The sequence below is a fragment of the Mesorhizobium vachelliae genome, from assembly GCF_033977325.1.
GTDB lineage: Bacteria > Pseudomonadota > Alphaproteobacteria > Rhizobiales > Rhizobiaceae > Mesorhizobium > Mesorhizobium vachelliae.
Genome location: NZ_JAVIIR010000004.1, coordinates 1 through 113294, shown reverse-complemented (window position 1 = coordinate 113294; position 113294 = coordinate 1). Strand labels below are relative to the sequence as shown.

The 113294-nt window shown below is 63.1% G+C and carries 107 protein-coding genes and 2 tRNA genes (1 of these 109 running past the window's edge); 65 read left to right on the top strand and 44 right to left on the bottom strand.

Features of this window, described 5'->3' with window-relative positions:
- The 9 genes from RFM41_RS10685 to RFM41_RS10645 form a co-directional block, all read left to right on the top strand.
- On the top strand, positions 1–316 hold the 3' portion of the coding sequence (locus RFM41_RS10685) for an FtsB family cell division protein (RefSeq protein WP_095818097.1). 8 nt of this gene lie to the left of the window's left edge; only the last 316 of its 324 coding nucleotides appear in the window; its start codon lies beyond the left edge, outside the window; its stop codon occupies positions 314–316.
- 176 nt (positions 317–492) lie between these two features.
- Positions 493–1530, top strand: a complete 1038-nt coding sequence (gene pdhA, locus RFM41_RS10680) for a pyruvate dehydrogenase (acetyl-transferring) E1 component subunit alpha (RefSeq protein WP_320245211.1) — start codon at positions 493–495, stop codon at positions 1528–1530.
- 15 nt (positions 1531–1545) lie between these two features.
- Positions 1546–2940, top strand: coding sequence for a pyruvate dehydrogenase complex E1 component subunit beta (locus RFM41_RS10675; RefSeq protein ID WP_320245210.1), 1395 nt, complete (start codon positions 1546–1548; stop codon positions 2938–2940).
- Positions 2941–2958: 18 nt separating this feature from the next.
- Positions 2959–4335 carry a pyruvate dehydrogenase complex dihydrolipoamide acetyltransferase gene (locus RFM41_RS10670; protein ID WP_320245209.1) on the top strand — a complete coding sequence of 459 codons (1377 nt, stop codon included), beginning with the start codon at positions 2959–2961 and terminating at the stop codon, positions 4333–4335.
- Positions 4336–4467: 132 nt separating this feature from the next.
- Positions 4468–5106, top strand: coding sequence for an SGNH/GDSL hydrolase family protein (locus RFM41_RS10665; RefSeq protein WP_320245208.1), 639 nt, complete (start codon positions 4468–4470; stop codon positions 5104–5106).
- 27 nt (positions 5107–5133) lie between these two features.
- The gene (gene lpdA, locus RFM41_RS10660) at positions 5134–6600 is read left to right on the top strand and encodes a dihydrolipoyl dehydrogenase (RefSeq protein ID WP_320245207.1); all 1467 of its coding nucleotides are present in this window, start codon (positions 5134–5136) and stop codon (positions 6598–6600) included.
- A 102-nt stretch (positions 6601–6702) separates the two neighbouring features.
- Positions 6703–6960 carry a GlsB/YeaQ/YmgE family stress response membrane protein gene (locus RFM41_RS10655; RefSeq protein WP_027170010.1) on the top strand — a complete coding sequence of 86 codons (258 nt, stop codon included), beginning with the start codon at positions 6703–6705 and terminating at the stop codon, positions 6958–6960.
- Positions 6961–7148: 188 nt separating this feature from the next.
- Positions 7149–8114, top strand: a complete 966-nt coding sequence (lipA, locus tag RFM41_RS10650) for a lipoyl synthase (protein ID WP_320245206.1) — start codon at positions 7149–7151, stop codon at positions 8112–8114.
- A gap of 6 nt (positions 8115–8120) precedes the next feature.
- Positions 8121–8576: a type II toxin-antitoxin system RatA family toxin gene (locus tag RFM41_RS10645; protein ID WP_320245205.1), complete on the top strand. Its 456-nt coding sequence runs from the start codon at positions 8121–8123 to the stop codon at positions 8574–8576.
- Here RFM41_RS10645 and RFM41_RS10640 read toward each other — a convergent pair.
- Complete coding sequence (locus tag RFM41_RS10640; RefSeq protein WP_320245204.1) at positions 8573–9061, bottom strand: CinA family protein; 489 nt, start codon at positions 9059–9061, stop codon at positions 8573–8575. The genes RFM41_RS10645 and RFM41_RS10640 overlap by 4 nt on opposite strands.
- Complete coding sequence (locus tag RFM41_RS10635; RefSeq protein ID WP_320245203.1) at positions 9058–10287, bottom strand: bifunctional 2-C-methyl-D-erythritol 4-phosphate cytidylyltransferase/2-C-methyl-D-erythritol 2,4-cyclodiphosphate synthase; 1230 nt, start codon at positions 10285–10287, stop codon at positions 9058–9060. The genes RFM41_RS10640 and RFM41_RS10635 overlap by 4 nt, the downstream gene beginning before the upstream one ends.
- Before the next feature lie 253 nt (positions 10288–10540).
- On the opposite strand from RFM41_RS10635, the gene dusB reads away from it, so the two are divergent.
- From dusB to hflX, 8 genes are all read left to right on the top strand, one after another.
- Entirely contained in the window at positions 10541–11569 is a 1029-nt protein-coding gene (gene dusB, locus RFM41_RS10630; protein ID WP_320245202.1) for a tRNA dihydrouridine synthase DusB, read from the top strand.
- Positions 11566–12708 carry a two-component system sensor histidine kinase NtrB gene (locus RFM41_RS10625; protein WP_320245201.1) on the top strand — a complete coding sequence of 381 codons (1143 nt, stop codon included), beginning with the start codon at positions 11566–11568 and terminating at the stop codon, positions 12706–12708. Before dusB ends, RFM41_RS10625 begins: the two co-directional genes overlap by 4 nt.
- A complete protein-coding gene (gene ntrC, locus RFM41_RS10620; protein WP_320245200.1) occupies positions 12705–14165 on the top strand; it encodes a nitrogen regulation protein NR(I) in 1461 nt (486 codons plus the stop codon). Before RFM41_RS10625 ends, ntrC begins: the two co-directional genes overlap by 4 nt.
- Positions 14166–14286: 121 nt before the next feature.
- Positions 14287–16578, top strand: coding sequence for a sensor histidine kinase NtrY-like (locus RFM41_RS10615; protein ID WP_320245199.1), 2292 nt, complete (start codon positions 14287–14289; stop codon positions 16576–16578).
- A complete protein-coding gene (gene ntrX, locus RFM41_RS10610; protein WP_320245198.1) occupies positions 16568–17929 on the top strand; it encodes a nitrogen assimilation response regulator NtrX in 1362 nt (453 codons plus the stop codon). Before RFM41_RS10615 ends, ntrX begins: the two co-directional genes overlap by 11 nt.
- A 136-nt stretch (positions 17930–18065) precedes the next feature.
- Positions 18066–18929: a D-amino-acid transaminase gene (locus RFM41_RS10605; RefSeq protein ID WP_320245197.1), complete on the top strand. Its 864-nt coding sequence runs from the start codon at positions 18066–18068 to the stop codon at positions 18927–18929.
- 142 nt (positions 18930–19071) lie between these two features.
- Positions 19072–19317, top strand: a complete 246-nt coding sequence (gene hfq, locus RFM41_RS10600; protein ID WP_006202172.1) for an RNA chaperone Hfq — start codon at positions 19072–19074, stop codon at positions 19315–19317.
- Positions 19318–20706: a GTPase HflX gene (gene hflX / locus RFM41_RS10595; protein WP_320245196.1), complete on the top strand. Its 1389-nt coding sequence runs from the start codon at positions 19318–19320 to the stop codon at positions 20704–20706. It begins immediately after the preceding gene.
- Positions 20707–20714: 8 nt separating this feature from the next.
- Here the strand turns inward: hflX and mazG are convergent, their stop codons facing one another.
- Both mazG and RFM41_RS10585 read right to left on the bottom strand, forming a co-directional pair.
- Positions 20715–21539 (bottom strand): nucleoside triphosphate pyrophosphohydrolase, encoded by an 825-nt coding sequence (mazG, locus tag RFM41_RS10590; protein WP_320245195.1) that lies wholly within the window; start codon positions 21537–21539, stop codon positions 20715–20717.
- 71 nt (positions 21540–21610) lie between these two features.
- Positions 21611–22795, bottom strand: coding sequence for an amino acid aminotransferase (locus RFM41_RS10585; protein ID WP_320245194.1), 1185 nt, complete (start codon positions 22793–22795; stop codon positions 21611–21613).
- 133 nt (positions 22796–22928) lie between these two features.
- Between RFM41_RS10585 and RFM41_RS10580 the strand changes: the two genes are divergently transcribed.
- The 10 genes from RFM41_RS10580 to RFM41_RS10535 all read left to right on the top strand — a co-directional run bounded on the left by RFM41_RS10580 (position 22929) and on the right by RFM41_RS10535 (position 31174).
- Positions 22929–23459, top strand: a complete 531-nt coding sequence (locus RFM41_RS10580) for a sigma-70 family RNA polymerase sigma factor (RefSeq protein ID WP_430691481.1) — start codon at positions 22929–22931, stop codon at positions 23457–23459.
- Positions 23456–24229 (top strand): anti-sigma factor family protein, encoded by a 774-nt coding sequence (locus RFM41_RS10575; protein ID WP_320245192.1) that lies wholly within the window; start codon positions 23456–23458, stop codon positions 24227–24229. Before RFM41_RS10580 ends, RFM41_RS10575 begins: the two co-directional genes overlap by 4 nt.
- A 34-nt stretch (positions 24230–24263) precedes the next feature.
- A complete protein-coding gene (locus RFM41_RS10570) occupies positions 24264–24980 on the top strand; it encodes a Bax inhibitor-1/YccA family protein (protein WP_320245191.1) in 717 nt (238 codons plus the stop codon).
- Between the two features lie 177 nt (positions 24981–25157).
- Positions 25158–26033 (top strand): aldose 1-epimerase family protein, encoded by an 876-nt coding sequence (locus RFM41_RS10565; protein ID WP_320245190.1) that lies wholly within the window; start codon positions 25158–25160, stop codon positions 26031–26033.
- Positions 26034–26036: 3 nt separating this feature from the next.
- A complete protein-coding gene (locus RFM41_RS10560) occupies positions 26037–26447 on the top strand; it encodes a hypothetical protein (RefSeq protein ID WP_320245189.1) in 411 nt (136 codons plus the stop codon).
- An 83-nt stretch (positions 26448–26530) separates the two neighbouring features.
- On the top strand, positions 26531–27091 hold the full coding sequence (locus tag RFM41_RS10555; RefSeq protein WP_320245188.1) for a lysozyme inhibitor LprI family protein: 561 nt from the start codon (positions 26531–26533) through the stop codon (positions 27089–27091).
- 472 nt (positions 27092–27563) lie between these two features.
- On the top strand, positions 27564–27851 hold the full coding sequence (locus tag RFM41_RS10550) for a type II toxin-antitoxin system Phd/YefM family antitoxin (protein WP_320245187.1): 288 nt from the start codon (positions 27564–27566) through the stop codon (positions 27849–27851).
- 9 nt (positions 27852–27860) lie between these two features.
- Positions 27861–28310: a hypothetical protein gene (locus RFM41_RS10545; RefSeq protein ID WP_320245186.1), complete on the top strand. Its 450-nt coding sequence runs from the start codon at positions 27861–27863 to the stop codon at positions 28308–28310.
- Positions 28311–28898: 588 nt separating this feature from the next.
- The gene (locus RFM41_RS10540) at positions 28899–30356 is read left to right on the top strand and encodes a metal-dependent hydrolase family protein (protein WP_320245185.1); all 1458 of its coding nucleotides are present in this window, start codon (positions 28899–28901) and stop codon (positions 30354–30356) included.
- A gap of 2 nt (positions 30357–30358) precedes the next feature.
- Entirely contained in the window at positions 30359–31174 is an 816-nt protein-coding gene (locus RFM41_RS10535) for a hypothetical protein (RefSeq protein ID WP_320245184.1), read from the top strand.
- A gap of 41 nt (positions 31175–31215) precedes the next feature.
- Here the strand turns inward: RFM41_RS10535 and RFM41_RS10530 are convergent, their stop codons facing one another.
- Genes RFM41_RS10530 through RFM41_RS10515 form a run of 4 tightly spaced genes read right to left on the bottom strand, consistent with a single transcriptional unit; the run spans position 31216 to position 36469 of the window.
- Complete coding sequence (locus RFM41_RS10530; protein ID WP_320245183.1) at positions 31216–32496, bottom strand: TniQ family protein; 1281 nt, start codon at positions 32494–32496, stop codon at positions 31216–31218.
- Between the two features lie 4 nt (positions 32497–32500).
- A complete protein-coding gene (locus RFM41_RS10525) occupies positions 32501–33541 on the bottom strand; it encodes a TniB family NTP-binding protein (protein WP_320245182.1) in 1041 nt (346 codons plus the stop codon).
- Positions 33534–35759, bottom strand: coding sequence for a TnsB C-terminal domain-containing protein (locus RFM41_RS10520; protein ID WP_320245181.1), 2226 nt, complete (start codon positions 35757–35759; stop codon positions 33534–33536). The genes RFM41_RS10525 and RFM41_RS10520 overlap by 8 nt, the downstream gene beginning before the upstream one ends.
- Complete coding sequence (locus tag RFM41_RS10515) at positions 35756–36469, bottom strand: hypothetical protein (protein WP_320245180.1); 714 nt, start codon at positions 36467–36469, stop codon at positions 35756–35758. Before RFM41_RS10515 ends, RFM41_RS10520 begins: the two co-directional genes overlap by 4 nt.
- An 855-nt stretch (positions 36470–37324) precedes the next feature.
- Between RFM41_RS10515 and RFM41_RS10510 the strand changes: the two genes are divergently transcribed.
- Positions 37325–37753 carry a DUF4304 domain-containing protein gene (locus RFM41_RS10510; RefSeq protein WP_320245179.1) on the top strand — a complete coding sequence of 143 codons (429 nt, stop codon included), beginning with the start codon at positions 37325–37327 and terminating at the stop codon, positions 37751–37753.
- A 217-nt stretch (positions 37754–37970) separates the two neighbouring features.
- Here RFM41_RS10510 and RFM41_RS10505 read toward each other — a convergent pair whose 3' ends face one another.
- The 9 genes from RFM41_RS10505 to RFM41_RS10465 all read right to left on the bottom strand — a co-directional run bounded on the left by RFM41_RS10505 (position 37971) and on the right by RFM41_RS10465 (position 46710).
- A complete protein-coding gene (locus RFM41_RS10505) occupies positions 37971–38456 on the bottom strand; it encodes a GlcG/HbpS family heme-binding protein (RefSeq protein ID WP_320245178.1) in 486 nt (161 codons plus the stop codon).
- Positions 38457–38715: 259 nt separating this feature from the next.
- The gene (locus RFM41_RS10500; protein WP_320245177.1) at positions 38716–39537 is read right to left on the bottom strand and encodes an MBL fold metallo-hydrolase; all 822 of its coding nucleotides are present in this window, start codon (positions 39535–39537) and stop codon (positions 38716–38718) included.
- 3 nt (positions 39538–39540) lie between these two features.
- A complete protein-coding gene (locus tag RFM41_RS10495) occupies positions 39541–40335 on the bottom strand; it encodes a TatD family hydrolase (protein ID WP_320245176.1) in 795 nt (264 codons plus the stop codon).
- A complete protein-coding gene (gene metG / locus RFM41_RS10490; RefSeq protein ID WP_320245175.1) occupies positions 40335–41879 on the bottom strand; it encodes a methionine--tRNA ligase in 1545 nt (514 codons plus the stop codon). The genes RFM41_RS10495 and metG overlap by 1 nt, the downstream gene beginning before the upstream one ends.
- 127 nt (positions 41880–42006) lie before the next feature.
- On the bottom strand, positions 42007–43062 hold the full coding sequence (locus RFM41_RS10485) for a DNA polymerase III subunit delta' (RefSeq protein WP_320245174.1): 1056 nt from the start codon (positions 43060–43062) through the stop codon (positions 42007–42009).
- Positions 43059–43733: a dTMP kinase gene (gene tmk, locus RFM41_RS10480; RefSeq protein WP_320245485.1), complete on the bottom strand. Its 675-nt coding sequence runs from the start codon at positions 43731–43733 to the stop codon at positions 43059–43061. Before tmk ends, RFM41_RS10485 begins: the two co-directional genes overlap by 4 nt.
- Before the next feature lie 72 nt (positions 43734–43805).
- Entirely contained in the window at positions 43806–44984 is a 1179-nt protein-coding gene (locus RFM41_RS10475) for a D-alanyl-D-alanine carboxypeptidase family protein (RefSeq protein WP_320245173.1), read from the bottom strand.
- 127 nt (positions 44985–45111) lie between these two features.
- Complete coding sequence (locus RFM41_RS10470; RefSeq protein WP_320245172.1) at positions 45112–46377, bottom strand: septal ring lytic transglycosylase RlpA family protein; 1266 nt, start codon at positions 46375–46377, stop codon at positions 45112–45114.
- A gap of 228 nt (positions 46378–46605) precedes the next feature.
- Positions 46606–46710 (bottom strand): putative RiPP precursor, encoded by a 105-nt coding sequence (locus RFM41_RS10465; RefSeq protein WP_320245171.1) that lies wholly within the window; start codon positions 46708–46710, stop codon positions 46606–46608.
- 225 nt (positions 46711–46935) lie between these two features.
- Here RFM41_RS10465 and RFM41_RS10460 point away from each other — a divergent pair.
- The 4 genes from RFM41_RS10460 to rimO all read left to right on the top strand — a co-directional run bounded on the left by RFM41_RS10460 (position 46936) and on the right by rimO (position 50808).
- Positions 46936–47025: transfer RNA gene (locus RFM41_RS10460), tRNA-Ser, on the top strand.
- 1025 nt (positions 47026–48050) lie between these two features.
- Positions 48051–48458: a DUF930 domain-containing protein gene (locus tag RFM41_RS10450; RefSeq protein WP_320245170.1), complete on the top strand. Its 408-nt coding sequence runs from the start codon at positions 48051–48053 to the stop codon at positions 48456–48458.
- A 167-nt stretch (positions 48459–48625) separates the two neighbouring features.
- The gene (locus RFM41_RS10445; RefSeq protein WP_320245169.1) at positions 48626–49312 is read left to right on the top strand and encodes a TerC family protein; all 687 of its coding nucleotides are present in this window, start codon (positions 48626–48628) and stop codon (positions 49310–49312) included.
- Between the two features lie 182 nt (positions 49313–49494).
- Complete coding sequence (gene rimO, locus RFM41_RS10440) at positions 49495–50808, top strand: 30S ribosomal protein S12 methylthiotransferase RimO (protein ID WP_320245168.1); 1314 nt, start codon at positions 49495–49497, stop codon at positions 50806–50808.
- Between the two features lie 81 nt (positions 50809–50889).
- On the opposite strand, the gene RFM41_RS10435 is transcribed toward rimO, so the two are convergent.
- The 8 genes from RFM41_RS10435 to RFM41_RS10400 form a co-directional block, all read right to left on the bottom strand.
- Positions 50890–51957, bottom strand: a complete 1068-nt coding sequence (locus tag RFM41_RS10435) for a BMP family ABC transporter substrate-binding protein (protein ID WP_320245167.1) — start codon at positions 51955–51957, stop codon at positions 50890–50892.
- Between the two features lie 51 nt (positions 51958–52008).
- Positions 52009–52929 (bottom strand): ABC transporter permease, encoded by a 921-nt coding sequence (locus tag RFM41_RS10430; RefSeq protein ID WP_320245166.1) that lies wholly within the window; start codon positions 52927–52929, stop codon positions 52009–52011.
- Positions 52929–54059, bottom strand: coding sequence for an ABC transporter permease (locus RFM41_RS10425; RefSeq protein WP_320245165.1), 1131 nt, complete (start codon positions 54057–54059; stop codon positions 52929–52931). The genes RFM41_RS10430 and RFM41_RS10425 overlap by 1 nt, the downstream gene beginning before the upstream one ends.
- Entirely contained in the window at positions 54056–55633 is a 1578-nt protein-coding gene (locus RFM41_RS10420) for an ABC transporter ATP-binding protein (protein ID WP_320245164.1), read from the bottom strand. The genes RFM41_RS10425 and RFM41_RS10420 overlap by 4 nt, the downstream gene beginning before the upstream one ends.
- A gap of 247 nt (positions 55634–55880) precedes the next feature.
- Complete coding sequence (locus RFM41_RS10415; protein WP_320245163.1) at positions 55881–56858, bottom strand: quinone oxidoreductase family protein; 978 nt, start codon at positions 56856–56858, stop codon at positions 55881–55883.
- 74 nt (positions 56859–56932) lie between these two features.
- Positions 56933–57751, bottom strand: a complete 819-nt coding sequence (gene pcsA / locus RFM41_RS10410; protein ID WP_320245162.1) for a phosphatidylcholine synthase — start codon at positions 57749–57751, stop codon at positions 56933–56935.
- Positions 57748–58362: a DUF1326 domain-containing protein gene (locus RFM41_RS10405; RefSeq protein ID WP_292422716.1), complete on the bottom strand. Its 615-nt coding sequence runs from the start codon at positions 58360–58362 to the stop codon at positions 57748–57750. Before RFM41_RS10405 ends, pcsA begins: the two co-directional genes overlap by 4 nt.
- Before the next feature lie 11 nt (positions 58363–58373).
- Positions 58374–59264: a DUF2182 domain-containing protein gene (locus RFM41_RS10400; protein ID WP_320245483.1), complete on the bottom strand. Its 891-nt coding sequence runs from the start codon at positions 59262–59264 to the stop codon at positions 58374–58376.
- A gap of 101 nt (positions 59265–59365) precedes the next feature.
- Between RFM41_RS10400 and RFM41_RS10395 the strand changes: the two genes are divergently transcribed.
- Together RFM41_RS10395 and hspQ are read left to right on the top strand one after the other, a co-directional pair.
- Positions 59366–60577, top strand: a complete 1212-nt coding sequence (locus RFM41_RS10395; protein WP_320245161.1) for a UbiH/UbiF family hydroxylase — start codon at positions 59366–59368, stop codon at positions 60575–60577.
- Between the two features lie 225 nt (positions 60578–60802).
- On the top strand, positions 60803–61126 hold the full coding sequence (hspQ, locus tag RFM41_RS10390; RefSeq protein ID WP_320245160.1) for a heat shock protein HspQ: 324 nt from the start codon (positions 60803–60805) through the stop codon (positions 61124–61126).
- A gap of 95 nt (positions 61127–61221) precedes the next feature.
- Here the strand turns inward: hspQ and RFM41_RS10385 are convergent, their stop codons facing one another.
- On the bottom strand, positions 61222–61842 hold the full coding sequence (locus RFM41_RS10385) for an invasion associated locus B family protein (RefSeq protein WP_095765425.1): 621 nt from the start codon (positions 61840–61842) through the stop codon (positions 61222–61224).
- A 293-nt stretch (positions 61843–62135) separates the two neighbouring features.
- On the opposite strand from RFM41_RS10385, the gene RFM41_RS10380 reads away from it, so the two are divergent.
- From RFM41_RS10380 to mgtE, 5 genes are all read left to right on the top strand, one after another.
- Positions 62136–63956, top strand: a complete 1821-nt coding sequence (locus tag RFM41_RS10380; protein WP_320245159.1) for an extracellular solute-binding protein — start codon at positions 62136–62138, stop codon at positions 63954–63956.
- Positions 63957–63993: 37 nt separating this feature from the next.
- Complete coding sequence (locus RFM41_RS10375; protein WP_320245158.1) at positions 63994–64677, top strand: DsbA family oxidoreductase; 684 nt, start codon at positions 63994–63996, stop codon at positions 64675–64677.
- 158 nt (positions 64678–64835) lie between these two features.
- On the top strand, positions 64836–65333 hold the full coding sequence (locus tag RFM41_RS10370) for a DUF6252 family protein (protein ID WP_320245157.1): 498 nt from the start codon (positions 64836–64838) through the stop codon (positions 65331–65333).
- 356 nt (positions 65334–65689) lie between these two features.
- Complete coding sequence (locus RFM41_RS10365) at positions 65690–67579, top strand: ABC transporter ATP-binding protein/permease (RefSeq protein ID WP_320245156.1); 1890 nt, start codon at positions 65690–65692, stop codon at positions 67577–67579.
- A 381-nt stretch (positions 67580–67960) separates the two neighbouring features.
- The gene (gene mgtE / locus RFM41_RS10360; protein WP_320245155.1) at positions 67961–69325 is read left to right on the top strand and encodes a magnesium transporter; all 1365 of its coding nucleotides are present in this window, start codon (positions 67961–67963) and stop codon (positions 69323–69325) included.
- A 157-nt stretch (positions 69326–69482) separates the two neighbouring features.
- On the opposite strand, the gene gor is transcribed toward mgtE, so the two are convergent.
- The 3 genes from gor to rpiA form a co-directional block, all read right to left on the bottom strand.
- Positions 69483–70871 carry a glutathione-disulfide reductase gene (gene gor, locus RFM41_RS10355; protein WP_320245154.1) on the bottom strand — a complete coding sequence of 463 codons (1389 nt, stop codon included), beginning with the start codon at positions 70869–70871 and terminating at the stop codon, positions 69483–69485.
- Between the two features lie 117 nt (positions 70872–70988).
- Positions 70989–71624, bottom strand: a complete 636-nt coding sequence (locus tag RFM41_RS10350; RefSeq protein WP_320245153.1) for a DUF2059 domain-containing protein — start codon at positions 71622–71624, stop codon at positions 70989–70991.
- Between the two features lie 21 nt (positions 71625–71645).
- Positions 71646–72341, bottom strand: coding sequence for a ribose-5-phosphate isomerase RpiA (rpiA, locus tag RFM41_RS10345; RefSeq protein WP_320245152.1), 696 nt, complete (start codon positions 72339–72341; stop codon positions 71646–71648).
- Between the two features lie 160 nt (positions 72342–72501).
- Between rpiA and RFM41_RS10340 the strand changes: the two genes are divergently transcribed.
- From RFM41_RS10340 to RFM41_RS10325, 4 genes are all read left to right on the top strand, one after another.
- The gene (locus RFM41_RS10340; protein WP_320245151.1) at positions 72502–73182 is read left to right on the top strand and encodes a phosphoglycolate phosphatase; all 681 of its coding nucleotides are present in this window, start codon (positions 72502–72504) and stop codon (positions 73180–73182) included.
- 122 nt (positions 73183–73304) lie between these two features.
- A tRNA-Val gene (locus RFM41_RS10335) sits at positions 73305–73379 on the top strand.
- A 266-nt stretch (positions 73380–73645) separates the two neighbouring features.
- Positions 73646–73894 carry a hypothetical protein gene (locus tag RFM41_RS10330; protein WP_320245150.1) on the top strand — a complete coding sequence of 83 codons (249 nt, stop codon included), beginning with the start codon at positions 73646–73648 and terminating at the stop codon, positions 73892–73894.
- A 131-nt stretch (positions 73895–74025) separates the two neighbouring features.
- Complete coding sequence (locus tag RFM41_RS10325) at positions 74026–74709, top strand: hypothetical protein (RefSeq protein ID WP_320245149.1); 684 nt, start codon at positions 74026–74028, stop codon at positions 74707–74709.
- 22 nt (positions 74710–74731) lie between these two features.
- On the opposite strand, the gene RFM41_RS10320 is transcribed toward RFM41_RS10325, so the two are convergent.
- From RFM41_RS10320 to RFM41_RS10310, 3 genes are all read right to left on the bottom strand, one after another.
- Positions 74732–74902, bottom strand: a complete 171-nt coding sequence (locus RFM41_RS10320) for a hypothetical protein (RefSeq protein ID WP_320245148.1) — start codon at positions 74900–74902, stop codon at positions 74732–74734.
- 99 nt (positions 74903–75001) lie between these two features.
- Complete coding sequence (locus RFM41_RS10315; protein ID WP_320245147.1) at positions 75002–76525, bottom strand: MBL fold metallo-hydrolase; 1524 nt, start codon at positions 76523–76525, stop codon at positions 75002–75004.
- Entirely contained in the window at positions 76518–80024 is a 3507-nt protein-coding gene (locus RFM41_RS10310) for a S8 family serine peptidase (RefSeq protein WP_320245146.1), read from the bottom strand. The genes RFM41_RS10315 and RFM41_RS10310 overlap by 8 nt, the downstream gene beginning before the upstream one ends.
- Before the next feature lie 701 nt (positions 80025–80725).
- Here RFM41_RS10310 and RFM41_RS10305 point away from each other — a divergent pair.
- Entirely contained in the window at positions 80726–81409 is a 684-nt protein-coding gene (locus RFM41_RS10305) for a Crp/Fnr family transcriptional regulator (RefSeq protein ID WP_320245145.1), read from the top strand.
- A 136-nt stretch (positions 81410–81545) separates the two neighbouring features.
- Here the strand turns inward: RFM41_RS10305 and RFM41_RS10300 are convergent, their stop codons facing one another.
- Together RFM41_RS10300 and RFM41_RS10295 are read right to left on the bottom strand one after the other, a co-directional pair.
- Positions 81546–85772 carry a cytochrome P450 gene (locus RFM41_RS10300; protein ID WP_320245144.1) on the bottom strand — a complete coding sequence of 1409 codons (4227 nt, stop codon included), beginning with the start codon at positions 85770–85772 and terminating at the stop codon, positions 81546–81548.
- 118 nt (positions 85773–85890) lie between these two features.
- Entirely contained in the window at positions 85891–87672 is a 1782-nt protein-coding gene (locus RFM41_RS10295; protein ID WP_320245143.1) for an adenylate/guanylate cyclase domain-containing protein, read from the bottom strand.
- Between the two features lie 421 nt (positions 87673–88093).
- Here RFM41_RS10295 and RFM41_RS10290 point away from each other — a divergent pair, with 421 nt between their 5' ends.
- Positions 88094–88351, top strand: coding sequence for a PepSY domain-containing protein (locus tag RFM41_RS10290; RefSeq protein WP_320245142.1), 258 nt, complete (start codon positions 88094–88096; stop codon positions 88349–88351).
- Positions 88352–88534: 183 nt separating this feature from the next.
- Here RFM41_RS10290 and RFM41_RS10285 read toward each other — a convergent pair whose 3' ends face one another.
- A complete protein-coding gene (locus tag RFM41_RS10285) occupies positions 88535–90418 on the bottom strand; it encodes a L,D-transpeptidase family protein (RefSeq protein ID WP_320245141.1) in 1884 nt (627 codons plus the stop codon).
- Between the two features lie 411 nt (positions 90419–90829).
- On the opposite strand from RFM41_RS10285, the gene RFM41_RS10280 reads away from it, so the two are divergent.
- Positions 90830–91231: a rhodanese-like domain-containing protein gene (locus tag RFM41_RS10280; RefSeq protein ID WP_140805842.1), complete on the top strand. Its 402-nt coding sequence runs from the start codon at positions 90830–90832 to the stop codon at positions 91229–91231.
- Between the two features lie 8 nt (positions 91232–91239).
- Here RFM41_RS10280 and RFM41_RS10275 read toward each other — a convergent pair whose 3' ends face one another.
- Positions 91240–92148: an alpha/beta hydrolase gene (locus RFM41_RS10275; protein ID WP_320245140.1), complete on the bottom strand. Its 909-nt coding sequence runs from the start codon at positions 92146–92148 to the stop codon at positions 91240–91242.
- A 47-nt stretch (positions 92149–92195) separates the two neighbouring features.
- Here RFM41_RS10275 and RFM41_RS10270 point away from each other — a divergent pair, with 47 nt between their 5' ends.
- Positions 92196–92648, top strand: a complete 453-nt coding sequence (locus RFM41_RS10270; RefSeq protein ID WP_320245139.1) for a MarR family winged helix-turn-helix transcriptional regulator — start codon at positions 92196–92198, stop codon at positions 92646–92648.
- 12 nt (positions 92649–92660) lie between these two features.
- Here RFM41_RS10270 and RFM41_RS10265 read toward each other — a convergent pair whose 3' ends face one another.
- Positions 92661–93272: a pyridoxamine 5'-phosphate oxidase family protein gene (locus tag RFM41_RS10265; protein ID WP_320245138.1), complete on the bottom strand. Its 612-nt coding sequence runs from the start codon at positions 93270–93272 to the stop codon at positions 92661–92663.
- A 94-nt stretch (positions 93273–93366) separates the two neighbouring features.
- Positions 93367–93720: a gamma-butyrobetaine hydroxylase family protein gene (locus RFM41_RS10260; RefSeq protein ID WP_040982795.1), complete on the bottom strand. Its 354-nt coding sequence runs from the start codon at positions 93718–93720 to the stop codon at positions 93367–93369.
- Between the two features lie 197 nt (positions 93721–93917).
- Between RFM41_RS10260 and moaA the strand changes: the two genes are divergently transcribed.
- The 13 genes from moaA to RFM41_RS10195 all read left to right on the top strand — a co-directional run bounded on the left by moaA (position 93918) and on the right by RFM41_RS10195 (position 103592).
- The gene (gene moaA / locus RFM41_RS10255; RefSeq protein WP_320245137.1) at positions 93918–94913 is read left to right on the top strand and encodes a GTP 3',8-cyclase MoaA; all 996 of its coding nucleotides are present in this window, start codon (positions 93918–93920) and stop codon (positions 94911–94913) included.
- 52 nt (positions 94914–94965) lie between these two features.
- Positions 94966–95472, top strand: a complete 507-nt coding sequence (locus RFM41_RS10250) for a hypothetical protein (RefSeq protein ID WP_320245136.1) — start codon at positions 94966–94968, stop codon at positions 95470–95472.
- Between the two features lie 87 nt (positions 95473–95559).
- Positions 95560–95916, top strand: a complete 357-nt coding sequence (locus tag RFM41_RS10245) for a hypothetical protein (RefSeq protein ID WP_320245135.1) — start codon at positions 95560–95562, stop codon at positions 95914–95916.
- A 124-nt stretch (positions 95917–96040) separates the two neighbouring features.
- A complete protein-coding gene (locus tag RFM41_RS10240; RefSeq protein ID WP_320245134.1) occupies positions 96041–96961 on the top strand; it encodes a DMT family transporter in 921 nt (306 codons plus the stop codon).
- A gap of 4 nt (positions 96962–96965) precedes the next feature.
- Positions 96966–97598, top strand: a complete 633-nt coding sequence (gene mobA, locus RFM41_RS10235; RefSeq protein WP_320245133.1) for a molybdenum cofactor guanylyltransferase MobA — start codon at positions 96966–96968, stop codon at positions 97596–97598.
- Positions 97595–98110, top strand: a complete 516-nt coding sequence (gene mobB, locus RFM41_RS10230) for a molybdopterin-guanine dinucleotide biosynthesis protein B (protein ID WP_320245132.1) — start codon at positions 97595–97597, stop codon at positions 98108–98110. Before mobA ends, mobB begins: the two co-directional genes overlap by 4 nt.
- A gap of 151 nt (positions 98111–98261) precedes the next feature.
- Positions 98262–99047: an ABC transporter substrate-binding protein gene (locus RFM41_RS10225; protein ID WP_320245131.1), complete on the top strand. Its 786-nt coding sequence runs from the start codon at positions 98262–98264 to the stop codon at positions 99045–99047.
- Between the two features lie 78 nt (positions 99048–99125).
- Positions 99126–99842, top strand: coding sequence for an ABC transporter permease (locus tag RFM41_RS10220; protein WP_320245130.1), 717 nt, complete (start codon positions 99126–99128; stop codon positions 99840–99842).
- Positions 99839–100663 carry an ABC transporter permease gene (locus tag RFM41_RS10215; RefSeq protein WP_320245129.1) on the top strand — a complete coding sequence of 275 codons (825 nt, stop codon included), beginning with the start codon at positions 99839–99841 and terminating at the stop codon, positions 100661–100663. The genes RFM41_RS10220 and RFM41_RS10215 overlap by 4 nt, the downstream gene beginning before the upstream one ends.
- Before the next feature lie 179 nt (positions 100664–100842).
- The gene (locus RFM41_RS10210) at positions 100843–101712 is read left to right on the top strand and encodes an NAD(P)-dependent oxidoreductase (RefSeq protein ID WP_320245128.1); all 870 of its coding nucleotides are present in this window, start codon (positions 100843–100845) and stop codon (positions 101710–101712) included.
- 5 nt (positions 101713–101717) lie between these two features.
- Positions 101718–102422 carry a DNA alkylation repair protein gene (locus RFM41_RS10205; protein WP_320245127.1) on the top strand — a complete coding sequence of 235 codons (705 nt, stop codon included), beginning with the start codon at positions 101718–101720 and terminating at the stop codon, positions 102420–102422.
- Positions 102382–102909, top strand: a complete 528-nt coding sequence (locus RFM41_RS10200) for a GNAT family N-acetyltransferase (RefSeq protein ID WP_320245126.1) — start codon at positions 102382–102384, stop codon at positions 102907–102909. Before RFM41_RS10205 ends, RFM41_RS10200 begins: the two co-directional genes overlap by 41 nt.
- 113 nt (positions 102910–103022) lie before the next feature.
- Entirely contained in the window at positions 103023–103592 is a 570-nt protein-coding gene (locus RFM41_RS10195; protein WP_320245125.1) for a DUF3299 domain-containing protein, read from the top strand.
- Positions 103593–103613: 21 nt separating this feature from the next.
- Here RFM41_RS10195 and RFM41_RS10190 read toward each other — a convergent pair whose 3' ends face one another.
- The 4 genes from RFM41_RS10190 to RFM41_RS10175 all read right to left on the bottom strand — a co-directional run bounded on the left by RFM41_RS10190 (position 103614) and on the right by RFM41_RS10175 (position 106143).
- Positions 103614–104105: an Lrp/AsnC family transcriptional regulator gene (locus RFM41_RS10190; RefSeq protein ID WP_006205209.1), complete on the bottom strand. Its 492-nt coding sequence runs from the start codon at positions 104103–104105 to the stop codon at positions 103614–103616.
- Positions 104106–104212: 107 nt separating this feature from the next.
- On the bottom strand, positions 104213–104830 hold the full coding sequence (locus RFM41_RS10185) for a uracil-DNA glycosylase family protein (protein WP_320245124.1): 618 nt from the start codon (positions 104828–104830) through the stop codon (positions 104213–104215).
- 30 nt (positions 104831–104860) lie between these two features.
- Positions 104861–105472 (bottom strand): glutathione S-transferase, encoded by a 612-nt coding sequence (locus RFM41_RS10180; RefSeq protein ID WP_320245123.1) that lies wholly within the window; start codon positions 105470–105472, stop codon positions 104861–104863.
- 47 nt (positions 105473–105519) lie between these two features.
- Entirely contained in the window at positions 105520–106143 is a 624-nt protein-coding gene (locus RFM41_RS10175) for a thermonuclease family protein (protein WP_320245122.1), read from the bottom strand.
- Positions 106144–106219: 76 nt separating this feature from the next.
- Between RFM41_RS10175 and RFM41_RS10170 the strand changes: the two genes are divergently transcribed.
- The gene (locus tag RFM41_RS10170) at positions 106220–107746 is read left to right on the top strand and encodes a sensor histidine kinase (protein WP_320245121.1); all 1527 of its coding nucleotides are present in this window, start codon (positions 106220–106222) and stop codon (positions 107744–107746) included.
- A gap of 121 nt (positions 107747–107867) precedes the next feature.
- Here the strand turns inward: RFM41_RS10170 and RFM41_RS10165 are convergent, their stop codons facing one another.
- Positions 107868–108860: a nicotinate-nucleotide--dimethylbenzimidazole phosphoribosyltransferase gene (locus RFM41_RS10165; RefSeq protein ID WP_320245120.1), complete on the bottom strand. Its 993-nt coding sequence runs from the start codon at positions 108858–108860 to the stop codon at positions 107868–107870.
- A 165-nt stretch (positions 108861–109025) separates the two neighbouring features.
- On the opposite strand from RFM41_RS10165, the gene RFM41_RS10160 reads away from it, so the two are divergent.
- Both RFM41_RS10160 and RFM41_RS10155 read left to right on the top strand, forming a co-directional pair.
- On the top strand, positions 109026–109256 hold the full coding sequence (locus RFM41_RS10160; RefSeq protein ID WP_320245119.1) for a DUF1289 domain-containing protein: 231 nt from the start codon (positions 109026–109028) through the stop codon (positions 109254–109256).
- Between the two features lie 10 nt (positions 109257–109266).
- Positions 109267–109971, top strand: coding sequence for a TIGR02281 family clan AA aspartic protease (locus tag RFM41_RS10155; RefSeq protein WP_320245118.1), 705 nt, complete (start codon positions 109267–109269; stop codon positions 109969–109971).
- A gap of 86 nt (positions 109972–110057) precedes the next feature.
- Here RFM41_RS10155 and dusA read toward each other — a convergent pair whose 3' ends face one another.
- Positions 110058–111044, bottom strand: a complete 987-nt coding sequence (gene dusA, locus RFM41_RS10150; RefSeq protein ID WP_320245117.1) for a tRNA dihydrouridine(20/20a) synthase DusA — start codon at positions 111042–111044, stop codon at positions 110058–110060.
- Positions 111045–111579: 535 nt separating this feature from the next.
- Between dusA and RFM41_RS10145 the strand changes: the two genes are divergently transcribed.
- Positions 111580–111882 (top strand): hypothetical protein, encoded by a 303-nt coding sequence (locus tag RFM41_RS10145; protein ID WP_320245116.1) that lies wholly within the window; start codon positions 111580–111582, stop codon positions 111880–111882.
- Between the two features lie 15 nt (positions 111883–111897).
- Positions 111898–113294: hypothetical protein (locus RFM41_RS10140; RefSeq protein ID WP_430708734.1), on the top strand; the 1397-nt coding region annotated here is incomplete at its 3' end.

Sequence of the window (113294 nt, the reverse complement as noted above, 5' to 3'; positions counted from 1 at the left end):
ACGTCAGCACAAGCAGAGAAACACCGGCAGGCTGATCATCCCCTCGCTTTGCGTGCTCTTCCTGGCCTATTTCGGCTTTCATGCCTATCACGGCGAATTTGGCATCTACTCCAAGTATCGGCTCGAGGCCCGGGCGGTCGAACTGCAGGCCCAGTTGGATGCCGTGAAGGCGCGCCGGATCGACTTCGAGCGTCGCGTCCAACTGATGCATGAAGGCACGTTGGAGAAGGATATGCTTGACGAGCAGGCCCGGAAGGCGCTCAATCTGTCCCAGCCCGACGAAATCACCATCATGCTGCCCGCGCCGACGAAATAACCGCATTCCGGTTAATCGTCTTTATTCGCAATGATTCTAATCGCTTAGATGCATGCCAGCCATGCATTTTTCAGCATGGCGCAATGCATCCTTGCATGTTAGCCTCGCGCAAATCGCTGGGGGAGACGATCGATCTTCCCGAATGTCCGCAAAGAGACGCCAACAGGGAGTGACGCATGGCCACCGCCGCCAAAAAAGCGCCCGCCAAATCCAGATCCGACAAACAGTCCAATTTATCAGCGCCCAAGCCCGCTGATTTCACCAAGGAAGAAGAGCTTTCCGCCTACCGGCACATGCTCCTGATCCGCCGGTTCGAGGAGAAGGCCGGCCAGCTCTACGGCATGGGCTTCATCGGCGGCTTCTGCCATCTCTATATCGGCCAGGAAGCCGTCGTCACCGGCATGAAGATGGCATTGGTCGAAGGCGACCAGATGATCACCGCCTATCGCGACCATGGCCATATGCTGGCGATGGAATTGTCGCCGCGCGGCGTCATGGCCGAGCTCACCGGCCGCCGCGGCGGCCTGTCGAAGGGCAAGGGCGGCTCCATGCACATGTTCTCCAAGGAGAAGCATTTCTATGGCGGCCACGGCATCGTCGGCGCGCAGGTGTCGCTGGGCACCGGTCTCGCCTTCGCTAACCGCTACCGCGACAACAAGAACGTCTGCCTGACCTATTTCGGCGACGGCGCCGCCAATCAGGGCCAGGTCTATGAAAGCTTCAACATGGCCTCGCTGTGGAAGCTGCCGGTGATCTACATCATCGAGAACAATCGCTACGCCATGGGCACGTCCGTCTCGCGCTCGTCGGCCGAGACCGACTTCTCGCACCGCGGCGCTTCCTTCAAGATTCCGGGCATCCAGGTCGATGGCATGGACGTCCGCGCCGTGAAGTCGGCCGGCGAGCTCGCCACCGAATGGTGCCGCGCCGGCAATGGCCCGCTGATCCTTGAGATGCAGACCTACCGCTATCGCGGCCATTCGATGTCCGACCCCGCCAAATACCGCTCCAAGGAGGAAGTGCAGAAGATGCGCTCCGAGCACGACCCGATCGAGCAGGTCCGGGTGCGGCTGCTCGACAAGAAGTGGGCAAGCGAGGACGAGCTCAAGGCCATCGACAAGGAAGTCCGCGACGTCGTCGCCGACGCCGCCGAATTCGCCCAGAACGACGCCGAGCCGGATCCGTCCGAGCTCTGGACCGACATCGTACTCTAAGGAGAGGGCAAGGACATGCCGATCGAAATTCTCATGCCCGCGCTCTCGCCGACGATGGAAGAGGGCAATCTTTCCAAATGGCTGAAGAACGAAGGCGACAAGGTCGTCGCTGGCGACGTCATCGCCGAGATCGAGACCGACAAGGCGACGATGGAAGTCGAAGCCGTCGATGAAGGCACGCTGGGCAAGATCCTGGTTGCCGCCGGCAGCGAGGGAGTGAAGGTCAACACGCCGATCGCCGTTCTCTTGCAGGAAGGCGAGAGTGCTGCCGATGTCGGCAAGGCCGCGGCGCCCGCCAAGGCGGAAGCACCGGCAAAGGCCGAGGCGCCCGCCGCCAAGGAAGAAGCTCCCGCCAAGCCGCAAGCCCCCGTCGCCGCCGCGCCGAAGGCGGAGGTCGCCGCCGATCCGGACATCCCCGCCGGCACCGAAATGGTGTCCACCACGGTGCGCGAGGCGCTGCGCGACGCCATGGCCGAGGAAATGCGCCGCGACGGCGACGTGTTCGTCATGGGCGAGGAAGTCGCCGAATACCAGGGCGCCTACAAGATCACCCAAGGCCTGCTGCAGGAATTCGGGCCGCGCCGCGTCGTCGATACGCCGATCACCGAACACGGCTTTGCCGGTGTCGGTGTTGGCGCTGCGATGGCTGGGCTGAAGCCGATCGTCGAGTTCATGACCTTCAACTTCGCCATGCAGGCGATCGACCAGATCATCAACTCGGCCGCCAAGACGCTCTATATGTCCGGCGGCCAGATGGGCGCGCCGATCGTCTTCCGTGGCCCGAACGGCGCCGCTGCCCGCGTCGCCGCCCAGCACTCACAATGCTATGCCGCCTGGTACAGCCATATCCCCGGCCTCAAGGTGGTGATGCCCTACACGGCTGCCGACGCCAAGGGCCTGCTCAAGGCGGCGATCCGCGACCCGAACCCGGTCATCTTCCTCGAGAACGAGATTCTGTATGGCCATTCCTTCGACGTGCCGAAGCTGGACGACTTCGTGCTGCCGATCGGCAAGGCGCGTGTCCACAAGCAGGGCAAGGATGTCACGCTCGTCTCCTTCGGCATCGGCATGACCTATGCGGTCAAGGCCGAGGCCGAGTTGCGCGGCATGGGCATCGATGCCGAGATCATCGATCTCAGGACCATTCGGCCGCTCGACTTCGACACGATCATCGCCTCGGTAAAGAAGACCAACCGTCTCGTGGTGGTGGAAGAGGGTTTTCCGCAGAATTCGGTCGGCGACCATATCGCCAACCAGGTCTCGCAGCGCGCCTTCGACTTCCTCGACGCGCCGGTGATCACCATCGCCGGCAAGGATGTGCCGATGCCTTATGCGGCGAATCTGGAAAAGCTGGCCTTGCCCAATGTCGGCGAGGTCGTCGAGGCGGTCAAAGCCGTAACCTATCGCTGAGCCGGTCGGGAGGACATCATGCCAATCAACATCACCATGCCGGCGCTCTCTCCGACCATGGAAGAGGGCAACCTGTCAAAATGGCTGGTCAAGGAAGGCGATAAGGTTTCGCCAGGCGACGTGATCGCCGAGATCGAGACCGACAAGGCGACGATGGAAGTCGAAGCCGTCGACGAAGGCACGGTCGCCAAGCTGGTGGTTCCGGCCGGTACCGAAGGCGTCAAGGTCAACGCGCTGATCGCCATCCTGGCCGGCGAAGGCGAGGATGCCAGCGCCGCGGCCAAGAGCGGCGGCAGCGCCGCGCCAAAGGCCGAAGCGCCAAAAGCGGATGCTCCGAAGGCCGAAGCGCCCAAGGAAGCACCCAAGCCGGCGGCAGCAGCCGCCGCGCCCGCGCCGGCGAAGGCTGAGCCTGCTCCCGTCGCCAACGGCCACGCCGCCGGCGATCGCGTCTTCGCATCGCCGCTGGCCCGCCGCATCGCCAAGGATGCCGGCGTCGACGTGACGGCGCTGACCGGTTCCGGCCCGCATGGCCGCGTGGTGAAGGTCGACGTCGAGGCGGCGATCGCTTCCGGCGGCGCCAAGGCCGCGCCGGAAGCGAAGGCGCCCGCCGGCGCCCCGTCCGCTCCGGCCCCTGCGCCGAAGCCGATGTCGGACGACCAGGTGCTGAAGTTGTTTGCCGAAGGCTCCTACGAGCTTGTGCCGCATGACAACATGCGCAAGACCATCGCGCGCCGCCTGGTCGAGGCCAAGTCCACCATCCCGCATTTCTATCTGACGCTGGACTGCGAGCTCGATGCGCTCTTGGCGTTGCGCACGCAGTTGAATGCGGCAGCCCCCGTGAGGAAGACCGACAAGGGCGAGGTTCCCGCCTACAAGCTCTCCGTCAACGACATGGTCATCAAGGCCATGGCCATGGCGCTGATGGCGGTGCCGGATGCCAATGCGTCCTGGACCGAGAACGCCATGGTCAAGCACAGGCACGCCGATGTCGGCGTCGCGGTGTCGATCCCCGGCGGCCTGATCACGCCGATCATCCGGCATGCCGATGAAAAGACGCTGTCGGTCATCTCCAACGAGATGAAGGACCTGGCCAGCCGCGCCAGGAACCGCAAGCTGAAGCCCGAAGAATATCAGGGCGGCACGACGGCGGTGTCCAATCTCGGCATGTTCGGCATCAAGGACTTTGCCGCCGTCATCAACCCGCCGCATGCGACGATCCTGGCGGTCGGCGCGGGCGAGGAGCGAGCAGTGGTGAAGAAGGGCGAGATCAGAATTGCAACGGTCATGTCGGTGACGCTTTCGACCGACCACCGCGCCGTCGACGGCGCGCTCGGCGCGGAGCTCCTCGGCGCCTTCAAGCGCATGATCGAGAACCCGATGAGCATGCTGGTCTAGGAAGGAAAAGGCGGTGCGGAAGTTCTTCACCGGCCTTTTCGCCTTGATCATTTTCGATCCCGCCGGCGAGCTCTTCGCACGCCGGCGCGTCAGGCGTTCGCAGCCAGATTTCGGCAAGGGTGGGGCAACCGCATGAAGACAATTCTCTGCTACGGCGACTCGCTGACCTGGGGCTACGACGCCGCCAGCCTCGGCCGTCATGCGCTGAAGGACCGCTGGCCGAGCGTGCTCGGGGCCGAGCTCGGGGACGACGTCGAGGTCATCGCCGAAGGTCTCAACGGCCGCACCACGGCCTTCGACGACCATCTGGCCGGCGCCGATCGCAATGGCGCCCGCGTCCTGCCGACGATCCTGACCAGCCACGCGCCGCTCGATCTCGTCATCATCATGCTCGGCGCCAATGACATGAAGCCTTGGATCCACGGCAATCCGGTTGCCGCCAAGCAGGGCATGCAGCGCCTGATCGATATCGTGCGCGGCCATGATTTCCCATTCGATTGGGACGCGCCGCAGATCCTCATCGTCGCGCCACCGGCGGTGACGCGCACCGACAATGCCGAATTCAAGGAAATGTTCGCCGGCGGCGACGATGCCTCCAAGCGTCTGGCGCCGCAATATTCAGCGCTGGCCGACGAGGCCGGCTGCGGCTTCTTCGACGCCGGCACGGTCGCCACCACCACGCCGCTCGACGGCGTCCATCTCGATGCGGAAAATACGCGGCGGATCGGCCAGGCCCTGGCGCCGCTCGTGCGTGTCATGCTCTCACTCTAACCCTCAGAAAGATCAGGGAGAAAACCCGTGGCTGAATCCTACGACGTCATCATCATCGGCTCAGGCCCCGGCGGCTATGTCACGGCGGTGCGTTCCGCCCAGCTCGGCTTCAAGACGGCGATCGTCGAGCGCGAACACCTTGGCGGCATCTGTCTGAACTGGGGCTGTATCCCGACCAAGGCGCTGCTGCGCTCGGCCGAGATCATGCATTATTCGGACCACCTCAAGGACTACGGCCTGAAGCTCGAGGGCGGCAAGGTCAGCCCCGACACGGCCGCCGTGGTCGACCGCTCGCGAAAGGTGTCGCTCAGGCTGAACACCGGCGTCGGCTTCCTGATGAAGAAGAACAAGGTCGATGTCATCTGGGGCGAGGCGAAGCTTTCCAAGGCTCCTTCCGGTGACAAACTGGGCGAAATCGTCGTTTCGAAGACCGCGAAGAAGCCGATGGAACCGCAGCCGCCGGTGCCGAAGGGCATCAAGGGCGAGGGCACCTACACCGCCAAGCACATTATTCTCGCGACCGGCGCCAGGCCGCGCGCGCTGCCGGGCATCGAGCCGGACGGCAAGCTGATCTGGACTTATTTCGAGGCGATGGTGCCGAAGGAAATGCCGAAGTCGCTGCTGGTGATGGGTTCGGGCGCCATCGGCATCGAGTTCGCTTCCTTCTACCGCACCATGGGCGCGGACGTCACGGTCGTCGAGCTGCTGCCGGCAGTGATGCCTGTGGAGGACGCCGAGGTCTCGAAATTCGCCCAGAAGCAGTTCGAGAAGCAGGGGATGAAGATCATCCTCGAAGCCAAGGTGACCAAGGTCGAGAAATCAGCCAATTCGGTCACCGCACATGTCGAGATGAAGGACGGCAAGGTCGAGAAGATCACCGCCGACCGCATGATCTCGGCCGTCGGCGTGCAGGGCAACATCGAAAATCTCGGCCTGGAGGCGCTCGGCGTGAAGACGGATCGCGGTTGCGTGGTCGTCGACGGCTATGGCAAGACCAATGTGCCTGGCATCTACGCCATCGGCGACGTCGCCGGGCCGCCTATGCTCGCCCACAAAGCCGAGCATGAAGGCGTCGTCTGCATCGAGAAGATCGCCAATTTCCCCGGCGTGCACGCCATCGACAAGCTGAAGATCCCCGGCTGCACCTATTGCAGCCCGCAGGTCGCGTCCGTCGGCCTGACCGAAGCGAGGGCCAAAGCCGAGGGCAAGGACATCCGCGTCGGCCGCTTCCCGTTCAGCGCCAACGGCAAGGCCATCGCGCTCGGCGAGGACCAGGGCTTCGTCAAGACCATCTTCGACAAGAAGACCGGGCAGCTTCTCGGCGCGCATATGGTCGGCGCCGAGGTGACCGAGCTCATCCAGGGTTTTGTCGTGGCGATGAACCTGGAGACAACCGAGGAAGAGCTGATGCACACGATCTTCCCGCATCCAACGCTGTCGGAGATGATGAAGGAGAGCGTGCTCGACGCCTATGGCCGCGCTTTGAACGCATGATAGACTGGCTGCGCGAGACTCATACGCGGCAGCCGGAGAAAGCTGACGGCAAGACAGTTCATATCCGGATGCATTTTCATCTGATCGAGGAGGAACTGGCATATGCATTTGAATGGCGTCGGCTGGATCGCAGCCATCATCGTCGGCGGCCTGGCTGGCTGGCTCGCCGAGATGGTCATGAAGAGCAACACCGGCATCTTCATGAACATCATCATGGGGATCGTCGGCGCTGTGGTGCTGAACGCGATCCTGCAGGCTCTCAACATCCAATCGTTCGGCGTCGGCTGGGTCGCCTATCTGATCACCGGCTTCATCGGCGCCTGCCTGCTGATCTTCGTTGGACGGCTTGTTCGCCGCTAAGGCGCGCAAATGCGTCGCTAAGGCGCGCGGATGCGTCGCTAAGGCGCGCGAATGCGTCGCTGAACGAAAGCCGCTATGCGAAAAAGGCCGTGGCGGCATGCGCCGCCGCGGCCTTTTTCTTTGCTTCGAAAAGTCCTAGATGACGACAGACAGGCGGCTGTAGAACATGCAGCCACGAAGGGTTTGAGATGGTCACAGTCGTAGACACGATCGCCAACCGGCCGCGCCCGCGGCATCCCGAGAAGGCGCACCGGCCCGACCAGGAGGTGCTGCGCAAGCCCGACTGGATCCGCGTCAAGGCGCCGGTTTCCAAGGGCTATGCCGAAACGCGCGAGATCGTGAAGTCGAACAAGCTGGTGACGGTGTGCGAGGAAGCCGGCTGTCCGAATATCGGCGAATGCTGGGACAAGAAGCACGCCACCTTCATGATCATGGGCGAGATCTGCACGCGCGCCTGCGCCTTCTGCAATGTCGCGACCGGCATCCCGACCGCGCTCGATCCGGATGAGCCGGCGCGCGTGGCGCATGCCGTCAGGCAGATGGGGCTGAGCCACGTCGTCATCACCTCGGTCGACCGCGACGACCTGGCCGATGGCGGCGCGCAGCATTTCGCCGACGTCATCCGTGCCATCCGCGCGGAAGCCCCTTCGACGACGATCGAGATTCTGACTCCCGACTTCCTGCGCAAGGACGGCGCGCTGGAGATCGTCGTTGCGGCCAAGCCCGACGTCTTCAACCACAATCTCGAAACCGTGCCGTCGAACTACCTGACGGTTCGCCCTGGCGCCCGCTATTTCCATTCGATCCGGCTTTTGCAGCGGGTCAAGGAACTCGACCCGTCGATCTTCACTAAATCCGGCATCATGGTCGGCCTCGGCGAGGAGCGGAACGAAGTGCTGCAGTTGATGGACGATCTGCGTTCGGCCAATGTCGACTTCATGACCATCGGTCAGTATCTGCAGCCGTCGAAGAAGCACCATCCAGTGATCCGCTTCATCCCGCCGGACGAGTTCAAGTCCTACGAGACCATCGGCAAGACCAAGGGTTTTCTGCTCGTGGCGTCGAGCCCGCTGACGCGCTCCTCGCACCATGCCGGCGAGGATTTCGCCAGGCTGCGCGCGGCGCGCGAGGCGCAGCTCGCGAAGGCCAGCTGACCTTCAATGCCGAAATTCGAGGCGACACGCCGCGTCGCGCATACACCCGATGAGATGTTCGCGCTGGTGGCGGACATCGAGTCCTACCCGCAATTCCTGCCGCTCTGTGAATCGCTCGCCGTGCGCTCACGCAAGGAGCGTGACGGCCGCACCATCCTGGTTGCCGACATGAGCATCGGCTACAAGGCGATCCGCGAGACCTTCACGACGCAGGTGCTGCTGAAGCCCGATGAGAACGCCATCGACGTCAAATATATCGACGGTCCGTTCAAATATCTCAGCAACATCTGGCGCTTCGACCCGGCCGAGAAAGGCTGCGAAGTGCATTTCTTCATCGACTACGAATTCAAGAGCCGCATCCTGGGCGCGGTGATGGGCACGATGTTCGACCGGGCCTTCCGCATGTTCTCGGAAGCCTTCGAGAAACGCGCCGACGTCATCTATCGTGCAAAGCCGGCCTAACGTTCGCCAAGAGCCTGCAACCCGAGTTGCAGCGCGTGCCGCACCGTCTCGTGCCGGATGAATTCGCGGCCCTTTTGACCAAACAGCTGCTGCTCCGCGACAACCGGCTGTCCTGCAAGCGCTATCCCGAACCAGACAAGGCCGATTGGCTTTTCCGCCGAGCCGCCGCCCGGGCCGGCAATGCCGGTGACGGCGAGCGACAGGCTTGCTTGCGAATGCGTCAGCGCGCCCGCCGCCATCTCCAGCACCGTCTCGCGCGAGACCGCGCCATGCGCCTCGAGCGTGGAGGCGGAAACGCCGAGCATCTCCATCTTGGCTTCGTTGGAATAGGTGATGAAGCCGCGATCGACCACGGCGGAGGAGCCGGCGATGTCGGTCAGCGCGGCGATGATCAGGCCGCCGGTGCAGCTTTCGGCCGTCGCCAGCATGATGCCGCGCTGCTGACAGGCCTGGAGCAAAGCAATAGCAAGTTCGGCGTTGCTCATGCTGGCACTTCTCCCGGATAGACGACGCTGGCGGTGGCGATCGCGGCGATGCCTTCGCCACGCCCGACAAAGCCGAGCTTCTCGTTGGTCGTCGCTTTGATCGAGATGCGCTCGGGGGCGATGCCGAGCATGGCCGAAAGCGCCTCCGTCATCGCCGCGCGATGCGGCCCGACGCGCGGCGCCTCGCAGATCAGCGTGATGTCGGCATTGGCGATGCGGCCGCCGCGCTCGCGCACCAGCTTTGCCGCATGCTCGACGAAGATCTTCGAGGCAGCACCCTTCCATTGCGGGTCCGAGGGCGGGAAATGCGCGCCGATGTCGCCGGCGCCGCAGGTGGCAAGCAGCGCGTCGGTCAGCGCATGAAGCCCGACATCGGCGTCCGAATGGCCGGAGAGCTTTCGCTCGTAGGGAATGGCGACGCCGCAGAGCGTCACATGGTCGCCGGGCTCGAACGCATGCACATCGTAGCCGTTGCCGGTGCGAATATCCGGGAAGCGCGTCTGCGCGCTCGAAAGCCGCTGGTCGGCCAATGCGATGTCCCTTGCCCAGGTGAGTTTGACGTTGTCCGGCGATCCGGGAACGATCTTGACCGGTATCTGCGCCCATTCGGCGATCGCCGCGTCGTCGGTGAACTCGGTCTTGCCCAGGTGATGCGCCTTTTCATGCGCGGCGAGCAGCGGCCAGAACGGAAAGCCCTGCGGCGTCTGCGCGGCATGCAGGCCGGCTCTCGACACCGTCTCGTCGATCATCCCGGTGGCCGATTCCCGCTTCAGCGTGTCGGCGACGGGCAGCGCCGGCAGCGCGCCCTGGCGCTCGCCGATGGCTTCGATGGTGCGGTCGATCAGTCCGGCGTCGACGAACGGGCGCACCGCATCATGCACCAGCACTTTTGCCGGCGCCTGCTCCCTCAGTGCCAGGAGGCCGAGCCGGACGGACGCCTGGCGCGAAGGGCCGCCGATCACCGCGACAAGGCGATCGCCATGCGCTTCGGCCGCGCGTTGGAAGAGTTCGGCGTCGTCGGCGTGGATAGCCACGACCACGGGACCGATCAGCGGATGGGAAAGGAAGATATCCAGCGTATGCGCGATGACGGCGCGGCCGCCGATGCGCTGATATTGCTTCGGACCGTCGGCCTGTCCGGCGCGCGCGCCGCGGCCGGCGGCAACGATCACCACCCCGATCCCGCCGCTTGGGGACGCCGCTTGCGTTTCGCTTGCCTCGCTCATTCCGATCGGTCCTAGAGCCGGATGATTTCAGGCCGATTCGACCTGAAATCTGAATCCGTCTCTAAATCAAAGAAGTAGAGCATGATGTCGGCCGAAAACCGCTCACACTTTTCGGCATCATGCTCTAGTCGGGGTGATGGCCGAAGGCCAGCTTTTTCCAAAATGCGCCTTAATGTGACGTCATTGCGCGTTGCACAATGCCACACTTCTGGCTAGAGAATGTGCAACGATCGAACATGCTTGGTTTTTGTGCATGGCTGAACTGACCACATTGGCATCGCCACTCGATGTCGGCGGGGTAAAAATCCGCAATCGGGTTTTCCTCGCGCCGATGTCCGGCATCACCGACGAGCCGTTCCGGCGCCGCGCCCATGCGCATGGCGCGGGGCTGGTCGTGTCGGAAATGGTGGCGAGCGGCGAGCTGGCCAAGGGCAGGGCCGGCTGCGACCTGCGCATCCGCCACTCCGGCCTGCCGGTGCATATGGTGCAGCTTGCCGGCCGCGAGGCCGTCCATATGGCCGAGGGCGCGCGGATCGCGGCGGGCGAGGGCGCCGACATCATCGACATCAACATGGGCTGCCCGGCCAAGAAGGTGACTGGCGGCTATGCCGGTTCGGCGCTGATGCGCGACCTCGACCACGCCCTATCGCTGATCGAGGCGGTGGTCGGCGCCGTTTCGGTGCCGGTGACGGTCAAGATGCGGCTCGGCTGGGACGAAAGCGCGCTCAACGCGCCGATGCTGGCGCGCCGCGCCGAACAGGCCGGCGTCCAGATGGTGACCGTGCATGGCCGCACGCGCTGCCAGTTCTATCAGGGCAAGGCCGACTGGCGCGCCATCGCGCGCATCAAGGAAGCCGTCTCGATTCCCGTGGTGGCCAATGGCGATGTCGGATCGCCGGAAGAGGCGGCGACTATCCTCGAACAGTCCGGCGCCGACGCGGTGATGATTGGCCGTGCGCATTACGGCGCGCCGTGGGTCGCGGGCAGTGTCGCGACCGCCGCCGCTGGCATATCCGCGCACGGCATTCCCGAAGCGGCGAAAGCGCTCGCCGACTATGTCGTCGCACATTACGAAGACATGCTGTCGCTCTACGGCGTCGAAAGCGGCCTGCGCCAGGCGCGAAAGCATCTCGGCTGGTATCTCGACCGGCACGTGGCCGGCGTTTCCGCCGAGCTGCGCCAGCGGATCCTCACCTCTTTCGAGCCTTGGGAGGTCATGCGCGGACTGCGCGAGGCATTTGCCGGCATTGTCGCGCCGACCGAGATGCGGAGCGCAGCATGAAGGCGAATCTTCCGCAGCAGGCCGACATGTCGGATGCCGCCAACATCGTGCTCAACACCATCCGCCGCCCTGTGATCATGGTCGGTCCCGACGGCTTCATCACTTTCGCCAATGCGGACGCCGAGGACTTCTTCCGCTCCAGCGCGACCATGCTCGCCCGCAACACGCTGTCCAAGCTGGTGCCCTTCGGCAGCCCGCTGCTGACGCTGGTCGACCAGGTGCGCGAGCGGCGGGCGCCGGTCAACGAATACCGCGTCGACGTGTCGTCGCCGCGCCTCGGCATCGAGAAGATGGTCGATCTCTATGTCGCGCCGGTGCCGGAGTTTCCGGGCTCGGTTGTCGTCATGTTCCAGGAACGGTCGATGGCCGACAAGATCGACCGCCAGATGACGCATCGGGGTGCTGCGCGCTCCGTCACCGGCCTTGCCGCGATGCTCGCGCATGAGATCAAGAACCCGCTCTCCGGCATCCGCGGCGCCGCCCAGTTGCTCGAGCTTTCCGCTTCCGACGAGGATCGCGCGCTGACCCGCCTGATCACCGACGAGACCGATCGCATCGTCTCGCTGGTCGACCGCATGGAAGTATTTTCCGACGAGCGGCCGATCGAGCGCTATCCGGTCAACATCCACGTCGTACTGGATCATGTGAAGGCAATTGCCAAGAACGGTTTTGCAAGACGGATCAAGATCTTGGAGGAATATGATCCATCACTGCCTCCGGTCTTCGCCAACCGCGACCAGCTGATCCAGGTCTTCCTAAACCTGGTGAAGAACGCCGCCGAGGCGATCGGCGCCGACCCGCAGGGCGAGATCGTGCTGTCGACGGCTTTTCGCCCGGGCATCCGCGTTTCCGTGCCTGGAACGCAGGACCGTGTCTCACTGCCGCTGGAATTCTGCGTGCATGACAACGGCCCCGGCGTTTCCGAGGACATCCTGCCGATCCTGTTCGATCCGTTCATCACCACCAAGCCGAACGGCTCGGGACTCGGGCTGGCCCTGGTCGCCAAGATCGTCGGCGAGCATGGCGGCATCATCGAATGCGATTCGACGCCACGCGGCACGACGTTCCGCATCCTGCTTCCAGCCTGGAAGGAGGCTGCGCCAGGCGCCGGCGACGAAGCTGAAGGAGACCGCAAATGAGCGCTCACGGCAATATCCTGGTCGCCGACGACGATGCTGCGATCCGCACCGTGCTCAATCAGGCGCTATCGCGCGTCGGCCACGAGGTGCGCGTGACCTCGAATGCCTCGACGCTGTGGCGCTGGGTGGCGGCGGGCGAGGGCGATCTCGTCATCACCGACGTGGTGATGCCGGACGAGAACGCTTTCGACATGCTCCCGCGCATCAAGAAAGCGCGGCCGGAGCTGCCCGTCATCGTCATGAGCGCCCAGAACACGTTCATGACCGCCATCCGCGCCTCCGAGACCGGCGCCTATGAATACCTGCCGAAGCCCTTCGACCTGACCGAGCTGCTCAACATCGTCAACCGGGCGCTTGCCGAGCCGAAGCGGCCGAAGCTCGATGCCCGCGCGGAAGACCAGCCGGAGACGATGCCGCTGGTCGGCCGTTCGGCCGCCATGCAGGACATCTACCGCATGCTGGCGCGCATGATGCAGACCGATCTCACGGTCATGATCAGCGGCGAATCCGGCACCGGCAAGGAGCTGGTGGCGCGCGCGCTGCACGAGTACGGCCGCCGCCGCGGCGGCCCGTTCGTGGCCATCAACATGGCGGCTATCCCGCGCGACCTCATCGAATCGGAGCTGTTTGGCCACGAGAAGGGCGCCTTCACCGGAGCGCAGAACCGCTCCAGCGGCCGTTTCGAGCAGGCCGAGGGCGGCACGCTGTTCCTCGACGAGATCGGCGACATGCCGATGGAGGCGCAGACCCGGCTGCTGCGCGTGCTGCAGCAGGGCGAATACACCACGGTCGGCGGCCGCACGCCGATCAAGACCGATGTGCGCATCGTCGCGGCCACCAACAAGGACCTGCGCACGCTCATCAACCAGGGCCTGTTCCGCGAAGACCTGTTCTATCGCCTCAATGTCGTGCCGCTCAGGCTGCCGGCGCTGCGCGAGCGGTCCGAGGACATTCCCGATCTGGTGCGGCATTTCTTCAAGCAGGGCGCCAGCGAGGGCCTGCAGACCAAGCGCATATCGTCCGGCGGCATCGAGCTCATGAAGCGCTATCCCTGGCCGGGCAACGTGCGCGAGCTGGAAAACCTGGTGCGCCGGCTGGCCGCCCTCTACTCGCAGGACGAGATTTCGTCGGAGATCATCGAATCCGAGCTGAAAACCGGCGAAAGGCCGGTGGTGCCCGACGGCGGCGCGCTCATTCCGGACGATCTGTCGATCGGTCAGGCGGTCGAGCATTTCCTGCAGCGCTATTTCGCCTCCTTTGCCGGCGATTTGCCGCCGGCCGGGCTTTACCAGCGCATTCTCGCCGAGGTTGAATATCCGTTGGTGCTGGCTTCGATGACGGCGACGCGCGGCAACCAGATCAAGGCGGCGGAGCTTCTGGGGCTCAACCGAAACACGCTGCGCAAGAAGATCCGCGAGCTTGGCGTCAACGTCTACAAGTCGTCGAGGCAGCCGTAGCGTCACTTCGTCCTTTCGGCGAATTTTGCCCGGGAAAGATTATCTTCCCGGCCACACTTGTTGCATAATCGCCACAATGCGTTGCATACATCCGACGCTATGACCGACTCTGTACCGCGACATGGCAGCTGAGGCTCCGATCCTGACCCAACCGCTTTTCAACCAGACCGGCACCCGTGACGGGCGGCGGTTGCTGGCATTGCCCGGCGTGGTCGCCATTGCCGGCGCGATGATCACGGCGGCCATCTCGTTTGCGATCCTGGTCGGCGCGACGCCGATCGCGCCGACCGCCGACGCGACCTGGGCCTTGATCGCAGCCAATGCCGTCTTTGTCCTGTTCCTCATCGCCCTGATCGCCCGCGAGGTGCGCCGCATCGTCCTGGCGCGGCGCCACGGCAGGGCCGCCTCGCGGCTGCATGTGCGCATCGTCGCGATGTTCGCGCTGGTTGCCGCCATTCCAGCCATCATGGTGGCGATCATCGCCTCGATCACGCTCGACATCGGCCTCGACCGCTGGTTCGAAATCCGCACCAAGACGATCGTCAACTCGTCGCTGTCGATTGCCGACGCCTATGTGCAGGAGAACGCGCGCAACCTCCAGGGCACGACATTGTCCATGGCATACGATCTCGATGCCTCGCGCACGCTCTACGGTCTCGACAAGGGCGGTTTCCTCGACCTGCTGAACAAGGAAGCCGTCGGACGCGGACTGGCGCATGCGGCCCTGATCAAGCCTGACGGCTCGTTTGTCATGAACGCCAAGACCGACGCCGATTTTCCCATGCCGGAGCCGCCCACGGGCGCTGTCGACACCGCGTCCGATGGCAAGCCAGTGCTGATAGAACCGCGCACCCGCAACATCATGGGCGCCATCATCAAGCTGCGCGAGATCGAAGGGCTTTACCTCTATACGATCCGGCTGGTCGATCCCGACGTGATCAAGGCGCGCCAGATCGTCAAGGCCAACACCGACGAATACCGCAACCTGGAAGACAACCGCCGGACCTCGCAGGTCGCCTTTGCGCTGCCTTATCTGTCGCTCACTCTGATCATCACGCTCTCGGCGATCTGGACCGGCATCGCGGTCGCCGACCGGATCGTGCGGCCGATCCGCCAGCTGATCGGCGCCGCCGACGAGGTAGCGACCGGCAATCTCGACGTTGCCGTTCCCGTGCGCCAGTCCGATGGCGACGTCGCCTCGCTCGGCGAGACTTTCAACAACATGATCCTGGAGCTCAAATCGCAACGCAACGAGCTGATGTCGGCCAAGGACTTGATTGACGAGCGTCGCCGCTTCTCCGAAGCGGTGCTGGAGGGCGTCACCGCCGGCGTCATCGGCGTCGACCCTTACGGCATCATCACCATCGTCAACCGCTCGGCCGAGAGCATGCTGGCGATCTCGGCAAATGCGACACTCGGCCAGAACCTTTCAGCGGTCCTGCCGCTTGTCGGCCGCGTCTTCGAGATCGGGCGGCAGTCTGGCAAGCCGGTCTATCGCGAGCAGGTGACCTTCTTCCGCACCGGCCTGGAGCGCACCTTCAATGTCCAGGTCACGGTCGAGTCCGGTGACGACGGCGAGGAGGAGAAATCCTATGTGGTCACCGTCGACGACATCACCGATCTCGTCCAGGCGCAGCGTTCGTCGGCCTGGGCGGACGTGGCGCGACGCATCGCGCATGAGATCAAGAACCCGCTGACGCCAATCCAGCTCTCGGCCGAGCGTATCAAGCGCCGCTACGGCAAGGTCATCACCGAGGACCGCGAGGTCTTCGACCAATGCACCGACACCATCATCCGCCAGGTCGAGGACATCGGCCGCATGGTCGATGAGTTCTCGGCCTTCGCCCGCATGCCGAAGCCGGAAATGAAGGCGATCGACCTGCGGGAGTCGTTGCGCGAGGCCTCTTTCCTGGTCGAGGTCAGCCGCTCCGATATCGCCTTCGAACGGAGCTTCGGCAGCGAGCCGTTGAAGGGCACTTTCGACAGCCGCCTGATGGCTCAGGCCTTCGGCAACGTCATCAAGAACGCCGCCGAGGCGATCGACGGACTTGATGCGCAAGACCGTTCGGACGGCACAATCCGGATTCAGGCCGGACGCCAAGATGGCGCCATACGAATCGACGTTATCGACAATGGCAAAGGGCTGCCGCGCGAGAATCGCCAAAGGCTTCTCGAGCCCTATATGACGACGCGCGAAAAGGGGACAGGGCTTGGCCTCGCTATCGTCAAGAAGATCGTGGAGGACCATGGCGGCCGTCTCGAATTGCACGACGCGCCAGCGGATTTCCATGGTGGCCGGGGCGCGATGATCTCGATCATCTTGCCGCCGGCAACGGTCGTAGCCGCGCCGCCACGCGGTGAAGGTCGAAACGAACACGAAAGAGAAACTGAAAAGGTCGAAAATGGCGTCTGACATTCTCATCGTCGATGACGAGGAAGACATCCGCGAACTTGTCGCCGGTATACTGAGCGACGAGGGTCATGAGGCCCGCACGGCGCACGATGCCGACAGCGCGCTTGCGGCGATCGCCGATCGCGCGCCACGGCTGATTTTCCTCGACATCTGGCTGCAGGGCTCGCGCCTCGACGGCTTGGCTCTGCTCGACGAGATCAAGACCATGCATCCGAACATGCCGGTGGTGATGATCTCGGGCCACGGCAACATCGAAACGGCGGTGTCGGCCATCCGGCGCGGCGCCTACGACTTCATCGAGAAGCCGTTCAAGGCCGATCGCCTGATCCTGATCGCCGAGCGCGCGCTGGAAACATCCAAGCTGCGGCGTGAGGTTTCCGACCTCAAGCAGCGCAGCGGCGAGACCTTCGACCTGATCGGCATGTCGTCGGCCATGAGCCAGCTGCGGCAGACCATCGAGCGCGTCGCGCCCACCAACAGCCGCGTCATGATCGTCGGCCCGTCCGGCTCCGGCAAGGAACTGACGGCGCGCGCCATCCACGCGCTGTCGTCGCGCAAGACCGGTCCGTTCGTCACGCTGAGCGCGGCCACCATCACGCCCGAGCGCATGGAGATCGAGCTGTTCGGCACCGAATCGAACGGCACCGAGCGCAAGGTCGGAGCCCTTGAAGAGGCACATCGCGGCATCCTCTACATCGATGAAGTCGCCGACATGCCGCGCGAAACGCAAAATAAGATCCTGCGCGTCCTGGTCGAGCAGCAATTCGAGCGGGTCGGCGGCACCAAGCGCGTCAAGGTCGACGTCCGCATCATCTCGTCCACCTCGCAGAACCTCGAGGCGATGATCGCCGACGGCCGCTTCCGGGAGGATCTTTACCATCGCCTGGCGGTGGTTCCGGTCATGGTGCCGGGGCTCGCCGAGCGGCGCGAGGACATTCCTTACCTCGTCGACAATTTCATGAAGCAGATCGCGCGCCAGGCCGGCATCAAGCCGCGCCGCATCGGCGACGATGCGCTGGCCGTGCTGCAGGCGCATAACTGGCCGGGCAATGTTCGCCAGTTGCGCAACAATGTCGAGCGACTGATGATCCTGGCGCGAGGGGAAAATCCGGAAGCCCCGATCACCGCCGACCTTCTGCCCTCCGAGATCGGCGACGTCATGCCACGCACGCCCAACCAGTCGGACCAGCACATCATGGCGCTGCCGCTGCGCGAGGCCCGCGAGCAATTCGAGAAGGACTATCTGATCGCCCAGATCAACCGCTTCGGCGGCAACATATCGAAGACGGCCGAATTCATCGGCATGGAACGCTCGGCACTCCACCGCAAGCTGAAGTCGCTGGGTGTGTAGAAGCAATTCCAGGAAAAGTGCGCGGCGGTTTTCCGTCCGGAATTGCGTAAACTCTCAAGGGGCTTGGCCCACGCGATTGTCGGTTACGGCAGCCGTGGAATCGCCTAAGAAAGCCGGACGTTTCCCGAGGGTGTCCATGCCGCGCATTGCCTATGTCAACGGGCGCTATGTCGTCCATGCTCAAGCCAGCGTCCATATCGAGGATCGCGGCTACCAGTTCGCGGACGGCGTCTACGAGGTTTGCGAGGTGGCGCGTGGCCATATCGTCGACATGCCGCGCCACCTTGCCCGACTCAAGCGCTCGCTGAAGGAACTGTCGATCGCCTGGCCGGTCTCGGAAGGCGTCCTGCCGATGCTGCTGCGCGAGGTGGTCAACCGCAATGGCGTGGTCAACGGCCTCGTCTATTTGCAGGTGACACGCGGCGTCGCCAGCCGTGAGTTCGTGTTTCCGCCGGCCGGCACGAAGCCTTCCCTGGTCATAACCGCCAGGAAGGCCGATCCGGCCGCGAGTACGAAGCGGGTGGAGACAGGCATCAAGGTCATCACGGTGCCTGAGAATCGCTGGGACCGGGTCGACATCAAGAGCACGGGCCTCTTGCCCAATGTGCTCGCCAAGCAGAAGGCCAAGGAAGCAGGCGCCCAGGAAGCCTGGTTCGTCGACACCGACGGCAACGTCAAGGAAGGCGGCTCATCAAACGCCTGGATCGTCACCCGCGACGGCGTCCTGGTGACCCGGCCGGCCGAGCATGGCATCCTGCGCGGCATCACCCGCACGACGCTTTTCGATGTCGCCGCCAAGCTCGGCCTGAAGATCGAGGAGCGCGGTTTTTCGGTCGCCGAAGCCAAGGCCGCCCGGGAGGCCTTCATCAGTTCGGCCACCACGATTGCCATGCCGGTGGTCGAAATCGACGGCGCGCCGATCGCAAATGGCCATCCCGGTTCCATGACACTTTCGTTGCGGCAGGCCTTTTTTGACGTTGCGGAAAAAAGTCCAGCCTGATAACCGCACAACTGGAATGAACCTCAACTATCTCGTTCTGCTTGCCTTTGTATCGGCAAGAGGGGGTTTGCGCGCTTGACAGGTGCCGCGTAATTTGGCGCATTGGCCGCAAACCGAAGGGGATCGGCGAAAGACAAGAAAAATGGCGGAACGATCGCAAAACCTTCAGGACCTGTTCCTGAATTCAGTTCGCAAGAGCAAAAATCCACTTACCATCTTCCTCATCAACGGCGTGAAGCTGACCGGCGTCGTCACTTCGTTCGACAATTTTTGTGTGTTGTTGCGGCGTGACGGGCACTCCCAGCTCGTCTATAAGCACGCCATTTCCACGATCATGCCGAGCCAGCCGGTTCAGATGTTCGATGGCGAGGAAAGCCAGGGCGCCTGATTGGCACGTGACAAGGACGCGGACCGCAGCGTTCGCGGAAAACAAGGACATCAGCTCGGGCCGGAAGCCAAGGATCCGACCCGGGCCGTGGTCATTGTGCCGGTGCTTACCCGTCAGCTCCGCGGCGACGAGGAATCGAGTCGTCCGCGCCTGAGCCGTTCGGCGGATGCCCGCCACGACGAGGCGGTCGGGCTTGCCAGTGCCATCGATCTCAATCCGGTCCACACGGCGGTGGTGACGGTCGCCGACCCGCGCCCGGCGACGCTGCTCGGCAGCGGCAAGGTTGCAGAATTCGCCGACATCGTGAAGGAGCGCAAGGCGGAACTGGTCATCGTCGATCATCCGCTGACGCCGGTGCAGCAGCGCAATCTCGAAAAGGAACTGAACGCCAAGGTGCTCGACCGCACTGGGCTGATTCTCGAGATTTTCGGCGAACGCGCGCGCACCAAGGAAGGCACGCTGCAGGTCGAGCTTGCGCATCTCAACTACCAGAAGGGCCGGCTCGTGCGGAGCTGGACCCACCTCGAGCGGCAGCGCGGCGGCGCCGGCTTCCTCGGCGGCCCGGGCGAAACCCAGATCGAGTCGGACCGCCGCATCCTGCAGGACAAGATCACCAAGCTGAAGCACGAGCTGGAAACGGTGCGGCGCACGCGCGACCTGCACCGGGCCAAGCGCAAGAAGGTGCCGTTCCCGGTGGTGGCGATCGTCGGCTACACCAATGCCGGCAAGTCGACGCTGTTCAACCGGCTGACCGGGGCAGGGGTGCTGGCCGAGGACATGCTGTTCGCGACGCTGGATCCTACGTTGCGGCGCGTGCGGCTGCCGCACGGCACGCCAATCATCCTGTCCGACACGGTGGGCTTCATCTCCGACCTGCCGACTCATCTGGTCGCCGCCTTCCGCGCAACGCTGGAGGAGGTTGTCGAAGCCGATCTGGTGCTGCACCTGCGCGACATCTCCGATCCCGACACGGCCGCCCAGGCCGAGGATGTTGAACGTATCCTTGGCGATCTCGGCGTCGACGCCGCCGACACGACCCGCGTGATCGAGGTCTGGAACAAGATCGACCTGCTCGACGAGGGCAATCGCGAGCGGCTGCTTGCCGAAGGGGCGAGCGGCAAGTCTCCACCGATCGCCATATCGGCAGTGACCGGCGAAGGGCTGGACACGCTGAAAGCGCTTATCGAGACGCGCGTGTCGGGCGAGCTGGAAACGATGACGGTGACCTTGAGCCCGGCTCAGCTCGGCCACGTCGACTGGCTCTATCGCAACGGCGATGTCGTTTCGCGCACCGACAATGAGGACGGCAGCGTCACCCTTTCGCTGACAGCCACACACAGCGCCAAGCAGGAAATCGAGAACCGCCTGCGTCGCAAGAACGGCGGCTAACCAACTGTTTACTTGGCGCTTTTGGCCTTCTGCCAGAGCGCTTCCATCTCGTCGAGCGTGGCCTTCTCCAGCGAGCTGCCCGAAGCCGCCAAGGCCTGCTCGACATAGTGGAAGCGCGAGCGGAACTTCTCGTTGGTGCCGCTGAGCGCCGCTTCCGCATCGAGCTTGAGGTGGCGGCCGAGATTGACGACGGCAAACAGCATGTCGCCGAACTCGTCCTTGATGGGTGCTGCGTCGCCCGTGGCAAGCGCCTCGCGCAATTCGCCGATCTCTTCCTCGATCTTGTCTAGGATGGGTGCCGCCTCGCTCCAGTCGAAGCCGACGCGCGCTGCCTTCTCCTGCAGTTTCAGGGCACGCGTCAGGGCAGGGAGCGCCACCGGCACGCTGTCGAGAAAACCCTTGCCGTGATCCTCGGGATCAAGCCCGCGCGCGACGCGGGCGCTGCGCTTTTCAGCCTTCTCCTCAGCCTTGATCTTCTCCCACATGCCCTTGGCCATGCCGGCGCTGCGCGCCGTCTCGTCGCCGAAGACATGCGGATGACGGCGGATCATCTTGGTGGTGATGGCCTCGACGACATCGCCGAAAGCGAATTCGCCGATCTCCTCGGCCATCTGCGCGTGGTAGACGACCTGCAGCAGCAGGTCGCCAAGTTCCTCGCGCAGATCGTCGAAGTCGCCGCGCGCGATCGCGTCGGCCACTTCGTAGGCCTCCTCGATCGTGTAGGGCGCGATGGTCGCGAAATTCTGCTCGATATCCCACGGGCAGCCGGTCTTCGGCGCCCTGAGCGCCGCCATGATCTCGATCAGCCGGGAAATGTCCTTGGAGGGCTTCATGGATCGAGCCTATCCCGCGACCGGCGTCCGACCAATCCTGGCCGCACCCTGAAACGAGTTGTCCACAGCAGTCAGTCGAGCACCGAGACGATTGCCTTGGCGAGATCGTCCATGCCGTCCTCCGGCAGGCCGGCCACGTTGATGCGGCTGTCGCCGACCATATAGACGGCATGCTCGGTGCGCAGGCGTTCGACCTGCGCCTCGGTCAGCCCAAGCCTGGAAAACATGCCGCGGTGATCGGCGACGAAATCGAAGCGGTCGGAGTTGGACTGCCGGCGCAACGCTTCGGCGAAAGCGACACGCAGTCTCAGCATGCGCAGCCGCATCTCCTCGAGCTCCGTCTCCCAGTCCTTCCTCAAGGCAGCGTCTTCGAGCACCATGCGCACCGCCGCCGCGCCGTGATCCGGCGGCATCGAATAAAGCGCGCGCGCCGCCGCCAGCATCTGGCTCATCGCCACATCGGCCTGGGCGCCGTCCTTGGCCATGATCATCGCCGCGCCCACGCGGTCGCGATAAACGGCGAAATTCTTCGAGCAGCTCGAGGCAACGACCATTTCCGGCACCTTGCCGGCCAGCAGCCGCAGGCCGGTGGCATCGGCGTCCAGGCCCTCGCCAAAGCCCTGATAGGCGATGTCGACAAAAGGCAGCAGGCCACGCTCCAGGAGAACGTCGGCGACCTTGGCCCACTGCGTGGCGTCGAGGTTGGCGCCGGTCGGGTTGTGGCAGCAGCCATGCAGCAGCACGACATCGCCGCTGTTGGCCGTCTTGAGCGTCGCCAGCATCTCGTCGAAGCGCACAGCGCCGGAAGCGGCATCGAAATAGGGATAGTCGCGCACCTTGAGGCCGGCGGCGCGCATCACCGGCAGATGGTTCGGCCAGGTCGGATCGGACAGCCAAACCGTCGCGCCGGCGCGCGTGCGCTGCAAAAGCTCTGCCACCAGCCTGAGCGCGCCAGATCCCCCCGGCGCCTGTGCCGCGCGGATGCGCGAATGGTCGGCCTTCTCGCCGAAGGCGAGCTTGATCATGGCGGCGTTGAAGCCGGTATCGCCGGCAAGGCCGAGATAGGTCTTGGTATCCTGGCTCGCCAGCAGCCGCTTCTCGGCCTCGCGCACGGCGCGCATCACCGGCGTCCTGCCGTCGATATCCTTGTAGACGCCGACACCGAGATCGACTTTGCCTGGCCGTGGATCGTTGCGATAGAGGCCGATCAGGGCAAGGATCTTGTCGGCGGGCGCGGGCTGCAGGGTCTCGAACATCGAAAAGGACTCCAATGGCGGCGGAGTGATACGCAAATCGATCTCGCCGCGCCAGCGGTTTCCTCCGCTCCAGCGATACGAAAAGAAACGTCGGGCAGGGGATTAAAATCCCTACATGCTCCGTAAACAGGGCATGAAACGGTCGATGGCACGCTTCGATATCGTCGGACAGTTGGGGTCGCTGCGGCGCTACGCGCGCTCGCTGACGCGCGACAGCACTGAGGCCGAGGATCTCGTTCATGACGCGCTGGTGCGCGCCTATGAGCGGCGCACGACCTTTCGCTCGAGCGGCAATCTGCGCGCCTGGCTTCTGGCGATCGTGCACAACATCTTCATCGACCGCATGCGTTCGCGCCGTTCCGAGGCGGCGCGCATCGAACAGGCCGGCCTCGTCGCCGACCAGAGCGTGCCGGCCTCGCAGGATCATTCGGTGCGCCTGTCGCAGGTCCGCGAAGCGTTTCTTTCGCTACCGGAGGAACAGCGCTCCGCCCTGCATCTCGTCGCCATCGAAGGACTTTCCTACCAGCAGGCCGCCGAAGTCATCGGCGTGCCGCTCGGAACCTTGATGTCGCGCATCGGCCGCGCGCGTGCCGCGCTGCGCGAGATGGAGGAAGGAGCGCCGAGAGCCAAGCCGCATCTCAGGATCGTGGGAGACGATCAATGACCGCCATTGTCGACCCCGTGACCGATGCCGACCTCGACGCCTATGTCGATGATCAGCTGGATGTCGCTCGCCGTATCGAGGTCGAGGCTCACCTCGCCGCGCGCCCGGAAGCGGCGGCGCGCGTGATGTCCGACCTGAGGACGCGCGACGAACTGCGTGTTGCGCTTGCGGGACCTGTCGGCATGGCGCGTCCGGCCACGACAGAAGCGGCGCGGCGAGTGGAAAGGGCGCTTGCCAGGGGGCGTATCCTTGCCGTGCTGCAACGGGCCGCGGCCGCTGCCGTGCTGGTCGCGGCAGGTTGGCTAGCCAACGGCATCTTTGGGCCGATCGCGGTCACCAAGGTGGTCGCCTCGACGCAGCCGCCGGCCTATGTCGAGGATGCGGTCCGCGCGCACCGCACGACACTGGTGCGCGAGACGATGCCGTCGCAGCAAGAAGCGCCGGGCTACGATGCCGACGAGATCCGCGCCGCCACCGCGATCGTCATGCCTTCGCTGCCCGACGACTGGAAGATCCGCGACGTCCAGGTCTACCCCTCGCAATTCGGCCCGAGCGTCGAGATCGCGGTCGAGACCAGGGACCTCGGTCTTGTCTCGCTGTTCGCCATCAGGCCGGGCACATTCGATGTCGTGAAGCCGACGCTCGCGCCCTCCGGTGACATCTCATCGGCCTATTTCCAGATCGGCGAGGTTGCTTATGCGGTGGTCGGACGCGGCGACGCCGGCAGTCTCGACCGTGCCGCCGAAAAACTCGCCAAAACGCTCTACTGAAACCGACGCTCTACGGAGAACCAAGGAGAACCGAATGAACAGCCCCAATATGGGATATCGAATGGGCACCGGCGCCCAGGCCGGAGCCGTCTATGACGAGGGCCTGCGCAAGCACATGCTGCGCGTCTACAACTATATGGGCCTCGGTCTCGTCGTCACTGGCCTCGTCGCCTTCTTCGTGGCGTCGACGCCGGCACTCTATGTGCCGATCTTCTCCAGCCCGCTGAAATGGGTGGTTATGCTGGCGCCGCTCGCCTTCGTCATGCTCTTCTCCTTCAAGATGCAGACGATGTCGGCCTCGGGCGCCCAGGCGATGTTCTGGGCCTTCTGCGCCGTCATGGGCCTGTCGCTCGCCTCGGTGTTCCTGGTCTTCACCTCGACCAGCATCGCGCGCACCTTCCTCATCGCCGCCACGATGTTCGGCGCCACCAGCCTTTACGGCTACACGACCAGGCGTGATCTGACGCAGTTCTCGTCCTTCCTGATCATGGGCCTGATCGGCGTGGTGATCGCCAGCCTGGTCAACCTGTTCCTCGGTTCGACCGCGCTGCAATTCGCCATCTCGGTGATCGGCATTGCCGTCTTCGTCGGCCTCACCGCCTGGGACACGCAGACCATCAAGGAGCAGTATGCGGAGAATTTCGACGCGGAATCGCAGCAGAAGCTCGCCGTCTTCGGTGCCTTCTCGCTCTATCTGAACTTCGTCAACATCTTCCAGCTGCTGTTGAATTTCACCGGCGAGCGTGAATAGCCGGACCGTAGCAGGCAACACTGCTGACCTCGGCGTGGCCGGAGGGAAACCTCCGGCCCTTTCTGTTGGTCGGCCTCCCATCAAACCGACGAAGCAATGTAAGGCGTGGCCGCGCTTGAGTTCACGCGCGGCCTTTTGCTAGCCTGCCGGCCAGACCAGCCAGCCGCGAGGACGCAAATGGAACAGCTGACGCTTCACGCTGACGGCATTTCGGCGACCATTGTCGGGCAGGGGGCCGAGCTGGTCTCGCTGCGCGATGGCGACGGCACCGAGCTTCTGTGGCAGGCCGGCCCCGCCTGGCGCCGTCATTCCCCGGTCCTGTTCCCGATCGTCGGCCGTCTCAAGGGCGACCAGTTGCGGCATCGCGGCCAAACCTATCCGATGACGCAGCACGGCTTTGCCCGGGACAGGCTGTTTGCCTGGGCGGAGCAGGGGCCGACCTCCTGCACCTTGGTGCTGACGGATGATGCCGAAACCCGGACGCGCTATCCCTTCGCCTTTCATCTCGCCATCGGCTACGACCTGAAGCCAAGGCAACTCGGAGTGACCTTCGAGATCAGCAACACCGGCGACGAACCGCTGCCGGCTTCGATCGGCGCGCATCCGGCGTTCAATTGGCCGCTGCAGCCGGAACTGCCAAAGGAGGCTTATCGGCTGACCTTCGCCGACAATGAGCCGGCGCCAATCCGCCGCCTGAAGAACGGCCTGCTGCTGCCGGACCCGCAACCGACGCCCATCGAGGGAACGACGCTGACGCTTTCCGAAGAACTGTTTGTCGACGACGCCGTCATCCTCGACAAGCCGGTGAGCAAGAGCGTGCGCTATGCCGCCGGGCGAGGGCCGGCGATCGAGGTGTCGTGGCAGGAATTCAACGAGCTGGGCATCTGGTCCAAGCCTGGCGGCGCGCCGTTCCTCTGCATCGAGCCCTGGCACGGCATCGCCAGCCCCGTCGATTTCGACGGCGAGTTCGCCGACAAGCCGGGCGTCATGCTGATCGAGCCGGGCGGCCGGCGTGTGCTGAGCTACCGGATCGGCCTCACCCGGGAGCCGTGAGGCATGGCATATGCCATCAAGGCCGAGATCGAGGACTCGCAGGCCGAGACATTCGTCTTCGCCGCCCAGAAAACCATGTATGGCGGCAAGCATATTACCGAAGGCGACGTCATCTTTCTGTTCGCCAGCGAGAATGAAGGCGGGCAGGGGCTTGTCGCGCGGGGCGTGGTGACATCCTGCAAACCCATACCGAGGCGCCCCGATCTCGAACGCCAGACGCCGCGCGTCAGCGTTTCCATTCGCCGCACCGCCTTGGCGACGAAGCGGTTGGGACGCGATGAGCTCAAGCGCTTCAAGGATTGGAAGGACGGCCGGCCCGAGACCGAGCTGAATTTCAAATTCTACCGCCAGGCGACCAACAAGATCGTTGGTGTTTCAGACGAGGCGGCGGCGCTTCTCGAAGGGTTCTTCTAGCGCCGGCGGAACTGACAAGAGCTCAGCTCTTGTTGCAAAAGCCGTATTCTGCAACGCTGCAGCGGAAGCGGGGAGTTGCGGCGATGAAGAGCCTTCTGATGCTGGCGGGTCTTGGTTTGCTTCTTGCCGCCGGGTCGCCGGTGGCGGCCGAGGAGAAGCTACGTGCTTCCGACAAGGCGGCACTTGCCGGGTGCTTGAAATATGTCAGCGATTTTCAAGGCAATGTTCCCGGCGTGAACGACACGCCGACGCCGGCCATCCATATCGACAACGTAATCAAGCTCACCGGGCACGAGCCTGCCTCATGCATCAACTACGTGACCGAGTTGTGCTCCTTTGAGAGCGACGACGGTCGCTCGCAGCTGGGATTGATCGATTGCGCCAACCGCGAGGTCCGCGTGTGGGAGGATCGTCTCAACGCGACCTATGCGGCGCTGATGGCCAAGGCCGCGCCCAAGGCGCGCGAAGGCTATCGCAAGATGCAGCGCGCCTGGATCGCTTATCGGGACGCGCGATGCGCGGCCGAGGCATCCGCCGAAACCGTCAACACCGATCGTCAAAGCAACATCATCGTCAGCTGCGCGCTCGACGCGACGGCCAGGCAAGCGCTGATCCTCGATGATGAGCTGTCGGACCTGCAGTGATGCGGCATTGAGGGCGAACGCATCGCGAGTGTCCCGTGACCCATAAGCTGACTCGCCGAGCCTAGGAAACTCGCTGAGGCACGAACCGCGATTTGACCCAAAAGCTGTGCGGATTTTGACCCATAAGTACGGCAAAACGTGAACTTTGACGCATAAGCTCGATAAGTTTTTCCAGCTTGCCCTGGTGTTCAACGAAAGCCATCCTGTTGCCGCGTGCCGCGCCCCAAACCTGCCAGCCACCTTCAAGCAGTTGATCGGCTACGGCCGCGCCAAGTTGGCCTGTTATCCTTCATCGGCAGCGGCGACGGCCATGTGCTCAATTGCTCGGAAGCGGGAGAGTTGAGTCCCAAGCGGTCTTTCAGGTCGGCGTGCGGCACGCAGTGCTACCCCTTCAGGCTAATGCGAAGGCTGTCACGCTTGACAGAAATACGTATGTTACGTAACATGCAGAAAACTTAGATGGAGAAGCGCCATGGTTTCCGTTGCGGCATCCGAAATCCAGAAGAATTTTGGAGAGTGGCACGATCGTTCGTTCCAAGGCCCGGTCGAAATCACCAAGTACGGTCGAACGTCCGCTTTCCTTGTGTCCGCCCCGCTTTTCAAGGCGATGTGGGCTTCGTTCCGGCAAGCCGTTCCGACGGCCAACCTGTCGTCCGGCGAAGTTGACATGATCCTGAGTTCGGAAGTGGCTACGGATCAGCCTTATAGCCTGGATGATATTCCCGATCAGGACGACGCGCCTGCAGGTCCAAGAATCTAGGAATCTTGAGTGAAGATTCCTGCCGTTCCTCCTGTCGGTCACGTAATCGCTTACGAGTATCTTTGGAGATCCAAAGTCGGCCAGCGGGAAGACGGAGAGAAGACTTACCCCGTCGCGGTCGTTCTCGCCAGGCACGATGTCGGTCCAACTCCTGTTGCCTATGTCCTGGGCATCTCGCATACGCCGCCGAGGGAAGGGAGGCGGGCGCTTGAAGTTCCTCCCAAGCTGAAGCGTCACCTCGGACTCGATGACCAGCCATCATGGATATACACCGACGAAATCAATGTGTTCGCGTGGCCTGGGCCTGATGTCCGGCCCGCCGAACACCTTTCGCGGTCACCCGTTGCGCGGGGGACATGCGTGATCGGCGCTCTGCCGAGCGACTGGTTCAAACAAGTCACCAGCCATCTGGCCGAAAGCCATCGAATGGGACTCGCCAGGACGATCCGGCGTACCTAACGAGTTCGGGGGCGACAGTTGCGGGGGATACTGCTTCTCTTGGCAGCCGCGATGTCCTTGACTGCAACCTTCGAATACGTAAGCTTGCCCTTCGGCAACGCAGGGATGTAAATGAGCGAGAATGAGGAAAGCCCTGCGGGAGATCGCGGCGATCCGGCGGAACCGCTCAGGACCAGCCTCCTCTGCGGCCGTTGCGGTCGGCCAGTCACAGTTCTGGTGCTGACCCTGCCGTATCTCTACCTTTGCCACGAGTGCCTGGAGAGAGAGTCCGGCCGGGCCTGACAAGGATGTGTCGGGCGAACTGCAATTGCAGGTATACGGCGACCGTTGGGGGGCGACTTCGCACAGAAGCGGCGGTAACTTATGGCGATATCTTTGTGTAGCGTTCTCTGGAGAACACGATGTCGGGGATCATTATCGATCAATTGGAACGCCTAAAGAACGCAGCCTCGTGGATGCGTAGACGCTGATCCTTGTGATTGACCCTTGATCGAAGCTCTGTCATCAAGACCAGTGCGTCGGCGACAGTAATCGATCGAACCTTTGAGCGCCCTCGTCTCGCCTGCCTTATGAGGCTTGGAGGTAGATATGAGGGTGAGCTTCGGTCCGAAGTATTCAGGGTTGGCGCACGGCATGGGGTGCGCATGCCATAGCCCGCTTGCGCTCCACCTGTTTCAAACGGTCAACAAAGCTTTGTCGCGCCGCTCGGTTCTATCCGGCATCGCCGCAACGCTGGGTGCCTCGGCACTTGGCCTCGCTTCGCCATCCTTCGCCCAGGCGACCGCCAAGCCGGTGCTTCTCAAGAACGCCCGCATTTTCGATGGTGTTGCAGGCAAGCTCGCCGAAGGCAAATCGGTTCTTATCGACGGCAAGACGATCAAGTCGCTGCCCGGCACAAGCGAAACGGTGGCCGACGCAGACGTGATCGACTGCGCCGGCCGCACGCTGATGCCTGGAATGATCGACGCGCATTGGCATGCGCTGCTGGCCGGCATTTCGCAAGTTGCCGCGATGACCGCCGATATTCCCTATGTCCATCTCGTTGCCGCGCAGGAGGCCGAGCGCACCATCATGCGTGGCTTCACGACGGTGCGCGATGTCGGTGGGCCCTCATTCGCTTTGAAGCGGGCGATCGACGAAGGCCGTATGCCGGGTCCGCGCATCTATCCTTCCGGCGCTATGATCTCGCAGACCTCCGGGCACGGTGACTTCCGCATGCGCGGTGAGTTGCCCCGCACGCCGCAAAGCGACCTGAGCGCCGCCGAGCAGGCGGGGGTCGCGGCGATTGCCGACGGCGAGGCGGAGGTGCTGCGTCGAGTACGCGAGGAGCTCATGCTCGGCGCCAGCCAGATCAAGATAATGGGCGGCGGCGGCGTAGCCTCGGCCTACGATCCGATCGATGCCCTTCAATATACGGAGGCGGAAATGAAAGCCGCCGTTGCAGCGGCGACGGATTGGGGCACCTATGTCGCCATCCATGCCTACACATCCGCGGCTGTCCAGCGTGCCATCGCAAGCGGGGTAAAATCGATCGAGCACGGCCAGCTGATCGACGAGGAGACCGCCAAACGCATCGCGGACGCAGGCGCGTGGTGGAGCATTCAGCCGTTCCTTGCTGATGAGGATGCCAACACCTACTCCTCGCCAGATCAGCGCGCGCAGCAGCAGATGATCGCCGAAGGAACCGCGCGGGCGGTCGAGCTTGGGAAAAAACACAGCGTCAAGATGGCGCTGGGGACAGATATCCTGTTCAACCCAAAGGGCACGGCGACGCAGGGCAAACAGCTCGCCAAATTCAGCCGCTGGTATGAAAATGTCGACGTCTTGCGGCTGCTGACAAGCGGCAACGCCGACCTGGCTGGCCTCTCGGGACCCCGCAATCCTTATCCTGGAAAACTCGGACGCATCGAAGCCGGGGCCTACGCCGATATTCTCGTGGTCGACGGCAACCCGCTCGACGACATTTCCCTGATCGCGGATCCGGACCGGACTTTGAAGCTCATCATGAAGGATGGGCGCATCCACAAGAACACTTTGGCGGGGTGACCATGAGAAAGTTCCTTGGGCTATTGATATTTGGCGCGGCCGCCTTCGCTTCGGCGGAGGCAAAGGCCGCCGACGCTCTTGCCGGCGGCCCGGATGCAACCGCGGGACCTGACCGGAACTGGGCGTTGCAGGTCACGCCCTACCTCTGGGCGGCCGGGATCAAGGGGGACATATCGCCGTTTCGGTCAGGCCCGACGATCGGGATCGACAAGTCGTTCTCGGACGTTATGCACGATCTTAACTTCGGGACCTTCGTCAACGTCTGGGGCAGGTACGACCGTTTCGTCTTCTCAGGCGACCTGATGTATGTCGATACGACCGACGAAAAGACGTCCGGGCCACTTCCGCCCCTGCCGCCGCCCCTGCCGCCAATTCCCAGCGTCGATGCCAGCGTCGACACAAAGGAATTCATGTCGACGCTGCAGGCGGGCTACCGCGTCTATGACAGCCCGTCCTTCACCCTGGATGCCTTGGGTGGCGTGCGTTTCTGGCATATCTCGAATCGGGTCACGGTGCAGGCGGCAGGCCTGTCCGGCAGCTACGGCGAGAGCTTCGGATGGGCGGACCCGGTTATCGGCGCCCGCGCTTTCCTTCGGCTGACCGACAAGCTTTCGGTTCAAGCCCAGGCCGACATAGGCGGGTTCGACGTAGGCTCGAAAAGCACGTGGCAGGTGCTGGCGACAGCCAACTACATCGTCACCGACAATCTTTCCGCCTCAGTCGGCTACAAGGTGCTCGACGTCGACTACGAGTCTGGCGGACATGTCTTCAACTCGCGACTGTCGGGACCGGTGCTTGGCATGACCTGGCGTTTCTAGGCGGGTAACGCCAGTTCGATAGCTGCGCTGTGCGACGACCCTCATTGGCATCGGCGACGGTCAGGCCATCCCATCAGGAGACCCGGCCCGTCACCGCGAATAACGCATCGTAGGCCGGGTTCCGGATCAATGACCGTCGCCAGGCGGTTCCCGTCGACAAGTTTTCGCGCCTCACGCAAGGAAATGCCGAGTTCCAGGGCCGCCTCCCTGAGCGTAATGCCCGAGGCGAGATCGGCCGCGAATGAACGGACGAATTCCGGGTCTACGCTCCGCGGAAGCGGCAGGCAGGCCAGGCCCGCCTTCGCCCGGCGCTGTCGCATGACCGCCTTTACGGTTCCGAACTCGACGCAGCACACCTGGTCGGCCTCGCGGTAGGTGAAGTGGCCGTACGGCAATCGCGGATCGTCCGAGGACAGCGTGTTGTCGAAAAAGCGGGAGAGGGCGCCTTCCAGGCCGCCCGGTTGGTCGAGCACCAGCCAGTACCGGAATTCGTCGGAGTAAACGGGCGGGACGAACGTGCCGATTTCCGGGCGCGACGACTCCGCCGCGGCGATCGCGGCCGGGAAGCCGTCATCCGGATCTGAGAGGATGGAGAATCCCTTCGAAAGGATGCGGCGCAGACGCTGTGACGGCGTTCCCGTCAGGTGACCCCTGAGATGCGGATCGAGCCCGAACCTGCCCACCGCCATCATCGTGGCGATCGCCTCGTCCAAAGGGAGCGGGTCGAGCAGCGGGCAGGGGGGCGCATCGCGGGCCAGCCTTCCGATGATGTAGGCGTCGGCCAAGCATTCCTCCGGCGGAACCGGCTGCGCTGGCGCGAACTCGAGCCTGCGGCCGCAGCCGCAGTTGAAGTATCCCGACGTCCGCCATGTCACGGCCGACCCGCATGGACAGCTTTCCACGAGTTCGCAGAGGTGGACGGGACAGCAGGTCACTTCGTCGATGTCCCACCAGGCGCGATGGACCGCCGTCTCGCGGAAGCAGCGCGGGCACCAGCGCCTCCTTCCGAAGCTCAGGTCGCCTCGCCGGAGCCTCTGTCCCATGAGCCACGTCCAGTTGCCGTCGAACGTCGGCGACGAGAACGCGAGCTTCCCGGGGTCCGCCTTGCACAGCCTGGCGACTTCCGAAAGCGCCAAGTTGGCGACGCGATGGGAATAGGGAAGTCCGGCAGCGAACCCGAAGGCGGAAACGGCGCCGCGCAGGTTGCGCTCCACCGTCCGGGCGAACAGGGCATGGGAGGGTTCCATCGGATGCGGGACCACCCGAAGGGGGAATGCCTCCATCTGGGCAAACGTCTCGATCGGCTGGAGGGTGTCCTCCATCTCGTTACGGCACCAGCTCGCGGCGGACCGTCGACGTCTCGTCGGGGTTGCGGTCGAAGATGGCCTCGAACCCGTCCGGAAACTTGACGTTGGGCCGCCCGCTGCTGAACGGATTTCCGATGGTGCCGACGGGCTTCAGGACATCGAAGGCATCCGCGAGATGCGCGCGTTCCAGATTGGAGGCCTCCAGCCGGGTCGCGATCTCGACGGCTTTCGCCGTCAGCACGATCACCAGCCCGACCAAGCCGGCCGTGGCGAGATGAATTCGCCAGCCGAGATCCTTCTTGTCGTCCAGAGGCGGGCGCCGGGCGAACCAGCTAAGCTGGTCGGCGACCTCTGCGATGAAGTTCAGGAATTCTTTCTGGTCGCCTTCCTCGTGCCAGGAATATTGCTTGACCTCGAACCGACCGCTGACGCGGCGATGCAGTTGAAGGTTGACCTCCACGATCATCAGGGAACTCATCAGCCCGGCGATCACGATCTGGCCGTTGTTCCAGTTCGTGAATTCCTTCACGACGTCGGCGACGAGGAACTGGGTCTTGTTGGTCCTCATGTCGACCATGTGGTTGGACTCGTCGAAGATGATCAATTCGACCTTCTGCTCCACCAGCTGAAGGTCGATCGCCAGCGAGAGCTGGTCCGGATGGATTCGTCCGAGCACCGGCGTTCCAAGCGCGGCCATCATGCGTCGCTGGATGGAGTATCGGTCGACGCCCGGCGGCACGTGCACGTAAAGGACGCGACGCACCACGCCCGTTTCCGTCTCGATCAGCGGGAACTGGTTCGCATAGTGGCGCAGCGTCCTCGACTTGCCCGCTCCGGTCTTGCCCGCGAACATCAGGACCGATGATTCCGATCCGGCCGGATCGAACATCATGTGGTGCGCAAGAAGGGCCTCAAGGCCCTCCTGGAACCGCAAATGCGGAATCCGCAGGCGTCGCACGGCCTTGGCGCGTTTCGCTGCCTCGCCGACAAGGGGAACGTTGACGTACCTGGCGATCCCCGCAGGGATCTCGAATTCTTCGAACGCGACAGCCTTAGTCATCCGCGATCAACCCCAGCTTGCGTCGACCCGCATTGGCTTCCGCTCTGAGGACTTCCGTGCCCATAGGCTCAACCTCCGGGGGTTCGGCGGGCGTATCATGGGAGGTTGCCGCGACCGTCTTGCCGCGGCGGGCAGGGAGCTCGTCGGAGGCCTTGATCGGTTCCTCGTCCACCAGCGAAAGGTAGTTCGCGGAGGCGGTCGCCTCGTCGATCTCCGCGGGATCGTTGAGGTAGGCGCGGTTGGCGTTCAGGTACCGGGCGAGCTTGATGGAGCTTCCTCCCGCGTTGCGCTCGGCGATCATTTTCCGGGCCATCTGCTCGAGTTCGAGCCGGGCTTGGATGAGCTGTTCCACGGTCAGGATCCTTTTGCCTGCCTTGGCCCTAGCGTGGGCCTTGATGACGATGTGCTGGTATTCGCTGAGGCCTTTCGCGTACCGCATCTGCTTGCATTCCGCAGGGACGGCCACGGTGCGCTTCGGGTTGTGCGGGTCTTGGCCCAAGGCCCACGCCTTCGAGACGTCCTGGGCGTCGTATTTGATCTCGACATCCCGCAGGATGCCGTTCTCGTCCGCATAGCGCTCGCGCAAGGCTCCGAGCGCCTTGGAGTTGTACTCGAGGCCGTGAATGCGGAAGCCGTTGGCATTGATGACGCGCGACGGCTCGTATTTGCCAGTGAGCAAGGCCAGGTCGGCGGGGGCAGGTGGCGGCTTCACCTTCATCTCCGCCGTCAGCTTCTCCCACGCCTCGTACGGGGTCATCCCGTGGCCGCGGTGGACGGTGTGGTGGTAGACCTCCACGATCCAGAAGCCGAGAAGGAGCTTCAGCTCCCGGAGCGTGACAACGACAGGGTCCTTCCGGCCCTTGCGTGACTTGGCCAGCGCCTCGCGGAGCTTCTTCGGCAGGATGCCGAGCGCCGCCGCGAACTCGCCGCGCTTCACCGTCCCGAAGAACCGTTCGATGAAAGGCTTCAGCTCCGGAGATTTCGGGGGCAGGACCGTCAAGGAAGTGCCGCACCGGAACGCGGCGTCGCGCGTGTGCTTCGAGATGAAGTCTCCACCCTGGTCGCAACGCAGCTCGTTCAGCTTGCCGAACATCGGATAGCGGCCGGCAACCACAGGAATGCCGTCGGGATGGGCACCCATCCACGAGAGGTCCTTAGGCATGATGGCGTGCTTGAGAACACGCCCGACGCCGTCGCTGTTCTGCGGCATGAAATGGACATCCCATCCAAGGATCGCTCTCGTGGCCAGCTCGATGATGGCCGTGAAGCACGGGTATCCGAGCGGGAACCAGTTCTCGTCGTCGACCACGAACAGCCCGGAGAGCCAGCTGTCGTCGGTCTCTCCCGTTTCCAGTGGCCGTCCGATGCCCGGTCCCGGGCCGACGACGCGCAGCAGACGTCTGCCTTCCTCGGCTCCGTAGATTCTCATAATCCTGTCGACGGCGTGCCGCTTTTTCAGCGCCCGCCGGACTATCGCGTAGGAGACGAGCGTCATCCAGTCGATCAAGCCGTCTCCGTTGCGGTCGATCATCGAACGCTGCTCGGCGGTGCCGTCGCTCAAACCGACCTGGTAGGTGTACTCCGACAGGTCGGTCGGCAGGTTGAGCTTGGCGATCCGGATCGCCTCGGTCTGCACCGCAGGAAGCGTTCCCCATCCTGTGTACTTATTGTCGATGGCCTGCTCGATGGCCTCGAGCACGAAATCAGGCTTTCTCGAGTCGCGGTTTCCCCTGTATCCGGTGCGGGGAAAGAGGGACGCAGGGTTGCAGCCTGACCGTTTGAACACGTTGTAGAGGCGCTCGGCGCTCGCCCCGAGAATGGGCTCGACGCCTTCAGGCGGCTCGACCGAAGCGGCGATCTCGCCAAAGAGCAGCCGTTTCCGGCGTAGGGCTTTCGGGTTCCGCCTGATCCTGTCGTCGATCGCCTCGATGATCCGCAGGCGGTAGGCTTGTGTTGCCATGTCCACGTCCGAAACCTTCGAAGGGTCCACGGTCGAAAGCGCAACGAGGTCATCCGGTAGGTCGTCTTTCTCGGCTCCCACGCGAAAGCTGTCATTGTAGCTGCTCTCGATCTCGAGGTCGGAGATCGCGAACGGCACGGAAGGTCCGTTAATGGGCCGAATCCAGTAGCCGGGCGGGTCGACGCTCCTGTTGTCGATGAAGCCAGGAATTCCGCGGCACGTCACCAAGGTGCCTTTGTCGAAATGCATCGCTGTCATCGACGCCTCCACACTCTCGTCGAGAACGAAAGAAAGGCGCTCATGTCGGCGCCGACGACGCCGTGCCAAGCAAGGCAGAGAACCGCTGCGAGCGCTTCGCCCTCCGGCATTCCCGTCATTGAAGCAACGCCATGGATGTCGACGGCGCCATCCGGCGGCATCACCCTCGAAACCTTGTTCAGATCGGCCTCTGGGATGTCCGGACCGGAGCAGTCGTTGATCTGCTTCGAATTGGACAGCCTGGGTTCCACACGAAGGTCGGCTGGCATGAACCGTCGATAGCGGCCGCCGTCGCGGGCCAGCCCGGCGTCTAGCGCCCGGGTCCGCTTCGCGACGAGGTCCGACTCCGCATGTTTTGGGTTGGCGATGTCGCAGTAGAGCCAGCCCGCGCTCGTATAGACGCCGAAGTCCGGCGTGTGCTCGATCCATTTGCTTCCGTCGAACCACTCCAGGGTCTCCGGCCGGGCGCGGATCGACCTCACGGACGGATTCACCTCCGCAAGCGTCAGGAACTGGTGCTGTTCGAACCCCCAGTAGCTGACGCAGTAGCCGCTCCTGCGGGAAGGGAACCCGCTGGCGACCGTCCATCGGCCCTTCGGTTTCGTGTGGGCGAGCGGAGGCTCGGGGCTCCGGTAGGGGACGTTGGTGCGGTAGAGGCTGAAATCGCCTGCCGGCGGCCAGTCGGGCTGCCCCGACGGACTTTTACTCATGGCACTGCTCCATCGTTCGCCAACCGGGAAGGGTCGGACGACGGGGAAATCGGAAACGAGTGACCTTGTCCGCTCGGCACGCACGCGTGAGGGCAGGTGGCCCGGCACGAATGCGTGTCGGAGCGGACTCAGGGTCTATGTAGTGGGAGGCTCCTGAGCGGAGGCCAAAAGCGCGTCGGCGCTAGGCTATCGAGGTCCGTATTCGAAGGGACAGCATCGCGGTCCGTTCCTGTGTCCGCCGGGCGTAGCCCGTGTTGGGATGGATCTGTGAGGCTGGAACAAATACAGAACACGATTTTGGGAGTCAACCAGGTCGGCGAATTTCGCCGGTGATTGGTTAACCTCTATGCGCTAGGAGTGTAGCTGCGCTCTACATGGCGTGCCTCCTTTCTTTCTTTTAGGTGGATGATCGGAGATTGGGTCCTGAAGGCATGCAGGACCTTGGAATGGGTCACCTGCCGGGTGGCCCATTTCCGCCTGGGCGATAGCCCGGCGGAAAGTAGAGAGAAGCCCTCTCGAGGCGACTTCACGCCGGGTACCCGGCCGCGAGAGGAAAGCCGCGCGGGGCGAGGGCGCTTCCGCCGGGCGGACGGCAGCACTTCAGTTTCTGGATTGCCATGTCGTCGACCTGCAACGCTGGAGCACCCGTTGAAGGATTCCTTTTGAATCCTTCAGCAGGACATCACGAAATCCCTAACAAATTGTCGCCAGCGACATGAGGTGGCGTTGTCAACTATTTGAAATCGCTACGATATTCATAGCCTGTCAGGCTGGTTGACTACGAAACTATGAGGATCATAGTTCGGACCGCGCAAGAGCGAATGGTGTCAGCGTATGAGTGCGTCGAAGGCGGACATGGTCGGCGAACTGCGGGCCACGGTAGTTCCTTGGCTACGTCGTGCCGGCTTCACCGGGAATTTTCCCCATTTCCGGCGAATTGAAGAGAAGGCCATCGATCTTCTCACTTTCCAATTCGACAGGCACGGAGGCGGGTTTCTCGTCGAGATCACCCGTTGCCCGCCTGGCGGCGTCGTCACTCCGGAGGGTAAGGCGATCGCGCCAAACGACGTGAAGGCATGGGATTTGAACCCGTCTCGCAGGAGACGCGTCGTTGTGCGCCAAACGGGTCGGATGGAAGACTGGTTTCGGTTCGACCGCCAGTCATCCAGCGACCTCAGCCTGATGCTACTCGGCAAGCTGAATGCGCCAGGCCTTTGGGACGGGCTTGGTCCGTTCGGAGAGCCCAATGAGCAGCACCGACTGCTCAAAGACCTTGAAGACTGATGAGCGATAAGCGTGGGGCAGCCACGGCGGCCGCGATGAGCGGGCGGCTGCGGGAGAGTCAGCTTATGGGTTAAAACCGCAACTTATGGGTCAAAAGACAGCGAGGGATTGCACGGCGACCTATATCAGAAAGTCGCATAAGATAGATTATGGAACTGCTTGATAAGCCCGTGATGCGGCCCGCAGTCCGGCGAGCCGCATCGATGGCTTTATTGAGTTACTCGGCGGCCCCGATCGCCTTGAGGCCGGCGGCGGCGCATTTGGCATCGATGTCGCCTGAAGGAGCACCGCCGACGCCAATGCCGGCCACCAGCGCATTGCCGATCTTGACCGGCAAGCCACCGGCCTGGATCACCATGCGCGGATCCATGTCGCGCATTCCGTCATTGGCCGGCTTGGACGCGATAAAATCGGCGAGCCCGGCTGTGTCGCGGCCCAGCGCGGCCGATGCGAATGCCTTGCCTTCGGCGCTGGATCCCGTATGCGGTCCGGAATTATCCGCTTTGAGCAGCACCTGGGTTCCGCCGCTCCGTGCCACGATAGCAACGCTGACATTGCTGCCTTCGGCGACGCAGGCCTGCAGCGCGGCTTGTGCCGCTTTGGTCGCCATGTCGAGCGGCAAGTAAGGCGCGGTCGGCAATTCCTGCGCTCCAGCAGCCATAGGCGCAAGAAGCATCGCTGTAACAACGAGTTTGCGAATCATAGTGACTCTCCTTTTCAAAAAACAAGGAAAGATTAGCGGCTCTTGAACCCAATGTATATTTTAGGATTTTATGTAAAAAAGACTGCTTATCAAGCCACGCGACACAGATCGGTCGAGATTCCCCCTGAGTGCGACGATGCGGCTCTTTGGAAATCTGCGCCACCCCTAATTGGCGGCCAGAATGATCAGCGCGCCACGCCGGTTAAGCACCGGACCGAGCAATGACGACTCAGTCAATGGCGGCGGTGAGGGTCTTCTCTTATCGTTCTGATTTATAAGGGATTTCGACAACCATGCCGTCATAGGCCGGCGCCACGTGCTCCGGCGTCTCGGCCATCACGGCGGCATAATCCAGCGGCACATGCATATGCGTCAGCACGGCATTCCTGGGCGCCAGCTTTTCGATCCACTCCAACGCCTGGCCGAGCGACAGATGGCTGGGATGGGTTTTGTACTGCAGCGCGTCGATCACCAGCATATCGAGGCCGCCCAAACGCTCGACGGTGGCGTCCGGGAAGCCGCTGATGTCAGGGCAATAGGCAAGCCCGCCGATGCGGAAGCCGAGCGAGATGATGTCGCCATGGAACTGCGGCAGCGGTTCAAGGGTGAGGGCGCCCCCCTCGCCTTCGATCACGACCGGCCTCGCGTGATCGATTATGTGAGCCTCGACGATCGGCGGATAAGAGCTGCCGGGTGGCGTCTCGAAGCAATAGCCGAACGCCTGGCGCAGCCGCTCCATCGTCGGCTCGTCGGCATGGATGTCGATGCGATGACGTTGCTCGAGCACATAACCGCGCAGGTCGTCGATGCCGTGGATGTGGTCGGCATGCGGATGCGTGTAGACGACCGCGTCGAGGCGCTTGACGGAGGCCAGCAGCATCTGCTCGCGGAAATCCGGCCCGGTGTCGATGACGACCGTGGTGCGCGCGCCATTGGCCGCAATCCGCTCGACCAGCGCGGCCGTGCGCATGCGCCGGTTCTTCGGATTCTTCGGGTCGCAATTGCCCCAATCGCCGGTGATGCGTGGCGTGCCGGGCGATGAGCCGCAGCCAAGAACAGTGAAGCGCAGCCGGTCGCCCATGCCTCAGCCCGCCGCCATGTCGGGACGCGGCATCTTGGTGAACAGCCGAAAGAAGTTCCCGGTGGTGATATCGGCGATTTCGGCCTCGCTGATGCCGATGGTTTCGGCAAGAACCTTCGCCGTGTTCACCACATAGGCCGGCTCGTTGCGTTTTCCCCGGTGCGGGATCGGCGCAAGATAGGGCGCGTCTGTTTCGACCAGCAGCCTGTCGCGTGGGACATCGGCGGCGATCGCGCGCAGATCGGCGGAATTCTTGAAGGTCAGGATGCCGGAAAACGAAACATAGCCGCCCAGCGCCACGCCGACTTCGGCCAGCCTGCGCCCGGACGAAAAACAATGCAGGATGAAGGGGAAGGCGCCCTTCCCTGTTTCGTCCTCGAGGATCGACGCCATGTCGTCATCGGCATTGCGCGCATGGATGACCAGCGGCAGGCCGGTCCGGCGCGCGGCGGCGATATGGGTGCGAAAACCTTGCGCCTGCGCATCGCGCGGCGCCTTGTCATAGAAATAATCGAGCCCGGCTTCGCCGATCGCCACCACCTTTGGGTGGCCGGATAGCCGCACCAGTTCGTCGGCGGTCACGTCGAGTTCTTCCGCCGCCTGATGCGGATGGGTGCCGACCGAGCAATAGACCTCGTCGAAAGTCTCAGCGATTTCAAGAATCTGCTGAAATCGCCTCACGCGCGTCGAGATCGTGACCATGCGGCCGATTCCGGCGGCGAGGGCGCGGGCGACGATAGCCGCCCGCTCCTCGGCGAAGTCCGGAAAGTCGAGATGGCAATGGCTGTCGACCAGCATCAGGCGCTCTGCTCGACATAACGCGGAAACACGCCCTCCGGAGCAGGCAATGCGGTGCCGGGCACCAGCGCATGCTGTGCGTGGACATGCTCGAAATTGCGTTTGTCCGCGGGCACGGCCAACAGGTCAAGCAGCTTGGCGGCCGACCCGGGTATGAACGGCTGGCAAAGCACCGTCACCCGGCGCACCAACTCGGCCGTCGTCCACAGCACGGTTTCCATGCGCTCCGGGTTGGTCTTCTTCAGCGCCCACGGCTCCTGGGACGCGAAATAACGATCCGCTTCGGCGACGACGCCGAAGATCGCCGCCAGCGCCAGATGGATCCCCTGCTCCGCCATCGTCCGGCGCGAGACGGCCAGCGCTTCGATCGCCTGGTCGAGGATCGCCGCGTCGGCCTCCGCCAGCTCACCGCGCTTCGGCACCGCGCCGCCGCAATTCTTGGCGATCATCGACAGCGACCGCTGCGCCAGATTGCCGAGGCCGTTGGCGAGGTCGGCATTGGTGCGGTTGACGATCGCTTCATGGCTGTAGTTGCCGTCCTGGCCGAACGGCACCTCGCGCAGGAAGAAATAGCGCACCTGGTCGACGCCGTAGTGCTCCACCATCGTGAAAGGGTCGATGACGTTGCCGACCGACTTCGACATCTTCTCGCCGCGGTTGAACAGGAACCCATGGCCGAAGACGCGCTTCGGCAGCGGGATTCCCGCCGACATCAGGAAGGCCGGCCAATAGATGGCGTGGAAGCGCACAATGTCCTTGCCAATGATGTGCGCGTTCGCCGGCCAAAAGCGCCATTTATCATCCTTTTCATCAGGATAGCCGACGCCGGTGATGTAGTTCGTCAAGGCGTCGACCCACACATACATCACATGCTTCTCGTCGCCCGGCACCGGCACGCCCCAGTCGAAAGTGGTGCGCGAGACCGACAGGTCCTTCAACCCCGATTTGACGAAGCTCATCACCTCGTTGCGACGCTCGGCCGGGCCGATGAAATCGGGCTGGCTTTCGTAAAGCGCGATCAGTCTGTCCTGGTAGGCCGACAGCCGGAAGAAATAGCTCTCCTCCTCGACCCATTCCACAGGTGTTCCCTGCGGGCCATAGCGCACATTGTCGGCGCGGACCTCGGTCTCCTCCTCGCCGTAATAGGCCTCGTCGCGCACCGAATACCAGCCGGCATAGCCACCCTTGTAGATGTCGCCATTGGCGGCCATTGCCTTCCAGATCGCCTGGGAGGACGCGTAGTGCCGCCCCTCGGTGGTGCGGATGAAATCGTCGTTGGAAGCGTTGAGCGCGCTCGCCATGCGCCTGAACTCGGCCGAGTTGCGGTCGGCGAGTTCGCGCGCCGTGATGCCTTCCTTGCGCGCCGTCTGCAGCATCTTGATACCGTGCTCGTCGGTGCCGGTCAGGAAGAACACGTCCTTGCCGTCCAGTCGCTGGAAACGGGCAAGCGCGTCGGTGGCGATCAACTCATAGGCATGGCCGATATGCGGCTTGCCGTTCGGATAGGAGATCGCGGTCGTGATGTAGAATGTGTCGCGTGACATGAATGAACCGACATGAATATCTGAATGTGAGTTGTGGCGGTGGATATCGCATCGGAACGTCGATTGCCATCCCGAGGCCAATGCATGCCGCCCGAAACTGGGCCAACGGCATGCATCGAACGAGCCGTCACATTCGCATCGCAGAATTCAGGCGGTCGATCATGGTCAGGGCGTGCTGCTTCTTGTCGAGGTTGTAAGTCTCAGCCTCAGATATCGTGTTCAGCGCCTCGTGCCAAGCCTCGGACAGCGTTTTGGCTCTGGCGAGGTCGCCGGACAACGCCGCTTCGCTGGCGGCGGCCGAAAGCAGGTCGAGCGCGCGGCGGTTGAAGATGTCGAACTGGATCTCCTGGTCGCGCCCCGCCACGGCCTCGGCAAGGCGATGCGCGCCAGCGATGTCCGGCTTCCGGGCCGCCACCAGCGCATCGAGCGCGCCGGCGATCTCCAGCCCGCCATATTGGGTGAGCAGGATCGCATTGCGGGCGCTGCCTCCTGCCCGCTCGGCGAGTGCCGCGCGCGCGGCCGGCTCGTCCGGCGGCGGCGGCTCGACATTCTCCAGCACCGCCATCAGCTCGTCAGCGGCCAGAAGCGCCAAACGCACCACCTGGCAGCGTGAGCGGATCGTCGGCAACAGGCTGCCCGGCGCATGCACGATCAGAACGAACAAAGTGCGCGCCGGCGGCTCCTCGAGGTTCTTGAGCAGCGCGTTGGCGGCATTGGTGTTCATGTCGTCGGCCGGGTCGACGATGACCACGCGGTAGCTGCCGTCATGCGAGGTCATCGACAGGAAGCGGCTGACCTTGCGGATCTCGTCGACGGTCAGCACCGTCTTGAAGCTCTTGGTCTTGTCGTTGGCTGGGCGCGTCAGGTGCAGCACACCCGGATGCGCTCCGGTGGCGATCTGGCGAAACAGCGACGAAGCCGGATCGGGAACGGCGAGCGTTTCGGGCGCCGTCTTGAAATCCGGATATCTCAGAAGATGGTGCGCGATGTGGAAGGCGAGCGTCGCCTTGCCGATGCCTTGCGGCCCGGCGAAAATCAGGGCATGCGGCAGCTTGCCGGCGCGGTAGGCGCCGGCAAGCATCCCGGCCGCCGTCGCATGGCCGATCAGCCGCGGCGTTTCGGCGGGCTCGGGCACGCCGTCCAGCGTGTCGTGCTGTTCAGGGGCGATGCGTTCGAAGATCATGCCGGCGCCGTCTCAATCTTTTGCGCCGGCATCCGCTCTTCCAGCGCCGCGAAGACGGCAGCGGTGACGACATTCTCCACCGTATCGGGATCGGCGGAGGCGTCGATGACGACGCAGCGCTCCGGTTCCGCCGCGGCGATGGCCAGGAAAGCCTCGCGCCGTCGCCTGTGGATGGCCAAAGTCTCCTTCTCGAAGCGATCGGCGGCATCCCCTGCCCCGCGCCGTGCGGCCGCTCGCTTCAGGCCTTCGGCGGGATCGATGTCGAAGATCAGCGTCATGTCCGGCATCATGCCGTTGATGGCCACAGCCTCCAGCGCCTTCATGAAATCGGCATCGAGCCCGCCGGTGACGCCCTGGTAGACGCGCGAGGAATCGATGAAACGGTCGCATAGCACGATCGAGCCGCGCTCGACCGCCGGCCGGATGACCTGCTCGACATGGTCGGAGCGCGCGGCGGCGAACAGGATCGCCTCCATCTTCGGGCCGAACGGCTCGGCCGCCCCCGACAGAAGCACATGTCTTACGGCCTCGGCACCGGGCGATCCACCCGGCTCGCGGCTGACCAGGACCTCGTATTTCTTGGCGCGCATGCGCCGCGCCAGCCGCTCGATCTGCGTCGACTTGCCTGCTCCTTCGCCGCCCTCGAAGGTGATGAAAAACCCGCTCGCCAATCGAGACTGCCTCTGCTCGTGCTGGCCGCTGTCATAGCTCCCGTCCGGCAAAAGGTCCACGAACTTGCCCAATCACAAATGTTTCTGACGCAGCCAGCCGACAGCGAGTTCCTTGGCCGCGTCGAGCGCACGCTGCGGCAGCGTGCCCACTTTCACCGACTCGGCCGCATAGAGCGGCGTCTGCTGGCTCAGCGTATCGCCTATCCAAACGCGCAATTCCCCGACAGGTTGCCCCTCCTGGACGGGCGCCGATACCGGACCCTGGTAGACGATTCTGGCGGTCAGCTTGTCGCGGTTGGCTATCGGCAGAAAGATGTCCACGGGGCCTTTGGCTTTCAAGGCCAGATCGGACTTGGCGCCGCCGAAAACCTGCGCTTTCCCGACCACCTCGTCCTTGGCGAAGATCTCGGTCTTCTGGAATGACCGCGAGCCCCATTCGAGCAGCTTGCGCGCCTCTTCCGAGCGTTCGCGGTCATTCGCCAGCCCAGTGAGCGCGGCGATCACGCGGACGCCGTCGTGGCTGACCGTGCCGACCAGGCCGAAGCCCGCCTGCTCACTGGCGCCGGCCACGAAGCCGTCTGCTTCGATGCCCATGGCAATCAGCGGGTTGCGGTTCTTCTGCGAGATCTTGTTCCAGGTGAAGTCCGGCTGGCCGTAATAGTGGAAGAATTCCGGATAGTCGCGCCACAGATGCAGCGCCAGCATCGTCAGTTCGCGCACCGTCGTCTGTTGCCCGTCGGCCGGCAGGCCGGTCGAATTGACGAAGGTCGATTTCCGAAGGCCGAGCTGGCGGGCGCGATCCGTCATCTGCGCGGCGAAATTCGCCTCCGACCCGGCCATGCCTTCGGCGAGCACGATACAACCATCATTGGCCGCCTGCACGGTGACGCCCTGGATCAGGTCCTCGACGCGGACCGCGGATTTGAGCTTGGCGAACATGGTCGAGGTACCGGACGGAGCGCCGCCGGTGCGCCAGGCGTTTTCGCTGACGACGAAAGTGTCGTCGAGCGTCATGCGCTTCGATTTGATGGCGTTGAAGACCATTTCCATCGTCATCAGCTTGGCCATCGAGGCCGGCGGAATCGGCTTGTCGGGGTCCTTGGCGAAGAGCACAGTGCCGGTGTCGGCATCGATCATGAACGCCTGCGTCGCCTTGGTTTCGAAAAGCTGCGCGTTCGCCGGAACGGCACAAAGCAACACCAGCACCAATCCCAGAAGGCTGGCGAAAGGCGGAAGAATGCGCAGTTGCATGAAATGTCGACCCAATCTGAGCAATACCGGCGACGCCGAGTGGCTTTCGCCCGAATTGCGCAAAGACTACCCCGTGCCTAAGCTATCAGGGTTTTTTACGGCCGGATCGCCGGCACCGCAAATTTGATCAGTTACGCACAACCAGCGCGTCCGGCGCGCCATGTGACCAGGCTGCCTGAAGCAGGTCGTCGATGCTGCCGTGGCCGTCCGGATAGACATTGACCGCATACCAGTCATTGCCGTCGAGCTCGGTGCGCTGGATCTCGGTCCGGCCGAACGGCTTGAGCGCCGCGGCCACGCGCTTTGCCTCCGCGGCTTGGTCGAAGGAACCGGCGGCGACATAGTCGGTCGCAGGCGCCTGTTCCTGGCGGTTCGACTTCTTCCACGACTGAAGAATATCGGCCGGCGACATGCCGCCGGAATCGAGCGCGGCAAAGACATCGGCGCGCTTCACCCGCTCATCCGCGTAAGACAGCGAAGCCATGGCGAAAGGCGAGTTCGCGGGAAGACCGAGATCCGGCCGTTCCGGCACGATCGGTCCGAAATCGGGCAGCGCGACATCGCCGGCGCCTTGCACCTGGAATGCCGCCGGCTGCACGGTCGGCTGCTCCGACAGGCCCGGCTTCGCGGCGAAGGCCTGGCCTGAATTGGTCAACTGCCCAGGGAACGGCACGGCGGCCGGCGGCGCGCCTGCTGACAAGCTCGGCGACGGGCCGTTCATGGCCACCATCACGCCGGTCGGCAGGCCGTCGGACGGATCCGGGCGGTTGTTGCCGGGATGGTAGGAGGCCACCAGATACTGGTCGTCGTCGCCGTCGAGCGGCGCGCGGCCGACATATTCGACTTTGACCTTGGCGGTGCCGACCTTGTCATAGTCGAGCATCTGCGCCGCGCGTTCGGAGACGTCGATGATACGGCCTTCATGATAGGGACCGCGGTCGTTGACGCGCACGATCACCGAGCTGCCGGTCTCCAGATTGGTGACGCGGGCATAGCTCGGCAGCGGCATCGTCGGATGCGCCGCCGTCAGATGCGTCATGTCATAGACTTCGCCATTGGCGGTCAGACGGCCGTGGAAGGCGTCGCCATACCATGAGGCCAGCCCGACCTTGGTGAAGCCCTTCTTATCTTCCTTGGGATAATACCACTTGCCGCGCACCTGATAGGGCTTGCCGAGCTGGTCGCGGCCGCCGCCGCGCCTCATGAATTGGACGCGCGGGCTCGCCTTCACGCCATATTCGGATTCCGCGAAATATTCCTTGGAGCGGGCCTTCTTGTAGACCATCCCCTTCGGCTCAGGTTGTGAGGCGCAGGCAGCCAGAAGCAGGCCCGAAAGGGCGCACAGGGCGAAAGCAGAAGCGCGACGAAGACGCGGGCGCGCCGGAGTCTGCATATTTTCGATTGTCCCCTACCGTGCCACACCCGACGGAGCCAGAAGTCGCCCGTCAGGCCAACACCTTGATCCCCAATCCTTTTTGCACAGGAATTGCTTATCACGATGTTAATCGATTATGGCCGCAACAGGGCAAGATTATGGCAAGGCGCCCCCGCATGCTGCCTGCGCCGCTTCCACAAGGTTTTGCCACCGCAGTGAACCGTGCGGGAGGAAGCCGAAAGCAAGTTATGCCGGCGGCGGCGGTGGTGGTTCGGACGGAGCCTGCTGTGCGGTCGCACGCGACAGCATCTCGCGCTTCGTCAGAATCGGCTTCTCGTAGCTTTTCTTCATGATTTCCCCCTGCCTGAATATATTAGCAAACCGAGATTGGCCGACCTTTGGCCGAATTGTCAACGTCGGTGGATGGAATGCTCGCGGTTCTCCAGCGCCGGTCCTTTCCTCCAGATTGGCTCCTGGTGATTGACAGGTCTTTGCGCGACGAACTAGAGCATGGCTCGCAGCCCTTTCGACATGGCCCTCGCGGCCAACGGGACGGCGCCTCGTGAAGATCACGATGGAGGGATGGCCGAGCGGTTTAAGGCACCGGTCTTGAAAACCGGCGTGGGCGCAAGTTCACCGTGGGTTCGAATCCCACTCCCTCCGCCAGTCAACCCCTGTCCGACCCGGACACATAGGTTACGGTTTATACCGGAGACATGGGTAACACTTTTGGCCCGAAAGTGTTTTGGAGCGGTTCGAGCCTGCATGTCTCGTCGTCGAAATATCCCAAGTCATAGTCCATGAAGTTGGTCAGCGGTCGGGCGCCGTCGACATGGACACGGTGATCCCGTGGGCAAGGACGAGGCGGGCAATGTCCGGATGGGTTCGATCCGCGACATCCTCGCCGACTTGAAAAGCCACGATGACCTTCTGCAAGCGATGCACGGGTGCGTGTTGTAGCGCTAGCTTGAACAAGGGGTCGCCCCGACCAAGGTGCGGAGCGGCCAACACTCAGATCATTTTGAGGAAAACGGCTGCGAAGCGGAGCCGCTAGCCAACACTTTTCCTGACGCATCCACCGCCTTCACGGTGATGTTGTAGAAATGAGTTCCACTATCCGGGCACGGCCCTTTGTACCGAAACTCCCCGTACGGCAATGACGTTTGTCCTTTATAAGCGACCGTTCCGCCGCCATGTTCAAACGCAGAATTACTGTCGGTCATTCTTATTTGAAGTTTTGCGGTTCCGCTGGGAACACCCGATAGCGTTATTGGGGGTGACTTCGGGTCGAAGCACTTTTTGGTCGGCCCTCATTGAAATGAAACCCCCATGCCCGAGGCGGAAGCGCCCGAAGCAATCAACGTGAATCCAATTACAAGCAGCAGTCTTTCATCACTTCTCCGACAGGCTAGGCGGAGGGAATTGCCCCTACCCACAAGACACCAAGCCGCGAAAAGGAAACTAAGCGATTCTGCGTGGAGGCCGAGATCAATTTCGAGCTCGGCAAAACCTGGAGCACGGCCGGCCGCTTGGCGACGCGCGGTGAGCAACGCGCCTTCAGTCAAACTGCGCTGACGCACCGGATTTCTGCTACGCTATCGTTGCCATAATCGCACCGGGAGCGTCTCCGCGCACCGGCAAGGTGGTCAACGGTTGGTGAAAGAGCGTTTATTTGATTTCTCGGACAAAATATGCTGCTTGTCGCGCCCATGAGAAAGCTCTGCCTGATGGTTCTGGCGTCGCTGACGCTGGCCTTACCGGCCAAGGCGATGGATAATGCGTTGCGCGCCGGCCTGATGAAACTCGACCCGCAGACTCGCCTCGAGCAGCGGTGTGACGCCGAAGTGCTCGACCGGATCAGTCACGACGATCGCAGCTACAAGGCCGACCGCGTCGTGGCCTACGCCTTCGCCACGCCGCAGATGAGCGTCGATGCCATCAAGAGCTCCGGCGCCGCCTTCCGCAGCAAGGGCCAATGGTACCGGCTGAAGTTCAAATGCCTGACCGCGCCGGACCACATGCAGGTGCTGCAGTTCCGCTACAAGATCGGCGACGAAATCCCGGAATCCGACTGGGCCAAATATAATCTCTACGACTAGTTTTCGGCCGCGCCCCTTGCCGGCAACCACGCGAAATCCTTGAGGGCTTGCGCCGGCGACGTTGTTTTCCGGCAATGTCCGAGCCTGCGGCTTGACGCCGGTGGACCATGCCTTTAGGCCCGTCCGGGTAAAGGGCTACGCTCATTTCAGGCAAGGATTTCTAGTCGATGGAAATATTCACTGCCGCAGGCCTTTCAGCTCTCCTCCAGGTCGTCGCAATCGATCTCGCCCTCGCCGGCGACAACGCAATTGTGATCGGCCTCGCGGCAGCCGGCCTTCCTGCGGATCAGCGCAAGCGCGCCATCCTTGTCGGCATCGCGGCGGCCACTGTCCTGCGCATCATCTTTGCCTTGATCACGCAATGGTTGCTGAGCATCGGCCCGATGCTGCTTATCGCCGGCGGGCTGCTCCTTCTGTGGGTGTGCTGGAAGATGTGGCGCGAATTGCGCGTCAGCCATGAGGATGAGCGCGACGCGACCGAGGCGCTGTCGAACGGCGACTACAACAAGGATGGCAGGATCGCCGGCAAGACGCCGCGCAAGAGCTTCTCGCAGGCGGCCTGGCAGATCGTCATAGCCGACGTCTCGATGTCGCTCGACAACGTGCTCGCGGTCGCCGGCGCCGCCATGAAGCATCCGACCGTGCTGATCATCGGGCTGGCCCTTTCGATCGCCCTGATGGGTTTTGCCGCTTCCTTTGTCGCGCGTTTGCTGCACAGGTATCGCTGGATCGCCTATATCGGCCTGCTGATCATCTTGTACGTGGCGATCAACATGCTGCTCGGAGGCGCCGTGCAACAGTTTCCCGACCATTTTGCCTTCCTGACGCCCTGGTTCGGACCGGACGGCCACTGACGCTCGTTAAGAGGATACGTTGCCGGCGCGTCTCTTGCCCCGGCCGACCGGCAGGTTTGCTTCTGGGCCGAAGCGTGCTATTGCGCCGCGCGAAATGGCTCAAAGCCGAGCGCCGTAGATCGATCTTAAGAGCCTGAGGCTCAATCCTCGATCTCGCTCTCACCTCTTGGAAAACAAAATTTATGTCCGCCCCACGCGTCAGTTTCGTCAGTCTCGGATGCCCGAAAGCGCTCGTCGATTCCGAGCGCATCATCACGCGGCTCCGCGCCGAAGGCTACGAGATCGCGCGCAAGCATGACGGCGCCGACCTCGTCGTTGTCAACACTTGCGGCTTCCTCGATTCCGCGCGCGACGAGTCGCTCAATGCCATCGGCTCCGCCCTTTCCGAAAACGGTCGCGTCATCGTCACCGGCTGCCTCGGCGCCGAGCCGGAGGTCATCCGTGAGAAGCATCCCAATGTGCTGGCGATCACTGGTCCGCAGGCCTATGAGAGCGTGATGGCGGCGGTGCATGAGGCCGCTCCCCCCAGCCACGATCCCTATGTCGACCTGTTGCCGCCGCAGGGCGTGAAGCTCACGCCGCGCCACTACGCCTATCTGAAGATCTCCGAAGGCTGCAACAACCGCTGCACCTTCTGCATCATCCCGGCGCTGCGCGGCGATCTCGTCTCGCGCCCGGCCGCGGACGTGCTGCGCGAGGCCGAGAAGCTCGCCAAGGCCGGCGTCAAGGAGATCCTCGTCATCTCGCAGGACACCAGCGCCTACGGCATCGACATCAAATACCAGACGTCGATGTTCGGCGACCGCGAGGTGCGGGCGAAATTCCTCGACCTCGCCGAGGAGCTCGGCAAGCTCGGCATCTGGATACGCATGCATTATGTGTACCCCTACCCGCATGTCGCCGACGTCATTCCGCTGATGGCGAAAGGAAAGATCCTTCCCTATCTCGACATTCCCTTCCAGCACGCCTCGCCGCAGGTGCTGAAGAACATGCGCCGTCCCGCCCATGGCGAAAAGACGCTGGAGCGCATCCGCGGCTGGCGCGACGTCTGCCCGGACCTCGCGATCCGTTCGACTTTCATCGTCGGTTTCCCCGGCGAGACCGAAGACGATTTCCAGATGCTGCTCGACTGGCTGGACGAAGCAAAGATCGACCGCGCCGGCTGCTTCAAATACGAACCGGTCAAGGGCGCGCGCTCCAACGACCTCGGGCTCGAGCAGGTGCCTCAGGAGGTCAAGGAAGCGCGCTGGCACCGTTTCATGCAGCGCCAGCAGAAGATCTCGGCAACGCAGCTCGCCAAAAAAGTCGGCAAGCGCTTGCCGGTGCTGATCGACGAGGCGCACGGCACATCGGCCAAGGGCCGCACCAAATACGACGCGCCGGAGATCGACGGCTCGGTGCACATCCAGTCGCGGCGGCCGCTGCGCGCCGGCGAGATCGTCACCGTCAAGATCGACCGGGCGGACGCTTACGATCTTTACGGCTCGGCGGTCTGATCGTCGCCGACAGCGAGGCATGCCAAATGAAAAAGGGCGCCGAACGGCGCCCTTTTCTTTTTGATATCAGTAACTTGTCGCTTATTGCGGCAGCTTGTCGTCGATGCCCTTGACGTAGAAATTCATGCCGAGCAGCGTGCCGTCGTCGGCGACCTCACCGTCCTTCAGCCAGGGCGAGCCATCCTGCTTGGCGATCGGTCCGGTGAAGGGATTCCAACCGCCGGCGATCTTCTTCTCGGTGGCTTCCGCCATCGCCTTCACGTCGTCGGGCATGTTGGTGTAGGGCGCGAGCTTGACCGCGCCGTCCTTGATGCCCAGCCACACATTGTCCGGCTTCCAGGTGCCGTCGAGCGCGGCCTGGACGCGGCTGATGTAATACGGGCCCCATTCATCGGTCAGCGAGGTCAGCTGCGCGTTGGGCGCGAACTTGATCATGTCGGACGACTGGCCGAAACCATGCAGCTTGCGCTCCTCGGCGACCTGCAGCGCGGCGGTCGAGTCGGTGTGCTGGACGATGATGTCGGCGCCCTGGTCGAACAGCGCCTTGGCGGCGTCGGCTTCCTTGCCCGGATCGAACCAGGAATTCACCCACACGATCTTCACCTTGAAGTCGGGATTGATCGACTGCGCGCCGAGGATGAAGGAATTGATGCCCATCACCACTTCCGGGATCGGGAAGGAGACGATGTAGCCGGCGAGGCCCTTCTTCGATTCCTTGGCCGCGATCTGGCCGAGCACGTAGCGGCCCTCATAGAAGCGGGCGTTGTAGATGCCGAGGTTGTCGCCGGTCTTGAAGCCGGTTGCATGCTCGAACATCACCTTGGGGAACTTCTTGGCGACCTTCACCTCGGCATCCATGAAGCCGAATGACGTGCCGAAGACGATCTTGCAGTTCTCGCGCGCCAGGCGCTCGAAAGCGCGGTCGGCGTCGGGACCTTCCGACACGTTTTCGAGATAGGCGGTCTCGACCTTGTCGCCGAGCGCCTTCTCGACCTCGAGGCGGCCCTGGTCGTGCTGGTAGGAATAGCCGAAGTCGCCGATCGGACCCGTATAGACCCAGCAGGCCTTGAGCTTGCCGGCGGCCTCGGCGGTTGCCGCCAGCGACAGGGCCGCAGTCGTGGTCATCAACGCAATAAGCAGTTTTTTCATTGTGTTACCTCTCTGAGTTAAGCCTTGGAGCTTCCCGTCTTTTTGTTGTTGTCAACGATCCGGAACGAATGGCTGCCCCAACGAAGCCGGCGTGTTCATCATCGTCAGCCGCTTGTTGCGGGAGATTAGAACGAGAACCACGATGGTTGCCAGATAGGGCAGCGAAGAAAGAAACTGCGAAGGCACCGGAATGCCAAAAGCCTGTGCATGAAGCTGGCCGATCCACACCGCGCCGAAGATATAGGCGCCGGCCAGCACCCGCCACGGGCGCCAGGACGCGAACACCACCAGCGCCAACGCGATCCAGCCGCGGCCCGCGCTCATGTTCTCGACCCATTGCGGCGTGTAGACCAGCGACAGGTGTCCGCCGGCCAGGCCGGCGCAGGCGCCGCCGAAGATCACGGCCAGATAACGGTAGCGGATGACCTTGATACCGAGCGCGTGCGCCGACGTATGGCTGTCACCGATCGAGCGCAGCGTAAGCCCCGTGCGTGTCCTGAACAGGAACCACATCACCGCCGCGGTCAGCGCGATCGAGATGTAGAAGACCGGATCCTGGCCGAAGATCAGCTTGCCGACGACCGGGATCGAGCTGATCACCGGGATGTCGAGATTTGGCAATCTCACGCCCGGCTGGCCGACGAAGCTGGTGCCGATCATGCCGGAGAGGCCGAGGCCGAGCAGTGTCAGCGACAGGCCGGTCGCCACCTGGTTGGTCGCGAGCGACAGCGTCATGACGGCAAACAGCAGCGAAAACAGCGCGCCGGCGATGATGGCGGCAAGCAGGCCGATCCACGGCGACCCGGTGAGGTAGCCGGCGCCGAAGCCACCGACGGCGCCCATGATCATCATGCCCTCGACGCCGAGATTGAGCACGCCGGAGCGCTCGACCACCAGCTCGCCGATCGCCGCGATCAGAAGCGGCGTCGCCGCGGTCGCGATGGTCAAAAGGATGTTGACGGTGATGTCCATCAGCGGGCCTCTCCGAGCTTGGGCGCTGCTTCGAGTTGCGCAGCGCCGTTCGGCTTCGTCAGCGCCATGCCGATCAGCCGAATGCGGTAATGGATGAGCGTGTCGCAGCCGAGCACGAAGAACAAAAGCATGCCCTGGAAGACGCGCGCCACCTTGTCGGAGATGCCGAGCGCGCTCTGCACCGCCTCGCCGCCCAGATAGGTCAGCGCCAGCACGAGGCCCGCGGCCACGATGCCCAGCGGATTGAGGCGACCAAGGAAGGCAACGATGATGGCGGTGAAGCCGTATCCGGGCGAGATCACCGGCTGCAACTGGCCGATGGCGCCGGAGACTTCGGAGATGCCTGCCAGACCGGCGAGCGCCCCGGACAGAAGGAAGGTGAAGAACACCATCCGGTTGAACCCGAAGCCGGCGAAGCGCCCTGCCCTCGGGCTTGAGCCCAGAACGCGCACCTCGAAACCTTTCAGCATGCGGCTCATCATCAGCCAGATCGCCACGGCGGCCACCAGGGCAAAGACGAAGCCCCAATTGGCGCGGCCGGCATCGGGCATCAGCTCGGGCAGCACAGCGGAATCGCCGAACTGGATGGTCTGTGGGAAGCCGTGGCCTTGCGGATCGCGCCACGGACCGCGCACCAGCCAGTCGAGAAAGAGCTGCGCGACATAGACCAGCATCAGGCTTGTGAGGATCTCATTGGTGCTGAAGCGGGTCTTCAAAAGCGCCGGGATCGATGCGTAGAAGGCACCGCCGACCATGCCCAGCAGAAGCATCAGCGGGATCACCAGCGGACCTTCAAATTGCGGGAACAGCACCGGGATGATCGAGCCGAAGATCGCGCCGAAAATGAATTGCCCTTCGGCGCCGATGTTCCAGATGTTGGCCTTGTAGCAGACCGACAGGCCGACCGCGATCAGGATCAGCGGAGCCGCCTTGATCGCAAGCTCATGCAGCTGCCAGACCTGGCTGATCGGCTCGACGAAGTAGATCTCGAAGGCATTGAGCGGATTGACGCCGAGCAAGGCGAACATGATGGCGCCGGCGATCATCGTCAGCGCGAAGGCGATAAAGGGCGACAGCACCGAGAACAGCGCCGAGCGCTGCGGGCGTTTGACGAGTTCGATGCGCATCATGCCACCTCCAGGCTGTGTTCGGCGTGGCCGGGTTCGGCGCCGCCCATCAACAGGCCGATCTTCTCGAAAGTCGCGTCGGCGATCGGCAGCGGCGTCGACAATTCTCCGTTGTGCATGACGGCGATCGCGTCCGACAGCTCGAACAATTCGTCGAGGTCCTGGCTGATGACGAGGACCGCCGAGCCGCTGCGGGCAAGCTCGATCAGGGCCTGGCGGATGTGCGCGGCGGCACCGGCATCGACGCCCCAGGTCGGCTGGTTGACGACCATGACGCTCGGCTTGCGGTCGAGCTCGCGACCGACGATGAATTTCTGCAGATTGCCGCCCGAAAGTGCTGCCGCCTCTGGATCGGGCGCGCTTTTGCGCACGTCCATGGCTTTGATGATGCGCTGGGCGGCGCTGTAAACCGCGCCGCTCCTGACCATGCCGGCCGAGCCGACGAAAGCCTTGCCGTCGGTGGCGTGGCGGGACAGAAGCAGGTTTTCCGAAAGCTTCATGCGCGGCGCCGCGCCATGACCCAGGCGCTCTTCGGGCACGAAGGCGGCCCCCATCAAGCGGCGACCGGTGATCGGCAGGCCTCCGGCATCCTTGCCGCGGATGCGCACGGAACCGGTATCCTGCTGCAGCACCTCGCCGGAGACGGATTCGAAGAACTCGCCCTGGCCGTTGCCGGCCACACCAGCGATGCCGATCACTTCGCCGGCGCGCACGCTGAGATTGATGTTCTTGAGCGGGATGGCGAAGGGCGTCGCCGGCTTGCGGCTGAGGCCGCGGATTTCCAAGAGCGCCGGCGCCGTTTCGATACCTTCGGCCGGCGCACGCACCACCGCCTTCACCTCGCTGCCGACCATCATGCGGGCGAGCGATGCAGCCGTCTCCTCACGCGGATTGCAGTGGCCGACGACCTTGCCGTGGCGAAGCACCGTGGCGCGGTCGCAGATGCGTTTGACCTCTTCCAGCCGATGCGAGATGTAGAGGATCGATTTGCCTTCCAATCGCAGGCGCTCCAGCGTCTCGAACAGCTTGTCAGCTTCCTGCGGTGTCAGCACCGAGGTGGGCTCGTCGAGAATGATGAGCTGCGGCGTCTGCAGCAGGCAGCGGATGATCTCGATGCGCTGGCGCTCGCCGACCGAAAGGTCGCCGACCAGCGAATCCGGATCGAGCGGCAGGCCATAGCTGTAGGACAGCGCCCGCGCCTTCGCCGCGATGGTGCTGATCGGCGAACCGTCATTGAGCGAGAGCGCGATGTTCTCGGCCGCCGTCAGCGCCTCGAACAGCGAGAAATGCTGGAACACCATGCCGATGCCGAGCTTCTTGGCCACGCCCGGGCTGGTGATCTTGACCGGCTTGCCGTCCCAGAAGATCTCGCCCGAGTTCGGTTCGAGCGATCCGAACAGCATCTTGACCAGTGTCGATTTGCCGGCGCCGTTCTCGCCGAGCAGCGCGTGGATCTCGCCCTTCGCGATATTGAGATCGATGTGATCGCACGCCGTCAGCGCGCCGAAAATCTTGGTAAGGCCACGAACCTCAAGCAGGTTCGCCCTGTCATGATTTGCACTCACAGTGCCTCCCATCCAGTTTCCCGGATATGTTCTGTGTTCCCGAAAGCATGGTATGCGCGGCCGGCTCCCATCGGAAAGCAGCACCCAACTTGAAAGAGCTTCAAGAATTTCTGCGGAAACTCAAGGGCTAAGATAGACCTCTTGAGAACAACGGCAAATCCGCATCGCTTTTCGGGCAAGCTATGCCTTCGGGCACGGCAAGCCGCTGAAAAACAAGGCAGCCGGCTATGGTGCCGAAAGGTGTGAACGGTGAAACGCTCTAGGGAATGAGGACCGTCGTTCCCGTCGTCTTGCGAGCCTCGAGATCAGCTTGCGCCTTTGCGGCGTCCTTCAGCGCATAGCGCTGGTTGATCTTGATCTCGACGGCGCCGCTCTTGACCACGTCGAAAAGCGCTTCGGCCGACTTCACCAGATCTTCGCGCCTGGCGTTGTAGACGAACAGCGTCGGCCGGGTTGCGTAGATCGAGCCCTTCTGCGCCAGGAGCGACATCGAGAAAGGCGGGATCGGCCCGGACGACTGCCCGAAGCTGACGAACATGCCGAGCGGCCTCAGGCAATCGAGCGACGCCGGAAAAGTGTCGGCGCCAACGGAATCGTAGACGACGTCGCATTTCTTCCCGCCCGTAAGCGCCGCGACGCCGGCGACGAAATCCTGCTCCTTGTAGTTGATGACGTGATCGAAGCCATGCGCCCGGGCAAGCTCGATCTTGTCGGCGGAGCTCGCGGTGCCGATCACGGTCGCGCCGAGATGCTTTGCCCACTGGCCGAGGATGAGGCCGACGCCGCCGGCCGCCGCGTGGTAAAGAATCGTGTCGCCGGCCTTCACCGGGAAGGTCCGGCGCAGAAGGTATTCGGCCGTCATGCCCTTCAGCATCATCGCCGCGGCCTGCTCGTCGCTGATGCCGTCCGACACTTTGACCACGCGGTCGGCGGCGATCACCCGTTGCTCGGCATAGGCGCCCACATTGACGGCATAGGCGATGCGGTCGCCCGGCTTCAGCCAGTCGACGCCGGTGCCGAGCGCCAGCACGACGCCTGCCGCCTCGCCGCCCGGGATCAGAGGAAAACCACCGGGTGGCGGGTAAAGCCCGGAGCGATAGTAAACGTCGATGAAGTTGAGGCCGATCGCCGTGTGACGGATCAGGATCTGGCCTTCTCCCGGCTGGCCGGGATCGGCATTTTCATAAGTCAGGACCTCGGGGCCGCCATTGGCGTGAATACGGACTGCCTTGGACATCGCTCAACTCTCCGAAGGTTATGGACAGGATCTGGTGCATGATGCGGAAAGATCATGCTTCGGCAAAAGCCAGTTCAGGATTTCCTGGCGCCCAGATTGGGGAACATCTGCATGATGCCGCCGATACTGGCGAGATAGAGGCCGGTGATCGTGATGCCGATCTTGGTGAAGTCGCTGACCTGTTCGCTGAGAACGCCGATCTTGTCATAGAAGGCTGCAAGGGCTGCCTGTGCCAGCGCCAGCGCGCCGAAGGCACACCACAAAAGCGTCATCCCGAGATTGACCGGCCGCAACCTCACGACGCGCACCGGATGGATGAAGTTGATCGGCACGAAAGTGAGGATGCCGGCGACCACCACCACGGCAAAAGACACCCATTGCCCGGGCTCGATGACGAAGAGCGTGAACACCACCATGTTCCAGACGACGGGGAATCCCTTGAAGAAGTTCTCCTTCGTCTTCATGCCGGTGTCGGCATAGTAGATCGCGCTGGAGACGACGATGATGGCCGCCGACAGGAAGGACAGGTTCTCGCCCATGAGGCCGCGCTGATAGAGCGCGAATGCCGGAATGAGCACGTAAGTGACATAGTCGATGATGTTGTCGAGGAGTTCGCCCGACCATGTCGGCAGGATTTCCTTGACCTCTAGCTTCCTGGCGATCGGGCCGTCGATGCCGTCGACGAACAGCGCCAGCCCAAGCCACCAGAACATCGCCGTCCAGCGTTCCTCGCTCGCCGCCACAAGCGACAGGAAGGCAAGGAACGATCCTGACGCCGTGAGCAGATGCACGGAGAACGCGCGCGCCTGCGGCCACGTCACCTTCTTCTTCGGCAACGGGATCCGCTGCGCGATCTTTTTCGCCGCTTTCCTGGCCGTTGTGTTCTTGCTCACGGTCCCCGCCAGTCCAGCTTGCAGATCTCGGCCGAGCGGCCGGCGAAATTCCAGTTGCGGCCAAAGGCGCGCATCTTGCTCTTGTCGGACTTCGCCACGATGATCTCCGGCGCGATCCAGTATTCGGAATTGGTGATCACCGTATCCTTCTCGCGGTCCTTGCCGGGGATAGGCGTCACCGCGCCGTCGATGATCTTCGGTATCTGGAAGACGCGCGTCTTGTCACGCGTCTCATAAGTGATCGGCACCTGCTCGACGCCAAGGAATTTCCCGACGAGGATCGACAGCAGCGAGGTGGTGCCGCCGGCCTTGCCGGTGAAGATCTTGGTCAGCGCCTTCACCGCATAGACCGAGGCGCGCTTGTCGATGAACAGGCCGGCCGTCCAGTTGCCGCGGCTCATGTAACCGGGGATCTCCATGACCAGGCCGAGATTGAGGCCGGAAAGGTCGACTTCGCCGAAATGGCCCGCGTCGATGCGGAAGCCGGCCCAGGTCTGGCAGTAGCCTTCTGTCGGCGGATGGCTGCCGAGCGACAGCACGCAGGGACAGAAAACCGTGCAATTGCAGGAGAGTACCAGCTCCCCTTTCATTGCCCAGCTTTGGTCGGTCATCGAATTCTCCCTCACGCCGAAACTAATAGCAGGGCCACCGCCCACACAAGCAGTATCGCACCGGCAACCCGGCTGGCCACCCTGCCGGCGGTCTGTTTTTCGATCAGTGTGAACAGGCCGATCAGCGCCATCCAGAAGACGTTCATCGCTCCGACAGCGAACATCACCAGCATCAGCGCCCAGCAGCAACCGAGGCACCAGACGCCCTGCTCCAATCCCAGGCGGAAGATGCGGGCCGGTTTCGCGCTCCAGTTGGCGAACAGGATCGAGAACGGGTTGCGGCACTTCTCCAGGCATGCCTGTTTCAGGCCGCTGAATTGATAGAGGCCGGCGACAAGCAGCGCCGCGACACCAGCAAGGCCGACGGCGGGATCGAGCATCCGGCCGGAACCGGCAAAGGCGTAGACCGCGAGCGTCAACATCGTGAAACCCATGGACGCGGCAAGCCATGTGGTGAGATACCCGGCGACAAGCACCAGCGGATGAACGACGGGCTCGCCCTTCATCCTCGCCGTATCGGCGATTTCGCAATAGGTGCGGATCAAAGGCGCCGCCGAAGGCAGCATTGTCGCCACGGCCATCAGGAACCACATCAGCACAAGCGCCGATGCTTGCACGACGGCCGGGCCGGCAAGCGGTGCCGGCGCGAGGCAAAGAGTGAAGAACCGGTCCAGGAAATCCGGCAACGGCAGGCTGGGCAGATTTTTCAGCAACATATCGCCGGGCGCGCCGGCAGGGCGGCTTTCGGCACCGCGGATCGCCATCGCGCCGAGAAGGAACCAGGCAAAGGCAACGCCGATACCAATCGTGAGCGTGACCGCGAGACGCGGGCTGCGCGCGACGTCCGCCGTCGCGCGGCCCGCGCGGTCGAGATGGCTGAAATCATGCTGCTCGCCGCTCATGACAATCGAATGGGCTGAATCGCCGCGTTGATCAAGCCGGCTGATCTGCCCTATATCCAGATAAAGGCCCGACGGGTCGCCTCTCATTGTGGAAGCCTGGCGTGGAGCACAACGACAAAGCCCGCATCCTGGTTGCTGGCAGCGGTCCGGCCGGCCTGATCGCGGCGCTCGGCTTCGCCGAGGCCGGCTTCGACGTGACGCTGGTCGGCCCTGAAGCCAACACCGCCGATGGCCGCACCACAGCCCTTATGAATCCCGCCCTGAAAGTCCTTGACCGGCTGGGCGTCCTTGCCGAGCTGAGGCCGCAGGCCGCGCCGCTCAAGGTGATGCGTATCGTCGACGCAACAAGGCGGCTGATCCGCAGTCCAACCGTGACTTTCCGCGCCAGCGAGATCGACGAGGAACAGTTCGGGCTCAATCTGCCGAACAAGGCTCTCATCCCCATCCTCGCCAGGGCTGTTTCAGCTCATGATGGCATTCATTGGCTGAAATCCACCGTCGAGTCCTGGAGGCTTGACGCCGACCAGGCCCATGCCAGGCTGGCTGACGGCAGCGAAGTCTCGGCGTCGCTGGCGGTCGCCGCCGATGGCCGCCTGTCTCCGGCGCGGGAAGCCGCAGGCATTCGCGCCTCCGCGCGGTCGTATCCGCAGTCGGCGCTTGTCCTCAATTTCGGCCACCGCAGCGAGCACGGCTTCGTCTCGACCGAATTCCACACCGAAACGGGGCCGTTCACGCAGGTGCCGCTGCCCGGCCGGCGCTCCAGCCTTGTCTGGGTGGTGAAGCCGGAGACGGCGCAGGAGCTGGCGGCGCTCGACGATGCCACCTTGTCGACGCGTATCGAGGAACAGATGCAATCGATGCTCGGCCGGGTCTCGGTCGAGCCAGGTCGCCAGGTCTATCCGTTGTCGGCGGCCTCGCCCGGCCGTTTCGCGCAAAACCGCGTGGCGCTGGTCGGTGAAGCAGCGCATGTGTTTCCGCCGATCGGCGCGCAAGGCCTCAACCTCGGCATCAGGGATATCGAAGATCTGATTGGAATCGCGAGTGAAAACAGCAGCGATCCCGGATCGCGCCGGACCCTCGCCGCCTATGACACGAGACGCCGGCCCGACATATGGGCGCGCAGCGGCGCGGTGAACCTGCTCAACATGTCGCTCTTGTCCGACATGCTGCCGGCGCAGCTGGCGCGCAGCGCCGGGCTCAATGCGCTTGGCAGCTTCGCGCCGCTACGCGCCTTCTTCATGCGCGAGGGGCTGCGGCCGGGCAGCGGCTTTCGCGCCATTGCCGGCGGGCTGCGCAAACCGACCGCGCACTAGAAGCCGATCGCCGCGTGTTTTCAGTCCGTCTGCGAAACCTTACGCGTAGCCCATCCGTGGCTTGCAGCATGGAGCGCGGCAATTGAATTGCGGCTAACCCTGCGCCAAATAGGCCCAAGCCGAAAGTCGGGGTCGATTTTTGGCCGCGTGACGTGTAAAATCAATCTCTTAGGCGCCTTGCGCGCAGCCACGAAGGGGCGCCTCGGAACCTAAGTGGTGAACGTGATGAAAACGGCCAAATTCTCGATCGGGCAAGTGGTTCGCCACAGGCTGTTTCCGTTCCGCGGCGTGATCTTCGACGTCGATGCCGAATTCGCCAACACCGAGGAATGGTACGAAGCCATTCCCGCCGACGTGCGTCCGCGCAAGGACCAGCCTTTCTACCATCTTCTGGCGGAGAATTCGGAGACCGAATACATCGCCTATGTGTCGGAGCAAAACCTGCTCGAGGACCGGTCCGGCGAGCCGGTGCGGCATCCGCAGATCGGCGAGATGTTCGACAAGCTCCCGGACGGCCGCTACGAGCCGAAGCGCCAGTCGAAGCACTGAAGCGCAAAGCACATCGCCCAAGGCGGACAGCGCCTTGGCAACAAAAAAGCGGGGCATTTGCCCCGCTTTTTTGTTCTGAAAACGCGCTTCCGCGATCAGTTCGCGGTCTTGGCCTTGTCCTGCTCGTCCTTGAGCTTCTTGGCGAAGTCCTGGTTGTTCTTGGCGACGAAGTCCTGCAGCTTCTTCTGCCGGTCCTCGATGTCCGACTGCTGCAGCGGCGGGCCGTCATAGGCGCCGCTGAAGCCGGTGAGCGCGATCTTGATCGGGTTCGGCTGGTTCTGGAAGTTGATCGAGGTGAGCGTGATCCCCTGCCCCTTCTTGAAGGAAGCGACGAGCTGGTCGCTCAGCGGCACCTCCGCCACGCAGCGATCCGGGAAGCAGATCACATAGTCGAGCTTCTGCGCCTTGCCGGCATCGATCTGCAGCGCGATGCCGGGAGGCACGAGGCGGCCGGTCGGGACCGTGACCTGGAAGACCTTGCGGTTCACCTTGCCCTTGAGCTCGATCAGGCTGACGCCGGTGACGAGCTGGCCGTTGCCGGCGGTGACGATGTTCTGCACGTTGCAGATGTCGACGTCTTCCTGCTTGGTGCAGGCCTTGAACCAGCCCTGAGGAATCTGCGGCTGCTGTTGGGCCGAGGCGGTGAAAAGCCCGGCGCCCAGAACGCCGACCACGCCTGCGGCCAGCACCGAAAGGCGGTACGCGTTGATCGTCATATGGTGCACTTTCCTCTCAAATGATCCCGGGGACCGGCTTCTTCGTGCCGTGTGGTCCAGCTACCTGTTGCCCAAATGAGGCAACAGGATGACTTCGGAGCGCGTGTTACACTGCCAGCGGCGTCGAATCCAGCCCGGTTTCCGCGATTTCTTCGCGGTTTCCTCTCCCGTTGGCGAGCATATCGGCGATGGAGCGGCTGAACCCGATTCCCGCTGGCACGCCGATTCAATCGGATAGCGAAATGCTCTACGGTGCATGGCGAATCACAAAGCCGCCCGGCAAGGAGACGGTCATGGACCGCGTTCTCGTTCGGCTGATCGCCGCAACGTCGTTTCTGGCTCTTTCGCTCCTTCCGGCACAGTCGGAGCCGAAGCACGGCATTGCCATGCAGGGCGAGCCGGCGCTGCCGCCCGACTACAAGCATTTCGACTACGTCAATCCGGACGCGCCAAAAGGCGGAAGCGTCACCTATTGCGTCGTCGGCTCCTTCGACAACCTCAATCCCTTCATCCTGAAAAGCCTGCGCACCACTGCGCGCGGCATGATCGATACGGTCTACGGCAATCTCGTCTTCGAGCCGTTGATGCAGCGCAACTATGACGAGCCTTTCAGCCTCTACGGACTGCTTGCCGACAGCGCCGACATGGATCCGGACCGCAAGAGCATCGAGTTCCATCTCAACCCCAACGCAAAATGGTCTGACGGCCAGCCGGTCACGCCGGAGGACGTGCTCTTCACCTACGACGTCTTCGCCGAGAAGGGGCGCCCGCCCTACAGCGACCGCATGAGCATGATCGCCAAGCTGGAGAAGACCGGCGAGCACAGCGTGAAGTTCATCTTCAACGACAAGGCCAACCGTGAATTCCCGCTGATCATCGCGCTAACGCCGATCGTCCCGAAGCACGCCTTCGACAAGGACACGTTCGACAAGACCACGCTGAAGCCGCTGATCGGCAGCGGTCCCTACACTGTAGACAAGGTGCTGCCGGGGCAGCGTATCGTCTTCAAGCGGAATCCGGATTACTGGGGCAAGGACGTCCCGTCCAAGCGCGGCTTCGACAATTTCGACCAGGTCACCATCGAGTATTTTCTCAACGCCAACGCCAAGACGGAAGCGTTCAAGAAAGGCATCTGCGCCCTCGATGACGAGACCGATCCGGTCAAGCGTGAGCGCGACATCGACTTTCCGGCCTTCCGAAAGGGCGATGTGAAGGAAGAATATTTCAACACCGGCATCCCCCCGGTGGTGACCGGCTTCCTGTTCAACACCAGGCTGCCGAAATTCGCCAATCCGGTCGTGCGCCGCGCGCTCGGCATGCTCTACGACTTCGAATGGGCGAACAAGAACCTGTTCGGCGGCAAGTTCAACCGCACCATGAGCTATTGGCAGAATTCCGAGTTGTCCGCGCTTGGCCATCCGGCCGACGATCGCGAAAAGGCGCTGCTTGCCCCCTACCCGGATCGCGTGCCGCCCGACGTGATGGACGGCACCTGGCACCCACCGGTGACGGATGGTTCGGGCCAGGATCGCAAGGTGCTTAAAGCTGCCTTCGAATTGCTGAAGAGCGCCGGCTTCCACGTGCAGGACGGCAAGATGCTCGACCCGCAGGGAAATCCCTTCAGCTTCGAGATACTGACCTCCTCGCAGGACGAGGAGCGGCTGGCCGCCATCTACCAGCGCACGCTGGAGAAGATCGGCATAGGTGTCAGCATCCGCACCCTCGACGGCGACCAGATCCAGTCGCGCAAGCAACGCTATGACTTCGAGGCGCTGATCGGCACGAGCGGCTTCAGCAATTCGCTGTCGCCCGGCAGTGAGCAGCTCGGCCGCTGGGGATCGGTCGCCGCGAAGACGGAAGGATCGTTCAACCTCGCCGGCGTCGCCGACCCGGCGATCGACGCCGTGATCGACGCAATGCTCAACGCCCGGACCAAGGAAGACTATATCGCCGCGGTGCGCGTGCTCGACCGGCTGCTGATCTCAGGCAACTATATCGTGCCGATGCAATACAACACGCAGCAATGGCTCGCTTACTGGAGTTATCTGGAACATCCGCAAAAGACCCCCATATTCGGCTATCAGCTGCCGACCTGGTGGCGAAAGCTCAACTGACCAACCCAACCCAATCGGGCCCGAACAGGAGACGAGCATGAGCGCCGAGAACTCCATCACCGTCGATGTCGTGTCCGATGTCGTCTGCCCCTGGTGCTTCATCGGCCAGAAGCGGCTGGACACGGCCATCGCTTCTACAAGTGATGTCGACGTGCATGTCCGCTGGCGGCCGTTCCAGCTCGATCCGACCATCCCGCCTCAGGGCATGGATCGCCGCCAATATATGCTCGGCAAGTTCGGCAGCGAGGAACGCATCCAGCAGATCCACGCGCGCATCGAGCCGCTCGGCGAGGCCGAGGGCATCCATTTTGCCTTTGGCGCCATCAAGGTCGCCGCCAACACGCTGGATGCTCATCGCGTCATCCGCTGGGCCGGCGCCGCCGGTGAAGATGTGCAGAACCGGCTGGTTGGCCGCCTCTTCCAGCTGAATTTCGAGGAAGGCGTGAACATTGGCGACCATGCCGTGCTGGCGAAGGCCGCAGGCGAGGCCGGCATGGATGCGTCCGTGGTCGAGACGCTGCTGCCGACCGACGCCGACGTCGAGGCAGTCCGCAACGAGATCGCCACCGCTTCGCGCATGGGCATCACCGGCGTACCCTGCTTCCTGCTCGAAGGCAAATATGCGGTGATGGGCGCGCAGGATGCCGACACGCTTGCCGACGCGATCCGCCAGGTGGCCCAGGCCAAGGCGCGCGGCGAGCTGGAAACCACCGCAGGCTGAGTGTTTCTTCCACGCAATTCCGGACGGCAAGCCGTCGCGCATTTTTCCTGGATCGCCCCTATTTAACAGTCGGCTCGCCACACACGATCTGGTGAATCGCCTTGAACACGGCGCTAAGCTAAAACCCGCAAGGGTTTAGCTGATTTGAGGGGCACGAAATGGCGGTCAGGCGTCGCGCACTGTTGCTGCTGTGCTTGCCTCTCGCCTTCGGCCTTCCGCTGACATTGCAGCATGTGTCCGCCGAGGAAGCCGTCATGTCGGCGACCTTCGAAAGTAAACCCTGGACAGCGTCTTTCACCCTGGCCCAGACGATGCAGATGGCCGGCAAGCCGATGCTGAACCTGTCGGGAACCGAGCAGGGCTCGCCGACCATGACCTTCAATTCGATGCTGGTGCTCAAGGATCCGAACGACCTTGCCGGCAGCTATAAGCTCAAGACCGGGTCGACCGCGAACAGCGCCAATTTCAACATCCTCGATGCCGGCGCCATGGTCGGCCATGTCCGTTTCGCCATTGGCGAGATCGTCATCGACAAATACGACCCCGCCGCAAAGACAGTTTCCGGTCATTTCAGTGCTTCGGGAAAGGGCGAATCGAACAAGCTTGAAGAGCTCACGGACGGTAAATTTTCGGGCATTCCGGTCACCGCGCAGTAGTCATTTCGGCAGATTGGCACCTCTCTTTCGTTCACAAACTCGTGTTTTTTGCTTCCGTTGGGGAAGCTTTTTGCCGGCTGGCATAATTACCTTTAACATACTGGAATAAAAGCCAAAATCGGCTCGATGAGCGGCCCCTCGGCACAGCTCTTCTGTTGCCATCGCGCCACGGCGGGTAACCCTGTTCACATTCTCCGGCAGAAAATTAATGGAAAATGATCAATTGGTGTTACCCTGTGTAACAAAACTAGAAAGGTTTGGGCGGGATCGTGACTGAGGTCGGTAGACCGCAACGTACAGTACCGGAGCAAACATCCAACGAGGCAAAGGCCTCGTCCCTGACGCCGGTATCGTCGATGCGTACATTCTGGGGGCTGATGCGAGCCTACTGGTTCTCCGACCGGTGGAAGGAAGCCTGGACCCTCACCATCGTCATCGCGCTGCTGACGGCATTATCCAGCAAGGCCGGCGTCTGGTTTGCCGTGGCGTTGGGCGAGTTGGGCAACTCGATCGCCTTCCTCCACGACGCAGCCAACCCCCACCCCTTGCAGACCATTCTGACCAATGCCGGTATTTTGGTGCTGTTGGTTGTGCTGAAGGATGCCGGCTTCACCGGCGTGCGCAATCTCGTTTCAACGACGTTGCACCGCAAATGGCGAGGCTGGCTGAACAACCAGTTCAACCAGGCCCTGCTCGACGGCAACCATACCCATTTCCATGCGCAGCACGGCTCGGTGGCGGGCGGCATCGTCGCTCCGGACAACATCGACCAACGCATCCAGGAATCGATCAAGGACATGACCGGCGGCGCTATCGGGCTTGCCATGGGCGTGCTGGGTGTCGCGACTTCGCTCTATTTCATCGGCGAAAACCTGATTGGATCCTCGGTCGAGGTTAAGGGCCTGGAATTCCTGGGCAGCTATGGCACAGCGGTGCTAGCCTTCCTCGCGGTCGCCACCTACGTGCCGCTGAACACCTGGATCGCCGTCAAGCTCGGGCGAATGCTCGAGCGGCTCAATGTGCGCATGCAGCAGGCCGAGGGCAGCTACCGCAGCGAGCTGACGACATTCCTGCGCCGCAGCTTCCATGTCGCCGCCTCGCATGGCGAGGGCGTGCAAAAGTCGATGCATGACAGGCTCTATGTCGATATCGACAAGACGTGGGGGCGGCTCAATGTCGTCAACACCAGCTACACGTCGTTCGAGCTGATCTACAATTTCGTCGGCGCCCGTATCGTTGCCTATGCCCCGGGCCTCGTGTCGTTCATCCATAACCGCCTGGACTACAAAGGCTACATCACCGGCTCCGAAATGGTCGCTCAGTTGATCAGCCAGTGCTCTTGGTTTATCCACGTGATGCCGGCGATCGCGACGCTAAGGGCCAACAGCCAGCGCGTGACCGAACTCGCCAACGCCATCGAGAACGTCCAGCACCCGCGGGTATTCTATCAGCAGACCGGCCGCTCCGACTTCAGCTACGCCAGCCAGAATCCGGTGTTCGGCCTGACCATCCAGAAGCTCGAGCTGGCGCATCAGGGCGAGGACGCGACGCCCTTCCTCAGTGCCGCCAATCTGCGCTTCCGCCGCGGCGAATGGACCTTCCTCAAGGGCGAGTCCGGCTGCGGCAAGACCTCGCTGATCAAGGCGATCAACGGCCTGTGGCCGTATGGCCGTGGCACAATCGTCTTCCCGGAGGGTGTGACGAGCTTCTACGCCGCTCAGGAGGTCAAGCTGCAGCAGGTCTCGCTGAAGCAGCTCGTCTGCCTGCCGGGTTCCGAGAACGACCACAGCGATACGCAGGTCGCGGCCGCCCTGCACAAGGCTGGCCTGGGCGACTTTATCGAACATCTGGCCGACGAGAGCCGCGAGGGCAAGACCTGGGACCAAGTGCTTTCGGGTGGCCAGAAGCAGAAGCTGGTGGTCGCGCGCATCATTCTGCGGCAGCCGGGGCTTCTCTTCCTCGACGAAGCGACCGGCGCGCTCGATCCTGAAGGCAAGATCGCCTTCCACCAGGCGATCAAGGACAATTGCCCGAACGTCACCGTCATCAGCGTCATGCACGAGGCCGTGGCGCCGCGCTCGCTTTCCGGCGAGGAATTCTACCACAGCGTGGTTTCGATCTCCGACGGCGTGGCCACCAAGAAGCCGCTTGCTCCCAGCCTGCCGCGCGAGCTCACCACAATTCTCACCCAGCCGCGGCCGGTCGAGGACAAGTGGCTGCGCTTCCGCCGGCTGAAGCAGAAATAACAGTCATACCAAGCCTTTGGGTGAGGCGATGGCTGCGCCAGAGGGCGCCGCCGATCACAGTCTCGCGATCAGCGCAATCCGCGTGCGTTTTCCAATGCTTCGCGATTGACTCGGCAAAAACCGCTCCTATGTTGCGCCCGCTCGCCAAATTCAAACCTACAGCGCCGCGCGTCGCTTGGACGGGCAAAAGACGCTGTAGAAACTTAGAATTTGCGCATGATCCTTTCCGAAAATCGAAACCGATTTTCGGGGTCATGCGCGAACCCCGCGAGCAGAAAGGTCAACCCGCCATGCCTGGCGACAGTCACAGTCGAACGCAACCGCCGTCCGCCCTGACGTGACCTGATGGCTCACGTCCTGCCGGACGGCAAGGAGTGAGCCATGAACGAATTCGCACCCGTACTGGACGACGAAGCCGTCGCCGTCGCCCGTGTTCTAGCCAACGATCACGTCGCTGACGTCGTCGAAGCCCTCAACCACGAGCCCCGCGAGACAGCCATCGAGCTGCTGTGCGCCGTGCCGTTCGAGCGTCTGGTCGAGATTTTCGACCAGCCGGAACTCGAAGCAGCGCCCGAGCTAGCCGAGGCCCTGCCCCGCCCCAAGGCGAGCAAGCTTTTGACCGCCATGTCGGTCGACCGCGCGGCCGACATCCTGCGCGAGTTGGACGAACCGGCCCGCTCTGAGCTGCTCGGCGCCTTGGCGCCGCCGCTGCGCGCGACGCTGCTGTCCATCCTGGGATACCCGGAGGGCAGCGCCGCCTCGATCATGACGACGGAATTCGTCAGCGTGCCTTCCGACTGGACCGTGGGCCGCACGCTCGACTACATCCGCAAGGTCGAGCGTACGCGCGAAACCATCTACGCCATCTACATCGTCGATCCGGACACGCAGCTCCTGCTGCGTTCGACCGGATTGCGCCGGCTGATCACCGGCAACCCGGAGGATTCGATCCTGTCGGTGGCGCCCGACCGCATGCCGGTGACGGTGACGCCGCTCACCGACCGCGAGAACCTGGCGCAGACCATCTCCAAATACGACCTGCTCGCCTTGCCTGTCGTCGACCACGGCAGGATCCTGGGCATCGTTACCGTCGACGACATCATCGACACGATGATCGAGGAGACGACCGAGGACGTGCATCGTTTCGGCGGCATGGAGGCCCTGGACGAGCCCTATATGAAGATGAGCTTCCTCGCCATGATCCAGAAGCGCGCCGGCTGGCTCTGCGCGTTGTTTCTCAGCGAGATGCTGACGGCCAACGCCATGCAGAGCTACGAGAGCGAGCTGGAACGGGCGATCGTGCTCACCCTTTTCATCCCGCTGATCATGAGTTCCGGCGGCAATTCCGGCTCGCAGGCGACGTCGCTTGTCATCCGCGCGCTGGCGCTGCGCGAGATCGGGCTGCGCGACTGGTGGCGGGTGGCGCTGCGCGAGTTGCCGACCGGGGTGGTGCTCGGCTCGATCCTCGGCATCGTCGGCATCTGCCGCATCGGGCTCTGGCAGTATTTCGGCTTCTACGACTACGGTCCGCACTGGATGCTGATTGCGGCGACGGTAGGCGCGGCGCTGGTCGGCATCGTCACCTTCGGCTCGCTGTCGGGATCGATGCTGCCCTTCGCGCTGAAGCGGATTGGTTTCGACCCAGCGAGCGCCTCGGCGCCGTTCGTCGCTACGCTGGTCGATGTCACCGGGCTGGTGATCTACTTCTCGGTGGCGCTGGTGATCCTGCGCGGCACGCTGCTGTAGACTTGGGACTTATCGCCGCCAGTCATGCCGGCGGCGGTTTCCCGATCCGGGGCTTAAAGCATGTCTCCCGAAAGTGGGAACCGGTTTCGGGATAAAGACATGCGCAAAATCAAAAACCTAAAGCGTATGGAGCGAATCTGAAAGATCGCGACGCGCTTTAAACGCGTTCGCCGTTCTTCACGCGATAGGTCGGCTTGTACATCGTCACCAGTTCCTCCGCCGCGGTCGGATGCACGGCCATGGTGCGGTCGAAATCGTCCTTGGTCAGGCCAGCCTTCAGCGGGATGCCGAGAAGCTGCGCCATCTCGCCGGCATCAGGCCCCAGAATATGCGCGCCGATCACCTTCCTGGACGCTCCGTCGACCACCAGCTTCATCAGCATCTTCTCCTCGCGCCCCGACAGCGTATGCCGCATCGGACGGAATGATGCTCGATAGATCTCGACGTCGGGGAAGCGCTTGATCGCATCGTCTTCCGACAGGCCGACGGTGCCGATCTCCGGCTGCGAGAACACCGCGGTCGGAATGGTATCGTGATCCGGCGCGGTCGGATTGTCCTTGAAGGCGGTCTCGATGAAGCACATCGCCTCGTGGATGGCGACCGGCGTCAGTTGCACGCGATGGGTGACGTCGCCGATCGCCCAGATGTTGTCGAGATTGGTGCGCGAATATCGGTCGACCACGATCGCGCCTGTCTTGCTGAGCTCGATGCCGACGCCTTCCAGGCCCATATTCTCCGTATTGGGAATACGGCCGATCGCCAGCATGACCTGGTCGACCGTCAGGGTTTGGCCGGAAGACAGCAACACGTCCAGCCTGCCCTCCGGGGTCTTGCGCACCCGTTCCGAAACCGCGGGGCAAAGGATCTTGATCCCCTTTTTCTCCATCGTCTCATGCAGCGAGCGGCGCAGATCCATGTCGAAGCGGCTGAGGATCTCCTGGCCGCGATAGACCAGCGTGGTGTCGACACCCAGGCCATGGAAAATGTTGGCGAATTCGACGGCGATGTAGCCGCCGCCCTCGATCATGATCGCCTTCGGCAGCTCCTTGAGATCGAAGGCCTCGTTGGAAAAGATGCAGTATTCGTGGCCGGACAGCGCCGGGTGCGACGCCGGCCGCCCGCCGGTAGCGATCAGGATCTGGTCGGCGCTGACGGTGCGATCTTCCGCGACCAGATAAACGGAGTGCGGGTCGACGAGCACCGCGCGCGAATGGAAGGTATCGCCGCCGGCGCCTTCGACATTCTTCTTGTAGATCGCCTCGAGCCGCGCGATCTCCTTGTCTTTGTTGGCAACCAGCGTCCGCCAGTCGAAGCTCGCCTCGGGCACGGTCCAGCCATAGCCGGCGGCATCGGCGAAATGTTCGGGAAACTGCGAAGCATAGACGTAAAGCTTCTTCGGCACGCAGCCTCGGATGACGCAGGTGCCGCCGAAGCGGTACTCCTCCGCGATGGCGACCCGCTTGCCGAGGGACGCTGCCACCCGGGCCGCCCTCACCCCGCCTGAGCCGCCGCCGATGACGAACAGATCATAGTCGTAAGCGGCCATCGCTTGAGCTCCTGCGGATGAGAAAGACGGGTCACAGGTAGGCTGCAAAACGGCAAAAGAAAAGCCCGGGCAGACCCGGGCTTTGTAGTCCAGCGGCCGTCGGCCGGTAGGCGCGGATCAGTTCTGCGAATCGTCCGCGGGGGCCGAATTGTCTGCGGGAGCGGAATTGTCAGCCGGAGCCGCGTTGTCGGCCGGAGCGGAATTGTCAGCCGGCGCCGTGGCGTCCGGAGCCGGTGCTGCCGGCGCCTTGGCCTTGGCTGCGGCAGCAAGCGTCTCGCCGACTTGCTGTGCCAGATCGCGGGCGACGCCGTTCTGCCAGATATCGGCGGCCTTGACGAGGTCACGCGTCACCGCGGGGCCGCTGTCCAGAAGCTTCTTGCCGGCATCGGAATTATAGAAGGCGGCGATATCGTTGAGGTCCTTCTCGGAGAACACCTTGGCGTAGGCAAGCGCGGCCTCCTTTTCGAGGTCGGCGCGCCGCGAGGCCATGCCGAGCGCCTTCTCGGTCACGGTCTTGCCGATCAGCTCCTGCATGTCGGGGTTCTTCTGGATGAGCTGCGATTCCAGCGCAGCAGCCGCCTGCGGCAGGATGTTATCGAACGTGTCCGTCGCATGGATCGCGGCGACGGCCGCGCGGGCGGCCTTCAGGTGCGATTCGCTGACGTCCTGCGCAAACACCGGCGAAGACAGCGCAAGGACGGCCGAGGCCGCCAGAAGCATCGAAAAGCGGCGAACTCGTTTATGCAACATCATAGTCGGTAGAACTCCCTGGTTTCAGGCTGCATGGACGGTTTCGATACCGTCGCCGCCGGCGATGATGGCCGTTGACGCCAGCCCGATGAATAGACCGTGCTCGACAACGCCTGGAATGGCGAAGAGAGCATTCGAAAGCGCTCTTGTATCCGGAATGCGGCCAAAAGATGCATCGAGGATAAAGTGGCCGCCGTCTGTAACAAATGGCTGGCCGCCCGTCATCCTCAATGTAACCGGGCCGGAAAGGCCGAGCTTCGTCGCTGCCGCGTTGATCGCGATCTCGGTGGCGCGCAAGCCGAATTGGTTGACCTCGATCGGCAGCGGGAACCGGCCGAGCGTCCCGACCAGCTTGGACTTGTCGGCAATCACGATCATGCGGTCGGACGCCGCTGCGACGATCTTCTCGCGCAGCAGCGCGCCGCCGCCGCCCTTGATCAAGGTCAGGTCCGGATCGACCTCGTCGGCGCCGTCGATGGTGAGGTCCAGTTCCGGCGTGTCCTCGAGCGTGGACAACGGCACGCCGAGCTCGCGGCAGAGCGCCGCGGTGCGCTCGGAAGTCGGCACGCCGATGACCTTGAGGCCCGTCGCGACTTTCTCGGCCAAGAGCCGCACGAACTCTTCCGCCGTGGTGCCGGTGCCGATGCCGAGCCGCATGCCGCTGCCGACATGGGCGAGCGCTGCCCGCGCGGCTTCGACCTTCAACTGCCTTGCATCCATGGAGAACCCCGATTTCGCCGGTTTCGCGCGCCTCCTAGCATTTTTGCCTGCCCCGTCAAAGGCCATCAAAGGGTCGCGCTGTGGACCGATCGAGGCTTCTTGCTTGAACCCGGCCCAACCTGTATCGGCTCGGGCAACTCAATTGCCACAGGAACGCCCCATGCCACGCCCGATCATCGTCTTCGACCTGGATGGAACGCTGATCGACACCGCGCCGGACCTGCTCGACAGTCTCAACCACAGCCTGGCGGCAAGCGATCTCGCCGCTGTCGATGAAGCCGGTTTCCGGCGCTTCGTCGGCCATGGCGGCCGCGTCATGATCGAACGCGCGCATGCCGCGCAGAACAAGGCTCTGGTGGCCGAGGAGCACGATCGGCTCTTAAAACTGTTCCTCGACCACTACACGCTGAACATCCCCGGCAAGTCCCGCCCCTATCCGGGCGTCATCGCCGCGCTCGACCGTTTCCAGGCCGCCGGCTACCTGATGGCGGTCTGCACCAACAAATACGAAGCCAATTCCGCGACGCTGATCGGCGCGCTTGGCCTGTCGAGCTATTTTGCCGCGATCTGCGGCCAGGACACCTTTGCTTTCCGCAAACCCGACCCCCGCCATCTCACCGAGACGATCCGCCTGGCCGGCGGCGATCCGCACAACGCCGTGATGGTCGGCGATTCGCAGACCGACATCGACACCGCCAAGGCGGCCGGCATTCCCGTGGTGGCGGTCGATTTCGGTTATACCGACCGCCATGTACGCGAATTCGAACCGACCCTGGTGATCTCCCACTTCGACACGCTGACGCCGCAACTGGCCAAGCGGCTGATGGCGGCGGCAGACTGAGCCTGCGACTCTACGTCCTCCCGATCCGGAAAATTCAGTCCCAAGATCGTCGGCGCATCGCCTTGACTTCACTCACCGGCCTACCTTATATCGCGGCTCGCTTCGGCCTTCGGGCCTAAGGCGGGCGATTAGCTCAGCGGGAGAGCACACCCTTCACACGGGTGGGGTCGCAGGTTCAATCCCTGCATCGCCCACCATCTAACCTCCCGAAATGGTTAGATGATTTGTTTTTTGAGCATACTTTCCGCATTCGTTATCTAGTGACCCGTGCAAGTCAAGGCGGGACAAAACCGCTCGAAATACTGCATCTCGTTTTTGGTCCAGCACCTCAGCTGCCCTCCAAAATAATTTCCAAATATTATATTAGAATCTACTTGCGCAACAAAGCGAAGCTGATACCATCGTCAGCTAAGGGAAGCGTTCGTGATTGCCATATGTAGCAATTTCACGAAGGGGGAGGATCATGTCTAACTACATAGGCATTTCAGAACTAGATCAAATCTACAACGATGCGGTCGGCAAAGATGCCGCGGGTAATCCACAAGCAAATGTAAACACGCTAGGCCCTGTGGGGGCCTGTATAGCGGTTACATATGGTAATCCAGATCAATGCCGCGAATTGCGCAAGGGCGAATGCGACTATGTTGACGCCCAACTCAAAAAGAAACAAGCAGGAAAGGCTGATTGGCAAAAAGGGCATTGCCCAATCTAATAATTGGGGTTTGGGAGGGCAGCATGAGAATCGGGCGGCGGTCGGCTGCGTGGGTTGTATTGTGCAGCACATGGACACTAATTGGATGTGTATCGAATTTCGACGTTGGGGAGTCCAACGGATCGCCATCCGTGCAATCGGTAGTATCAAGGTTGCAGTGCGAACTCGTTGACCTAATCAAAACCGAACGTGGTCCGAATGATCCGGCGAATTGGCGGCCATACGATCACCGACTAGCTCTTTTGGGTGGAAACTATCAGGTTGTCGCAGATTTGGAACTTAATGTCACAAATAGCGGAGAGTTAAGTCCGAGCTTCACATATTCTACTACGAATATTTTTGGAATAGACGCTGGCTTGAAATACAGCAGATCAAGAACAGATCAATTCTCGCAAGAGATGATTTTTTCGATTCCAGACCTCAATCGAAAGTGGAAAAAAGATCACTCATTCGGGCAATGCCCTCTTTCCGACACTAATTTAGCTGGCGATCTCGGTGTAGAGAATAAAGTCACATTGGGTGTTACGACACCTTATGCCGTGCAGTCCGACAAAAAGCTGTTTGGCGGTTCGATTGAGTTCGACGTCATACGAAATATCAATGGCGTGGGTCCAACTTGGACGCTTGCCCATTTCGAGGGGCCTGGCAAATTGCTTACGATAGAGCGTGAGAACAAGGATACCTTAACCCTAGCCTTTTCGAAAGTTGACGATCCAAGTAACGCATCGGAGGTCGGGGCCGCCACCGACGCAGCAAAGTCTTTTGTGAACGATCTGACTATTAAGCGACTAGCAAACGCAATAGGCAGACTTTGATTGGAGTTCCCAGCGCTAGCGCCTAAATCACCCCTCGCCTCACATTCATGCGCGTCACCGCCGTCACCAGAACGGCGCCGGTCATGAAATAGAGCGTGGCGATGATGTGGCCCTGGTGGAAATGCAGCCCGGCAAACAAAAGGGCCATGACCACGGCAAGGAAGGCGATGAAGCGTGAGAAGGCATCGGGCATGGGGCGACCTTGTGCAATGTGTTGAGCGGCCGCCCTCATTCAGCCGCTCGCTCCATAGAGCGGTTCTCGATCTTTCGCAATCGGCTCGATCGCGTACGCTCAGGCCAGATCCAACTCCACCCATAGCCCGCCCAGCCCGCGTGCCGCATCGCGCGGCGCGCTGCGCACCGCCTGGATCGAGCCGGACGGCGCGGCAAAGGCCGGCTTTCCGTCCTTGTCCGCCAGCCATGGATCGTCGGCGCGGATGACGCGGCCCTTGGTCTTTGCCTCCAGCGCAGTCAGGATGCCGTCATAAGGCATCTCACCCCAATGCACCTTCACCGCGTCGACCTTGTTGGTCGGGATGAAGGCCGAAAGATCCGCGCTGGTCAGCAGGTCAAAACCCTGTTTTTCCGGCGTGGCGTTCTGGCTGCCGTGATGGGCGACCTTGAGGTAGACGGTGCGCGCCAGAAGGTCGGCTGACGTGACGGTGCCTTGCCCCACCGGCCAAGACAGGTCTTTCCAGCTCAGCCAGTTGCCGATCTGGGCATCGCCCGGGAACAGCAGCACCCGGCCCGAGTTGATGAACTCGAAGGCAAGCACCAGGCTGGTGTTGTTGACGCCGCGGTCGAGCTGCAGGGCAAGGTCGGCGGCGATCCCCATCCAGTCGGCGTCGATGCGCCGCCAGGACTGGTCACGATCTTCCATCGATGCCGCAGCCGAAACCGGCCCGGAATAATGTTTGCGGACATAGGCGCCGACATCGATGGCCGGGTCGCTGCCCTTGTCGCCTTTCAGCGCCGCGGAAAGCGGCGTGCCGACATTGCGTTCGAACGGACTGAGCTCGTCGACGTAACCGGCATCGGCCGCCTCGTTCATCTTGAGGCCGCTCACCAGCGCCAGCGCGAACGGGCCGCCACTGGCCAGCGGGAACATCTCGCTCGCCTTCTCCTCCAACCGAAGTGCCGCCTTGTCGCGCGGCGGGCCGAGCACATAGACGCGAAGGTTGGGCAATGCGTCGATCGTCACCGGCGGCCCGCCGGGCTCGAAATAGGTCGGCGACGGTTTTTGCGAGAGCCTGGCCGCCGCATCGCGGGCCGAGCGCACCCGCTCGCCGGCGGCGCCGAACTGGAAGCCGAGCACGGACTGCAGGCCGTCGCGCACACCGGCCATGTAGGAACTGAGCCCTTGCATTCCGTCGAGCTTCTGGCCCACGCCTTGCAGCGCGGCGATCGCCTGGCCCTTGAACTTGTCCAGTTCCGCGGCTTCGGCGTCGGCGGAATTCTCGGTCCATGCCATCCAGACATCGGCGACGACGAAATCCTTGAAAAGGTCCTGCGCGGTCAGGAAGCCGGAGACATGGTCCCAGTGCTCATGCGTGACGACGAGAATGTCGATCTTGCCGCCGGTCTCCTTCTTGAGGTCGGCGACAATGTCGGCGACCAGCGCCGGACCGCCCGCGATCGAAACATGAATGCCGCAGTCGATGAGCATGCGGAAAGGCTCTCCATCCGCCTTCTTGAAGGTAAGCAGATGGCAGTCGCCGATCCCCTGGCAATAATGCCGGACGGTAACGCCCGATGCCTGTGCCGGCGCGGCGGCGGTATCCGCCGGCCCTGTCTTCGTCGCTGATCCCTCAGACATGGTCGTCGTCTCCGTCGCTGGCATGCAGCAAGGCAAAGGGCTCCGACACTTCGCCGCCGAAATAGAGCGCTCGCAGCGGCGACAGATAATTGGCCGCCATCGTCCCGGCTTGGCGTTTCTGCCGGTCGGCGCTGCCGGTGTTCTTGATGATCGCGTAGCGTATCTCCTCGAGCCCCTCGCGCGGGTCGATGATGATCGTGGCGCCGCCGCGGAACCAGAAGAAGCCGTCGCCCTTGGCCATGCCTTGCGGCATCGCCGTGCCGTCCGGCGCAACCGGAATGCGCTGCTGGATGACCGCCACCACCTCGACGCGGAACGAACCGTCCGGCTCGACGCGGCGCGTCGGACGCACGCTGTAGATGTCGAAGGTCGTCTCGCCTTTCTTGGGCGCATGCATGACCGTGCCGTCCTCATTGTAGCGCGGCAGGTCGGGCAGCAGGCCGAACTGCTTGTAGAGGTCCGGATTGGAGGCGAAGGCCTTGTGCATCGCCTTCCACAGCGCATAGCGGTTCTTGTCGTTGAGCGCGAAGATCTCGGCCCGCTTCAATTTCTGGTTCCAGCCGAGATCGATCTTGCTGAGCAGACCCTTCAGCCAGGCCGGCGACGGATCCTCCGGCGCGCTCCAGGCGAGCGTCTCTTCCGAAATGGTGCGGACGTCGCGCGGCAGAAGCTTCCATTTGCGGAACGATTCCAGGAAGGCCAGGCGATAGTGGAGCGGATCGTCCGGATAGGCGTCGCGGTCGGCGGTGATCAGCGCGCGCAGATATTCGCCGAAGGTGATGTCGACGGAAGGGCAATAGTCGAGCGCGCGGATGCACATGGTCAGCATCTGCCTGGCGGTCTTGGCGACCTCGTCGGTCAGGCGCTCGACCAGGCTCGGATGCAAGGTGCCTGCCGGCAGGATGCCGGAGCCGCCTGTGGCAAGCTGGATAAGATCGTCGGTCCGCCGGTCGGCAATGGCGAGGAAGGCCTGGTAGACGGCAAAGACCAGGATCGAGCCGCGGTCATGCGCCTCGAAGGTCTTGTCATAGTCGAGATCGGCCATGCCGGCGCCGCCATATTCGCGCAACGGCCCGGCCCGGCCGCTGCCTTCGCCGAACTGCTTGGCGATGCCGGAGAGCAGCGAGGCGGCCGACAATTCGCCCCTCGCCTTGCCGATTTCGAAGCTGACCAATTCCGTCAGCGTGAAATGCTGGAACAGCGCGACGATGTCGGCGAAAGCCTCGTGGAAGGCCGGCACGTCCGGATTGGATGCTTCCTGGAAGCGGCGATGCAGCCCGTCGAGCAGCGCATGCGACATCTCGTGCGCGACGATATCGCTGGACAGGCACGAAAACACCGTCGTTCCGGGCGTGGTGACGTCGCCTTCGTTGCCGGCCGCTGGGAAATAGCCGAACAGCAGCGCCTTCTTTTCCGGGCTGTAATAGGCATTCTCGGCGCGCAACGCGTGCGGATAGATCCGCAGGCGCGGCACGTAGTGCGCCTTCACCGTCATGTCGCCGGTGCGGCCGGGAGCCTCGGCGTAATGCGGCGCCCACAATGCCCGCCGGCCAAGCGCGCGCTCGAAATGGCCGATCGTGGTCATGGCGACCGCGTAGACCATCTGCTGGTGGAATTTCGGATTGCCTTCCGACGGCGGCAGGCCGTCCTGCGCCAGAAGCATCTTGTCGTTGAGGTCGACCGGATCATAGACGCGGTCGGACGCGGGGTCGACATCGACCACTTCGAGATATTCGCCGATCGGGCCGGGCAGCAGCGGCTTGTCCGTCGCCGGCTCGTCGTCCCACGGCACCGAAAGCGTCGCCTGGTAGACCGAAACGGAATCCAGCCGCTTGGCGACCGACGGATCGAGGGCGTAAATGCGCAGGCGCCGTTGCGGCGGCGGCAGCGGCCGCGGCTTGCGCTTGATGGCCGGCGCCGGGCCTGTGACCGGTGCAGGAACGGCTACGCTGGCGCCAGGCCGGCCGAGCAAGCTTTCCAGAAACGCCTTGAGCGGTTTCGACGGATTGCCCTGGTCGAGCGCCGCTTCGAGAAAACGGTTGCGTGCCGCGGCCGAAACCTGATCCGGATCGCCGTCCGGGTCGGCGATTGTCTGCTCGATTGCCGCCTTGGCTTGCGCCATCTGCGTCAGTTCCAGCGCAAACATCATCCGCTGGCGCTGCGTCGACGGCGTTGGCGCCGCCAACGAATTCCCGCCGGTCAGAAGGTCGAGCCAGATCCATGTGTAAGTGGCGGGGGCGAGCTTCGTCAGGCTCCCCGCCTCCGGCGGCAGGAAGTCCAGCGCGTCGAGAGCGCGCAATACGCCCTGCCCGATCTTCTCTTTCGTCTCCGCCGCATTCATCTTGGCGGTCGACTTCAAGGCCTTCGCGAACAACGCCTTGCGGACTGCCTCGACACGCATCCACGGCTGAGGATAATTCTGCACCACATCCCAATGCTCGGCGAGCCACAGAGCGGCAGCGGCAGCGACCTGCGGGGTCGCGGCCGAGGTGCCGCAGCCATCCATGTCGACGATCTTGCGGCAATCGATCTCGGCCCAGGGCACGTTCGGCGTGTAGGCTCCGAGCGCCGTGTCCATCTTGGACGGCGGCCCGTAATTGCCTTGCATTGTGCCGAGGGCGAGCCCGGTATAGGCGCGTCCGTCGCCCATCACGCCGCATGCCGCGAGCACGCGGTTGTAGCGCGCCGGATAAACGATGCTGCTCGGCGTGATGGTGAAATTGTTGCCCGCCGCGGTGACCATGACCAGGCCTTGGTCGTAGGCAAGGTTAACGGCGTCGACCAGGGCCTGCGAGGTTAAGCCTCCCATGCTCATCGACAGCACCTGCGCGCCCTGCTGGCGCGCATAGTCGATGCCTTGCACCATGGTGCCGGTGGTCAGCCTTACCACCCAGTCGGCGATGCGCACCGGCAGGATCTTCGCCAACGGCGCGCCGCCGACGAAGTCGGTGAAACCCGGCCAATGCGGCGACGTGCCGTCGAGCTTGTTGCCGGCAAGCAGGCTGAGCGTGCCGGTGCCATGGCCGCGGTTGCTGGTGAGCGTGCCGGCCGGAGCGTGGTCGGTCGCGTTGTTGGCGCCGGCTCCGTCGTCGACGAAGTTACGTTGCTGCGCTGTAAGGAGCGCGGCTGGAAGGGTTTCGTGACCGGGATCGAAACCGGTATCGAGATGCGCGATGGTGATGTTGGCCTGCTTGGCGCCGACCCGTTCGCGCGCCGCCGCGAACTGGCTGAAATCAGGAGCGGCATTCCAGGCGATGCGCCCCGCGACCACCGCCTGTCCGCCCTGCGGGTCCTGATCGTCGAAAGCGCAGACAGGACTGGCGCTTGCCGCCATGCCGCGGTCGCCGGCGCCATTCCTGTAATCCCATTGCTGCAGGATATCGGGCTCGACCGCGAGCACCTCACTGCCCGCGGCCGCAAGCTCCGGAGTCCGGGCGACAAGATCGTGGGCGTGGTCCCAGGGATTGTCCGTATCGGCGGCATTCGTGGCCAGCCGCAACCATATGGCGCCGCGATCCCCGGCCGCGGCCGGACCAGCGCTACCGACACCAGGCGGGAGAGCAAGGATCGGTTCGGCTTCGATCCCGCCAATCTGGGGCGGCCCGCCTCGCACCGGGAGTCCCGCGCCGTCGCCATGAACCTTTACAAGGAGTCCCTTCGCGGTTGCCATGGCGTGCCCTTCCCCAAGCGAACCATGGCGCCGACCATCCGCTCCAGTCAAGCCAAGGTTCCTGCCATGCTTCGATTGATCTCTTTGCCGGCTAGGCAATCATGCAGCCTGTCCTTCAAGCAAAGCCGACCGAGACATGGACCCACATATTATGGAAACGACAGTCGCTCCGCGCGACATGCGTATCTGTGAGCGCCTTCACATACGCCGAACAGGATCTGCGCAGATATTGCACAGGGTTCGCGAGAAGAAATTTCGATCACTTAGCCATTTTCAGATTTGCTGTCTGCGCGCATGGGCACCTCCCACCCAAGCGCGCGGACGGCGTTTCCAAGGATCGGCCCGCAACCGCCAGTGCATCCGGTCTCCTTACAGTTTGCCGGCTTGTCCAATTTCGGCGTGTCGGGCGTGACATCTGACCTTCGTCCGCCGCCTGCCGAATTCGGTCAGCCACCATAGAAGGAGACGACGCTTTGATCGAGCACGCACTTATCCTACAATTTCCGCTCAACGAGAGGCGGAATCGCATCATGGCTACAAACGGCGCGGACGACAGGAACCTGCCGCGCCTGGCGCGCATCGACCCGCGCCAGTTCGACCTGCTGTTCAGCGGCTGCAAGCTGGAGCGCTATGCTGCCGGCCAGCATTTGTTCGTCCAGGAGGATGCGTCCGACCGCATCTACGGGGTGATGAGCGGCACCGTCGAGATTTCGATCTATTCGCCTGGCGGGCAGAAGCTGGTGGCCAATATCGAGCTGTCGCGCAGCCTGGTCGGTGAGATCGGGGCGCTCGACGGGCGCCCGCGCACGGCGACTGCCATCTGCCTCACCGCCTGCGAGCTGGTCTCGCTGAGCCGGACACAACTCTTTGACCGCATTGAGAAAAACCCGCCTCTTGCGCGCGCGATGATCGAATTGCTGTGCGCAAGGCTGCGCTGGGTCAGCGGCGAGCTGGGCGACCAGGCCTTTTTCGGCATCGAAGCCAGGCTGGCAAAGCGCCTGGTGTTCCTGAGCGGCGTCATGGCCGACACAGCCGGCTGGATTCCGATTTCGCAATCGGAGCTCGGCGAGTTCCTCGGCGCGACGCGCGAATCCGTCAACAAGACGCTGAACGATTGGCGCAGCCGGCAGATGATCGCCATCAAGCGCGGCGGCTTGCGCATCACCAACCTCGCCGCGCTGAACCACATCGCCGAATCGCAGGACGACGACTGAACGATCACGCTCGGCGACTCGCCGTAGCAGGCTCGGCGATTCGCCGTAGCTGCTCGGCGGCTCGTCGTAGCTGCTCGGCGACCTTGCCTTGGCTTTTGTCGTCTCGACGGAACAACGAACCGCCTCAGCCTTTCGATCACAGCCGCGAGATCAGGTAGCGCAGCGCAGCGCGGCTCGGCATGAAGAAATAGCCGCCGCCCTTCGTGGTGACGAACTGCGGCATATCCTTGAGCACAGTGACCTTTTCCCAGGAAGGGATCGAGAACCGGCCGCCGCCGCCTCGCGCGCCGATCGTCGGATCCGTCTCGCCCACCAGGCCCTGGAACGAGCTCGACGAGACCCAGGTCTGCTGGATGAACTCGTATTGGCGTTCGATATCGGCGTTGAGGCACATGAAGAGCAATCCCTTCTCTGTCTTCCCACCCCTGCCCTTCTTCTCATAGGTGCGGCCGACGCGCAGGATGCGGTGACGCTTGCCGATTCTGATCTGCGTCTCGCGGTCCTCGCCGAGCGAATCGCGCGGGTTGGAACGACGTATGTGGGAGCCGAGCGGACAGGCGTGCCCTTGCGGGTCTTCGGCACCGAGCGCGAAATCATTGTCGACGCCGCGGCCCGGACGTCCGTTTGGATTGCGCACCAGCGAGCTGCCGTCCTGCCAGCGGCCGAGCATTTTTGCCGCCACCCAGCGCGGCGTGATGGCCACATCGCCGGTGTCGCCGGCGGCCTGAACCGCGGCTTGCCGGCAATAATCGTCGAACAATTCTACATGCTGCTGGAACTGGCGCACGACGAGGAAGGTGCCGTTGCGGCCGAAATCGCGCGGCGGAGGCGGCTGCCCCGGAATCTGGCGGTTGCGCCGCACCTGCGACAGGATGCCAGTCCGGTCCAGCGCCGCCTCGACCGATGGCGAAGACGGATAGAAGCCATGCTCGTCCCGGTAGCCGAACAGGAATTCGCCGGGCGCGACGAGATGCATGGGCGCCGCCCCCTTGGCGGCACGCTGCGTGCCCCGAACGATCGGCTGCGAAACGCCGTCGGTGAAGCCGAAATGCTCGACCGCCCGTTTGCCCTCGCGCCGCACCATCAGCGGCAGCTCGGCGGTCACCGCCATGCCCGCGCCTGCCGTCTGTCGCTTGATGGCCGCGATCTCGGCTTTCAGCGTCGCCGGCGTCTCGGCGTAGCAGACGATGACGAGGTCGACGGGATTTTTGGGCGAGCCCCACTGCCATTTGTCGGGAGCGTCGGGACCGGTATCGTTGAGGATGCGGCTGCGCTCTGGCGTGCCCATGCCCTGGCGGAAGGCGACGGGGAACGTGTCCAACGGCTCATCGTCGACCCCGCCTTCGAGCCCCAGCCGGCGCAGGCCATTGGGGCCGAACGCCAACGTCATGGCTCGGCCGGCGGGCACGCCGTCGCCGAAGCTGGTTTTGTCGATGACGAAATCGAGCCACGCCTTGCGCTTCGCTGCCGGCAAACCGTCCGGCACCTCGATCGCAAGCATATGCGCATGGCCGAGCGCGCCGTGAGGCCCGAAGAAGATGGACTGGATTTCCCCGGATTCCAGCTCTTCGAGCGGCGCTGCCGGCGGTTCGGGCAGGCTGGTCGCGTCCGCCGGCCGCGCTTGCGGACGCGGCAGGGAACCGAACAGGCTCAGCCAGTCGCGTGCCTCGTTGCCGGTGGCCGACGCGATGCCGCGCCTGATCCTGGAGTTGATGCGGATGCGCGTGGTGTTGAGATGCGGATAGGCGCTGTACCAGAACAGCGTCGGCACCTGCTGACGCCGCGCCCAGCGCTTGAAACGATCGCCGTCGCGCGCGCCATCCAGGAACAGCCAACGCGTGCGCGGATAGCCGTCGGTGTTGCTCCACACGCCGGTCAGGCCGGCCGAGGCCTTGGCGATGAAATCCTCGAGATAGCTTTCCCAGCTGCCGCCGTAGTTGGAGAAGAACACCAGCCTGTCAGTGCCGGGCAAAAGCACCCAGCGGGCGAAGTGGATGGTGTTGATGGTGGCAAGAAAACCCGGACGGAACACTTTCTGCGCCGATATCGAGATCAGGTAGAAAGAGAGCCTTAGCGCCAGCCGCCGCAAGATCCCCGGCTTCATCGTCGAGATCGCCGTCAAATTGTTCTGTGCGGTGTGATCCTCGTTGGCGAGGATCTTTTCCAGCGCGCCGATATCGACCGGGGTGCTCGCCGGCTGGTCCTTGTCCTCGAGCCGCCGCAGCGCCAGGAAGCAAAGGCCGACGAACACTACCAGGATGGCCAGCAGGCCGAGCACCGAAAGCAGAAGCGCAGCGCCCGCGATCGCGATGTTGGTGAAGGTGAGGCCATGCGGGTTTCCGAACACCAGCACATAGGTCATGCGCCAAAAAGCCAGGACGACAATCGCAACGGTGGCGAACATCTTCGGCGTTAGCAGCGTTGTCGTGAGCGCCTGCGCCCAGTGGCCCGGCGGTCTTTCCAGCAGGCTTTCGGCCGGTTCGAACGCCCAGCCGAATTGTCCGAGGCAGCGGACATGCCGCCGCGCTTCGGCAAGCACATCCATCGCATTGCCATTGCCCGCGCGCGGCTTCTCCACGATCTCACGCACGCTGTCGGCGAGCTTGGCCTCGGCCAGGATCCGCCGCACGGAATGCCCCGGCGTGCCGGAGAAAACCAGCCCTGCGGCGCTGCCGAAGGAGGGCGATATCTCGATATGGTTCCTCTTCAGGAACTCTTCCAGCGGGCCGCCGTCCGGGAGGCCGCAGACATCCCTGAAGATCGGCCGCAACCGGTGGCCGATCGATTGCGCAACGGCGGCAATGACATCGTCGGTGCTGCCATCGCCCGAGATTTCGAGCACCAGCGCTCCGGTCTCGGTCCCCGTTTTCTCGTCCTTGCCGGTCGGAACGACGGCCAAGCTGGTGAAATGAATGGTGCCGACCTTGTCGAGCGCGGCGCTGAGCTCGCCGATCGTCGGGTTGCCGAGATCCGCGACCTTGTCGCGCACCGCGTCGAGCGGCACCGGGCGGGTGATCGGGCAGACCACCGTCACCATCGACTGATCGGCGGTGCGGCAAAGCGGCGAGCGCTCGAAATCGACCTTGAGGCTTGCCGGATAGGCGCCGACATTGACCATCTTGCCGGCCCTGCCCCGCGCGCGGGCCAGCTTCGGCTTGCTGAACAGGGCGCGGATGCATTCGCCGATCTGGATGCGGGCGATCTCGGCGCCGATGCACAGATGGATGCCGTAGCCGAACACCATGTAGTCGCGATGCGGGCGCGACGTATCGAACTCGTTCGGCCGCTGCACGATCTCCGGATCGAACATGGCTGAAAGCGTCGCCGGCATCACCACCGTTCCTGCCTTGACGAGGCGCTCGCGGCGCGTGCCCTTGCCGATGACAGCGTCACGCCTGGTGTAGCGCCATGGCCCGATCCAGATCGGTTTGAAGCGCATGGCCTCCAGGATCGCCCGGTCGAGCTTGCCGGTATCGCCGGCGGCTACAGCCTGATCGATGGCCTGCCGCGCATCGCTTCGCGACAGGATCACATCCAGGCAGTTGCTGCCGGCAAGCACGTTGGTCGGCACAAAGCCGGCGACCATGCCGAGCATGATGGAATGAATGTCGGGCAGCGACAGGCGCCCCTGGTCCATCAGCGTGACGAGGCGGGCCAGCGGCCGGTCGTCCTTGCCCGCCCTTTCCCTGATCGCGGCGATCGAGCGGTCTATGACCTTGATCAGGCGATCGCCGCCGACCACGGCAAGCTGGCGCGTGGTGGGGTTTGCCGTCGGGTCGGAGAAGAACAATGCGCTGAGCGCGATCGACCAGTCGGCGAATTCGGTTTCATCGTCGATCTCGAGGCCGAAATAATCGCGGCAGATGCGCACCGGCACGATCTTCATCAATCCGGCGATGGCATCGAAGCCGGGGCTGGCGCGGGTCATGATGTCGCGCGAATGGCGCTCGGCGATCGGCCTGACGGCGGCTTCGACCTCCGCCGGTGGGAACGCGCTCAGCACCGCCGATTTCATCTGCCGGTACGCGGCGCCATCCTGCATGCCGAGTATGAAATTCGAGCCCCGGGCGAGTTCGGCCATTTCCGGCCCGTAGGGCGTCTCGAACTCGTCGCCCCGCTCCAATATGTCGCGCACGTCCGCGCCCTTGGTGACCAGCAGGAAATTGCCGAAGCCGAGATTGGGCCAGAAACGGCGCAGCAGCGCCAGCAGCCAGCGCGGATCGCCAAGAAGAAAGCCGGCAATGCGCGAAGCAATGCCGTCCTTGGAACGTAACCGGTCGATATCGAAAGGCGGCATCTCGACGACCGGACGCTGGCTCTTCTGAGCGGCGCGGACGGCGGCGAAGTATTTCAAAGTGATCATCGCGTTCAAGCCCCCCGGCTGTCCACGTCAATGCGATGCCGGCGTTGTTCTGGCCTAGGTTTGCATCGGCCCGGCGTATGTGAATTCGCTCACAGTCATTTGTTGTCGGCTCCGGCGATCATGCGGCGGACTTGGCCAGATCGAAATTGCCGATCAGGAAATTGTTCTTGGCGGGATCGACGAACGGTATCCAACGTATCCTCTGCTCGGAAAAGTCGGGATGCCTGGTCATGAAAATGGCGAGCTCGCGTGCCGCCTCGTCGCACCTTCCGCTCCTCATCAGGGCGCCTATCTTCAGGAACCTGGCGTAAAAATAGCCTGGCGACAGGTTGAGCGAGCGCTCGGCGGTGGCGATCGCGGCCTGCCAGTCCTCGACGAAGCAATAGGCGGCGGCCAGTTCCCCCAGATTGTGGAAGCGATAGAGATCGAACGGGCTCAACCGCTCGGTGTCGAGGAAGAACGGGATCGCGCCGGTCGCGTCGCCAAGCAAAAGGTGCGCGCTGCCCATGGCCGAGCGGGCGAAGGCAAAGCTCGGATTGATATGGATCGCTTCGGCAAGGTGCTCGGCCGCCAATGCCGGCAGACCGCGCATGATGTCGGCTGCGCCGAGATAGGCATGCGGGCGCGCATCGAGGCTGTCCATCAGCAGCGCCTTGCGCGCAAGCGTCTCGACTTTCTCCAGATCGTCGCTGTCGCCGAAACGCAGCCATGCCCGCCAGAAATACCACCATGCGAGCTCGTTGAGCACGGCGCTCGAATTCGGATCGTCCCGGTAGGCTCTGTCGAAGAAGTCGAGGGCGATGTCGGTATCGCGGCGGGTACGCCTGTTCATGTGCCAGCGGCCGCGCCTGACCAATTGCCAGGTTTCGAGGCTCTCCCACGGCACCTGGAACGTGCGAGCCTGCTCGGCGCGATCGACCTCCTTGTCGAGGATGGAAACGATCTCACTGCCGATCTGATCGCGCAGGCTGAAGATGTCGACAAGATCGCGGTCGAAGCGTTGCGACCAGACCAGGCGCCCGTTCGAGGTGTCGGTGAGCGACGCATTGAGGCGGATCTGCCTGTCGGAGCGCGCCAGCGTGCCACTGACGATGTAGCGCGCGCCGAGCGCATTGCCGATGAGCCTTGTGCCGAGGCTGTCGTCGCGGAACTGGAAGCTGGACCCCTTGGCGATGACCGAGAGCCAGCGCGTGTTGGAAAGGCCGTATATTATGTCCTCGGCGATACCGTCGGCCATGTAGCCGACATCGGGTTCGCTTCCGTTACCCTGGAACGGCAGCACCGCGATTGCAGGAGGGCCTTTGGCGATCGGCCTGTAGTGGCCGGGCGTGGCGGGGATGGAAGCGAAGGAAGCCGTCGCCTCGGGGCCGTTGCCGCCGCGGCCGGCGATCAGGACCTGCACCGGCAGCGCGATGTTCTTCAGGCTGAATTCGCCGAGATCGGTGAAGGCGGCCGACGTCTTGTCCTTCACGTGATGCCATGTCGTCGCCGAGATGGCGACACCATCATGCGGCGCGAATTCCTGCAGCCGGGCTGCGATATTCACGTCGTCGCCGTAGAGACGGCCTTCCCGGACGATGACGTCGCCAGTGTTGATCCCGGCGCGAAACGGCATGCGCATGTCCTCGGCGACCGCGGCATTCAGCGCCACGATCCGGCCCTGGAAATCGAAGGCCGCCCGCAAGGCTTCGATCGGGGTGCCGAATTCGGCCATGATGCTGTCGCCGGCATCGCCGAACGTGCGCCCGCCAAATGCGCCGCAGCTGTCGGCGATGATGTCGCGCCTTTCCTCGAAGGCGGCCACAGCCAACTCGTCATCGATGCCCATAAGCCTCGAGAACCCTACGGCGTCGATCGAAATGATTGTCGCAAGCTGACGGGTATAGTTCCGTTCAGCCATGGTCGAGCCCCCAGTCCCCGCTTTCAGTCCAGAACAGGCGGCCTGCGCTTAAAAGAAACGCGTCGCCGTCTGCCGATGGATACCCCCCGGCAGGTCCGGCGCGCCAGTGCCACCCTGTTATGACCAGAACTCTATCAGGGTCTTGCCGAAAGCTCTACTACGAACAGCTAATATGACAAACTCCCCATCCCGCGCATGGTTAGTCGACCGTTACATTGGGCGAAACATCCGGATCACGCCTCTACCCTTTGAAATTAAATGATCTTTCGTGCCAAACGATGCTGAATTGGCTAGTGGCGGACATGGATTGGCCGCATCGAGGCAAACACTTGGAGAAGCGTTATTCTTACGCAGCGGAACCAACCTGCCCGCGTGCGAGTTTCTGACCGCACCTATGCCAACACGAGATTTGAGGGCTCTCATGCGCACTGTTGTATTGGCAACCGGTATCGCGGCCTTCCTTGCCGGCGGACCGGCCTTCGCGGCAGACGACAAGGCACTGCCGCCGCAAAATGCCAAGAAACTCTCGGAGATCGTCGCCAAGGTCGAGCAGCGCACCGACTTCCGGTATGTGAAGGAGGTCGATTGGGATAGCGACGGCTACACCATCACCTACTACACCACGGATAAGGCCAAGGTCCAAATCACCTACGATCCCGTCACTGGCGAACCCAAATAGGGTGCCTCGACGTTCCGCCAGGCACATAAGCCCTGGTGGCCGGCCTGGTCTATTGGCTGATCGCCGGGCGCGACGCCGGCTTCCGCCGGCCGTTGATCAAAGCAATTCCAGGAAGAGTGTGAAGCTGTCAGGCTCGGCGGCTTCGCCGTAGCCTCCGTCCGGAATTGCTTGAGAGTGAAAAGCTCAGCTTGACGGCGCGCGCACCGCTTCGGTCGCGTCCAGCGCCTGCATCAGCTTGGAATCGCGATCATAGACGTCGTCGAAATACTCGACCTTGCCGGACATGTCCGGCCATGCCGTGAAATAGGCGACATAGACCGGGATGACGCGCGTGACATTCTCGGTTGAATGGCCATGCTTCAGTTTCTCGGCGATGTCGTCGACGGTCGTCCCGAGCACGGCGGCGGCCATGCCGCGCGGATCCTGCAACCGGACGCAGCCATGGCTGAGCGCGCGCATGTCGCGCGCGAAGAACGACTTCTGCGGCGTGTCATGCATGTAGATGGCATGCTTGTTGGGGAAGAGAATCTTCAATTCGCCCAAGGCGTTGGCCTCGCTCGGCTGCTGGCGCACGCTGAACGGAATGTTGGCGCCATAGGCGCCCCAATCGACCGCCGCAGACGGGATGTGCTTGCCGCGCGAATCCGTCACCTCATAGCCGGCTCGGTCGAGATAGCCCGGATCGCTGCGCAGCCTTGGCAGCATCTCATTGACGATGATCGACTGCGGCACGCCCCAATAGGGGTGGAAGTCGACCTGCTTGATCTGGTTGTAGAAGAAGGCGGTCTGGTTGGTGACCCGGCCGATGACCGCGCGGGTCTTCAGCTTCTCCTCGCCATTGTCGATATAGCTGGCGGTGAAGGCGGGCTGGTTGATGAAGACGCGCGGGCTGCCGAGATCCGACGGCATCCAGCGTAGCTCTTCGAGCGCCACCTTGACCTTCTCGATCTTGTCGGCCTTGGATGCGCCGGCCAGCGAAGCCACGGTGCGCGGGCCGATGACGCCGTCGCCCTTCATGCCGGCGCGCTGCTGCACGGCCTTGATCACCGGCACCAGCTCAGGATCGTAGAGCTCACTCTTGCCCAGCCTGGCGAGGACCTCGCCATAGTTGCCGCCCATCTCGTCGTCGAGGTTGCGGGAAATAAGCGTCAGCAACTTCGGAAGTTCCGGGCTGCTTTCGCCGGGCTTGAGCAGGAGCTTGGGGTCGACGACGATCTCGTTTTCCTCGCTCGCCTCAAGCGCTTCCAATTCGACGCGCAGCGCCTGGTACTCGGCATTCTGCGGGTGGCGCGATTCGAGATAGGTGCGAACCTCCTGGGTATGCGCCACCGTCTTCAGCGCACCTTCCAGATCGAAGGGCTTGGCCGGAAAATCGTAGTAACCGGTCATCCGGTTGGGGTCGACACGGCCACCCTGGGCGTCATGGGCATAGCGCAGCACGCGCGCCGACAGCGCCATCTCGAAGCGTACCAGTTCCTTGGTCCGCTCTTCCGGTGTGGCGGAGCCGGCGGCAGCTGGAACATCGACGGAGTAGTCGGCCGGCGTCAGACCGTAACTCGCCGCCTCGCCCAGCACGCGCACCGCATCCTGCGCCCTGCTGTTGGGAGCGTTGTCGCTCACCCAGATGAAATCCGGATTGGCAGAGTAATAGGCAATCAGCGCCTTGGCGATGTCGGGCTCGGCGAACAGCTCGTAGTCGCTCAAGCCGGCAACGGCATCGCGGAACGCAGTGCTCGTCACAGACGGCACGAAGGCGGCGTCCTGCGCCGTTGCGGGCGGCGTCGCAGGTACCAGCGACTTGAAGTCGATGCGCACGAGCTTGTCGGCCCGGTAAGTGTTGTAGGTCGGGCTGCTGATTCGGGCGCTACCGCCACCCTCTCCGGGCGTTGCCGGCCGTATCTTACGTGGCCTGGGCGGCGGTGGAAATTCGCCTTGCGGATTGTGCCGGATGCCGCCGCCGAACAGCATGTCGAACAGCCCCTGCGCGCTTGCCGGCTGCTGCCCGAGGGCAAGCGTCGCCGCGATCGCGATCGGCAGGACGGCTTTTTTGTTCCCAAGGATTTTCATGCTTCACCCGCACCGGTTGAAACCGGTTCCCGTTCCGCGCCGCTGGACGGTCCCGCCCTCCGCATGGCGGATGTATGACGTGACTATACCGATTCATACTGATTTCGTTAAGCTTCCATAAATTTCCGGAGCCGTGTTGCAGAACAGTTTCACATCATCGTGAGACCCGAAGCAGCGATTTGCCCCGGGCCGCACGCGCTCAACAAGGCACCGGAAACAATCAGTCGTTGACGTCTGGAACGGGCCGTGGCTGAAGGCGAACTGCCCACCGACTTCGGTTGCCAGGCCGCGGCCACCTTCTTCGCCACCCTACAGCATGACATGTCCATTCAGGCGCAACGCCCGTGACAAACGCCAGGCTTTGTGATCGAAATTTCAGCGGCCGCAGCAACGTGGTCGGGAGGATTTGCTGTGAAGAAAGGGTATCGCCAGCTTCTCGACGAGGCGAATGCCGAAATCGAGGTCGTGTCGCCGGAGGAGGCAGCGGGGCTGCTGGAGGACGATGACACCATCTTCGTCGACCTGCGTGACCCTCGCGAGGTCGAGCGCGACGGCAAGATTCCCGGCGCCAGGCATGTGACGCGCGGCATGCTGGAATTCTGGATCGATCCCGAAAGCCCGTATCACAAGCCGTTCTTCGCCAGCGGCAAGACCTTCGTCTTCTTCTGCGCCGGCGGCTGGCGTTCGGCGCTCGCCACCAAGACGGCGCAGGACATGGGCCTGACGCCGGTCAAGCACATCCTCGGCGGCTACACCGCCTGGAAAGCGGCCGGCCTGCCCGTAGAGCCGGGGCAGAAAAAGAAGGCGGACTGATAGGCTGATTAGTGCCGGGTCGATTCGCGCTGGTCAGTCACGAAACCGACCGCGCGCGCTACGACATCCCTGTCGGCGAGGATACGGCGGTGGCCGAGCCCGTCGGCCCAGTGCAGATGGACATGGTCGCCGGCGCCCGCATAGCGCTTCGCATGGTCGGCATGGACTTCGCGATCGTCCGGCGCGTGGATGATCAGCGTCGGCACCGGCGCCTCCGCAAGCTGGCGATCGCCGGTGAATTCGCTGAGCGGCCGTCCGGACAGGTGTTTCACCCGGTCCGCCATGGCGACGCGCGAGCGCGGTCCGACATTCATCATGTCGCTGAAATCGTCGAAGATCGCAGGCAAGGAGCTCGGCGCGGCAATCAGCACCAGCTTTTGCGCCTTGAGCGGCGGCATGCTCTTGACCGATGCCGCGACGGCATTGGCGGCGATCGCGCCGCCAAAGGAGTGGCCAACGACGGCGGCAAAGGGACCGAACCATTCGCCTGTGACACGCACCGCCTCCACCGCATTCACCATGTTGAGATGGCGGCCGAGCGAATGGCCATGCCCGGGCAGGTCGAGCGACACGACCTTGTAGCCGGCGCCGTGAAACCCTTCGATCAAGGCGCGCATATATTCGGTGCGCGAGCGCCAGCCATGGATGACGAGCACGGTGCCGCGCGGCTCCCTGCCCGGCTCAGGGCGGAATTCGTGCACGGCGACGCAATCCGTCCTGGTCTTCAGCCGGTGATGGCGCGCCTCGGCCATGAAGGCTGAGGCGCGTTCGACGGCCCGGCGTTCGCCATCGCTCAAGGTCTTGACGCTTGGTGTGCGGCAAAACAATTCGAATGCGGCGCGGCCGCTAAGACGCGGTGCAACATGCTCGGCCGCGCCGAAAACGCCCCGGATGACCTTCATTCCAAATGATGCCATATTGGCAGTCCATCCATTCGTTCAAGCATGAACATAATAGTTCAAACATGAACATTAAGCAAGAGCTACCCTGGGACAATCCTCGCTTTCGCAACTGGGTTGCGGTGGCGCGCGCCTGCCATGTGCTGGAGCGCACGCTGGCGATGAAGCTCGTTCCGCTCGACCTCAAGCCGGCGCAGCTCGACGTGCTGATGAACCTCTACCGCCACCCCGGGATGTCGCAGCACGACCTCGCCCGCAAGCTGCTGGTCGGCCGCTCCAACGTCACCATGCTATTGCCCCAGCTCGAGACGCGCGGGCTGGTACGGCGCGAGGGCGACGAGAAGGACAAGCGCGTGCTGCGCCTGAACCTCACCGAGGAGGGCGAAGCTCTGCTGATGAAGGCGCTGAAGGTTCACATGGCGCTGATCGAGAAGGCGATGAGCCAGTCGACCCCGGAACAGTGCGACATGATCGGCGAGCAGATGCGCAAGATCGCCGACGTGCTGAAGGAAGCCTGAGCCGGCTTCCAATCACCACATGGTCTTCTTGGCGCGCTCCGGCCACTCCTGGTCGTACTTCTCGCCGTCGATGTTCTTGCGGCTGGTGACCTCGAGGATCTGGCCGGGCGTCGGCAGCGACTTCGGGTCGACATGCCTGGCCGGATTCCACAGTTCCGAGCGCACAATGGCGCGGGCGCACTGGAAATAGACCGTGTCGACATCGATGACGGTGACCGAGCGCGCCGGCTTACCGTCGACCGTGAAGGACGCGCAAAGCCCGGCATCGGTCGTGATATGAGCGCGGCCGTTGACGCGCAGCGTGGTGCCCGAGCCCGGCACCAGGAAGAGCAGCCCGACGCGCGGATCGCGAATGATGTTCTTCAGCGAATCGGCGCGGTTGTTGCCACGCCTGTCCGGCATCATCAGCGTCTTGTCATCGACGATGCGCACGAAGCCCGCGAGATCGCCGCGCGGCGAGCAGTCGAGCCCCTCCGGTCCGCTGGTCGCCAGCGCCACGAAGGGCGAGGCCCCGATGAAGGCGGCATATTCGGGAATCACATGGTCGAGTTCCTTGACGACCGAGGCCTCGCCCGGCAGCCCATAAAGGGCCTCGAGTTGCTCGACGGATGTGATACGCGACATCTTTTTTCGCCTCCTGACCTTTTGCCGGCGCTACTCCAGGTCCATGACGTCTTTACGACAGCCGGCTGCCGAAATTGGGTTGCCACGCGCTAGGCTAGCGATCCCGGCTCAGCCCCTTCTCAGCCAGCTCGGCAAGATAGGCGTTCCAGCGCTCGTCCTTTTCGTGGCCGAGCGTATGCAGATAGTTCCAGGTGAAGATGCCGGTGTCGTGGAAATCGTCGAAGGTGATGCGCACAGCATAATTGCCGACCGGCTCGATCTTGAGGATCGCGACATTGCGTTTGCCCGGAACCGTCACCCGCTGCTCCGGCGAGTGGCCCTGCACTTCCGCCGACGGCGACGCCACACGCAGGAACTCCGCCGGCAATTCGAACGGTTGGTGGCCGGGGAAGGTCACGGTCAAGAGCTTGCGGTCCTTCGAGACCCTGAGTTCCTTAGGCGCGGTCATGACTGGTCCTGTCTGGGTTGTGCCCTTCCCTACGCCGCTTCGCGCGATCCGAAAAGGATCATTAGGAAGCAGCCGACACCCGATGTCGGTTGGAGAATGTTACCAAAGATCAAGACCTTCTATCTTGAATGCGGCATTGGATCGTATCACATAGCTGTATATAACGACGCCGCTGAGGCCACGGGAAACGCTTGCCAATGGACATGATCGACCCCTTCGGTCGCACGATCAGCTACCTGCGCGTATCGGTCACCGACCGCTGCGATTTCCGCTGCACCTATTGCATGGCCGAGGATATGACCTTCCTGCCCAAGAAGGATCTGCTGTCACTCGAGGAGCTTGACCGGCTCTGCAGCGTTTTCATCGAAAAAGGCGTGAAGAAGCTGCGGTTGACCGGCGGCGAGCCGCTGGTGCGCAAGAACATCATGCATCTGGTGCGCCAGCTGTCGCGGCATCTGCAAAGCGGCGCGCTGGAAGAGCTGACGCTCACCACCAACGGCTCGCAGCTTTCGCGCTTCGCCGCTGAGCTCGCCGACTGCGGCGTCAAGCGCATCAACGTCTCGCTCGACACGCTCGATGCCGGCAAATTCCACCAGATCACGCGCTGGGGCAATCTCGGCAAGGTGATGGAAGGCATCGACGCCGCGCAGAAGGCCGGGCTGAAGATCAAGCTCAATGCGGTTGCCTTGCGCGATTTCAACGACGCCGAGATCCCCGAGCTGATGCGCTGGGCGCACGGCCGCGGCATGGACCTCACCCTCATCGAGACCATGCCGATGGGCGAGATCGAGGCCGACCGCACCGACCAGTATCTGCCGCTGTCGCTGCTGCGCGCCTCGCTGGAGCGCCAATTCACGCTCGCCGACATTCCTTACAAGACCGGCGGTCCCGCCCGCTATGTCCACGTCGCCGAGACCGGCGGCCGGCTCGGTTTCATCACGCCGATGACGCATAATTTCTGCGAAAGCTGCAACCGCGTGCGGCTGACCTGCACCGGCACGCTCTATATGTGCCTCGGCCAGGAAGATGCGGCCGATCTGAGGGCGCCGCTGCGCGCCTCCGAAGGCAACGAGCTGCTCGGCGAGGCGATCGACGAGGCCATCGGCCGCAAGCCCAAGGGCCATGATTTCATCATCGACCGCCGCACCAGCCGTCCTTCGGTATCGCGGCATATGAGCGTCACCGGCGGCTGATTTTTTCCACGATTTGGTGCAGGATCACCTCGGTCATCGACCAGGGGGTATCATGCAGAATCTTCGTCGCATCGGCTCGTTTTCCGCGCTTCTGTTCTTGTCGACGAACTTGACGACAACGGCGCTGGCCAAGCCGTTCACCTATGTCAATGCGCGCTTCGGCACGGTGTGCGCTTTTCCGGACCAGATCTTCACCGAGCGTATGCCCGAGCCCGAAAATGGCGACGGCCTGGAATGGCACAGCACCGACGGCGCCAGCGTGGCCTGTTACGGCAGCTACAATGCGCTCGGCGACACGCCCAAGAGCCTCGTCGAGAACGAAAAGTCGAGCCCAGAGTCCGGCGAAAAGATCACCTACAGCAAGGCCGGCAAGAACTGGGCGGTGCTGTCGGGCACGAAGGGTGACAAGATCTTTTATCGGCGAAGCGTGTTCGGCAAGGAGGACGCGATCCACAGCGTCTTCATCGAGTACCCCGCGGCGCTCAAGGCAAAATACGACCCGCTGGTCGGCGCCATCGCCGCCAGCCTGCACGAGGCGTCCGGGCCACACTCGAAATAAACCATCTACACGGCCTTCCGGCCGATTTACCGCCAACCTTTTCCAGCCTAGCTTCCGGGTGCGATTTTCGCTCTAGGGGGAGTGCACATGCGCACATTCTTGCTTTCACTTGCAATGCTTGGGATTGCTTCCGTGTCGGCCGCTGCTCAGTCGATCGGCGGCACCTACACCGTCGCCGGTACCAATTTTGACGGCTCGAAATATGGCGGCGAGGCGACCATCACGCTGACCAGTGACACGACCTGTACGATCCACTGGGAAACCGGCGGCTCGACCTCGGACGGCATCTGCATGCGCAACGACAATGCGTTTTCCGCCGGCTACGCGATGGGCAAGGAGATCGGTCTCGTCGTCTACAAGATCGAGAAGGACGGTTCCTTGCACGGACTGTGGACCATAGCCGGCCAGAACGGCAACGGCACCGAAGTGCTAACGCCGAAGTAAGTCTTCCAAACCTCGACAAATCGATCAGATGGGTCACGCAGAAATTCGTGGCCCATTTCTTTTGGCGTTGCTGTTTCCAGCGACCTGCTACAGGTTCGATCCAAAATAGAATCCGGAAACGCCTTTGCCTCTCTCGCCAAACCTGCGCGGCGCGCTGTTCATGATCGTGGCCATGGTCGGCTTCACCTTGAACGATGCCATCACCAAATTCTCTTCCGAATCGATGAACATGGCGCAGGTCATGCTGGTGCGCGGCGCCTTCGCGTCCCTCTTCATCGGCCTGCTCGCCTGGCGGCGCGGCACGCTGGCCAATCCGGCCGCCATGCTGCAGCCGATGGTGGCCATGCGCGTCGCCGGCGAAGCCGGCGCCACGGTGTCGTTCCTGATCGCGCTCGCGCATCTGCCGATCGGCAATGTCTCGGCCGTCATGCAGGCGCTGCCGCTGGCGGTGACCATGGGCGCGGCCCTGGTGTTCGGCGAAGGCGTCGGCTGGCGACGCTGGACCGCCATTGCCGCAGGCTTCGTCGGCGTGCTGATCATCGTGCGGCCGGGGTTCGAAGGGTTCAGCGTCTATTCGCTGGTGGCATTGGCCAGCGTCGCCTGCTGCGCGGTGCGCGACCTCTCCACCAGGCGCATCCCCGAGGCGATCCCGACCCTGCTGGTGTCGACGGCGACCGCGCTTGCCATGACCGTGCTGGGCGCGCTGCTTTTGTCGCCGATGGGTGGCTGGACGCCGATGAGCGGCCGGGCGACCGCGCTTCTGGCGCTGGCGGCGGTGCTGGTGCTCATCGGCTATCAGTTCATCATCATGGCGATGCGGTCGGGCGACATCTCCTTCATCGCGCCCTTTCGCTACACCGCCCTGCTCTGGTCGATCCTGCTCGGCCTCGTCATTTTCGGCGATGTCCCCGACCTCCCCATGATCGTCGGCGCCGGCATCATCATCGGCTCGGGCCTCTATGCGCTCTACCGCGAGCGCGTCGTCGGCAGGCAGCAACCTGCCGCTGAAAGCGCTGGACCCGACATGGCGCCGGACGGCATATAGGCCGATGGACCGAAATGTTGCGGGGATCATTCTGGCGGGAGGCCAGGCGCGCCGGATGGGCGGTGGCGACAAGCCGCTGCTTTCATTGGGTAAAGCCAGGCTGATCGATCATGTCGCCCAACGATTGAAGCCGCAGGTCGCGACCCTGGGGCTCAACGCGAACGGCGATCCGGCGCGATTTGCCGCCCTGGACCTGCCAGTGCTCGAGGATAAGGTGCCGGGCCATGCTGGGCCGCTGGCGGGCATTCTCGCCGGCCTCGAATGGGCGGCGAGCCAAACGAGCTGCCGGTGGTTGGTGAGCGCCGCCGGCGACACGCCGTTCTTCCCCGACGACCTTGTCGAGCACCTAGTGGCGGCGGTTCACGACCGCCCAGGCGCGATCGCCATTGCCAGTTCGGACGGCAGATGGCACCCGACCTTCGCGCTCTGGCCGCTCGGCCTGCGCGACGCCTTGCGCCGTTTCCTGGTCGACGAGGACAACCGGCGGGTTTCGGCCTTCATGGAGCGCCATGGCCATGTCGAGGTCGAGTTCCCCATGATCGCGGCCGGCAACCAAAAGATCGACCCGTTCTTCAACGTCAACACACCGGATGACCTTGCGGCGGCGGAGCGTCTGTTGCAAAGCCTCAGGCCATGAGACGCGTATTCGGCATCACCGGCTGGAAGAACTCCGGCAAGACGACCCTGACGGAAAAGCTGGTCGCCGAGCTGGTGGCGCGCGGCTGGACGGTTTCGACGGTGAAACACGCCCACCATGACTTCGACATCGACAAGCCGGGCACCGACAGCTTCCGCCATCGGCAGGCGGGCGCCACCGAGGTCGCGATCGTTTCCGGCCGTCGCTGGGCGCTGATGCACGAATTGCGGGGCGAGGACGAACCGACGCTGGACGAGATACTGGCGCGCCTGGCGCCCTCGGATATCGTGCTGGTCGAAGGCTACAAGCGCGAAGCGCACAAGAAGATCGAGGCAAGGCGGCTCGAGGCCAAGGATCGGACGCCGCTTTCGGCCAACGATCCCAACATCGTCGCTGTGGCCGCAGACTTTACAGTCGAAGGCGAACACCTGCCGGTTTTCGACCTCGACGACACCAAATCGATAGCCGACTTTGTCGAGCGCAGCACAGGTCTCGTGGCTCAAACCAAGTAACGCAGCGGCACATCGTGATTGTCGTTTGCCGTTGATTTGCAGTTGCTTTTTTCTTGGAAAGAGTGGGAGTATCCGCCCCAGCGGGCGGTAAAGAAGCTCCGCCCACAAGAGCCGCACGGGACAGCGGCCATGACAATATGAGAGGATTATCATGCGTATTGCACTGCGTATCGCGCTTGCCGCTTCGGCCGCGCTGCTGACACTTGGCGTCGCCCAGGCTCAGGAAAAGACCCTGAGGATCGGCACCGAAGGCGCGTACCCGCCCTTCAACAACCTGACCTCGGACGGCCAACTGGTCGGCTTCGACATCGATATCGCCAAAGCTCTCTGCGATGAGATGAAGGTGAAATGCACCTTCGTCGCGCAGGATTGGGACGGCATCATCCCGGCGCTCCAGGCCGGCAAGTTCGACGCGATCGTCGCCTCGATGTCGATCACGCCCGAGCGCGCCCAGAAGGTCGACTTCACCCATAAATACTACAACACCCCGTCGGCCATCGCCGTGCCGAAGGATTCGCCGCTCAAGGGCGTGACCAAGGAAGACCTCGCCGGCAAGAACATCGGCGTCGCCACCACGACCACGCACTACAACTACGCTTCCAAGACCTACACGGACAGCACCATCAAGGGCTATCCGAGCAGCCCCGAGGAACAGGCCGACCTCGCCAATGGCCGTCTCGACGCCATCGAGGACGACATCGTCGTGCTGCAGCAATGGCTGGATTCGCCGGACGGCGCCTGCTGCAAGATCCTCGGCCAGCCCTCGCCGCAGCCGGTCGAGATCTTCGGACCGGGCGCCGGCATTGCCGTGCGCAAGGGCGAGACCGACCTCGTCAACAAGCTGAACAACGCGATCGACGCCATCCGCAAGAACGGAAAGTACAAGGAAATCAACGACAAGTACTTCAAGTTCGACGTCTACGGCGCCGAATCCTGATAAGTTAGCCAAGGGCGGTGAGGCACCCCTCGCCGCCCTTCTCTCCTTCCGGGATCGCCACGGAGACACGACCCGTCAATGCCGGCCCAAAGCATTTGGACACTTCTCAGCTGGGGACCGGACGGCTGGAGTGACGACATTGCGTCTGGCGTTCTGGTCACCATTGCATTGGCACTCGCCACATTGCCGATCGGCCTGGTGATCGGCTTCTTCGTCGCCTTCGCCAAGCAGCATGAAGAGCCATCGCTGCGCCTGGCCGGCAACATCTACACCACGGTCTTCCGCGGCCTGCCGGAACTGGTGACGCTGTTCCTGTTCTTCTTCGGCATGCCGCTTCTGTTGCAGCATGTCGTGCGGCTGTTCAATCCGGACGCCACGATCGACGTCAACAGCTTCGTCGCCGGCATGATCGTGCTGGCGCTGATCTTTTCCTCCTATGCCAGCGAGGTCTTCCTTTCCGCGTTCCGCGCCATTCCGAAAGGCCAATATGAGGGCGGCTACGCCATTGGCCTGTCGAAATGGCAGACAATGCGGCTGGTCGTCCTGCCGCAGCTGATACGCATCGCCTTTCCGGGCCTGGAGAATTGCTGGCTGAGCCTGCTCAAGGACACGTCCCTGGTCTCGGTGGTCAATCTCGCGGAGACCCTGCGCCAGGCCGGTGTCGCGGCGCGCGTCACCAAGCATTCCTTCCTCTTCTACAGCGTTGCGGCGCTGGTCTTCCTGCTGCTGGCCGTGCTGTCGTCGATCGCCACGGGCTACATCCTGCGCCACCTCGGGCGGAGGGAAGCGCGATGAGCGTCAGCCAGGCTATCGCCATCGACAAGCCGCCGCCACAAGCACGCGGCTGGCCCCGAGCCCGCATCCTAGGCTACGCGCTGGTGGGCATCTGGATTCTTTTCGGCCTCGGCATCGTCGCCTACCTGGTCTATGCCTGGAACGCCGAATTCTTCGCCAAATACGCTCCGGCCTATCTTCAAGGCTTGGGAACCACTCTGTCGCTGGTGGCGATCTCGATGGTGACCGGCGCAATCCTCTCGCTGCCGGTCGCCTATGGCCGCATGTCGAAGAACTGGTTCCTGTCCGGGCTTGCCTATTGCTACGTCTATTTCTTCCGCGGCACGCCGCTGCTCGTGCAGACCTACCTGGTCTATTACGGCATCGGCTCGTTCCGGCCCGAGCTTGAAACGGTCGGGCTGTGGTGGTTCTTCCGCGAGGCCTTCTATTGCGGCGTCTTCGCCTTCTCGCTCAACACCGCCGCCTACCAGGCGGAAATCCTGCGCGGTGCCATCGAAAGCGTGCCGCGCGGTCAATGGGAAGGTGCCGCCTCGCTCGGCCTGCACAAATTGCAGACGCTGCGCAAAGTGGTCCTGCCGCAGGCGATCATCGTCGCGCTCAGGCCTTACGGCAACGAACTCATCCTGATGATCAAGGCATCCGCGATCGTCGCCATCATCACCGTCTACGACCTGATGGGCAACGCCAAGCTCGCTTACGCGAAATCCTTCGACATCCAGGCCTATATCTGGGTGGCGATCGTCTATCTGGTGATGGTCGAGATCCTGCGCCACGGCGTCGAATGGATCGAGCGCCGGATCACCGTCCATCTGCATCGATAATGCATGTCGCCTAAAGTGCGCAGCGGTTTTGGGGGAAACGACTTGCATAAAACAAAGACTTAGATCGCCGAGCCCCGGCCGCCTGCACCAGTCGATGCGGCGCCGCGTGCCTTGACGAATTTTTCGCATAGCCTAGACCTTCCGCCACTGAAATCTCTGTTTTGTTGGAAGGCAAGCTTATGGCATCGGTTGCATTTCTCGGTCTTGGCGTCATGGGCTATCCGATGGCCGGGCACCTTAGGAACAAGGGCGGGCATGACGTCACCGTCTATAACCGCACCAAGGCAAAGGCCGAGCAGTGGGTGGCCCAGCATGGCGGTAAGCTGGCGCTGACGCCGGCCGAAGCAGCCGCGGGCAAGGACTTCGTCTTCTCCTGCGTCGGCAATGACGATGATTTGCGCTCGGTCACCACAGGTGCCAACGGCGCCTTCGCCGCAATGAAGAAAGGTTCCATCTTCATCGACAACACCACCGCCTCGGCCGAGGTCGCGCGCGAGCTTGACGAAGCCGCGCGCAAGGGGGGCTTCTCCTTCCTCGACGCGCCGGTGTCCGGCGGCCAGGCCGGCGCCGAGAACGGCGTGCTGACCGTCATGGCAGGCGGCGAACAAGCCGCCTTCGACAAGGCGAGGCCTGTCATCGACGCCTATGCCCGCATGGTCGGGCTGATGGGTCCGGCGGGCGCAGGCCAATTGACGAAAATGATCAACCAGATCGCCATCGCCGGCCTCGTCCAGGGGCTCGCCGAAGGCATCCATTTCGGCAAGAAGGCCGGGCTCGACATCGAAAAGGTCATCGAGGTGATCTCCAAGGGCGCGGCCGGCTCCTGGCAGATGGAAAACCGCCACAAGACTATGAATGCCGGCAAATATGATTTCGGCTTTGCCGTCGACTGGATGCGCAAGGATCTCGGCATCTGCCTAGCGGAGGCCAACCGCAACGGCGCCAAGTTGCCGGTGACGGCGTTGATCGACCAGTTCTACAAGGATGTGCAGGACATGGGCGGCAAGCGCTGGGACACGTCTTCGCTGCTTGCCCGCCTGGAAAAATAGGGACGATGCGCCTGCCCGATCCGAGCTGGAGCGCCGACGACATCGTCGCTCACTTGCGCGCGATCGGCACCGAGGCGAACCGGGCGGGCATGGCACGCTTCGGCATCAACACGGCGAGCGCGCTCGGCGTCGGCAATTCCAAATTGCGGCCGCTGGCGCGCATGTTGAAGAGGAACCACGAGCGATCGCTTCTGCTGTGGGACAGCGGTGTGAGGGAAGCGCGGCTGATGGCCGCCTTCACTGGCGAGCCGAAGAAGGTCGACATCGCTCAATGCCGGCGCTGGGCCGCCGATTTCGACAGCTGGGAGATCGTCGACACCGTTGCCGACCTCTTTGCCGAAACGCCGTTCTGGCGCGAATTGATCGGCGAGTTCGCCGAGGACGACCGCGAATTCGTCCGCCGCACCGCCTTTGCCATGCTGGCCTGGAGCGCGGTGCATCTCAAGAAGGAACCGGACGCGACCTTCCTTGCCTATCTGCCGCTGATCGAGAGACATGCCGGGGACCCGCGCAATTTCGTCCGCAAGGCGGTCAATTGGGCGCTGCGGCAGATCGGCAAGCGGTCGCTGAGCCTGCACGCCCCTGCGCTGGCGCTGGCGGAAAAGCTGGCGGCATCGTCGGACAGGACGGCGCGCTGGATCGGCAAGGATGCGGTGAAGGAACTGACGGATGCCAGACAGCTCGCAAGGCTCGCAGCCGCAAAAACCTGACCTTTCCGGCGTCCGCTTTGTCGAGGTGACGCCAGAGACACGTGGCCGTTTCGAGACGTTGTTCGAGCAGCCCGGCGCACCGAAATACTGCTGGTGCATGGCCTGGCGCCATTCCAGCCGCGAGCACACCCAGAACGACGAGAAAAAGCGCATGATGACGGCGCTGATCGAGCAAGGCACACCGGTCGGCATTGTCGCCGAACTCGACGGCAGACCGGTCGGCTGGTGCTCGGTCGCGCCGCGCGAGACCTACCGGAAACTGTCGAAGCAACAGGACGACAGCGAGACCGGCATATGGTCGATCGTCTGCTTCTATGTGCCGAGGGCTTTGCGTGGTGGCGGGCTGGCGTCCGCTTTGCTCGACGCCGCGATCGAACACGCCTTCTCCAAAGGCGCGTGTCATCGAAGCCTATCCCGTCGACGAGGCGGCACCCAGCTACCGCTTCATGGGATTTCGCGACATGTTCGACGCGCGAGGCTTCCATGAGACCGGAACCGCCGGCACGCGCCGGCATGTGATGCGGCTGAATCGATGAGCGCGAATCGGTCACGCCGCTTTTACTCGATTCCGCAAATCCACTGGCGGAAGATGGAGCAACCATGAACAAGCGTTTCAAATCATGCGCGCTGGCCGCCATGCTGCTGCTTGCTGCCTCTGGAGCCGATGCCGCGGCCGATGTCGCGCATATCTTCTGGAAGGATCTGCGCCCCGCGACGCAGGCCGTCGCCGAGGACGCGAGCCTGCCGATGATCGCTGCAAAACTGCCCGACCATGGCGAGACCTTGTCGCTAAATCTGCAGGATAAGACGATACAATTAGCCGGCTACGCTTTGCCGGTCGACCGCGAGGGTGACCTCGTCTACCAGTTCCTGCTGGTGCCGTGGACCGGCGCCTGCAGCCATATGCCGACGCCGCCACCCAACCAGATCGTGCTGGTGACGCCCGCGCATCCCTACAAGATGAAAGAGGCCTATGAACCGGTCGCGGTCACCGGCGTGCTGAAGCCCGGCATGGAGAAGAGCCAGCTTTTCATCCTCGACGGCGTCTCGATCGTCCAGTCGGGCTATACGGTGCGCAGGGCCGAGGTGGCGAGCGTCGACAGCGTGCCGGACACGGTCACGCTGCCGGTCAACTCGCCGTGGAATTTCCTCAACAAGAAGAAGAACTAAGGCTGATCGGCGTAACCAGGGTCACGCCGCGTTCGCGCCCGATTCCTTGTCCAGCACCATGTAGTCGAGCGGTATCTCGGTCGTGTACTTGATCTGCTCCATGGCGAAGGACGACGAGACGTCGCGGATCTCGATCTTGGCGATCAGCCGCTTGTAGAAAGCGTCATAGGCGGCGATGTCGGGAACCACCACGCGCAGCAGGTAATCGACGTCGCCGCTCATGCGGTAGAACTCGACCACCTCCGGGAATTCCTGGATCACCTCCGAGAAGCGCCGCAGCCATTCATGGCTGTGCGAATTGGTGCGGATCGACACGAAGACGGTGACGCGCACATTGACCTTCTCGTGGTCGAGGATGGCGACGCGCCGCTTGATGACGCCCTCCTCCTCGAGCTTCTGGATGCGCCGCCAGCACGGCGTGGTCGACAAGCCGACTTTCTTGGCGACATCGGCGACCGCGAGCGTCGCGTCCTCCTGCAGGAGGCGGAGAATTTTTCTGTCGAGGCGATCCATGGGAAGCTCCAGGGGAATAGTTTGGCTATAATCCCCTTTATCGGAGCCTTTCACAAGAAAGAAATTCTGCCGATGGCGGCAAAAGCGAGTGATTTCTTGCAGGATGCCTAATCGATGCGATAGCGGATTTCCGATCTCAGGAAGGGCAGCAAATCCATTTCAAACCAGGGATTCTTCTTCAGCCAGCCGGTGTTTCGCCAGGATGGATGCGGCAGCGGCAGCACTTTCGGCATGGCCGGTCCATCCCACATGGCGCGCCAGTTCCTGACCGTCTCGGTCAGCGACGGCAGGCGCGTCGTCCCCATATGCCATGCCTGCGCATAACCGCCGATGGTGAGCACAAGGTCGATCCGGGGCATCAGCGCCATGAGGTCCTGGCGCCAGGCCGGCGCGCATTCGCGACGCGGCGGCAGGTCGCCGCCCTTTGCGTCCTGGCCGGGAAAGCAAAAGCCCATCGGCACGATGGCGAATTTTTCGGTGTCGTAGAACTCATCGCTGCTCACGCCGAGCCAGTTTCGCAGCCGGTCTCCCGAAGCGTCGGTGAACGGCATGCCCGACACATGCACCTTGGTGCCCGGCGCCTGGCCGGCAAGCAGGATCCGCGCCGTGGAGGACGGCTGCAGCACCGGCCGCGGCTCATGCGGCAAAGGCCTGCCGCGCGGTTCCTCGACGCAGATGCGGCAGGCCCGCACCCTTTCGGTGAGGCGCTCCAGCGCTTCGCTCATGTCAATCGGACTATCCACAATCGCTATCGCTCAGGCTGCCGCGCTCGGCCGGCTCGTAAGTGCTGCATACCAGCGCAGCACGTTGGTGCATTCCTCCGGCACCTTGATGCGGGCCGGCTTCATGAAATCGATGGCGATCATGCCGGTGATGTCGGCGACCGAATAGGTATCGCCGGCGGCAAACTCGCGTTCCGCCAGTTCATTGTCGAGCAGATGCAGGAATTCGATCGCCTTCGGCTTGTTGGCCTCGCCCCATTCCGGGATTTGCGGCACCTCCCATTCCTTCATCGCCGGATGAATGTGCCGGAACGCGGCGGCGACGCTGACCATGAGGTTCAGTTCCAGGCGTCTTTGCCACATCTCGACCAAGGCCTTCCCAAGCGCGCCTCTGCCGAACAGCGCGGGCTCGGGATGCAACTCCTCGAAATAGCGGCAAATCGCGATCGATTCGGTGATGATGGTGCCGTCATCGAGCTCGAGCACCGGCAGGCGTCGCAGCGGATTGCGCTGCGCCACCTGCTCGCCGCGATGCTCCAGCGCGCCCATGTCGACAGACACCAGCGGCACCGTCAGCCCCTTCTCGGCAAGGAAGACACGCACGCGCCGGGGGTTGGGCGCCCGGCCGCCGTCGAACAGCTTCATTCCATCCTCCAGCTTCTCCACCGGATCATAGGACGCGGGCCCGCCCATCACCAGAAGCGAACAAATTCGCGCAACACATCGCCGAACGAAGCGAGCATGCCGTGCTTCCTCTCGACCGGTGCGTCATGATGGCTGTCGCGCCATTGCTGCGGCTCCTCGAAAGTGCCCGCCCAGATGCCGGCCTTGGCCGCCCTCGCCACAGCTTCCTCGGTTTCGAAGTCACCGAAAGCAACCGCCCATCCGGCCTGCACCTGGGCCCTGTTCAGGTCGGTGTCGCCGGCCCTGCAATCGCCGAGCAGCCGGCCGTAGCGGTCGCGCTGCCAGCCGCTGCAGGAAACGGGCCTGCCGGCGATCAGGCGCACCAGCGCCTGCCGCGCCAGCTTGCCGCAGGGATAGTCGGCGCCGGCTTTCTGGCAGGTCTGCTGGTACTCCGGAGCGTCGATGCCGCGCATCCGGATGCGCTCGGTCCCGAGCGTGATCGAATCCCCGTCATTGATGATCGCCGTGCCTTGCTCCTTGCGCGTCTCGAAGCGGTCGAGGCGCGCCGCCACCAGGATGAGCAGCCCGAGCAAGAGGAAGGCCAGTCCGTAGTCCAGCAACTTGCGCCAGAGGCTTCGCGGCGAACGTCCCGCGTAACGTCGGCGCGGTCCTCGCGGCCCGAAACGGCTCATATGGCAAACAGTCTCTTAATCATTCGAACGTAGCTTAACGAACTGATAGTCGCTGCGCGCAGAAATTGAAGTCTGTATGCCTTTGCAACGCTCGAACACAGCGGATAAATTTATTGTGGACCGCCGTAAACCGCACCGCAACAGCGATGTGGCGCGCGCGGTGCGCAAGACGCGCGACCGGCTTTCGCAGCAGGCGGGCAGCCTCGACTTCGATCGTGAGCTGCTGAAGCTGCATGCGCGCGCAATGGTGGTCAGCGCAGTCGCGATCCCTCTGCTCGTGCTCGCCGTGGCGGCCGTCGGCCGGCTGGCGGGCATGGACAGCCAGATCACCATCTGGGCCTTGTCGACGCTGCTTTGCTACACGATCGTCGCTTTCATGGCGCGTCGCGTGGAGCGGACCGAAGCAGCCGAGCTCGACCCGGCACCGACGCGCCGCGACTTCCTGATCGGCCATTTCCTGTGCGGCCTTGGTTGGGCATGGTTCGCCTGGATCGGTTGCGACACATGCCAGATCGACCAGTTCCATGTGGCCAAGGCCATGGTGATCCTGGTCGCCATGGCGATGACGGCGGTCTTGGCCTCCTCGCTTGGTGGCGCGCTGTTCGCGACCTTCGCCATCCCCGTTGCCGTTTATGTCTACACCATCATGCGCTTATGGACGCCGATCGAGGCCACTATGGCGGCGTTGCTCATCGCGGCGCTTCCGTTCTTCGGTTACGTCGCGCGCCATCTCAACCGGGCCTCGCTGATGCTGCTCTCCTTCCGCTCGGAGAAGGACGCGCTGATTGCCGAGGTGGAGACGGCGAAATCGATGTCGGACGAGGCAAGGCGGCGCGCCGAGGACGCCAATCTGGCGAAATCGCGTTTTCTCGCCTCGATGAGCCATGAGCTCAGGACGCCGCTCAACGCCATTCTTGGCTTCTCCGAAGTGATGGCCAATGAAGTGCTGGGTCCGATGAACAATCCGACCTATCGCGACTATGCCCATGACGTGCACGAGTCCGGACAGCACCTGCTCGACCTGATCAATGAGATCCTCGACCTGTCTCGCATCGAGGCCGGCCGCTACCAGCTCAACGAGGAGCCGGTCGTGCTGGTGACCATCGTTGAAGACTGCTGCCATATGATGGAGCTGCGCGCCCGCAACAAGGACATCCGCATCATCCAGGAGTTCGAGGAGACCTTGCCGCGCCTCTTCGCCGACGAGCGCGCCGTCAGGCAGATCACGCTCAACCTTCTGTCCAATTCGATCAAGTTCACCCCGTCGGGCGGCGAGGTGCGCGTGCGCGTGGGCTGGACCGCCGGCGGCGGCCAGTACATTTCGGTCAAGGACAATGGCCCCGGCATACCGGAGGAGGAAATCCCGGTGGTGCTTTCCGCTTTCGGCCAGGGCTCGATCGCCATCAAGAGCGCCGAACAGGGAACCGGCCTCGGCCTGCCGATCGTGCAGGGGCTGCTTGCCATGCATGGTGGCGAGTTCGAGCTTCATTCCAAGCTGCGTGAGGGCACCGAGGCGATCGCCATCTTCCCGTTGAGCCGGGTGATGGAGGAATTGCCGGCCTTGCCGACCAGGACTGTCGCGGCGACGCGTGGACGCCGCTAAAGCGGCTTTTGGAACCTTTAAAGCGGGTCGCGATCTTTCAGATTCGCTTCCTGCGCTTTGGGTTCTTGATTCTACGCATGTCTTTCTCCCGAAACCGGTTCCCACTTTCGGGAGACATGCTTTAACGGCGGACAGCCACCGCCATCCCGGAACTGGTCAACGCCGCGGCCTTGACGATCCCGGCGGCCAGAGCCGCCCCTACCCCTTCGCCATGGCTGATGCCGAAATCGAGCAGCGGCCGCAATCCGAGCCTTTCGGTCGCCTTGGCGTGGCCGGGCTCCGGCGACAAGCTGGCAAGCAGGCAGTGATCGAGCGAGCCTGGATTGGCTGCATGCAACACTGCGGCCGCCGCCGTCGCCACGAACCCGTCGAGCAGCACGGGGATCTTCTCCATGCGCGCCGCGAGAATGGCGCCGCAGATCGCCGCGAACTCGCGTCCGCCGACCCGGCGCAAGGCCTCGAGCGGATCGCTCAGATCCGGGCCATGGAATGCCAGAGCCCGATCGACGACCTCGGCCTTGCGCGCGATCATCATTGCATCGGCGCCCGCCCCCGAACCGACCCAGTCGGCCCCCTCGCCGCCGAACAGCGCGGCGCAAAGCGCGGCGGCGATCGTGGAATTGCCGACGCCGAGATCGCCAAGACATAGGAGGTCGGCGCCGCCCGCGACCGCCTCCATACCGAAGGCCATGGTCGCGGCGCAGCCGCGTTCATCGAGCGCGGCCTCCTCGGTGATGTCGCCCGTGGGGATATCCAAGGCGAGGTCGAAGACTTTCAGGCCGAGATCGTTGGCGATGCAGACCTGGTTGATCGCAGCACCCCCGGCGGCGCAGAGCTCGACCTCGTTGGCGGTCGCCGCCACCGGCCGCGGCGAAATGCCGTGCCTGACGGCGCCGTGATTGCCGGCGAAGATCGCCATCAGCGGCCGGTTGATCGCCGGCGGGGCGCGCCCGCTCCAGGCGGCAATCCAGGCGGCGATGTCCTCTACGCGCCCAAGCGATTCTTTGGGCTTGTCCGCCTTGGCAAACAGCGCGCGGACACGGGCGCCCGCCGCGTCATCGGCAGGCGGCAACGCCGCCAGGAGGCTTCGGAAATCGTCGAAAGGCTTAGGCATTTATGTCGGTCGCGGTTCGTTGTGGAAATCGCAAGCGGCATAGCCGCCTTCTCCAGCCGGCACAACCGCCTGACGATGCCGCGAACGCGTTGCCTTGCGGCGCAATGCGGAGGGCTTGCATTGCTCCGGCGGTTGCACCATGTGGAATAAAGCCAAGAGAACAGCATGACCGCCATCGAATCCCCCTGCATCCTGGTATGTTCGATCGATATGAAAACCGGCTTCTGCTTCGGCTGCGGCCGCACGCGCGACGAGATTTCCGGCTGGCTGACGATGACCCCTGAGGTTCGCCGATCAGTCATGTCCGAACTGCCGGCGCGGCTCGAAACGGTGGAGCGGCGGCCGCGCCGCGAGACCCGGCGTACCCGCATGGCGCGCGAGCGCGGCCTTTTGTGAGAAGAAACCGATGAATCGGCTGTTCTGGATCGTCATGGCGGTGATCGGCGTCGGGCTGGCGCTGCTCATGCTCAACAATTCCGCCGGCCACACCTTCGGCATGAACAACAATGATTTCGGCCGGCTGATCTGGGTCGGCGTGCTGGTGATGGTGATCGGCGCGAGCCTGCTCCGCTCGGGCCGGCCGCTGGGCGACATGGCGCGCAACATCGGCGTCTGGGCCGCATTGATCCTCGTGCTGATCGCCGGCTACCAGTATCGCTACGAGTTGCAGGACGTCGCGAGCCGCGTGACCGCCGGCCTTGTCCCCGGCAGCCCGCTCGCGCTCGGCGTCGACAATGGCCGCGCCACCGTGACGCTCGACAAGGCCGGCAACGGGCATTTCGAGGCGCGAATCCTGGTCAACGGCACGCCGGTGCGGACGGTGGTCGATACCGGCGCTACCAGCACGGTGCTGACGGCGGAAGACGCCCAGGCGGCCGGCTTCAACCCGGCGGCGCTCAGCTACACCGTCGATGTCTCGACCGCCAACGGTATGGCGCGCGCCGCCACCGTCACAACCAACGAGTTGGCGATCGGCGGCATCGTGCGCAAGGGCATGCCGGTCATGGTCGCGGCGCCCGGCATGCTCGAGCAAAGCCTGCTCGGCATGAACTTCATCAGTTCGCTATCGGGTTTCGACGTGCGCGGCGACCGGATGATCCTGCGGGACTGATGCATGTCGCCCAGAAGTGCGTAGCGGTTCTGGGACCACGTCATGCATAAGGAAAAGGTTAAAGCGCAACGCGCTTTAACCGAAGGTCAGGCTGCCTCGGCTTCCGCGGCTGTGAAATCAACCGCCGCGAACGCTATCTTCAACACCTCCGCCCCGGCGCCGGGTTTGTTGGCGTCGGTGGAAAGGATCTGCCGGAAGCGGCGCGCGCCCGGCAGGCCGTGGAACAATCCGACCATGTGGCGGGTAATGTGGCCGAGCCGCCCGCCCTGTTCGATATGGCGCGCGGCATAGCCGGCCATGGCATCGATCAATGCCGCGTAGTCGAAGGCGGCTGCCGCCTCGCCATAGAAGGCTGCATCGACGCCGGTGAGGATGCCGGGCGTATGATAGGCCGCGCGGCCGAGCATCGCGCCGTCGACATGGCAAAGATGCGCCGACGCCTCGGCCAGCGACTGGATGCCGCCGTTGATGCCGATGAATTCATCCGGCTTTCTCGCCTTCAGCCGGTAGACGCGCGGATAGTCGAGCGGCGGGATGTCGCGGTTCTCCTTGGGGCTCAGCCCCTCCAGCCAGGCCTTGCGGGCGTGCACCCAGAGCGCGTCGGCGCCTGCGGCGAGCACGCCGTCGGCCAGCGTGTCGAGAGCAGGCTCCGGATCCTGATCGTCGACGCCGATGCGGCATTTGACCGTGACGGGGATTTTCACCGAAGCCTTCATGGTCGCGACACACTCGACGACGAGAGGCGGCGTCTTCATCAGGCAGGCGCCGAACGTACCTGACTGGACGCGGTCGGACGGGCAGCCGACATTGAGGTTGACCTCGCCATAGCCGAAGGCTTCGCCGATCCGCGCGGCCTCGGCGAGCTTTGCGGGATCCGATCCGCCAAGCTGCAATGCAACCGGGTGCTCGACAGCGTCGAAACCGAGTAGCCGCTCGCGCGCGCCATGGATGACCGCGTCCGCCACCACCATCTCTGTGTAAAGCAGCGCGCGGCGCGTCAGCTGACGGTGGAAGAACCGGCAATGCCTGTCCGTCCAATCCATCATAGGTGCCACGGCGATCGTTGTTTTCATGGGCCTATTTCATCGCTGCCGCAGGTGTCACAGTCAAATCCTTTAGCGCGTTCTACCGTATTGTCTTTTATTTTCAAATACTTCGAATGGTAAGGGACAAAGGTCCCTGGGTGAGTGAGACCATTTTCCTCCGCACACTTTTTGTTAAAAAGCAATAGTCCGATTTGAAATTTCCACAAATAAGCGTAAAGTTTTTGGTGCTCATTTGTGAGCGGGAGGCGTACAGGCAGTCAATGCCTGTTGTAGAGGGGCGGGGTTGAGTATGCCCTCATTGTCGATCCGTGGTGCCCGCCGTTGGTGGGTCACCGATGCGCGCAGGACGCATCCGCCGAGAAATGCCTGACGGGGCATGGAGCGGAGGGACAGCGGCGGCTCCTCCCAACACCCTCTACCCCCTGAGTTAATCCAGAACTCCAGTTTCCTTTAACGATGGCGCGCAGCGCCGGCTTCCGCCGGTGGATGAGCGCCCATGCGGCCGGTTGCCGGCGTTGGGGCCGATTTAGCGCCTGCCGCATCGAAACCTGGGAGAGTCTCGATGGCGCTCGACATCCTGACCCATGACATCACGGCCGACGAGCCCGCCGGCCTCACGAACGACCATGCTGATCCGTCCGTTGCGCCGGACAGCGCCAATGCCACGCCGCAATGTCACCCAGATCACGACGCTCCGGGCGTGCTGACCTCACCGCAGGTCGCCCTCCGGACAAGGCTTGGTGCAGGCCATGGCAAGCGCGTGGAAGCCCATCACCGCGATCGCGGCCCATTCACTTGGATGGGGTCGGCGATCATCAGAAATCAAGACTGCGAAACAGGAACGCCGCGGCGCATTCGCCGCTGAGCAGGGAGCTACATCATGTCACTTACCATCACCGGCAACGTCATTGAGGACGAAAACCTAGGATTGACATCCCTTGCCTCGGACACCGACGCCTCTGATCCCGACGACAACGTAACGTTATCCACCTTTCAAAGCAGCATTACCACGGCGTCCTCGCTCGGCGCCGAGCTGAAGACCCTGGGCATTTATCCAGACACGACGACGAACGGCCCCAATGGCACGACGCAGGCGATCGGTATTTCAGAGGACGCGATCGTCAGCACGACCGACCAGAATTTGCAGTTCACAACCAGCAGCGGCGGGGCGCTGAACGGCGTCGACACCGGCTTCAAGGCGATCGACGGCAGCGAGATCTTCCTCTACTCCGATCCGAGTAATCCCGACATCGTGCTCGGTCGCGAGCTGAACAGCACGGGCACGGTCGCCTTCGCGCTGCTGCTGCAGCCAACGAGCGGCGGCGCGACGATCTGGGTCGTGCAGTACGAGGCACTCACCAACACGAAGCCGGCCCTGGGGGAGGACGCGAACACCCTCGATCTCCACAACCTCGTCTATGTCAGCGGATCGTCCAGTTCCACCCAGTCCTTCAATATCGGCACCAAGCAACCCGGGCAGAACTACTGGCTGCCGTTCACCAGCAGCGACGGAAAATCCACCGTCCTCGTGACCGGGCTCGACTCCAGCACGGCCAACCCCGACACGGTCAATACCAGCTCGGTCGGCGACGGCAGCGATAGCCAGGCGGTTACACCCGGCGGAGCACTGCGCTTCGATTTCGTGTCGACCTTCTCCGGCGGCTCCACCAAGGACAAGACCTTCCTCACCGACGGCACGCTCAAGAGCCTCGCCTATATCGAAGGCACGGGCGCGAGCTTCGACATCAGCCAGGTGACCCCGACGGGCAAGAGCGTCAACGTCAAGATCATCGCCCAGAACGAGTCCAGCACCACCTTCGGCAGCACGCAGACAAGCATTTCCACGAGCACCGTGGCGCTGGGCGACATCCAAGTCTTCAGCGGGACGACCCTGATCGCGGATTCGGCGCGGACCACCGGCAACAACGGCATAACCTTCGGCGGCACCACGAGCGCTCCCGACGGCACTGTCAACGGCCTCACAGCAGGCGAGAAGATTCAATTCACCTCCCTGAATGGCGCGCAGTTCGACCAGTTCGTGGTCGAGAACATCATGCCTCCGGGCAACACGCCCGGCTTCGACATTCTCAACGTCACGGAAATTCAGACGCTGACGAACACCGACCATACGGAAGTCGGCTCGCACATCATCTTCGAGGACAGCGTGCCGACGGCGGCCGACAACCCGCAGACGGCGATCGTGGACGAGGACGCGCTGGTCAGCGCGGCGAGCGAGGCCGGATCCTACAACGCGACTGCCACAGGTTCGGTGACCGG

Excerpts from the sequence above, each read along its gene's own strand:
- RFM41_RS10300 (WP_320245144.1), bottom strand. The coding sequence starts at position 85,772 with ATGATCACTTTGAAATACTTCGCCGCCGTCCGCGCCGCTCAGAAGAGC.
- RFM41_RS10165 (WP_320245120.1), bottom strand. The coding sequence starts at position 108,860 with ATGCCTAAGCCTTTCGACGATTTCCGAAGCCTCCTGGCGGCGTTGCCG.
- RFM41_RS10560 (WP_320245189.1), top strand. The coding sequence starts at position 26,037 with ATGGCATATGCCATCAAGGCCGAGATCGAGGACTCGCAGGCCGAGACA.
- mgtE (WP_320245155.1), top strand. The coding sequence starts at position 67,961 with ATGAACGAATTCGCACCCGTACTGGACGACGAAGCCGTCGCCGTCGCC.
- RFM41_RS10295 (WP_320245143.1), bottom strand. The coding sequence starts at position 87,672 with ATGGCTGAACGGAACTATACCCGTCAGCTTGCGACAATCATTTCGATC.
- metG (WP_320245175.1), bottom strand. The coding sequence starts at position 41,879 with ATGTCACGCGACACATTCTACATCACGACCGCGATCTCCTATCCGAAC.
- RFM41_RS10465 (WP_320245171.1), bottom strand. The coding sequence starts at position 46,710 with ATGAAGAAAAGCTACGAGAAGCCGATTCTGACGAAGCGCGAGATGCTG.
- RFM41_RS10145 (WP_320245116.1), top strand. The coding sequence starts at position 111,580 with ATGGCGCTCGACATCCTGACCCATGACATCACGGCCGACGAGCCCGCC.
- RFM41_RS10265 (WP_320245138.1), bottom strand. The coding sequence starts at position 93,272 with ATGTCGCGTATCACATCCGTCGAGCAACTCGAGGCCCTTTATGGGCTG.
- RFM41_RS10375 (WP_320245158.1), top strand. The coding sequence starts at position 63,994 with ATGAGCGCCGAGAACTCCATCACCGTCGATGTCGTGTCCGATGTCGTC.
- RFM41_RS10220 (WP_320245130.1), top strand. The coding sequence starts at position 99,126 with ATGCCGGCCCAAAGCATTTGGACACTTCTCAGCTGGGGACCGGACGGC.
- RFM41_RS10605 (WP_320245197.1), top strand. The coding sequence starts at position 18,066 with ATGCCGCGCATTGCCTATGTCAACGGGCGCTATGTCGTCCATGCTCAA.
- RFM41_RS10500 (WP_320245177.1), bottom strand. The coding sequence starts at position 39,537 with ATGGGCGACCGGCTGCGCTTCACTGTTCTTGGCTGCGGCTCATCGCCC.
- RFM41_RS10370 (WP_320245157.1), top strand. The coding sequence starts at position 64,836 with ATGGCGGTCAGGCGTCGCGCACTGTTGCTGCTGTGCTTGCCTCTCGCC.
- ntrX (WP_320245198.1), top strand. The coding sequence starts at position 16,568 with ATGGCGTCTGACATTCTCATCGTCGATGACGAGGAAGACATCCGCGAA.
- RFM41_RS10315 (WP_320245147.1), bottom strand. The coding sequence starts at position 76,525 with ATGTCTGAGGGATCAGCGACGAAGACAGGGCCGGCGGATACCGCCGCC.
- RFM41_RS10635 (WP_320245203.1), bottom strand. The coding sequence starts at position 10,287 with ATGAGCGAGGCAAGCGAAACGCAAGCGGCGTCCCCAAGCGGCGGGATC.
- RFM41_RS10320 (WP_320245148.1), bottom strand. The coding sequence starts at position 74,902 with ATGCCCGATGCCTTCTCACGCTTCATCGCCTTCCTTGCCGTGGTCATG.
- RFM41_RS10580 (WP_430691481.1), top strand. The coding sequence starts at position 22,929 with ATGAAACGGTCGATGGCACGCTTCGATATCGTCGGACAGTTGGGGTCG.
- RFM41_RS10435 (WP_320245167.1), bottom strand. The coding sequence starts at position 51,957 with ATGAAAAAACTGCTTATTGCGTTGATGACCACGACTGCGGCCCTGTCG.
- RFM41_RS10425 (WP_320245165.1), bottom strand. The coding sequence starts at position 54,059 with ATGATGCGCATCGAACTCGTCAAACGCCCGCAGCGCTCGGCGCTGTTC.
- hfq (WP_006202172.1), top strand. The coding sequence starts at position 19,072 with ATGGCGGAACGATCGCAAAACCTTCAGGACCTGTTCCTGAATTCAGTT.
- RFM41_RS10400 (WP_320245483.1), bottom strand. The coding sequence starts at position 59,264 with ATGAGCGGCGAGCAGCATGATTTCAGCCATCTCGACCGCGCGGGCCGC.
- RFM41_RS10515 (WP_320245180.1), bottom strand. The coding sequence starts at position 36,469 with ATGAGTAAAAGTCCGTCGGGGCAGCCCGACTGGCCGCCGGCAGGCGAT.
- rpiA (WP_320245152.1), bottom strand. The coding sequence starts at position 72,341 with ATGGATGCAAGGCAGTTGAAGGTCGAAGCCGCGCGGGCAGCGCTCGCC.
- RFM41_RS10200 (WP_320245126.1), top strand. The coding sequence starts at position 102,382 with ATGCCAGACAGCTCGCAAGGCTCGCAGCCGCAAAAACCTGACCTTTCC.
- mazG (WP_320245195.1), bottom strand. The coding sequence starts at position 21,539 with ATGAAGCCCTCCAAGGACATTTCCCGGCTGATCGAGATCATGGCGGCG.
- RFM41_RS10275 (WP_320245140.1), bottom strand. The coding sequence starts at position 92,148 with ATGGCATCATTTGGAATGAAGGTCATCCGGGGCGTTTTCGGCGCGGCC.
- RFM41_RS10175 (WP_320245122.1), bottom strand. The coding sequence starts at position 106,143 with ATGAGCCGTTTCGGGCCGCGAGGACCGCGCCGACGTTACGCGGGACGT.
- RFM41_RS10290 (WP_320245142.1), top strand. The coding sequence starts at position 88,094 with ATGCGCACTGTTGTATTGGCAACCGGTATCGCGGCCTTCCTTGCCGGC.
- RFM41_RS10185 (WP_320245124.1), bottom strand. The coding sequence starts at position 104,830 with ATGAGCGAAGCGCTGGAGCGCCTCACCGAAAGGGTGCGGGCCTGCCGC.
- RFM41_RS10195 (WP_320245125.1), top strand. The coding sequence starts at position 103,023 with ATGAACAAGCGTTTCAAATCATGCGCGCTGGCCGCCATGCTGCTGCTT.
- RFM41_RS10640 (WP_320245204.1), bottom strand. The coding sequence starts at position 9,061 with ATGAGCAACGCCGAACTTGCTATTGCTTTGCTCCAGGCCTGTCAGCAG.
- RFM41_RS10550 (WP_320245187.1), top strand. The coding sequence starts at position 27,564 with ATGGTTTCCGTTGCGGCATCCGAAATCCAGAAGAATTTTGGAGAGTGG.
- RFM41_RS10450 (WP_320245170.1), top strand. The coding sequence starts at position 48,051 with ATGCTGCTTGTCGCGCCCATGAGAAAGCTCTGCCTGATGGTTCTGGCG.
- RFM41_RS10475 (WP_320245173.1), bottom strand. The coding sequence starts at position 44,984 with ATGCAACTGCGCATTCTTCCGCCTTTCGCCAGCCTTCTGGGATTGGTG.
- RFM41_RS10645 (WP_320245205.1), top strand. The coding sequence starts at position 8,121 with ATGCCGAAATTCGAGGCGACACGCCGCGTCGCGCATACACCCGATGAG.
- dusA (WP_320245117.1), bottom strand. The coding sequence starts at position 111,044 with ATGAAAACAACGATCGCCGTGGCACCTATGATGGATTGGACGGACAGG.
- rimO (WP_320245168.1), top strand. The coding sequence starts at position 49,495 with ATGTCCGCCCCACGCGTCAGTTTCGTCAGTCTCGGATGCCCGAAAGCG.
- RFM41_RS10505 (WP_320245178.1), bottom strand. The coding sequence starts at position 38,456 with ATGATTCGCAAACTCGTTGTTACAGCGATGCTTCTTGCGCCTATGGCT.
- RFM41_RS10180 (WP_320245123.1), bottom strand. The coding sequence starts at position 105,472 with ATGAAGCTGTTCGACGGCGGCCGGGCGCCCAACCCCCGGCGCGTGCGT.
- RFM41_RS10625 (WP_320245201.1), top strand. The coding sequence starts at position 11,566 with ATGAAGGCGAATCTTCCGCAGCAGGCCGACATGTCGGATGCCGCCAAC.
- RFM41_RS10285 (WP_320245141.1), bottom strand. The coding sequence starts at position 90,418 with ATGAAAATCCTTGGGAACAAAAAAGCCGTCCTGCCGATCGCGATCGCG.
- RFM41_RS10170 (WP_320245121.1), top strand. The coding sequence starts at position 106,220 with ATGCCTTTGCAACGCTCGAACACAGCGGATAAATTTATTGTGGACCGC.
- RFM41_RS10225 (WP_320245131.1), top strand. The coding sequence starts at position 98,262 with ATGCGTATTGCACTGCGTATCGCGCTTGCCGCTTCGGCCGCGCTGCTG.
- RFM41_RS10575 (WP_320245192.1), top strand. The coding sequence starts at position 23,456 with ATGACCGCCATTGTCGACCCCGTGACCGATGCCGACCTCGACGCCTAT.
- RFM41_RS10430 (WP_320245166.1), bottom strand. The coding sequence starts at position 52,929 with ATGGACATCACCGTCAACATCCTTTTGACCATCGCGACCGCGGCGACG.
- RFM41_RS10520 (WP_320245181.1), bottom strand. The coding sequence starts at position 35,759 with ATGACAGCGATGCATTTCGACAAAGGCACCTTGGTGACGTGCCGCGGA.
- RFM41_RS10445 (WP_320245169.1), top strand. The coding sequence starts at position 48,626 with ATGGAAATATTCACTGCCGCAGGCCTTTCAGCTCTCCTCCAGGTCGTC.
- RFM41_RS10510 (WP_320245179.1), top strand. The coding sequence starts at position 37,325 with ATGGTCGGCGAACTGCGGGCCACGGTAGTTCCTTGGCTACGTCGTGCC.
- mobA (WP_320245133.1), top strand. The coding sequence starts at position 96,966 with ATGGACCGAAATGTTGCGGGGATCATTCTGGCGGGAGGCCAGGCGCGC.
- RFM41_RS10205 (WP_320245127.1), top strand. The coding sequence starts at position 101,718 with ATGCGCCTGCCCGATCCGAGCTGGAGCGCCGACGACATCGTCGCTCAC.
- RFM41_RS10260 (WP_040982795.1), bottom strand. The coding sequence starts at position 93,720 with ATGACCGCGCCTAAGGAACTCAGGGTCTCGAAGGACCGCAAGCTCTTG.
- RFM41_RS10535 (WP_320245184.1), top strand. The coding sequence starts at position 30,359 with ATGAGAAAGTTCCTTGGGCTATTGATATTTGGCGCGGCCGCCTTCGCT.
- RFM41_RS10250 (WP_320245136.1), top strand. The coding sequence starts at position 94,966 with ATGCAGAATCTTCGTCGCATCGGCTCGTTTTCCGCGCTTCTGTTCTTG.
- RFM41_RS10675 (WP_320245210.1), top strand. The coding sequence starts at position 1,546 with ATGCCGATCGAAATTCTCATGCCCGCGCTCTCGCCGACGATGGAAGAG.
- RFM41_RS10665 (WP_320245208.1), top strand. The coding sequence starts at position 4,468 with ATGAAGACAATTCTCTGCTACGGCGACTCGCTGACCTGGGGCTACGAC.
- mobB (WP_320245132.1), top strand. The coding sequence starts at position 97,595 with ATGAGACGCGTATTCGGCATCACCGGCTGGAAGAACTCCGGCAAGACG.
- RFM41_RS10470 (WP_320245172.1), bottom strand. The coding sequence starts at position 46,377 with ATGCAGACTCCGGCGCGCCCGCGTCTTCGTCGCGCTTCTGCTTTCGCC.
- dusB (WP_320245202.1), top strand. The coding sequence starts at position 10,541 with ATGGCTGAACTGACCACATTGGCATCGCCACTCGATGTCGGCGGGGTA.
- RFM41_RS10615 (WP_320245199.1), top strand. The coding sequence starts at position 14,287 with ATGGCAGCTGAGGCTCCGATCCTGACCCAACCGCTTTTCAACCAGACC.
- RFM41_RS10380 (WP_320245159.1), top strand. The coding sequence starts at position 62,136 with ATGGACCGCGTTCTCGTTCGGCTGATCGCCGCAACGTCGTTTCTGGCT.
- ntrC (WP_320245200.1), top strand. The coding sequence starts at position 12,705 with ATGAGCGCTCACGGCAATATCCTGGTCGCCGACGACGATGCTGCGATC.
- RFM41_RS10340 (WP_320245151.1), top strand. The coding sequence starts at position 72,502 with ATGCCACGCCCGATCATCGTCTTCGACCTGGATGGAACGCTGATCGAC.
- RFM41_RS10585 (WP_320245194.1), bottom strand. The coding sequence starts at position 22,795 with ATGTTCGAGACCCTGCAGCCCGCGCCCGCCGACAAGATCCTTGCCCTG.
- RFM41_RS10385 (WP_095765425.1), bottom strand. The coding sequence starts at position 61,842 with ATGACGATCAACGCGTACCGCCTTTCGGTGCTGGCCGCAGGCGTGGTC.
- RFM41_RS10555 (WP_320245188.1), top strand. The coding sequence starts at position 26,531 with ATGAAGAGCCTTCTGATGCTGGCGGGTCTTGGTTTGCTTCTTGCCGCC.
- RFM41_RS10540 (WP_320245185.1), top strand. The coding sequence starts at position 28,899 with ATGAGGGTGAGCTTCGGTCCGAAGTATTCAGGGTTGGCGCACGGCATG.
- hspQ (WP_320245160.1), top strand. The coding sequence starts at position 60,803 with ATGAAAACGGCCAAATTCTCGATCGGGCAAGTGGTTCGCCACAGGCTG.
- RFM41_RS10350 (WP_320245153.1), bottom strand. The coding sequence starts at position 71,624 with ATGATGTTGCATAAACGAGTTCGCCGCTTTTCGATGCTTCTGGCGGCC.
- RFM41_RS10160 (WP_320245119.1), top strand. The coding sequence starts at position 109,026 with ATGACCGCCATCGAATCCCCCTGCATCCTGGTATGTTCGATCGATATG.
- RFM41_RS10210 (WP_320245128.1), top strand. The coding sequence starts at position 100,843 with ATGGCATCGGTTGCATTTCTCGGTCTTGGCGTCATGGGCTATCCGATG.
- RFM41_RS10495 (WP_320245176.1), bottom strand. The coding sequence starts at position 40,335 with ATGCTGGTCGACAGCCATTGCCATCTCGACTTTCCGGACTTCGCCGAG.
- RFM41_RS10525 (WP_320245182.1), bottom strand. The coding sequence starts at position 33,541 with ATGACTAAGGCTGTCGCGTTCGAAGAATTCGAGATCCCTGCGGGGATC.
- pdhA (WP_320245211.1), top strand. The coding sequence starts at position 493 with ATGGCCACCGCCGCCAAAAAAGCGCCCGCCAAATCCAGATCCGACAAA.
- moaA (WP_320245137.1), top strand. The coding sequence starts at position 93,918 with ATGGACATGATCGACCCCTTCGGTCGCACGATCAGCTACCTGCGCGTA.
- RFM41_RS10415 (WP_320245163.1), bottom strand. The coding sequence starts at position 56,858 with ATGTCCAAGGCAGTCCGTATTCACGCCAATGGCGGCCCCGAGGTCCTG.
- RFM41_RS10305 (WP_320245145.1), top strand. The coding sequence starts at position 80,726 with ATGGCTACAAACGGCGCGGACGACAGGAACCTGCCGCGCCTGGCGCGC.
- RFM41_RS10245 (WP_320245135.1), top strand. The coding sequence starts at position 95,560 with ATGCGCACATTCTTGCTTTCACTTGCAATGCTTGGGATTGCTTCCGTG.
- RFM41_RS10365 (WP_320245156.1), top strand. The coding sequence starts at position 65,690 with ATGCGTACATTCTGGGGGCTGATGCGAGCCTACTGGTTCTCCGACCGG.
- RFM41_RS10190 (WP_006205209.1), bottom strand. The coding sequence starts at position 104,105 with ATGGATCGCCTCGACAGAAAAATTCTCCGCCTCCTGCAGGAGGACGCG.
- RFM41_RS10530 (WP_320245183.1), bottom strand. The coding sequence starts at position 32,496 with ATGGAGGACACCCTCCAGCCGATCGAGACGTTTGCCCAGATGGAGGCA.
- RFM41_RS10155 (WP_320245118.1), top strand. The coding sequence starts at position 109,267 with ATGAATCGGCTGTTCTGGATCGTCATGGCGGTGATCGGCGTCGGGCTG.
- RFM41_RS10215 (WP_320245129.1), top strand. The coding sequence starts at position 99,839 with ATGAGCGTCAGCCAGGCTATCGCCATCGACAAGCCGCCGCCACAAGCA.
- RFM41_RS10655 (WP_027170010.1), top strand. The coding sequence starts at position 6,703 with ATGCATTTGAATGGCGTCGGCTGGATCGCAGCCATCATCGTCGGCGGC.
- RFM41_RS10405 (WP_292422716.1), bottom strand. The coding sequence starts at position 58,362 with ATGACCGACCAAAGCTGGGCAATGAAAGGGGAGCTGGTACTCTCCTGC.
- RFM41_RS10330 (WP_320245150.1), top strand. The coding sequence starts at position 73,646 with ATGTCTAACTACATAGGCATTTCAGAACTAGATCAAATCTACAACGAT.
- RFM41_RS10570 (WP_320245191.1), top strand. The coding sequence starts at position 24,264 with ATGAACAGCCCCAATATGGGATATCGAATGGGCACCGGCGCCCAGGCC.
- RFM41_RS10485 (WP_320245174.1), bottom strand. The coding sequence starts at position 43,062 with ATGATCTTCGAACGCATCGCCCCTGAACAGCACGACACGCTGGACGGC.
- RFM41_RS10565 (WP_320245190.1), top strand. The coding sequence starts at position 25,158 with ATGGAACAGCTGACGCTTCACGCTGACGGCATTTCGGCGACCATTGTC.
- RFM41_RS10270 (WP_320245139.1), top strand. The coding sequence starts at position 92,196 with ATGAACATTAAGCAAGAGCTACCCTGGGACAATCCTCGCTTTCGCAAC.
- gor (WP_320245154.1), bottom strand. The coding sequence starts at position 70,871 with ATGGCCGCTTACGACTATGATCTGTTCGTCATCGGCGGCGGCTCAGGC.
- RFM41_RS10420 (WP_320245164.1), bottom strand. The coding sequence starts at position 55,633 with ATGGGAGGCACTGTGAGTGCAAATCATGACAGGGCGAACCTGCTTGAG.
- lipA (WP_320245206.1), top strand. The coding sequence starts at position 7,149 with ATGGTCACAGTCGTAGACACGATCGCCAACCGGCCGCGCCCGCGGCAT.
- RFM41_RS10670 (WP_320245209.1), top strand. The coding sequence starts at position 2,959 with ATGCCAATCAACATCACCATGCCGGCGCTCTCTCCGACCATGGAAGAG.